At 52.7% G+C, this 115,343-nt stretch carries 104 protein-coding genes, 2 tRNA genes and 2 pseudogenes (2 of these 108 only partly in view); 43 read left to right on the forward strand and 65 right to left on the reverse strand.

Annotation, left to right across the window (positions count from 1 at the left end; genetic code table 11):
- From coxB to BLR00_RS07960, 10 genes are all read left to right on the forward strand, one after another.
- Positions 1-748, forward strand: the 3' portion of a protein-coding gene (coxB, locus tag BLR00_RS07920) for a cytochrome c oxidase subunit II (RefSeq protein WP_081346614.1). The gene continues 389 nt to the left of window position 1, outside the view; 748 of the gene's 1,137 nt are visible here — the last part of the coding sequence; its start codon lies off the left edge, out of view; it ends in the stop codon at positions 746-748.
- Between the two features lie 154 nt (positions 749-902).
- Positions 903-2,480: a cytochrome c oxidase subunit I gene (gene ctaD, locus BLR00_RS07925; protein ID WP_074631869.1), complete on the forward strand. Its 1,578-nt coding sequence runs from the start codon at positions 903-905 to the stop codon at positions 2,478-2,480.
- A gap of 21 nt (positions 2,481-2,501) precedes the next feature.
- Complete coding sequence (locus BLR00_RS16630) at positions 2,502-2,657, forward strand: hypothetical protein (protein WP_176759949.1); 156 nt, start codon at positions 2,502-2,504, stop codon at positions 2,655-2,657.
- Between the two features lie 283 nt (positions 2,658-2,940).
- Positions 2,941-3,798 (forward strand): cytochrome c oxidase subunit 3, encoded by an 858-nt coding sequence (locus BLR00_RS07930; RefSeq protein WP_074631870.1) that lies wholly within the window; start codon positions 2,941-2,943, stop codon positions 3,796-3,798.
- An 81-nt stretch (positions 3,799-3,879) separates the two neighbouring features.
- Positions 3,880-4,350, forward strand: coding sequence for an RrF2 family transcriptional regulator (locus BLR00_RS07935; protein ID WP_074634200.1), 471 nt, complete (start codon positions 3,880-3,882; stop codon positions 4,348-4,350).
- A 123-nt stretch (positions 4,351-4,473) separates the two neighbouring features.
- Entirely contained in the window at positions 4,474-5,142 is a 669-nt protein-coding gene (locus BLR00_RS07940; protein WP_256324083.1) for a helix-turn-helix domain-containing protein, read from the forward strand.
- Positions 5,143-5,618: 476 nt separating this feature from the next.
- Complete coding sequence (locus tag BLR00_RS07945) at positions 5,619-5,894, forward strand: ComEA family DNA-binding protein (protein ID WP_004177520.1); 276 nt, start codon at positions 5,619-5,621, stop codon at positions 5,892-5,894.
- Between the two features lie 416 nt (positions 5,895-6,310).
- Positions 6,311-8,125: a translational GTPase TypA gene (gene typA / locus BLR00_RS07950; RefSeq protein WP_074631871.1), complete on the forward strand. Its 1,815-nt coding sequence runs from the start codon at positions 6,311-6,313 to the stop codon at positions 8,123-8,125.
- A 154-nt stretch (positions 8,126-8,279) separates the two neighbouring features.
- The gene (locus tag BLR00_RS07955; protein ID WP_074631872.1) at positions 8,280-8,903 is read left to right on the forward strand and encodes a DsbA family protein; all 624 of its coding nucleotides are present in this window, start codon (positions 8,280-8,282) and stop codon (positions 8,901-8,903) included.
- A gap of 231 nt (positions 8,904-9,134) precedes the next feature.
- Complete coding sequence (locus BLR00_RS07960; RefSeq protein WP_074631873.1) at positions 9,135-9,647, forward strand: hypothetical protein; 513 nt, start codon at positions 9,135-9,137, stop codon at positions 9,645-9,647.
- Positions 9,648-9,834: 187 nt separating this feature from the next.
- Here the strand turns inward: BLR00_RS07960 and BLR00_RS07965 are convergent, their stop codons facing one another.
- A complete protein-coding gene (locus BLR00_RS07965) occupies positions 9,835-10,494 on the reverse strand; it encodes a hypothetical protein (protein ID WP_074631874.1) in 660 nt (219 codons plus the stop codon).
- Between the two features lie 304 nt (positions 10,495-10,798).
- Here BLR00_RS07965 and BLR00_RS07970 point away from each other — a divergent pair, with 304 nt between their 5' ends.
- Positions 10,799-11,266 (forward strand): hypothetical protein, encoded by a 468-nt coding sequence (locus BLR00_RS07970; protein WP_074631875.1) that lies wholly within the window; start codon positions 10,799-10,801, stop codon positions 11,264-11,266.
- Positions 11,267-11,472: 206 nt separating this feature from the next.
- Here the strand turns inward: BLR00_RS07970 and BLR00_RS07975 are convergent, their stop codons facing one another.
- Positions 11,473-11,838 (reverse strand): exosortase system-associated protein, TIGR04073 family, encoded by a 366-nt coding sequence (locus BLR00_RS07975; protein ID WP_074631876.1) that lies wholly within the window; start codon positions 11,836-11,838, stop codon positions 11,473-11,475.
- Between the two features lie 452 nt (positions 11,839-12,290).
- Between BLR00_RS07975 and BLR00_RS07980 the strand changes: the two genes are divergently transcribed.
- Both BLR00_RS07980 and BLR00_RS07985 read left to right on the forward strand, forming a co-directional pair.
- Positions 12,291-14,879 (forward strand): glycosyltransferase family 39 protein, encoded by a 2,589-nt coding sequence (locus BLR00_RS07980; RefSeq protein ID WP_256324084.1) that lies wholly within the window; start codon positions 12,291-12,293, stop codon positions 14,877-14,879.
- Between the two features lie 11 nt (positions 14,880-14,890).
- Positions 14,891-16,354 carry a DUF4139 domain-containing protein gene (locus BLR00_RS07985; protein WP_074631878.1) on the forward strand — a complete coding sequence of 488 codons (1,464 nt, stop codon included), beginning with the start codon at positions 14,891-14,893 and terminating at the stop codon, positions 16,352-16,354.
- A gap of 65 nt (positions 16,355-16,419) precedes the next feature.
- Here BLR00_RS07985 and BLR00_RS07990 read toward each other — a convergent pair whose 3' ends face one another.
- The 7 genes from BLR00_RS07990 to pdxJ all read right to left on the reverse strand — a co-directional run bounded on the left by BLR00_RS07990 (position 16,420) and on the right by pdxJ (position 22,459).
- Complete coding sequence (locus tag BLR00_RS07990) at positions 16,420-17,706, reverse strand: NDP-hexose 2,3-dehydratase family protein (protein WP_074631879.1); 1,287 nt, start codon at positions 17,704-17,706, stop codon at positions 16,420-16,422.
- Entirely contained in the window at positions 17,700-18,755 is a 1,056-nt protein-coding gene (locus BLR00_RS07995) for a glycosyltransferase family 2 protein (protein WP_074631880.1), read from the reverse strand. The genes BLR00_RS07990 and BLR00_RS07995 overlap by 7 nt, the downstream gene beginning before the upstream one ends.
- Before the next feature lie 189 nt (positions 18,756-18,944).
- Positions 18,945-19,382 (reverse strand): Hsp20/alpha crystallin family protein, encoded by a 438-nt coding sequence (locus tag BLR00_RS08000; RefSeq protein WP_074631881.1) that lies wholly within the window; start codon positions 19,380-19,382, stop codon positions 18,945-18,947.
- A gap of 253 nt (positions 19,383-19,635) precedes the next feature.
- A complete protein-coding gene (locus BLR00_RS08005) occupies positions 19,636-20,019 on the reverse strand; it encodes a hypothetical protein (protein ID WP_074631882.1) in 384 nt (127 codons plus the stop codon).
- An 87-nt stretch (positions 20,020-20,106) separates the two neighbouring features.
- A complete protein-coding gene (gene nagZ / locus BLR00_RS08010; protein WP_074631883.1) occupies positions 20,107-21,156 on the reverse strand; it encodes a beta-N-acetylhexosaminidase in 1,050 nt (349 codons plus the stop codon).
- A gap of 203 nt (positions 21,157-21,359) precedes the next feature.
- On the reverse strand, positions 21,360-21,737 hold the full coding sequence (gene acpS / locus BLR00_RS08015) for a holo-ACP synthase (protein WP_074631884.1): 378 nt from the start codon (positions 21,735-21,737) through the stop codon (positions 21,360-21,362).
- The gene (gene pdxJ / locus BLR00_RS08020) at positions 21,734-22,459 is read right to left on the reverse strand and encodes a pyridoxine 5'-phosphate synthase (protein ID WP_074631885.1); all 726 of its coding nucleotides are present in this window, start codon (positions 22,457-22,459) and stop codon (positions 21,734-21,736) included. Before pdxJ ends, acpS begins: the two co-directional genes overlap by 4 nt.
- A 430-nt stretch (positions 22,460-22,889) precedes the next feature.
- Here pdxJ and BLR00_RS08025 point away from each other — a divergent pair, with 430 nt between their 5' ends.
- Genes BLR00_RS08025 through BLR00_RS08035 form a run of 3 tightly spaced genes read left to right on the forward strand, consistent with a single transcriptional unit; the run spans position 22,890 to position 24,285 of the window.
- Entirely contained in the window at positions 22,890-23,324 is a 435-nt protein-coding gene (locus tag BLR00_RS08025; RefSeq protein ID WP_074631886.1) for a YeeE/YedE family protein, read from the forward strand.
- A gap of 18 nt (positions 23,325-23,342) precedes the next feature.
- Positions 23,343-23,855 (forward strand): YeeE/YedE family protein, encoded by a 513-nt coding sequence (locus tag BLR00_RS08030; protein ID WP_074631887.1) that lies wholly within the window; start codon positions 23,343-23,345, stop codon positions 23,853-23,855.
- A gap of 40 nt (positions 23,856-23,895) precedes the next feature.
- The gene (locus BLR00_RS08035; protein WP_442512577.1) at positions 23,896-24,285 is read left to right on the forward strand and encodes an ArsR/SmtB family transcription factor; all 390 of its coding nucleotides are present in this window, start codon (positions 23,896-23,898) and stop codon (positions 24,283-24,285) included.
- A gap of 57 nt (positions 24,286-24,342) precedes the next feature.
- Here the strand turns inward: BLR00_RS08035 and recO are convergent, their stop codons facing one another.
- The 10 genes from recO to rpoE form a co-directional block, all read right to left on the reverse strand.
- Entirely contained in the window at positions 24,343-25,068 is a 726-nt protein-coding gene (gene recO, locus BLR00_RS08040; protein ID WP_074631888.1) for a DNA repair protein RecO, read from the reverse strand.
- A gap of 108 nt (positions 25,069-25,176) precedes the next feature.
- On the reverse strand, positions 25,177-26,085 hold the full coding sequence (era, locus tag BLR00_RS08045; RefSeq protein WP_074631889.1) for a GTPase Era: 909 nt from the start codon (positions 26,083-26,085) through the stop codon (positions 25,177-25,179).
- 78 nt (positions 26,086-26,163) lie between these two features.
- Positions 26,164-26,838: a ribonuclease III gene (rnc, locus tag BLR00_RS08050; protein ID WP_074631890.1), complete on the reverse strand. Its 675-nt coding sequence runs from the start codon at positions 26,836-26,838 to the stop codon at positions 26,164-26,166.
- 127 nt (positions 26,839-26,965) lie between these two features.
- Positions 26,966-27,769, reverse strand: coding sequence for a signal peptidase I (gene lepB / locus BLR00_RS08055; protein ID WP_074631891.1), 804 nt, complete (start codon positions 27,767-27,769; stop codon positions 26,966-26,968).
- A gap of 51 nt (positions 27,770-27,820) precedes the next feature.
- Entirely contained in the window at positions 27,821-29,617 is a 1,797-nt protein-coding gene (lepA, locus tag BLR00_RS08060; RefSeq protein ID WP_176759950.1) for a translation elongation factor 4, read from the reverse strand.
- Positions 29,618-30,036: 419 nt separating this feature from the next.
- Entirely contained in the window at positions 30,037-30,315 is a 279-nt protein-coding gene (locus tag BLR00_RS08065) for a glutaredoxin family protein (RefSeq protein WP_074631893.1), read from the reverse strand.
- A complete protein-coding gene (locus BLR00_RS08070) occupies positions 30,299-31,711 on the reverse strand; it encodes a DegQ family serine endoprotease (RefSeq protein ID WP_074631894.1) in 1,413 nt (470 codons plus the stop codon). The genes BLR00_RS08065 and BLR00_RS08070 overlap by 17 nt, the downstream gene beginning before the upstream one ends.
- A 259-nt stretch (positions 31,712-31,970) precedes the next feature.
- Positions 31,971-32,960 (reverse strand): MucB/RseB C-terminal domain-containing protein, encoded by a 990-nt coding sequence (locus BLR00_RS08075; protein WP_081346676.1) that lies wholly within the window; start codon positions 32,958-32,960, stop codon positions 31,971-31,973.
- Entirely contained in the window at positions 32,957-33,517 is a 561-nt protein-coding gene (locus tag BLR00_RS08080) for a sigma-E factor negative regulatory protein (protein WP_074631895.1), read from the reverse strand. The genes BLR00_RS08075 and BLR00_RS08080 overlap by 4 nt, the downstream gene beginning before the upstream one ends.
- Position 33,518: 1 nt before the next feature.
- Entirely contained in the window at positions 33,519-34,121 is a 603-nt protein-coding gene (gene rpoE / locus BLR00_RS08085) for an RNA polymerase sigma factor RpoE (RefSeq protein ID WP_004177450.1), read from the reverse strand.
- Positions 34,122-34,491: 370 nt separating this feature from the next.
- Here rpoE and nadB point away from each other — a divergent pair, with 370 nt between their 5' ends.
- Positions 34,492-36,096: an L-aspartate oxidase gene (gene nadB / locus BLR00_RS08090; RefSeq protein WP_176759951.1), complete on the forward strand. Its 1,605-nt coding sequence runs from the start codon at positions 34,492-34,494 to the stop codon at positions 36,094-36,096.
- 63 nt (positions 36,097-36,159) lie between these two features.
- Here nadB and BLR00_RS08095 read toward each other — a convergent pair whose 3' ends face one another.
- The 16 genes and pseudogenes from BLR00_RS08095 to BLR00_RS08170 all read right to left on the reverse strand — a co-directional run bounded on the left by BLR00_RS08095 (position 36,160) and on the right by BLR00_RS08170 (position 50,719).
- Positions 36,160-36,813, reverse strand: a complete 654-nt coding sequence (locus BLR00_RS08095; RefSeq protein ID WP_074631896.1) for a glutathione S-transferase family protein — start codon at positions 36,811-36,813, stop codon at positions 36,160-36,162.
- 265 nt (positions 36,814-37,078) lie between these two features.
- Positions 37,079-37,858 (reverse strand): XrtB/PEP-CTERM-associated transcriptional regulator EpsA, encoded by a 780-nt coding sequence (epsA, locus tag BLR00_RS08100; RefSeq protein WP_081346677.1) that lies wholly within the window; start codon positions 37,856-37,858, stop codon positions 37,079-37,081.
- Between the two features lie 8 nt (positions 37,859-37,866).
- Positions 37,867-38,157: a hypothetical protein gene (locus tag BLR00_RS08105; RefSeq protein ID WP_074631897.1), complete on the reverse strand. Its 291-nt coding sequence runs from the start codon at positions 38,155-38,157 to the stop codon at positions 37,867-37,869.
- A 5-nt stretch (positions 38,158-38,162) separates the two neighbouring features.
- Entirely contained in the window at positions 38,163-38,774 is a 612-nt protein-coding gene (gene rpsD / locus BLR00_RS08110) for a 30S ribosomal protein S4 (RefSeq protein WP_074631898.1), read from the reverse strand.
- A 495-nt stretch (positions 38,775-39,269) separates the two neighbouring features.
- A complete protein-coding gene (locus tag BLR00_RS16635) occupies positions 39,270-39,989 on the reverse strand; it encodes a DVUA0089 family protein (RefSeq protein WP_176759952.1) in 720 nt (239 codons plus the stop codon).
- A 57-nt stretch (positions 39,990-40,046) separates the two neighbouring features.
- On the reverse strand, positions 40,047-40,688 hold the full coding sequence (locus tag BLR00_RS08120; protein WP_074631899.1) for a PEP-CTERM sorting domain-containing protein: 642 nt from the start codon (positions 40,686-40,688) through the stop codon (positions 40,047-40,049).
- 661 nt (positions 40,689-41,349) lie between these two features.
- Positions 41,350-42,696 carry an IS5 family transposase gene (locus tag BLR00_RS08125; RefSeq protein WP_074631900.1) on the reverse strand — a complete coding sequence of 449 codons (1,347 nt, stop codon included), beginning with the start codon at positions 42,694-42,696 and terminating at the stop codon, positions 41,350-41,352.
- Positions 42,697-43,040: 344 nt separating this feature from the next.
- Positions 43,041-44,192 (reverse strand): PEP-CTERM sorting domain-containing protein, encoded by a 1,152-nt coding sequence (locus BLR00_RS08130; RefSeq protein WP_081346678.1) that lies wholly within the window; start codon positions 44,190-44,192, stop codon positions 43,041-43,043.
- A gap of 37 nt (positions 44,193-44,229) precedes the next feature.
- On the reverse strand, positions 44,230-45,351 hold the full coding sequence (locus BLR00_RS08135) for an IS110 family RNA-guided transposase (RefSeq protein WP_107797712.1): 1,122 nt from the start codon (positions 45,349-45,351) through the stop codon (positions 44,230-44,232).
- Positions 45,352-45,486: 135 nt separating this feature from the next.
- A pseudogene (locus BLR00_RS08140) lies at positions 45,487-45,861 on the reverse strand (transposase); the annotation flags it as partial.
- 516 nt (positions 45,862-46,377) lie between these two features.
- Positions 46,378-46,749 (reverse strand): hypothetical protein, encoded by a 372-nt coding sequence (locus tag BLR00_RS08145; RefSeq protein ID WP_074631902.1) that lies wholly within the window; start codon positions 46,747-46,749, stop codon positions 46,378-46,380.
- 276 nt (positions 46,750-47,025) lie between these two features.
- The gene (locus tag BLR00_RS08150) at positions 47,026-47,814 is read right to left on the reverse strand and encodes an SDR family NAD(P)-dependent oxidoreductase (protein ID WP_074631903.1); all 789 of its coding nucleotides are present in this window, start codon (positions 47,812-47,814) and stop codon (positions 47,026-47,028) included.
- Positions 47,815-47,942: 128 nt separating this feature from the next.
- Complete coding sequence (locus tag BLR00_RS08155; protein ID WP_074631904.1) at positions 47,943-48,380, reverse strand: GFA family protein; 438 nt, start codon at positions 48,378-48,380, stop codon at positions 47,943-47,945.
- 203 nt (positions 48,381-48,583) lie between these two features.
- Entirely contained in the window at positions 48,584-49,219 is a 636-nt protein-coding gene (locus BLR00_RS08160; RefSeq protein WP_074631905.1) for a MarC family protein, read from the reverse strand.
- A 136-nt stretch (positions 49,220-49,355) separates the two neighbouring features.
- Positions 49,356-49,775: a hypothetical protein gene (locus BLR00_RS08165; RefSeq protein ID WP_074631906.1), complete on the reverse strand. Its 420-nt coding sequence runs from the start codon at positions 49,773-49,775 to the stop codon at positions 49,356-49,358.
- Between the two features lie 2 nt (positions 49,776-49,777).
- Entirely contained in the window at positions 49,778-50,719 is a 942-nt protein-coding gene (locus tag BLR00_RS08170; protein WP_074631907.1) for a zinc dependent phospholipase C family protein, read from the reverse strand.
- 365 nt (positions 50,720-51,084) lie between these two features.
- On the opposite strand from BLR00_RS08170, the gene BLR00_RS08175 reads away from it, so the two are divergent.
- The gene (locus BLR00_RS08175) at positions 51,085-52,914 is read left to right on the forward strand and encodes an ABC transporter ATP-binding protein (RefSeq protein WP_074631908.1); all 1,830 of its coding nucleotides are present in this window, start codon (positions 51,085-51,087) and stop codon (positions 52,912-52,914) included.
- 65 nt (positions 52,915-52,979) lie between these two features.
- Here the strand turns inward: BLR00_RS08175 and BLR00_RS08180 are convergent, their stop codons facing one another.
- The 3 genes from BLR00_RS08180 to BLR00_RS08190 form a co-directional block, all read right to left on the reverse strand.
- The gene (locus BLR00_RS08180; protein ID WP_074631909.1) at positions 52,980-53,924 is read right to left on the reverse strand and encodes a CysB family HTH-type transcriptional regulator; all 945 of its coding nucleotides are present in this window, start codon (positions 53,922-53,924) and stop codon (positions 52,980-52,982) included.
- Positions 53,925-54,054: 130 nt separating this feature from the next.
- Complete coding sequence (locus tag BLR00_RS08185; protein WP_074634206.1) at positions 54,055-55,884, reverse strand: family 2A encapsulin nanocompartment cargo protein cysteine desulfurase; 1,830 nt, start codon at positions 55,882-55,884, stop codon at positions 54,055-54,057.
- The gene (locus tag BLR00_RS08190; RefSeq protein ID WP_074631910.1) at positions 55,871-56,788 is read right to left on the reverse strand and encodes a family 2A encapsulin nanocompartment shell protein; all 918 of its coding nucleotides are present in this window, start codon (positions 56,786-56,788) and stop codon (positions 55,871-55,873) included. The genes BLR00_RS08185 and BLR00_RS08190 overlap by 14 nt, the downstream gene beginning before the upstream one ends.
- Positions 56,789-56,953: 165 nt before the next feature.
- Between BLR00_RS08190 and BLR00_RS16815 the strand changes: the two genes are divergently transcribed.
- Both BLR00_RS16815 and BLR00_RS08195 read left to right on the forward strand, forming a co-directional pair.
- Positions 56,954-57,118: a hypothetical protein gene (locus tag BLR00_RS16815; protein WP_181319725.1), complete on the forward strand. Its 165-nt coding sequence runs from the start codon at positions 56,954-56,956 to the stop codon at positions 57,116-57,118.
- A 196-nt stretch (positions 57,119-57,314) separates the two neighbouring features.
- Positions 57,315-58,340: a sulfate ABC transporter substrate-binding protein gene (locus BLR00_RS08195; protein ID WP_107797711.1), complete on the forward strand. Its 1,026-nt coding sequence runs from the start codon at positions 57,315-57,317 to the stop codon at positions 58,338-58,340.
- Positions 58,341-58,663: 323 nt separating this feature from the next.
- Here BLR00_RS08195 and BLR00_RS08200 read toward each other — a convergent pair whose 3' ends face one another.
- The gene (locus tag BLR00_RS08200; RefSeq protein ID WP_256324085.1) at positions 58,664-59,194 is read right to left on the reverse strand and encodes a protein YgfX; all 531 of its coding nucleotides are present in this window, start codon (positions 59,192-59,194) and stop codon (positions 58,664-58,666) included.
- Positions 59,195-59,295: 101 nt separating this feature from the next.
- On the opposite strand from BLR00_RS08200, the gene ygfZ reads away from it, so the two are divergent.
- The 7 genes from ygfZ to pelG all read left to right on the forward strand — a co-directional run bounded on the left by ygfZ (position 59,296) and on the right by pelG (position 71,586).
- On the forward strand, positions 59,296-60,348 hold the full coding sequence (ygfZ, locus tag BLR00_RS08205) for a CAF17-like 4Fe-4S cluster assembly/insertion protein YgfZ (protein ID WP_074631911.1): 1,053 nt from the start codon (positions 59,296-59,298) through the stop codon (positions 60,346-60,348).
- A 563-nt stretch (positions 60,349-60,911) separates the two neighbouring features.
- The gene (locus BLR00_RS08210; protein WP_256324086.1) at positions 60,912-63,638 is read left to right on the forward strand and encodes an endo alpha-1,4 polygalactosaminidase; all 2,727 of its coding nucleotides are present in this window, start codon (positions 60,912-60,914) and stop codon (positions 63,636-63,638) included.
- A gap of 43 nt (positions 63,639-63,681) precedes the next feature.
- Positions 63,682-66,339, forward strand: a complete 2,658-nt coding sequence (locus BLR00_RS08215; protein WP_256324087.1) for a tetratricopeptide repeat protein — start codon at positions 63,682-63,684, stop codon at positions 66,337-66,339.
- The gene (locus BLR00_RS08220) at positions 66,336-67,607 is read left to right on the forward strand and encodes a protein PelD (protein WP_074631913.1); all 1,272 of its coding nucleotides are present in this window, start codon (positions 66,336-66,338) and stop codon (positions 67,605-67,607) included. The genes BLR00_RS08215 and BLR00_RS08220 overlap by 4 nt, the downstream gene beginning before the upstream one ends.
- Positions 67,607-68,629 carry a protein PelE gene (locus tag BLR00_RS08225; RefSeq protein ID WP_074631914.1) on the forward strand — a complete coding sequence of 341 codons (1,023 nt, stop codon included), beginning with the start codon at positions 67,607-67,609 and terminating at the stop codon, positions 68,627-68,629. The genes BLR00_RS08220 and BLR00_RS08225 overlap by 1 nt, the downstream gene beginning before the upstream one ends.
- Entirely contained in the window at positions 68,626-70,212 is a 1,587-nt protein-coding gene (gene pelF, locus BLR00_RS08230) for a GT4 family glycosyltransferase PelF (protein WP_254773243.1), read from the forward strand. Before BLR00_RS08225 ends, pelF begins: the two co-directional genes overlap by 4 nt.
- 3 nt (positions 70,213-70,215) lie before the next feature.
- Positions 70,216-71,586 carry an exopolysaccharide Pel transporter PelG gene (gene pelG, locus BLR00_RS08235; RefSeq protein WP_074631915.1) on the forward strand — a complete coding sequence of 457 codons (1,371 nt, stop codon included), beginning with the start codon at positions 70,216-70,218 and terminating at the stop codon, positions 71,584-71,586.
- Positions 71,587-71,909: 323 nt separating this feature from the next.
- On the opposite strand, the gene BLR00_RS08240 is transcribed toward pelG, so the two are convergent.
- On the reverse strand, positions 71,910-72,401 hold the full coding sequence (locus tag BLR00_RS08240) for a GNAT family N-acetyltransferase (RefSeq protein WP_074631916.1): 492 nt from the start codon (positions 72,399-72,401) through the stop codon (positions 71,910-71,912).
- Positions 72,402-72,612: 211 nt separating this feature from the next.
- On the opposite strand from BLR00_RS08240, the gene BLR00_RS08245 reads away from it, so the two are divergent.
- Positions 72,613-73,611: a glutathione S-transferase family protein gene (locus BLR00_RS08245; RefSeq protein ID WP_074631917.1), complete on the forward strand. Its 999-nt coding sequence runs from the start codon at positions 72,613-72,615 to the stop codon at positions 73,609-73,611.
- 49 nt (positions 73,612-73,660) lie between these two features.
- On the opposite strand, the gene BLR00_RS08250 is transcribed toward BLR00_RS08245, so the two are convergent.
- Positions 73,661-73,855: a hypothetical protein gene (locus BLR00_RS08250; protein ID WP_074631918.1), complete on the reverse strand. Its 195-nt coding sequence runs from the start codon at positions 73,853-73,855 to the stop codon at positions 73,661-73,663.
- Positions 73,856-75,119: 1,264 nt separating this feature from the next.
- On the opposite strand from BLR00_RS08250, the pseudogene BLR00_RS08260 reads away from it, so the two are divergent.
- Positions 75,120-76,277 (forward strand): annotated as a pseudogene (locus BLR00_RS08260) (c-type cytochrome); the annotation flags it as partial.
- Between the two features lie 474 nt (positions 76,278-76,751).
- On the opposite strand, the gene BLR00_RS08265 reads toward BLR00_RS08260, so the two are convergent.
- The 8 genes from BLR00_RS08265 to ypfJ form a co-directional block, all read right to left on the reverse strand.
- Complete coding sequence (locus BLR00_RS08265; protein WP_074631920.1) at positions 76,752-77,189, reverse strand: CHRD domain-containing protein; 438 nt, start codon at positions 77,187-77,189, stop codon at positions 76,752-76,754.
- Between the two features lie 304 nt (positions 77,190-77,493).
- Positions 77,494-77,985 (reverse strand): CreA family protein, encoded by a 492-nt coding sequence (locus BLR00_RS08270; RefSeq protein ID WP_107797709.1) that lies wholly within the window; start codon positions 77,983-77,985, stop codon positions 77,494-77,496.
- 167 nt (positions 77,986-78,152) lie between these two features.
- A complete protein-coding gene (gene cls / locus BLR00_RS08275) occupies positions 78,153-79,277 on the reverse strand; it encodes a cardiolipin synthase (protein ID WP_256324088.1) in 1,125 nt (374 codons plus the stop codon).
- 405 nt (positions 79,278-79,682) lie between these two features.
- Complete coding sequence (locus BLR00_RS08280) at positions 79,683-81,107, reverse strand: Dyp-type peroxidase (protein WP_081346680.1); 1,425 nt, start codon at positions 81,105-81,107, stop codon at positions 79,683-79,685.
- A 20-nt stretch (positions 81,108-81,127) separates the two neighbouring features.
- The gene (locus BLR00_RS08285; RefSeq protein ID WP_139149195.1) at positions 81,128-81,625 is read right to left on the reverse strand and encodes a hypothetical protein; all 498 of its coding nucleotides are present in this window, start codon (positions 81,623-81,625) and stop codon (positions 81,128-81,130) included.
- An 88-nt stretch (positions 81,626-81,713) separates the two neighbouring features.
- On the reverse strand, positions 81,714-83,342 hold the full coding sequence (locus tag BLR00_RS08290; protein WP_081346681.1) for a phospholipase D-like domain-containing protein: 1,629 nt from the start codon (positions 83,340-83,342) through the stop codon (positions 81,714-81,716).
- Positions 83,343-83,409: 67 nt separating this feature from the next.
- A complete protein-coding gene (locus BLR00_RS08295) occupies positions 83,410-83,724 on the reverse strand; it encodes a phage protein NinX family protein (RefSeq protein WP_074634213.1) in 315 nt (104 codons plus the stop codon).
- Between the two features lie 80 nt (positions 83,725-83,804).
- The gene (ypfJ, locus tag BLR00_RS08300; protein ID WP_074631924.1) at positions 83,805-84,671 is read right to left on the reverse strand and encodes a KPN_02809 family neutral zinc metallopeptidase; all 867 of its coding nucleotides are present in this window, start codon (positions 84,669-84,671) and stop codon (positions 83,805-83,807) included.
- A gap of 462 nt (positions 84,672-85,133) precedes the next feature.
- On the opposite strand from ypfJ, the gene BLR00_RS08305 reads away from it, so the two are divergent.
- Entirely contained in the window at positions 85,134-85,322 is a 189-nt protein-coding gene (locus tag BLR00_RS08305; RefSeq protein ID WP_074631925.1) for a hypothetical protein, read from the forward strand.
- 200 nt (positions 85,323-85,522) lie between these two features.
- On the opposite strand, the gene BLR00_RS08310 is transcribed toward BLR00_RS08305, so the two are convergent.
- On the reverse strand, positions 85,523-88,837 hold the full coding sequence (locus BLR00_RS08310; RefSeq protein WP_074631926.1) for an EAL domain-containing protein: 3,315 nt from the start codon (positions 88,835-88,837) through the stop codon (positions 85,523-85,525).
- Between the two features lie 893 nt (positions 88,838-89,730).
- On the opposite strand from BLR00_RS08310, the gene BLR00_RS16260 reads away from it, so the two are divergent.
- On the forward strand, positions 89,731-89,973 hold the full coding sequence (locus BLR00_RS16260; RefSeq protein WP_143007628.1) for a hypothetical protein: 243 nt from the start codon (positions 89,731-89,733) through the stop codon (positions 89,971-89,973).
- A 95-nt stretch (positions 89,974-90,068) separates the two neighbouring features.
- Here BLR00_RS16260 and BLR00_RS08320 read toward each other — a convergent pair whose 3' ends face one another.
- Positions 90,069-91,727 carry a nitroreductase family protein gene (locus tag BLR00_RS08320; RefSeq protein WP_074634214.1) on the reverse strand — a complete coding sequence of 553 codons (1,659 nt, stop codon included), beginning with the start codon at positions 91,725-91,727 and terminating at the stop codon, positions 90,069-90,071.
- Between the two features lie 160 nt (positions 91,728-91,887).
- On the opposite strand from BLR00_RS08320, the gene BLR00_RS08325 reads away from it, so the two are divergent.
- Positions 91,888-92,967 carry an NAD(P)/FAD-dependent oxidoreductase gene (locus tag BLR00_RS08325; RefSeq protein ID WP_074631928.1) on the forward strand — a complete coding sequence of 360 codons (1,080 nt, stop codon included), beginning with the start codon at positions 91,888-91,890 and terminating at the stop codon, positions 92,965-92,967.
- Between the two features lie 56 nt (positions 92,968-93,023).
- Here the strand turns inward: BLR00_RS08325 and ygiD are convergent, their stop codons facing one another.
- Both ygiD and BLR00_RS08340 read right to left on the reverse strand, forming a co-directional pair.
- Positions 93,024-93,830 carry a 4,5-DOPA-extradiol-dioxygenase gene (gene ygiD, locus BLR00_RS08330; protein WP_074631929.1) on the reverse strand — a complete coding sequence of 269 codons (807 nt, stop codon included), beginning with the start codon at positions 93,828-93,830 and terminating at the stop codon, positions 93,024-93,026.
- 583 nt (positions 93,831-94,413) lie between these two features.
- Positions 94,414-94,602, reverse strand: a complete 189-nt coding sequence (locus tag BLR00_RS08340; protein WP_074631931.1) for a hypothetical protein — start codon at positions 94,600-94,602, stop codon at positions 94,414-94,416.
- Between the two features lie 604 nt (positions 94,603-95,206).
- Here BLR00_RS08340 and BLR00_RS08345 point away from each other — a divergent pair.
- On the forward strand, positions 95,207-97,168 hold the full coding sequence (locus BLR00_RS08345) for a GumC family protein (RefSeq protein WP_074634215.1): 1,962 nt from the start codon (positions 95,207-95,209) through the stop codon (positions 97,166-97,168).
- Positions 97,169-97,182: 14 nt separating this feature from the next.
- Here BLR00_RS08345 and BLR00_RS08350 read toward each other — a convergent pair whose 3' ends face one another.
- The 3 genes from BLR00_RS08350 to BLR00_RS08360 all read right to left on the reverse strand — a co-directional run bounded on the left by BLR00_RS08350 (position 97,183) and on the right by BLR00_RS08360 (position 99,895).
- Positions 97,183-98,274: an aminopeptidase gene (locus tag BLR00_RS08350; RefSeq protein WP_074631932.1), complete on the reverse strand. Its 1,092-nt coding sequence runs from the start codon at positions 98,272-98,274 to the stop codon at positions 97,183-97,185.
- 128 nt (positions 98,275-98,402) lie between these two features.
- Entirely contained in the window at positions 98,403-99,062 is a 660-nt protein-coding gene (locus BLR00_RS08355; protein WP_081346683.1) for a lipase family alpha/beta hydrolase, read from the reverse strand.
- A gap of 125 nt (positions 99,063-99,187) precedes the next feature.
- Positions 99,188-99,895, reverse strand: coding sequence for a PEP-CTERM sorting domain-containing protein (locus BLR00_RS08360; protein WP_074631933.1), 708 nt, complete (start codon positions 99,893-99,895; stop codon positions 99,188-99,190).
- Between the two features lie 429 nt (positions 99,896-100,324).
- Here BLR00_RS08360 and BLR00_RS16640 point away from each other — a divergent pair, with 429 nt between their 5' ends.
- Positions 100,325-100,729 (forward strand): hypothetical protein, encoded by a 405-nt coding sequence (locus BLR00_RS16640; protein WP_176759953.1) that lies wholly within the window; start codon positions 100,325-100,327, stop codon positions 100,727-100,729.
- A 1,813-nt stretch (positions 100,730-102,542) separates the two neighbouring features.
- Here BLR00_RS16640 and BLR00_RS16820 read toward each other — a convergent pair.
- The 3 genes from BLR00_RS16820 to BLR00_RS08390 form a co-directional block, all read right to left on the reverse strand.
- Complete coding sequence (locus BLR00_RS16820) at positions 102,543-103,181, reverse strand: Kazal-type serine protease inhibitor family protein (protein WP_218124313.1); 639 nt, start codon at positions 103,179-103,181, stop codon at positions 102,543-102,545.
- Positions 103,182-103,290: 109 nt separating this feature from the next.
- On the reverse strand, positions 103,291-103,632 hold the full coding sequence (locus tag BLR00_RS08385; RefSeq protein WP_074631938.1) for a hypothetical protein: 342 nt from the start codon (positions 103,630-103,632) through the stop codon (positions 103,291-103,293).
- A gap of 373 nt (positions 103,633-104,005) precedes the next feature.
- Positions 104,006-104,329, reverse strand: coding sequence for a hypothetical protein (locus BLR00_RS08390; protein ID WP_074631939.1), 324 nt, complete (start codon positions 104,327-104,329; stop codon positions 104,006-104,008).
- 250 nt (positions 104,330-104,579) lie between these two features.
- Here BLR00_RS08390 and BLR00_RS08395 point away from each other — a divergent pair, with 250 nt between their 5' ends.
- Both BLR00_RS08395 and BLR00_RS08400 read left to right on the forward strand, forming a co-directional pair.
- Positions 104,580-105,812, forward strand: coding sequence for an OprO/OprP family phosphate-selective porin (locus BLR00_RS08395; protein WP_256324089.1), 1,233 nt, complete (start codon positions 104,580-104,582; stop codon positions 105,810-105,812).
- A 41-nt stretch (positions 105,813-105,853) separates the two neighbouring features.
- Positions 105,854-106,678, forward strand: a complete 825-nt coding sequence (locus BLR00_RS08400) for an aminoglycoside phosphotransferase family protein (protein WP_074631940.1) — start codon at positions 105,854-105,856, stop codon at positions 106,676-106,678.
- A 58-nt stretch (positions 106,679-106,736) separates the two neighbouring features.
- On the opposite strand, the gene efp is transcribed toward BLR00_RS08400, so the two are convergent.
- On the reverse strand, positions 106,737-107,303 hold the full coding sequence (gene efp / locus BLR00_RS08405) for an elongation factor P (protein ID WP_074631941.1): 567 nt from the start codon (positions 107,301-107,303) through the stop codon (positions 106,737-106,739).
- A 59-nt stretch (positions 107,304-107,362) separates the two neighbouring features.
- Between efp and BLR00_RS08410 the strand changes: the two genes are divergently transcribed.
- The 6 genes from BLR00_RS08410 (at position 107,363) to BLR00_RS08435 (ending at position 111,255) form a co-directional block, all read left to right on the forward strand.
- Positions 107,363-108,079, forward strand: a complete 717-nt coding sequence (locus BLR00_RS08410) for a uracil-DNA glycosylase (protein WP_074631942.1) — start codon at positions 107,363-107,365, stop codon at positions 108,077-108,079.
- A 14-nt stretch (positions 108,080-108,093) separates the two neighbouring features.
- Positions 108,094-108,282, forward strand: a complete 189-nt coding sequence (locus BLR00_RS08415) for a tautomerase family protein (protein WP_074631943.1) — start codon at positions 108,094-108,096, stop codon at positions 108,280-108,282.
- Between the two features lie 8 nt (positions 108,283-108,290).
- The gene (gene uvrC, locus BLR00_RS08420) at positions 108,291-110,108 is read left to right on the forward strand and encodes an excinuclease ABC subunit UvrC (RefSeq protein ID WP_074634218.1); all 1,818 of its coding nucleotides are present in this window, start codon (positions 108,291-108,293) and stop codon (positions 110,106-110,108) included.
- Positions 110,109-110,324: 216 nt separating this feature from the next.
- A complete protein-coding gene (pgsA, locus tag BLR00_RS08425; RefSeq protein ID WP_074631944.1) occupies positions 110,325-110,897 on the forward strand; it encodes a CDP-diacylglycerol--glycerol-3-phosphate 3-phosphatidyltransferase in 573 nt (190 codons plus the stop codon).
- An 80-nt stretch (positions 110,898-110,977) separates the two neighbouring features.
- Positions 110,978-111,052, forward strand: a tRNA-Gly gene (locus tag BLR00_RS08430).
- A gap of 129 nt (positions 111,053-111,181) precedes the next feature.
- Positions 111,182-111,255 (forward strand) — tRNA-Cys (locus tag BLR00_RS08435).
- A 50-nt stretch (positions 111,256-111,305) separates the two neighbouring features.
- Here the strand turns inward: BLR00_RS08435 and BLR00_RS08440 are convergent.
- From BLR00_RS08440 to BLR00_RS08465, 5 genes are all read right to left on the reverse strand, one after another.
- A complete protein-coding gene (locus tag BLR00_RS08440; protein WP_143007629.1) occupies positions 111,306-112,082 on the reverse strand; it encodes a tyrosine-type recombinase/integrase in 777 nt (258 codons plus the stop codon).
- Between the two features lie 322 nt (positions 112,083-112,404).
- The gene (locus BLR00_RS08445; protein WP_176759954.1) at positions 112,405-112,632 is read right to left on the reverse strand and encodes a DUF4224 domain-containing protein; all 228 of its coding nucleotides are present in this window, start codon (positions 112,630-112,632) and stop codon (positions 112,405-112,407) included.
- A gap of 168 nt (positions 112,633-112,800) precedes the next feature.
- The gene (locus tag BLR00_RS08450; protein WP_074631945.1) at positions 112,801-113,436 is read right to left on the reverse strand and encodes a hypothetical protein; all 636 of its coding nucleotides are present in this window, start codon (positions 113,434-113,436) and stop codon (positions 112,801-112,803) included.
- A 625-nt stretch (positions 113,437-114,061) separates the two neighbouring features.
- Entirely contained in the window at positions 114,062-114,388 is a 327-nt protein-coding gene (locus tag BLR00_RS08460; RefSeq protein WP_074631947.1) for a hypothetical protein, read from the reverse strand.
- 259 nt (positions 114,389-114,647) lie between these two features.
- Positions 114,648-114,806, reverse strand: a complete 159-nt coding sequence (locus BLR00_RS08465) for a DUF3309 family protein (RefSeq protein ID WP_074631948.1) — start codon at positions 114,804-114,806, stop codon at positions 114,648-114,650.
- Positions 114,807-115,144: 338 nt separating this feature from the next.
- Between BLR00_RS08465 and tnpA the strand changes: the two genes are divergently transcribed.
- Positions 115,145-115,343, forward strand: the beginning of a protein-coding gene (tnpA, locus tag BLR00_RS08470) for an IS200/IS605 family transposase (protein WP_074631949.1). The gene runs 236 nt beyond the window's last position; only the first 199 of its 435 coding nucleotides appear in the window; it begins with the start codon at positions 115,145-115,147; its stop codon lies beyond the right edge, outside the window.

The raw sequence follows: 115,343 nt of genomic DNA on the forward strand, positions 1-115,343 counted from the left end.
CTACCAGTGGAAATGGGGCTATGACTACATTACAGGCGAGGGGGAAGGCATCAGTTTCCTGAGTGCGCTGGCTACCTCCAAGGCGCAAATCGAGAACAAGGAAAGCAAAGGCGAGAATTATCTGCTGGAAGTGGACAACCCGCTGGTGGTGCCCACAGGCAAGAAAATACGGATACTGCTTACCGCCAACGACGTGATCCATGCCTGGTGGGTTCCGGCATTAGGGGCCAAGCAGGACGCCATTCCCGGATTCATCCGCGACACCTGGTTCACGGTAGACAAGCCTGGCACCTATCGGGGGCAGTGCGCCGAGCTCTGTGGCAAGGAACACGGCTTCATGCCGATCGTGGTGGAAGCGCTGGAACCGGAGAAATACGCCCAGTGGGTGGCTGAGCAGAAAAAGAAAACCGCGGTGGCGGCTGTTGACGCCAACAAGACCTTCACGCTGGATGAGCTGAAAGCCGAAGGCGAGAAAGTCTATGCGGGCAACTGTGCCGCTTGCCATCAGGCCAATGGCAAGGGTGTTCCGGGGGCGTTTGCCGCACTGGATGGATCGAAGATTGCCACGGGTCCCAAGGCCGAGCATATCAACATAGTAATGAATGGAAAAACCGGCACAGCAATGGCAGCTTTCCAGCATCTGTCGGATGTACAAATCGCGGCGGTGGTCACCTACGAGCGCAATGCCTGGGGCAATACGACAGGCGACGTGGTGCAGCCATCGGAAATCAACGAACTCAGAAAATAGCATCGGGAAGCAACCATGGCGACGCCATTACGATATTGCGATTACCCCATCGCAGAGGTTGCGCCGGCGCATCACCACTCTCCAGGTGGTCTGGTGAGCCGGCTAATGATCGTTCGATATCAACATTTCAAAAAATAGCATCAAGGAGAAAGTTATGGCAGCAGTACACGACGACATTGCACACGCGCACGACCATCATCCCACCGGCCTGATGCGTTGGCTGACCACTACCAACCACAAAGACATCGGCACGATGTATCTCTGGTTCAGTTTCGTTATGTTCCTCACGGGGGGCGTGATGGCACTGACTATCCGGGCCGAGCTGTTTATGCCGGGTCTGCAGATCGTCCAGCCGGAGTTTTTTAATCAGTTGACCACCATGCATGGACTGGTGATGGTGTTCGGCGCCATCATGCCGGCGTTCGTGGGCTTTGCCAACTGGCAGATACCGATGATGATCGGTGCGCCGGATATGGCTTTTGCGCGCATGAACAACTGGAGCTTCTGGCTGCTGCCGCCGGCGGCACTGTTGCTGATTACCTCGTTTTTCGCGCCCGGCGGCGCGGCGGCGGGCGGGTGGACATTTTATCCGCCCCTATCGGTACAAATGGGCGTAGGCATGGACATGATGATTTTTGCTGTCCACATCCTTGGCGCTTCCTCCATCATGGGGTCGATCAATATCATCACCACCATTCTTAATATGCGCGCGCCGGGCATGACGCTGATGAAGATGCCAATGTTCGTCTGGACCTGGCTGATCACGGCGTATCTGCTGGTCCTGGTGATGCCGGTGCTGGCGGGAGTGGTCACCATGCTGTTGACCGACCGTCACTTTGGCACCAATTTCTTTAATGCGGCGGGCGGCGGCGATCCGGTGATGTTCCAGCATATTTTCTGGTTCTTCGGGCACCCGGAAGTCTACATCATGATTTTGCCCTCATTCGGCATCGTCTCGGAGATCATCCCCGTGTTTGCGCGCAAACCGTTGTTCGGCTATTCCTCGATGGTTTACGCGACCGCCTCGATTGCCATCCTGTCCTGCATCGTCTGGGCGCATCACATGTTCACCGCCGGCATGCCGGTAACCGGGCAGCTGTTTTTTATGTATGGCACGATGCTGATCGCGGTACCGACCGGCGTGAAGGTATTCAACTGGACCGCCACCATGTGGCGTGGATCCATGACCTTCGAGACGCCCATGCTGTTTTCTATCGGTTTTATTTTCCTTTTTGTCATCGGTGGCTTCAGCGGCGTGGTCTGCGCAATCGTGCCGATAGATGTCCAGGTACAGGATACCTACTATGTGATTGCGCACTTCCACTATGTGCTGGTATCGGGCTCGCTCTTCGCCATCTTTGCCGGGACTTACTACTGGCTGCCGAAGTGGACCGGGCACATGTACGATGAGACGCTGGGCAAGTGGCATTTCTGGCTGTCGATGTTCTTTTTCAACCTTACCTTCTTTGTGCAGCACTTCCTGGGACTGGCGGGCATGCCGCGCCGTGTTCCCGACTATGCGCTGCAGTTCGCCGATTTCAACATGATTTCCAGCATCGGCGCCTTCGGCTTCGGCACCACCCAATTGCTGTTCCTCTACGTGATATTGAAGTGCATCCGTGGCGGAGAAAAGGCGCCTGAAAAACCCTGGGAAGGCGCAAAGACGCTGGAGTGGACGCTGCCATCGCCGGCGCCCTACCACAGTTTCGAGATACCCCCATTGGTGAAGTAGCACTAGAAACAAGAGCGCGATATGTCAAAAAACATGGATATGTCAGAAAACGTGGATATGACTAACGACGTGGAGATGGAGAAAAGGTATGCGGCAATCAGAACAGCGTTGTTTTTGCTGGCTTTCTCTCTGGCCCTGCCGGTGACGCATTATTTGTGGCAGGCATGCTGTTCTTGATTGAACCTAAATCCGGCAGTTGACCGCTTATTTTTCAGTCTAGAATTATGATTCGTAAAGAATTTTTGTATTATTTGACTCTCACCTTTTCGGTGAGTCCGCTACGGGGCGGATTGCACAGTTTTTGCGGCACATGGCTGCGTTGCAACTTCTTGGAATGGAACGACCATTCCGCGTCGTCGCGCCTTGCCATGTACCCCAAAAACCATACACTCCGCCCCGTCCAACTACCGGATTTAGGTTGAATTTTGGCAGTTAATCAAATTTTAAGCGGGAGAAAGAAGTGAGCCAAGAAGCAGGTCACGGTCATTATTACGTTCCGGCCCCATCGACCTACCCGATGACGGGGGCAATAGCGCTGTTATTCATGGGTTTTGGTGCCGCCTTTTCAATCAATAGAGTTCCGATTGGCTATGGGCTGCTGGCAATTGGCTTTGCCATTCTCTTCTACATGTGCTTTGTCTGGTTCCGCACGGTGGCGCGAGAGAGCGAGAGCGGTAAATTCAGTGCGCAGGTGGGCCAGTCTTTTCGCTGGGGAATGACTTGGTTCATTTTTTCCGAAGTAATGTTTTTTGCCGCCTTCTTCGGAGCACTGTATTACATGCGGATCTATTCGGTTCCCTGGCTTTCTGATTTGGAGCACAAGATGCTGTGGCCGGATTTCACGGGCGACTGGCCCACGGCAGGCCCCGGGATCAGCGAGAAGTTCATGCCCATGGGGCCGTGGGGTCTCCCTGCCATCAACACCCTGATACTGCTGACATCGGGGGTGACGGTTACCTGGGCGCATTGGGCACTCAAGTTGAACAAGCGCGGACAGCTGAAGCTGGGTTTGTTCCTGACTTTTGCGCTGGGATTCCTGTTTGTCGGCCTGCAGGCATATGAATATGGTCATGCCTACTCCGATCTCAACCTCAAGCTGACCACCGGCGCCTACGGCGCGTCGTTTTACATGCTGACCGGTTTTCACGGCTTCCATGTGACACTGGGTTCCATCATGCTGCTGGTGATATGGTTTCGGGTCATGGCGGGCCACTTCACGCCCGAGAATCATTTTGGCTTTGAAGGGGTCGCCTGGTACTGGCACTTTGTGGATGTGGTCTGGCTGGGGCTGTTTATCTTCGTCTATTGGCTGGTATAGGCGTGACGAAATGGGATGCCGGAATTTTATGTCTGGAATTTGTTCTAATGACTGTTACAGTGCTTGCGCGATAATTCCGCAATGATTCTGTCCCGTACAACCCAGTATGCTATTCAGGCACTTATCTACATGGCCACGCAGCCACCCGGCGTAGCAGTATTGAATCGTACCATCGCCGAACGCCTGAACTCGCCGCCCACCTATCTTGCCAAGATTTTGCAGGAATTGTGCCGCGGTAATTTGCTATATTCTTTTCGCGGCAAGCAAGGCGGTTTTTGCTTGCGGGAAAATAGCGATAAAATCAATCTGATGCAAATTGTCAGGCTGACCGAGGGTTTGGAGTTCACCGAAGGCTGCGTGCTGGGACTCAAGGTGTGCAGTGATAAAACCGCCTGCCCGATGCATACGAAATGGTGGCCGATCAAGCAGGAAATCGTAAAGCTGCTGCAAAACCAGACGCTGGAAATGCTTGCCGCGATGGTGGCAAGCGGTAAGTATCAACTGACGGATTTTCCCGGGGCGGTTCTGGGAGATCTCAAGCTACCCGCATAGGTTGTAAGTTTATTGCCAACAGGTCCCGATATGCCAGAGCGCGCGCTAAAAGTACTACCTGTCACCCCAGAACCGGCGGGGGTGCCGATCGATTGCAGGAATTGTGGAGCTTATCAGCTATGCATGTCCCTATGGCTGAAAACCGGTGATTCATCGTTACTTGAGCGTGTCGTCAAAAAGAAGCAGGTGTTTAAGCGCGGCGAAGTCCTGTATCGCATGGGACAATCTCTCGAATATATCTATGTCATTCGAGGCGGGTCGGTAAAAACCTGCATCAATACTGAAGACGGGCAGGTTCAAGTGATGGGTTTTCACATAGCGGGTGAATTGCTGGGCCTTAACGCTATTGGGAACCGGCAGCACAACTGCGAGGCCCGAGCAACGGGAGTCACTTCCGTCTGCGAAGTTTCGGTCGATCGTTTCGAGGAATTGGCCAGGGAAGATCCTGCCATTCAGTACGAAATTTTCAAGATCATGAGCGCGGAGATCCGGCACGGCCAGGAATTGCTGCTGCTGCTTGGGAAACACAACGCCGATGAGCGGCTTGCTGCTTTTTTGCTCGACCTGTCGCGGCAATTCGCGCAGCGCCATTGTTCAGCTACTGAATTTAACCTGAGCATGTCCCGCAGTGATATTGGTGATTACTTGGGAATCGCGGAGGAAACCGTATGCCGCATATTTGCACGGTTTCAGGATGAAGGGCTCGTTAGCAGCGAGTGCCGGCATATTAAGCTAAACGATGTGGAGCGTTTGCGGCAGATCGCTTGTCATAGGCCTTTCAGGGATTTGTGAAACGCCATGGGTTCTGATCACAAGGAATAACGCTGTTGGAGATTAGCTGTTTCCAGTTAAAGGCCACCCAGGTGATTTTTATCAGTGTTCATTGACGTAGTGCGGAATGCACTGTGATTCCGGGAACAAGAGTCTGATTATTCCTAACCCTTAATTCGAATGTCTCATAAATTGACGCGCGCCCTTGCTGATTTTTTGTTTTTTATGGAAATCTTGTTCAGTCGGGCGTATGAATAACTACGCCGCTTTTTCATGGAGTCTCTCTACGAAACAAAATCCTGCGTAATCATCACGCGAATTTATGAAACATCAGGGCTAATATGTATCGTTCAGAGAAATTTAGGGCAGGGAAAGTTGCAAATTACTGCTATTCTGCGTAGGGGTTTTCTTCGTTTGTTTTTCCCCATGAGGTCTTTCATAGTCCTGTGATGAAGAATTTTATATTACCCATTGTTTTTTAATTTAAAGGAAAGTTCGTGAAAAAATTGCTTATTACCCTTGTCACAATGTTGGCGTTTACCGGTGCTGCTCACGCAGTCGTTAATATCAATACCGCTACTCAGGCCGAGCTTCAGACTCTTCCGGGCATCTCTTCCGCCAGAGCCAAGGCGATCATTGAATATCGCACAAAAGCGGGTGCGTTCAGGGCGACGGACGATTTGATAAAGGTGGATGACACAATCGATATGCGAGACCTACGCAAGGATGTTACGATCACCGGCCCCACCCTGATTCGACCAGTAGCCAAGTAAGAGAAAAAGCGCACGGATTGCCTGGAGCTATTAACAGAGCTCCGAATGGGTACTCCGTGCTGTGATCCTTTTGGAAATTACTTTTGCGGGTCCGCCCGGTCAGGTTTTTGTTGCACTCTTATCGAGACGATCAGCCATTCGCACTCTCGATTCCCTAGCCCCATCGCCTATAGCATCTCATTTTATGCTTTGACACATGGATGTAACCACCAGCGAATATCATATGCTTTCCTGACTACGCTGTGGAGCAGAACAAAAAAAGATGAACCGCATAACTATCTTGTCGATATGCCTTCGCTTTCAGTTATTTTCCATTGAATCAACCGCAAATTAGTTCGTCCCTAGATGATATGGGCGAACTTCTCGGCTACCTGCTATAATTCCGCCCTTTTGTCGTTTCAACCAAGGATTTCCGCATGTCAAGATCCATTCGCAATATCGCTATTATCGCCCACGTCGATCACGGCAAGACCACACTGGTGGATAAGCTGTTGCATCAGGCGGGTTCTTTCGCCGCGCACCAGCACATTGCCGAGCGGGTGATGGATTCCAGCGATATCGAGCGCGAGCGCGGCATTACCATACTTGCCAAGAACTGTGCGGTGGACTACGAAGGCGTGCATATCAATATCGTGGATACGCCCGGCCATGCCGACTTCGGCGGCGAGGTGGAGCGCGTGCTATCGATGGTGGATGGTGTATTGCTGCTGGTGGACGCGGTCGAGGGTCCCATGCCGCAAACTCGTTTTGTCACCAAAAAAGCGCTGGCGCTCGGATTACACCCGATTGTAGTGGTCAACAAGATCGATCGTCCCGGCGCACGTCCGGACTGGGTGGTGAATCACACCTTCGATTTGTTCGACAAGCTGGGGGCGAATGAAAAGCAACTGGATTTCCCGGTGGTCTATGCTTCAGCACTCAATGGCTACGCCATGATGGATTTGAAACAGGCCAGTGCCGATATGCGTCCGCTGTTTGACACCATACTCAGGCACGTCCCGGCACCCGTCGGCAATCCGGATGAGCCGCTGCAGCTGCAGATCAGCGCGCTGGATTATTCCAGTTTCGTCGGGCGCATCGGTATTGGTCGCATCAGCCGCGGCCGGCTCAAGCCTGGTCAAGATGTGATGGTGCTGGCAGGAAGTAGTGTGCCGAAGAAAGCCAGGGTTAACCAGGTATTGGGTTTTCGCGGCATCGAGCGCGTGCAGATGGATGAGGCGCTGGCGGGTGACATTGTTCTGATCAATGGTGTCGAGGAATTGGGTATTGGTACGACTTTGGCTGACATCGATCAGCCTGAGGCCTTGCCGATGTCTACGGTGGATGAGCCTACACTGACAATGAATTTTCAGGTGAATACATCACCTTTTGCCGGTAAGGAAGGTAAATTTGTCACCAGCCGGCAATTGCGCGAGCGTCTTGAAAAAGAATTGCTGACCAATGTTGCGATGAAGCTGGAGGATACGGGTGATACCGATTCGTTTCTGGTTTCCGGCCGGGGTGAATTGCACCTTACCATTTTGCTCGAAAGCATGCGGCGCGAAGGCTATGAGCTGGCGGTGTCGCGTCCGCATGTGGTGATCCGCGAAATTGATGGCGTCAAATGTGAGCCGTTCGAAATGCTTACCGTGGACGTGGAAGAGACGAATCAAGGCGCAGTTATGGAGGCGCTGGGCGCGCGCCGTGGCGATTTGCAGGATATGGTGTCGGATGAACGCGGACGAGTGCGACTGGATTACCGTATTCCCGCACGCGGCCTGATTGGCTTTCAATCCGACTTCATGACCATGACGCGCGGCACAGGGCTTATGAGCCACGTATTCGATGAATATGCACCCATGCGGCCGGAAATCGCCGCACGCCGTAACGGTGTACTGATTTCCGCGGAGCAGGGCGAGGCTGTAGCCTATGCATTGTGGAAATTGCAAGAGCGTGGGCGCATGTTCGTCAGCCCCGGCGATCGTCTGTATGAAGGCATGGTAATTGGCATTCACACCCGCGATAATGATCTGGTCGTCAATCCCATCAAGGGGAAGCAACTCACTAATGTACGTGCTTCGGGAACCGATGAAGCCGTGACCCTGACCCCGCCGATTCAACTCACCCTGGAATCGGCGATCGAATTCATCGCCGATGATGAACTGGTGGAGATTACGCCAAAGACCATCCGTGTCCGCAAGCGTTTCCTGCAGGAACACGAGCGCAAGAAGGCCTCGCGGGCCGCGGCCTAATCCCACTAAGCAGACAGGTTCCTGAGAGGGATGGATTAGTTCGTTAGTACCGGAATCTGCCATTTATATCCACGGGTGACCACCCATATGACCGTGGTGCGGCTATACTTTCTTCCGCCGATCGAACGGATCGAATGGACGAAAGCGTCTCTCGATGATTGAAAGAACACTCTGGTATGTCGCTGACCCCATGTGCTCATGGTGCTGGGGCTTCTCGCCGGTGATCGAGGCAATTCGTCGCGAGTATGGAGCCCGCCTGAAAATGGAATTGTTGCTTGGGGGCTTGCGGCCGGGCACAAAAGACGCGATGCCTTCCACGCAACGCGAGGAAATACTTCACCATTGGCGAGCGGTGCATCGCATGACAGGACAGCCATTCCGATTCGAAGGCGCAATGCCAGCAGGATTCATCTACGATACCGAGCCAGCCAGCCGCGGTGTAGTCGCGGCGTCCATCATCAATTCTGACGCGATTTTTCCATTTTCCAAGGCGGTACAATCCGCTTTTTACGTTGAACAGCGGGATGTAACCACTGCTGTTGTGCTGACGCGGTTAGCCTCAGACGCAGGATTGGACGCGCGGCAATTTTCGCAAGTATTCGAATCGGATACCGCAAAGAGCCAAACCCTTGGTCATTTTCAGAAAGCACGTCAATGGGGCGTGCACGGTTTCCCTGCCGTGATAATGCAGGATGCAACGGGCTACAGCGTCCTCACCGCCGGCTACCGTCCGTTTGAAGAACTGCGCCTGAAGCTCGACGAATGGCTGAAGGGATAGCATTACTATTTTCGATCGACACTGATGAATACCGATCATCAAGACTTATTGTCTGTGATGTTGCCATATTTTTTTGCTAATACCGTGTTAATCACAAAATTGATGTAAACATTCGGCTTGGTGACGACGTTATAGCTTTAATACCGGCTGCTGCAGAGTCAATTTAATGGGGGCAGTTAAGACACTCAAAGCAGACATCAATACGTTTTTCCAATCCATAATCATACAATCATGCTTAAAGCTTTCTTAAATCTTGTTCCGGCTATTGCGCTGTCGCTATCTTTCATCTCCATGCCTGTTTCTGCTGAGAAGCCTATGGGGGTGGGGAACCAAAAGGCAGGGAAGCAGAAGCAGCATAAAGGTAATAAACACGGCAAAAATTATCAAAATTATCGAGGTGGTAATCAATCTCATGGCAACGGACATACACTTCAGCATTTTGATGATCGTCAACGCACTATCCTTTCTGATTATTTTGGACCCCGGTTCCGGAGTGGACGCTGCCCGCCGGGTCTGGCCAAGAAGTACAACGGTTGCATGCCGCCAGGACAGGCAAAAAAATGGAGAATGGGTTATCCACTGCCTCGGGACGTGATCTTTTATGATTTGCCGCCGCACTTGATTGGACAACTGGGGTATCCCGGCCCCGGATACCGTTATGTACGTGTTGCGGCGGATATTCTTCTGATTGCTGCTGGAACGGGTATGGTTCTCGCTGCAGTTGAGGATTTGAACGCGATGTGAACCACCATGCGGATTGCTGAAAGCGGGTGATTTAATGAGTAAACAGATCCGTCATGTCTGCTGGCGTTGATAGTGTACTTGCCTCTGGCATATTGACGCGAAAAGCCAGGACAGATACGGACTTTGCCATCTCGTAAACGTAATCATTGCCAGCGCGTCACCGCCGCCTCAGAGTTACCGGCAAATTTTACAGGCCGGTTCCGGCGGACCAGCCAAAACGTTCCAGTAATCCTTGAAATGTCTCACTCGTAATGATAGCTGCAATAAGGTATGACGTTAAACTTAGCAGAACAACCGTTGTAATGGATCTCAATGGGCTCAGATTGGAATAGTGCCGCCATTGGGAAAAAAATCCAGTATCCTCCGGCGCGTCGAGTTGCGTGTAGGGCTCCAATTCCGCGAGGACATTACGTCGTGCTTTGCGGAGCGCATTGGCTGCGCCCATGCGATACGTAGAGTCCAGAAGTTCCAGTCGCTTGGCATCCATATCGAGGGAAGATTCATAAATCAGCGCTTTTCTTGTCACCTCCTGGTAAAAGTCCCGCATTCGTTCCAAGTATCGATCATCCGCAAACAGGGTATTCACCATATCCTCAATGGTGGATGCGTCGTTCTTGCTCAGGATGGTGGGTTGCGATTTTAGAGCCGGGGTCAGTTCCTGAATAAATTCTCGTTCCTTTCTGGCGATAAGGTTGAGCCAGATAGCCTCAGCGGCCTGTGGAGATGGAAGGTGGAATTTCGTACCGTCATAATATGCGTTGTCGTAGAGCTCATCGAGTTCGATTCTCATTGCGCTTTCACAATCAGCGTCAATTATTTCAAGCCTGCTCTTGAGTGTATCCGTCATTATTGTTCCTGAGGCAATCACTGATGGGGATCACCAGTTAAACAGTAATCCAGTTCGAATTGTTACAGTGTAGCGCAATTTCCGGCAAAACGCGCAGCGCGCGTCCGCCGTAGAATATCGTAAAATTTCAAGAATGGTTCGACACCCGGCTGTGGACGTAGTACGCTGTTCGGCGGGTTTAAAGGATTCAGCAGTTGCTGGCTTCCAGCGCATCAAAAAGAGCAAGGGTAAAAATGCAATAATACGGAACACGTTCCGAGGATTGTTATTTCTATAATCAACAAATCGATAGAGGAAAATACACATGAAGCGAATCATCCTTCTTGCCTCTCCTGTCATGTTTGCCGCCGCGTTTGCGGTAAACGCCGGTACTTTGGATAATGGAAACTGGTCGCCAAGCGGGTGCGGCAAGCTATCCGAGGCGCCTGCCGTCGATTCAAGCAGTATCGATACCATTAATCAGAGTATCGCCGCGGTGAACGAGTGGCAGAAGCAGGTTCAGTCTTATGACGAGTGCATGATCAAGGAGGCCAATGCCGATACTGCGGCTATCGCAAATTCAGCAAACGCCCAACAAACGCAATATCGTGAAGCATCAAAGAAGGTCAATGCGGACGCGGCTGCGGGAAGAGAGAAATTCAGCCGTCAATCTTCATCCCCCGGAACCAATCCAGGCATGAGCAATCCTGGCATGAATCCAGGCATGAGCAATCCTGGCATGAATCCAGGCATGAACAACCCTGGCTCAGGCATGGGCGGTCAAGGGTACTAGGCCCACTATCGAGGGTACAATCGTTATCTCGAAGGGAACGTGTGTCTGTGCATAAGGCTTTTGGGATGGATGCCGGCGATTCCGTGTCCTGACGGACTGTATTTGACTATTTGAAGGATGTGGATACGGGTGTAAAAAAGGGAGCCATGTGACCATGAGGCTCCCTTTCATGAAGTTACGCGGATAGGTCCGCACGAAATAGCGGGTTACTGTAATTTCCAGTCAGGGTGATAGTGCGTTTCCTTATCAAACTCTTTCCAGATATAGTCCGGGTAGATGATTGGTTTGGTGGGAATAATAAACGTAACCAGATCTACCGCTCCGGTTAACGTACGCCCAATCCCATGTACAATACCAACCAGAAAACCAACCGGGATCCCGTACGCAGGGCCTTTCTGATTAGTGTTTATTATTATGTTCTTGGGAATCTCCCCCAAACCGGTAACGGTATTGGCGAGGCCGTGTGCAAGTTTGTCACCTATTTTCTCAGGATAACTTGTGGCCATTGCCGCCTGGGATGAGAAGAAGAATAGCGCGGATATCAGTAGCAACGGTTTCAACATATTTTTCATGGAGCCTCCCTAAAGTAGATTAAATTAAATTAAATCCAGCCTAATACTAGCATACCGTAGCAATATGGACATCCTTAAACATTCAAAATTCCTAAGATATCATTTTTGTCGTTTGAGCAGATACGGCTACCGGCGATCTGGCTGTTTAGGCCGGTTTATGCGAATCAGCTGATCCGGATAGCTTGATAAGCTACGAACCGTCACATGGCTGTCGTTATTCAGGGCTCACACTTCCGATTGATGAATTGTGCTACGCTTCGCCTGAGGGACTAAACCGGCTTTCGAAGGATATGTTTTTTTGATCCGCGATCAAAAAAACAAGATGATTTTGCGAAAAGTAACAATTACCTGAATCCCTTATAATTAAATTGCTGGATACGACTCATTCTCTGTCTATACATCCTTTCTCGCCAACGTCATCCAGCCTGTCCAACACAGAGATAACCAGCACCGTGCAATTTTCCGTGGTGATTCCCACGCTTGACGAAGCAGACCACATAGATCCATTACTGACGCGTCTGTTTGCACTGGATCTGGTACCAGGTAGTTTTGAAGTCATTTTTGTCGATGATGGTTCGCGCGATGGAACTCCCGGTCGGGTGCGCGCCTGGGAGGCGCAGGCGAACGTGAGATTGATCGAGCGGCATGAGCAGCCGGACCTGGCAGGATCGATTCTGGCGGGTGTGGCGCTGGCGCAGAGTGATGTCATCGTCGTGATGGATCCGAGTCATCCGCCTGAGCGGCTGCCCGCTCTGGTGGCCCCGCTGCTGGACGGCAGCCATGACGTGGCTGTCGGGAGCCGCCATGTGCCAGGCGGCGGCACCGGGGGATGGCCACACCGCCAATGGCTGTCGCGCCTGGGGGACTGGTGTGCCCGCTCTCTCTGTGATGTGAGTGACGCCACCTCGGGATTCTTCGCCTTCCGCCGGGAACTGGCCGCCACTCTCAGCGAACGCGCTCGCGGATATAAAACCCTGCTCGAACTGCTCATGGCCGGCCAGGGCAAGCTTAGAGTCGTGGAAGTGCCTGTTTGCTTTCACCAGCGCACGCATGGCACCGCCAGGCTATCGTTCCATTCCCAATGGATTGATCTGAAACGCCTGATGACACTGGCTGGCGGCACGGTTTCTTTCGGCAGCACCGGCCGGTTTGCGGCGGTGGGGCTGTTGGGTATCGTTATCGACATCCTCCTGTTCCAGTGGCTCATGAGCCGGGGTGCCGGCCTCGCGCTGGCGCACATCGTGAGTTTCTTCGCCGCCGCCGCGATGAATTACCCGCTCAATTCGAAATGGACGTTCCAGCCTCCCCCCGCAGGCTATCCGCGATGGTCTCATTTTGGCCGTTTCCTGACGATGGGGCTATTCACCTTGCTGATGCGCGGCGGGGTCCTGGCATGGCTGGTCTATGGCTGGCATATGGCCCCCATGCTGGCGATATTTCCCGCTGTCGCAGTCACGGCCGCCCTCCAGTATCTCGGTAGCGCCTTCTACGTGTTCCCTGTCCGGCAGGACCTTCCCTCGGCGGATGTGCGCTGGCGGGTAGCCTCGCTCGGCATTGTCGCCTTTGCCGTATTGCTGCGCCTGATCTACCTGGGCCAGGCACAGCTGATTCCCGATGAGGCCTACTACTGGAATTATGCCCAGCACATGGAGCTGAGCTTTCTGGATCACCCACCCATGGTGGCGTGGCTGATCTGGCTGGGCACCGCCATCTTCGGCGATACGGAGTTCGGTGTTCGCATCGGTGCATTCATCTGCGGCCTGATCGCCATGGGCTACCTGTATGCGCTGGCACGTAACCTGTATGATAAATCCACGGGCATGCGCGCCGTGCTGCTGCTGGCCATACTGCCGTTCGGTTTTGTCCCGGGCATGTTAATGACAGCCGATGCATCCCAGATGGCTGCTTGGGCCGCCACGTTGTACTATATGGAACGGGTATTGCTGGCGTCGGATGGCAACCGAGCCTGGCTGGGCCTTGGCATTGCTTTTGGCCTGGGGATACTGTCCAAGTATACGCTGGGCCTGCTGGGTCCGGCGGCGCTGCTGTTCGTGATTCTGGATCCCGCCTCGCGCCGCTGGCTGCGCCGTCCGCAGCCATACCTCGCCGCCGCGCTTGCCCTTCTGATGTTCTCGCCCGTCATTGTCTGGAATATGGAAAATAATTGGGTCTCGATTCTGTTCCAGGCGGAACGAGCTACTGGAATAGGCAACAAATTCTCTTTGCATTGGTTGTTTCTTCACATGTTGCTGATGCTGACCCCGGTAGGACTGGTGGCGGCGGCTCTGGCGCTGTGGCAAGGGGGCGATGATCATCCTGATCCATGCATGGCCAGGCGTCGCCTGTTTGTGAGAGTATTCACCGGCGTACCGCTGGCGGTATTTTTTTGCTTGAGCCTGTTCGGTGCGCCTAAATTTCACTGGACCGGTCCCGTGTGGCTGGCATTGCTGCCGACAATGGCGTGGATGATGGGCCAGGGAACGGAGCTGCGCACCATTGCCAGCCGCGTGCGTGCGGCCTGGAAGCCCACTATCGCAGTTTTTCTGTTCCTCTATGCATTTGCATTGCATTATGTGGTGCTCGGCATTCCCGGTATACCCTATGTGGGTTTTGGCGAACACTATTTCTGGCGCGAGGCAACCCATGAAGTCGAACAAATTGTGGAGACGGTTCAACGCCAAACCGGGCAGAAGCCGATTGTGGTGGGTATGAGCCGATGGTCGGTGGCAACTTCGCTGGCTTTTTACAACAGGAGTGAGAACGGCGAACCGATGGATATACGTTCGCGCAATCTGTTCGGCGACAAGGCCGCCATGTATGATTTCTGGTATCCACCCGATCCACCGACGAACCGGCCGATCATTCTGGTAGGTATGATTCCGAAGGAACTTGAGCATAACCGGCAAGGCCACGAGATTAGCCCGATGCTGGTGCAACCTGGTCCGGTACTTGAGCGGACGATCTTGCGGGAAAATAAGCCACTGCGCAAAATCTATTACCGCATCGCGCAGGGATACCTGGGGCAAACGAATTCGCCATGACTGGAGGGAAAATGCTGAAAATATTGACAGTAAATATAATAGCGGCGAGCCTGATAATGCTCGCTCCCCATGGCGTAGCGGCATCCGGAGGCCAGAAAAATGAGACAGTGACCACCGCCGCGGAACAAAAAGAGGTGGCTGTGACGATTTACAACGATGATCTGGCATTGATAAAAGATGCGCGCAAGGTCAAACTTGAACGAGATTTTAATAAACTGGCCTGGCGGGAAGTCTCCGCCCGGATGCGTCCTGAAACGGCACAGTTGCGCAATCTGACTCATCCTGCCGGATTTCGCTTGCAGGAGCAGAATTTCGATTTTGATCTGCTGACACCTGAGAAGCTGCTGGAGAAGTACCTTGGCAAGGAGGTGGTGGTCATTCGCACCAATCCAGCCACGGGTGCGGAAACCAGAGAAACGGCCACCGTGCTCGCCACCAATGGCGGCACTGTGCTCAAATTTGCTGATCGTATCGAAACCGGTATTCCGGGCCGTCTGGCATTCTCCGGCGTACCGGAAAACCTGCGCGATAAACCGACTCTGGTCGTTTCGCTCATCAATCCCGTCGCAGGAGAACAGAATCTTGAACTTTCCTATCTGACTGCGGGGTTGTCATGGCACGCTGACTATGTGGCCGAATTGAACGAACGCGACGATTATCTCGATTTTAATGGGTGGGTCACTTTGACCAATCAAAGTGGAGCAGCCTATCCGAATGCCAAGCTGCAACTGGTGGCCGGGGACTTGAACCGGGTGCGCAAACCGTCTCCCATGTCGCGCGATGTGGCGGCGATGATGGCAAAGACGGCTGAAGTGGAGGAAATGAAGCAGGAGTCGCTGTTTGAGTATCATCTTTATACGCTGCAGCGCACCACGACGTTAGCGGAAAACCAAACCAAACAGGTGGCGCTGCTGTCGGCGACCACCGTGCCGGTCAGGAAAGAATTTCTAATGATGGGCGCAAATTATTATTATTTCGGCCAGTATGGCGATATTGGCCAGAAGCTGAAAGTGGGCGTGTTTGTCGAATTTCAGAATAAGGGTGAAGGCTTGGGCGTACCGCTACCCAAGGGGGTCGTCCGTGTTTACAAGAAAGATACGCAGGGGAATGCCCAGTTTGTGGGTGAAGACCAGATTGATCATACACCCAGGAACGAGGTGGTTCGTTTGAAGCTGGGCGATGCATTCGATGTGACAGCTGACAAAAAGCAGACGGATTTCCAGAGACTGGGTGGGGAAGGGCGCCATAATGCCGTATTTGAAACCGCTTATCAGATCGTATTAAAAAATGCCAAGAAAGAAGCGGTTACGGTGACTGTGCGGGAGCCGGTGCCAGGTGACTGGACCATGGTATCGGAATCGCAGCCTCATACCAAGGCGGCTTCCGGTATTGCGGAATGGAAGGTATCCGTTCCCGCGGATGGCAAGACCACGCTGACTTACCGTGTACGGATCAAACAACGGGAGAGAGGATAGGTGCGGGTTTCGTGGATATTGCTGGATACGGAAATCTGAAAATAATGTAATCTCCCGGCAGCGGTTCATGCCAGGGACAAGAGAAGAGAGAGCACGCTACGGGCTTCGTTGTTAAATATTCCTTGCGGCAGTAGCTTGGTTACCTCGGCAAGCGTGAGCCAAATAATTCCGTCCGCGGGTCGTGCCTCGCCGATGTCTATGATCCTATATTCAGCGACATCCCGAAAGAAACGTCCACCTTCGTCTGACTGCCGAACCGAGATTTGCACCTTGTCAGGCAAGGTATCACCCGGCAAAGCCGTGATCCCGATCCTCGTCGGGGCAAGTTCCGCAATCGCACGCAGACCGGGCTCCCAGCATGGGCGGAAGGCGAACCGGAATATGCCGTTTGTGCGGCCATAGTCGAGGTCGATGGTTTGCTCGAAATTATTGTGAAAAATCGGCTGATCCCAGTCATTCACTTCTCGTGTCTGCGCGTGCACCTGGATATGCCGGATCGACAAGCGCCCATCCGTCACCGTAATCGGACTACCGGTATCCAGGCGCCACCCGGGCATGGTGTTGAGCGGACAGATCCCGACGACGGGGGCTCTCATTCGAAGCTCAGCGAGAGTCGTGTGGACACCATCAATCACATCCTTCTGAACAGGGATGCTGAACGAGGTATTGAGTCCTCGAGAGAAATCATCCTCACCCTGGAAAGGCGGTTGCCCGCCGAGACGGTTCCAATCCGTAGTACAGAGAACCGATCGGGCGTCGGTATTAACCAGGAAATCCTCAGTTAGAAGCTGGCCGAAAAGTTTGAAAGGGATCCAGCAATGCTGATCGTATTTCACCTCAACATGATCATCCAGGATCAGGATGTTCCGGTTTAGTTTGCCAAAGAAGCGCGTACCCTGCTCGCTCTGAAGGGAGTCGGAGATAATATTGCCCATTGAGCCGGGAAAATACTCGGAGTAGGGTGGCGAATCACCCCCGTGAACACGTTCGCGGTTGCTTGCTGTTGCCTGACAAGTTGGCGCAAGCTGGACAATACCGACGTTGCCTGGTTCTGTCTTGGCTTGAACGAGAAGATCGACCTCTTTTCCTCTGCGACGCGTGATGAAGCCGAGCGTGCCTACTTCGCGCTGATCGATGAAAGGCTGCCAATGCTGCGTTAGCCCTTCTGTCCAAGTCAGGCCAATGATCCCGAAGAAGCGCCCTGAGACATGCCGGATCGTCCCGTGTTTGTGCATCCATGCATCCGATTGATCAAGCGCCACCGGTTCGACCTTGAACCGGTCGGATGAACGCACACAGTCAAGCCAGGATGCGATTTCATCTCTCTGCGTCAGGAGTTCAGGTTTCACCATCCCAGGATGCTCCGGCACCGCGCCAAAATTCCGGTACTATGACGTTTTCTGGTGCTGTGCCGAATAAACTCGGACTCACATCGCCGGGCAAAGAACGTATGAATGAATTCAGTACCATGAGCAGCGATGGCATCGGCGCGTTCATGAGCATCTTCCATGACTCGCGCCACGGTCCTGTCCGCGAAGAGCGAATAGGCGCCATTGGCGTCATTGCGCCCCCAGGCGCGAAGCGCGAGGGACACCTTTTTCGCGCCTGAGGCAGGTGTTTTTGCCAGATCAGGGAAGATATGATTAAGTTGTTCAATAATGGGTGATTCAGTATACCGCTCCAGTACCGCGGCAAACTCGATCTGCGCCTGCCTGTGCCCTCGGAGGGATGGAGTACTCAGATTGACGCCTTCCATGATGCGTATTTTTGTCAGTGGCTCGGGTAGAATAAAAAACTCACCCAGTGCGGCGAGTCGAATCCATAAGTCAACATCCCCAAGTTGTACAAAGCTTGGACGGAAAGCCCCCAACCTGATCACATCCGATCGATGCGCTATTGCCGAAGGCAGCGGCAGGCAGTTTCCGACATCGAAGAAGTGCTGAAGCCAGTTTGCGGCCGGGCGATTAACGGTGGTAAAAATCCCGTTCGCCCAAGTGTCGCGGGCAGGCAGTCCGTTCTTATCAATGATTTCCACCGCGGTAAAACATGCGATATAGCGGCTCGCACTTTCCATGGCCTCGAGTTGAGCAGCCAGCTTGGCTGGCACCCAGATATCATCGGAGTTCTGAAAAGCGACATATTGTCCACGTGCCCGGCTTAATGCCAGATTGCGTGCATGCACAGCCCGGTTCTCAGATAAACGGATCAGCGTCAAACGGGGATCATGGATTGATGCGACTACATCCGCCGTTTCGTCCGAGGAAGCATCGTCAACAACGATCAGTTCGAGGTCGCGAAAAGTTTGATCGAGAACACTCTGAACCGCTTCACCAACGAAGGCGGCGTGATTGAATGACGGCAGAATGACGGAAACCAGGGGCGGCCCAGGGGAAAACTGCATTAGAAATTAAATCCGGGTATTGTGGGGGATCTTTTATTAAAAACAGGCGCGGCTAAACTTTGAGTCAGGAAGCATTCTTCTTTATGAGAAGAGATCCATTGCCTAGGGTACGGGTTACTCGCCGCTTGCAGTTACCCAAAAAAAACGGAGCCTCACGATCTCGTTTTGGCTCCGTTCACCTGCCTGGTATTATTCGGCCGAAGTTACGCTGATTTTCTTTGGCTGGACAGCTTCACGTTTGGGGATGACGATTTCCAGGACGCCATGATTCGTTTTTGCCGATATCGCGTCGGAATTCGCTGTATCCGGTAAACTGAAGCGCCGGTAAAAAGAACCATAGGTACGCTCAACCCGTTTGTAGCCTTCTTTCTCGGTTTTTGCTTCGGTTCTCTTTTCGCCTCTGATCGTCAGTACGCCATCTTCCATGCTGACATCGATTTCCTCAGGTTTTACCCCCGGAAGATCCGCCAGCAGGACGAACTTGTCAGCTTCTTCCTTGATATCGACCGCTGGCGCCCATTCGGCGGTGGCGGTCGATCCCTCGCTGTCGCCACCCTCGCGCACACGATCCAGTTCTTTGTGTAATTGGTTCAGTAAACTCCAGGGTTCGTAACGAGCAATAGCCATATTACCTCCATGTGAATTAAGTGATTAGCATCAATGCTGAAATTACCGGAATCAGCACTCAGTAATTAATATAGGTCCACTTGCTGTTTTTTCAACTGTCCAACGATGGTAGAGCGTTCACTGAGTCGGATAGATTAAGTAAATAGGTGCGGATTTCTTGGACGTAGGTGAATTTCTCAGCCTTATCCATCGGTTTAATGGACTGTGATATGAGCTCGGCAGGAATTGAAGCTACCTCCTTGTGTCTCTCTCGTCATAATATCAAAATCCATGCCCAAGCCCCTACGAAAAAAAGGGGGAGCAGAATGGGTGCTATCAAACCGCCAAAATGGGTGTTATCTGATACGGCAAGTAAAAATCCCGTTTTTTTCCTGAGAATGTGTAAAGCACAGCATGCAGAGATGATACTCAGCAGGAGCATGAGAGCGACTCCAATTCCGAGTGCAGGGATGACTGGCAACATTTGGCAAATCTTGGAGAAATATGGTCTATCGTCCGGTGTTTGAAGAAGCGCCCCGTATGCTGCGAACAGAAGAGTTTGCGAAACGAGCAGCCATGTCAATCGATGATTTATCAATTGATCTTCGTGTACCCATTTCTCACGAGCGGCAAGGTATTCTTGGTGTTTGTCGGCCACAAAATCTCCACAGAAAAGATGTAAACCAACGAATATCAATGGAATCAGATGGAATAGATCAACGCTTGCCGATGAGTTATAGCAACCTTATCCCAAAGGTAAGTCGCCGCTGCTGAGTCCAATACTCGCAATATTTTCCACCGCTTTTACAAAGCTCGCGTTCTCATGCAGTTTTACGAGCGAATCGGGATGGGGCCGTCCGCGCATGCGGGCGAGGCGTACAACGCTGATGGCCGGAATATCCCAGCGTAATTCCTCCAGCAATGTATCCGCCGCTTCCGGGTTGTTGCATATCAGTATCATGTCGCAACCCGCATGCAACGCGCTTTCCGCGCGTTGCAATATATCGCCGGCGACCGCCGCGCCTGCCATATTCAAGTCATCGCTGAAGATGCAGCCTTCAAAGTCCAGTTCAGCACGCAGGATTTTTTTTAGCCATATCTCGGAAAAACCCGCAGGACGCGAATCTACGTGGGGGTAAATGACATGTGCCGGCATGATGCCGGCGAGTCCGAAGCCAATCATCTTGCGAAATGGAACCAGGTCACTTTTTTCGATTTCCGGATAAGTGCGTTCATCCACCGGCACCTCAACATGGGAGTCCGCCTGAATATAGCCATGCCCCGGAAAATGCTTTCCGACCGCCGCCATGCCGCCCAGCTTTAGCCCGGACATCAGGCTATGAGCCAGTTCGGCGATACCTTGCGGTTTATCGTGGAAAGCGCGGTCACCGATGACGCAGCTCTGTCCGTGATCCATATCCAGCACTGGGGTAAAGCTTAAGTCCACGCCTGCGGCGCGCAGCTCCCCCGCCAGCACGTAGCCCGTCTGCTGTGCCAGATGCCGTGCCTTGCCGGGATGTTCATCCCATATTATGCCGAGTTCGCGCATAGGCGGCAGTCTCGTGAAATCTGCACGAAAACGTTGCACTCGTCCACCCTCATGGTCCACAGCGATCAGAAGCGGAGGGGTTCGGAGCGCATGGATTTCCGCAGTTAGCTGCATGAGCTGCTCTAGCGACGAGTAGTTCCGCGTGAACAGGATGACTCCACCAACCAGCGGATGCAGAAGTTTTCTCTTGTCGTCGGCAGTCAGTTGTATGCCTTCGATGTCGAGCATGATGGGCCCGAGAGACATCAGTGTCCTATGAATTCGAAGTTCTAAGTAAGCTCATTTACGTGCTGCCAACTAAGTGAGGGCGAAGCGGGGTAAGCAGGCAATCCGCTCGGCGGATGCTTGCAGAGAAACTTTAACGCCGCATCTGCTGCTCGATAGGTAAGCGATAAAATTCCTTGAGTAATGCAGTAGTACTACGACGAAATTTGGATTTATAGTATCCATTACTTTTCTAGAATGACAAAGGCACATGCCAGGTTTAATTCATCGCTGATGGAAAGATGATGGCTTGTGATACCCTCTTTTTTGATCAGTGCACTCAACGCGGGATGAAATGCGAAATACGGTTTACCCAGATGGTCATGGGTTATCCCGATATGGCTCAAACTCACTGGATAGCGCATGCCCGTGCCGATTGCTTTGGAAAGCGCTTCCTTGGCGGCGAAACGCTTGGCCAGGAACATGGCAGGCTGAACGCTCTTGATGTATTCAGGCCATTCCTCGTCTGTCAGCAATCGCTTGGCGAAGCGTTCACCGTATTTTTCGAGCAACCGCGCGATGCGCGAAGGTTCGACCAGATCGGTGCCGATTCCATAAATCATTGGCGCGCTTCCAGCATCAATCTTTTCATCTCCCGGACCGCCTGTTCAAAGCCGACGAACAGCGCATGAGCCACAATCGCATGCCCGATATTGAGCTCGGATACGCCGGGTATTGCTGCGACGGGCTGGACATTATGATAATGTAATCCATGCCCGGCGTTGACCTTCAGTCCCCGGTCAATACCTTCCTTTACTGCGGCGCGAATCTGTTCCAGTTCATTCTGTTGCGCGCCCTCGGTTTTTGCATCGGCATAGTGACCCGTGTGGATCTCGATCGCCGGCGCGCCGGCGCGCACCGCGGCATCGATCTGAACGGGATCGGCATTGATGAATAGCGATACGTGAATGTCTGCTTGAGCCAGTCTGTCACAGGCCCGCTTCACCTGTTCAAAATGCCGCACGACGTCGAGACCTCCTTCGGTGGTCAATTCCTCCCGCCGCTCGGGCACCAGGCAGACGTCCTGAGGTCTGATGCGCAGCGCAAAATCTATCATCTCACTGGTCACCGCGCTCTCCAGATTCATGCGGGTCTTTAGTAAACCCCGCAGAATTTCCACATCCGCGTCCTGGATATGGCGGCGATCTTCGCGTAAGTGCAATGTAATTGCATCCGCCCCGGCCAATTCCGCGACCATTGCCGCTTCCACAGGACTCGGATAAGTCGTACCCCGCGCTTGCCGCAGCGTGGCGACGTGATCAATATTGACGCCCAGTTCGATCATAAGGATGGCAGATTTTCAGTAATGGTTGCGCGGGAAACCGCGTCACCGAAAGAATAGTTGAATGGGTGGCGCATCGGCCTTTGCCTGCCTGTCCGGGGGGGCGATACTCCATCGCCGCATCCCTGACGAGATGCCGCTTTGTTCCGAGTGTGGATCAAGGCCCAAGTAAAACCGAAACGGAAAACCCAATATACTATAACAATCCATGCTGGGACGACAGCTTGTTAAACGTATGGGCCCAGAATCGCCCTAGTTAAGACAGGCAGCTTATTATGCACCGGAGCAGCACGAAGACGTTGCTTCGCTTCTGACCGAAGATCTCCCAAGCTGGGTATTCTGATAATAGAATATTAAATGATATATTCAAAAAATATATAATGATAAGCTTGCAAAAGAAACGTTGAACATATTACGGCGCGAGGAGGGATAAATGTTAATCAACTGGAGTCAGTTCACGCCATGGTCTGCGCTGACTGGGGGTGCGGTCATCGGCATGGCGGTAGCTATACTGGTGCTCTTTAATGGACGGATTGCGGGGATCTCCGGCATCGCCGGGGGAGTGCTCAAGATGCAGAAGAACGATACAGGCTGGCGTATTGCTTTTATTTCAGGTCTTGTTGCCGCCCCGCTAGTTTGGCAATTGTTTCTGAGCCTGCCCGCAATTCACATTGATGGTAGCTATGCCATGATGGCGATGGCTGGCTTGGTCGTTGGAATAGGCACGCGTTATGGGTCAGGTTGCACGAGCGGGCATGGCGTTTGCGGACTATCGCGCCTGTCGCCACGTTCCATTATCGCAACCCTGTCTTTTATGGGAACAGGTTTTGTCACTGTTTATGTCATTCGACATGTTTTCCAGACATAGGTCGAGGAGGAAATCAGGATGGTCAACATCATCGCATTGATATCGGGGCTGATCTTTGGGGTGGGGCTTATCCTCGCGGGGATGGCAAACCCCGATAAAGTCCTGTCATTTCTTGATATTACAGGAGCATGGGACCCATCTCTTGCGCTGGTGATGGCGGGTGCAATCGGGGTTGGTTCAGTGGCCTTTGCCGTCGCCCGAAAGCTTAACCGTAGTTACCTGGGGCTCCCAATGAATCTTCCCGCTTCACGCGTGATCAACAAACGGCTGGTTTTGGGGAGTCTGGCGTTTGGTATAGGTTGGGGGATGGCGGGAATATGTCCCGGCCCCGCCCTGGTTTTACTTGGAAGCGGCAGTGTCAAAGGACTGGTATTTGTAGCGGCTATGCTTCTGGGCATGGGAATTTTTGAAATTCTGGAAAGAAGCCAGGCTGTCAATTTGTCCAGAAGACCGGGGGCGCACAATGGCATCGCAGGCACAGCATCAGGCAACCCGGCAGCTCATGGCAAGGCAGGGCATATCGAGATGTAAGCCCTGCGTTTTACAGGACTCAATTTGAGAGAGATCAATCGTGAAACTGGAGTCTGATTTTCCCAGCATTCCGGCAATACGGGCATCCGCATCCCAGGCGTGCGCGATGCTGAAAGTATTGGCGAATGAAGACAGGTTACTCATCTTATGTCAATTAATTGAAGGTGCCAGGAATGTGGGTGAATTGGAGGCATTATTGGGTATTCAGCAACCTACTCTTTCACAGCAGTTGACTGTATTGCGTGAGGAAGGACTTGTTGCCACCGAACGGAAAGGAAAATACATAATCTATCGTTTGACGAGCCTTGAAGTGATTCAAATCATGCAGACTTTATACAATCTTTATTGTGGCAAGGAGAAGTTTAGTGATCCTTTCTCAAAGCTGGCTAATGAACGTGAGGAGGGAGCCGGCTCGGCATATCGATTTTGAGCCGTTTACGTTCCGTTGGTTAGCATGGGATCAGATTCAATCACGCAAATGATGACATCATAGTTGCTGGAGATCTTTCAATAATTGCCGTGTATGCAGCGGTTGGTCGTTGAGATAATAGTTGAGTATGTAGCGCATCAGCGTCTTGCTCTGCTGCCGGGTCGCGATATTCGAGTAATCGCCTTGTTCCATATCCAGAAGGGTTTTTCCGCCCAGACGCAAGCCGTGGTTGGGGTTGCTTTCATCCCATGCCACCGGTCCGCGCTCAATTTCGTAGCAGTAGTCCCTATTGGGGTCCGTGGGTTTGCCAGATACGTCATGACCGAGTGTCAAGGCGTAGCCTAATTCCTGCAACATGCGCTGCTCGAAGCGCCGCAAAATGGGAATGTAGTCCTTCTGAGCACTCAACGCCGTTAATGTTTCCTGATAATATGCAAATAGTTGTTCATGGGGATCATGGCGGTGTAATAACCGCACAAGCAGTTCGTTGAGGTAGAAGCCACAGATCAGTGCCGTCCCTTGCAATGGCATCTGACCGCCTTGCCATTCTGCCTTATGCAGTGTGCGTAATTCGGATTTCCCCCCCCAAGTCAGCAGCAGAGGCTGAAATGCCCGCAGTAATCCCCTGAGCGTGGATGTGGGGCGTTTGGCCCCTTTTGCCATGAGCGGCACCCTTCCAAAACTGCGAGTGAAGGTCTCCACCACGAGACTGGTTTCCCGGTAGGGATAGGCATGCAGCACGAATGCCGGCTGGGCTTCCTGCGCCTGTTTATCCGCAATCATCCTGAATCCGGCAGCTGTAGCGAGCTCACCAAAAGGTTGAGGGTCAAGGAGCGTGAGGAATCTCTGCCGGTCATAGCGCTAAACAATCATTTTCCCGGCAGCCGGGAATTACTCATATCCAAGGCTTTTCAATGCCCGCGCATCGTCGGCCCAGCCACTTTTCACTTTTACCCAGACCTTGAGAAAGACTTTGCCGCCGAAATTTTGTTCCATGTCCTTGCGCGCCTGCGTGGCGATCAACTTGAGTTTTTCGCCATCCTTGCCGATAACGATAGCCTTTTGATTAGACCTGTCTACAATAATGGAGGCATGAATTTTACGCAGCTCTCCTTCCATTGTGAATTGATCGATAATGACGCTGGTAGAGTAGGGGATTTCTTCCCCCAACAGGCGAAACAGTTTCTCTCGAACCAGTTCAGCGGCAATAAATTGCTCGCTACGGTCGGTGACTTCATTTTCATCGAACAATGGCGGATTTTGTGGCAAATACGACCGGACTGTGCGTATCAAATCCGCGAGTTGTATTCCTTTCTCGGCGCTCATCGGTATGATGGCCGCGAATGCGTACTCCTTTGCCATTTTTTCAAGAAATGGAAGCAGCTGCGATTTGTCGGCCAAGCGGTCCACCTTGTTGACGACAAGAATTACCGGCTTGTCCGGACTATCCATCGCAGGCAAGAGTTTTACCACGAGCTTGTCACGATCATCGAAACGCAATGCCTCGATCACCAGTATGACTACATCCACATCCCGCATACTCTGGATTACTGTCCGGTTCATCGTGTTATGCAAGCGATTGGTATGTTGCTTCTGAAAACCGGGAGTATCGACAAAGATAAACTGGGATTGCGCATCGGTGAGAATGCCATTGATGCGATGGCGGGTGGTCTGCGATTTTCTTGAAGTAATACTGACCTTCTGGCCGACCAGATTGTTGAGCAGCGTGGATTTACCGACATTGGGGCGCCCCACGATGGCGACATAACCGCTGCGATAATCAGGATTAGTGGTGGTCATTGATGGGAGCAACCAGTGAGGAATGACGAGATCGTCACGAGAAAAGCAGCAGGGATTATTCGTCTCATCCGTAACCGCCTAATCTTGTGCCTGGAGTTGTTCATATGCTTGTTTGGCTGCTTCCTGTTCGGCGCTGCGACGAGAGGCACCTGCTCCGGCAGTGCGAATGGATAGTTTCGGAACTACGCATTCCACTTGAAATTGCTGCTGATGAGCTTCACCCGTGGTGGCGATAACGGAATATTGCGGCAGGGCCAGCCTGCGGCTCTGAAGATACTCCTGCAAGAGGGTCTTGGGGTCCTTGCCCAGCGCCTGTGAATCCAATTCGTGAAGCAGGGGCGTGAAAAGACTCACAACGACCTTCTCGGCTTCGGCAAAACCTCCATCGAGATAAATTGCTCCCAGCACCGCCTCCAGCGTATCGGCGAGTATCGAAGGACGTCGATCTCCACCACTTTTGAGTTCTCCCTCGCCAAATCTGATCAATCTCCCCAATTCAAGCGTTTGCGCCAATTCAGCCAGCGCCTGCTGATTGACAAGATTAGCCCGCACTCGCGATAAATCACCTTCGGTAAGGTCGGGGAACTGCCTGAATATCAATCCGGCAACTGCACAATTGAGTATGCTGTCGCCAAGAAATTCAAGGCGTTCATTGTGCGGCAGGCTATGACTACGGTGGGTCAGCGCCTGAGATAGCAACTTCGGATGATTAAAAGCATAGCCGATTTTTCGGCAAAGTATATTGCTGGCCATGCTAATGAGCCGCAGATATCTTAAAAGTCCAATGCTTCAGACAAGCTATTCGCCTACCCGTCCCACTGGCGAATTGAGGCTGAAGAGTGGCGAAGTAATGAGATTGGATAGATATTTTTGTTTCCTGCTATTTAATGGATAATCCGATACGGCTCAGGTCGCCGAAGTTCCACCAGATCATGAAAGCTTTGCCGACAATGTTTTGTTCCGGCACAAATCCCCAGTACCGGCTATCGCTGCTGCTATCGCGATTGTCGCCCATTGTGAAATAATTTCCCTCAGGCACCTTACAGGTAAATCCGCTGTCATTATATGAGCAATTTTCCCGGTGCGGGAACGGGCGCACTCCGGCAATATGCATATCAGGAACTTCCGGGTTGATAAGGATACTGTAGTTTTGTTCGCCCAGTGATTCAAGAAAGCGCCGGCTGTATACGTAATTCAGGCCGGACTCTATATAGGTATACTCGCCATTCGATTCCATTTTCACCGGGATATTATTAATACTCAGCTGCTTATCGCGATAAGTGACTGTGTCCCCCGGCACGCCGATGATGCGTTTGATGTAATCCATCGATGGATTCTCCGGGTAACGGAACACCATCACGTCACCTCGCTTGGGTTCGTTTATGGGCATTATCTTGACATTGGCGACCGGCAGGCGAATACCATAAGTGTATTTATTGACGAGGATAAAATCTCCTACCAGCAGCGTGGGGATCATCGAGCCCGATGGAATCTTGAAGGGTTCCACCAGGAACGAGCGCAAAAAGAACACGATAAGGATGACCGGAAAAAAACTTTTCGGATATTCCACCCACCATGGTCCCTGGGCCTCCGGCGCACGATGGCGCTTCAGCGCGAAGCGATCAAGCAACGAAATACCCCCGGTAATTACCAGCAGTATCAGCATGATGAGAGGAAAATTCATTCCTTGTTCCTTCTTCTTTATATGAATGATGTCCGGTGCCGCACTTATTCGCTACTTGTCGCCCACCTGCAAAATTGCAAGAAAAGCTTCCTGTGGGATTTCAACGTTGCCGACTTGCTTCATTCGCTTTTTCCCGGCTTTCTGTTTTTCCAGCAGCTTGCGTTTACGGGAAATGTCGCCACCGTAGCATTTGGCGAGTACGTTTTTTCGCAATGCCTTGATACTTTCCCTGGCAATGATGTGTGCGCCGATGGCAGCTTGTACCGCGATATCGAACATTTGCCGCGGAATCAATTCGCGCATTTTCTGCGCGAGTTCACGCCCCCGGTACTGACTATTGGCGCGATGCACGATCAGCGAGAGCGCATCCACTTTTTCGCTATTGATGAGGATATCCAGCTTGACCAGATCGGAAGCGCGAAACTCCTTGAATTCATAATCCAGTGAGGCATAACCGCGACTGGTGGATTTTAACTTGTCAAAAAAATCCATGACAACTTCATTCAGCGGCATTTCGTAGGTCAGCATCACCTGTCTGCCCATATACTGCATATTCTTCTGTATCCCGCGCTTGCTGATGCAAAGTGTAATGACCGATCCCACATACTCCTGCGGAACGAGTATGGTGGCGGTAATGATCGGTTCGCGGATCTCTTCTATTTTAGAGAGATCAGGCATTCTTGAGGGATTGTCGATTTCCATTATCGTTCCGTCGCGCATCACGATCTGATAAATCACTGTGGGGGCGGTGGTAATAAGGTCCATATCGTATTCACGTTCCAGCCTCTCCTGGACGATATCGAGATGCAGAAGGCCGAGAAAGCCGCAACGGAAACCAAAACCCAGCGCCTGCGAGGTCTCGGGTTCATATTGCAGGGATGAATCGTTGAGTTTGAGCTTCTCCAGCGCATCGCGCAACGCATCGTACTGGTTGGATTCCACCGGGTAAAGTCCGGCGAATACCTGGGGCTTTATTTCTTTAAAACCGAGCATCGGCTGGGTGGCGGGGCGATCCGCCAGTGTTACGGTATCGCCCACTTTAGCGGATTTCAATTCCTTGATGCCGGAGATGATGAAGCCGACTTCACCGGCACTCAGTGATTCCCGATTTTTTGATTTGGGTGTGAACACGCCGACCTGCTCACACAGGTGAACGGCTTTGCTGGCCATGAGCAATATTTTGTCCTTGGGCTTGAGTATTCCATCCAGCACGCGCACCAGCATGACTACGCCGACGTAGTTATCAAACCACGAATCGATAATCAGCGCTTTTAGCGGCGCGGCAGGATCTCCCTTCGGTGCGGGAATGCGCGAAATGACGGCATCCAGAATATCCTCCACGCCCACGCCGGTTTTGGCACTCGCATGTAGCGCATGTTGAGCGTCTATGCCTATGATGTCTTCTATTTCCTTGATTACGCGCTCCGGCTCGGCGGCGGGCAGATCAATCTTGTTCAATACCGGCACCACTTCCACACCTTGTTCGATCGCGGTATAGCAATTGGCGACGGTCTGGGCTTCCACGCCTTGTGACGCATCCACCACCAGGAGTGCGCCTTCGCAGGCGGCAAGAGAACGCGACACTTCGTAAGAGAAATCCACGTGGCCAGGCGTATCGATCAAATTCAGCAAATATATTTTGCCGTCGCGCGACTTATACTCCAGGGCGGCGGTCTGCGCTTTAATGGTAATTCCACGCTCGCGCTCCAGGTCCATGGAGTCCAGTACCTGAGCCTCCATCTCACGGTCTGAGAGTCCGCCGCACAGATGGATGATGCGATCCGCCAGGGTGGATTTACCGTGGTCGATATGGGCAATGATGGAAAAATTACGAATGTGCTGCATCATCCTAAGCCCGGCAGTTGTAGCGAACTCACCATAAGGAAAAGTTCAAGTGAAAAAAAACCATTACGGCTCATGTGGTTAAACGGAAAAATGAGCGGGCAATGCCGGATTTAGGATCATGGATCATCAGGGGCAGGTGGGATACTCAGGTATCACTCAGGTACCGTTCAGGTATCGGTTGGGGCAGCGTGGAGCCAACTAAAAAAGGGCACATGCTGTGCCCTTTGGAAAGCTTGCGGCTCAACCCCCAAGTTCTGCCCATATCCGGCAGTCCCGTTTTATCAAGAAGTGCGCATTTTAGCGAATTTTGGCGAAATAAGCATCTAGCAACCTGTGGGACTTAAAGGAAATCGGCTACAAAAGCATCTGGCCGGTCCATATTTCACCGCTTTTTCAGCCAATAGAACACTATTGGCCTTCAGTTATCCCGCGATCTGGGGAAATATCCGGGCCAGCGCGGCAGGATCAAAATGATAATGACAAATTTCCTGTCCTCCCGACACCAATACGGGGACTCGTTCGCCATAACGTGACTTGAGATCGGCGTCGCTGTCCACATCCACCACTTCGAGGTGGAAAGAAAGCCGCGCCTGCAATTCCCGCAGGGCGGCAATCATGTCATGACAGAGATGGCAATGTTCCCGGCTGTACACAACCAGTTCCACCGGATCAGGAGTGGACACGCTACTTATTGTCGCCATTGAGTTTCATCGTGATGAAAGTTGCGGTATCGCCGCGCCTGACCAGTATCGCAATGTTGCGTCCCTTCTCAACCTTGTTGAGCAACTGATTGAACTGTTCGACGGTTTTGACGTCCTGGTTATTAATGCTGAGGATCACGTCACCCGGACGAACACCGGCACGGCTGGCGATGCCTGGCAGCATGTCCTCCACCAGCAAGCCATTTTCTATATCCAACTGTTGTTTTTGCTCGGCGGTAAGTTCACTCAGGGCGAGTCCGATGCGATTGGCTGCATCGGATGGCTTGCCCCGTTTACCGCCGCGGCCCGCAACTCTTTCCTCCGGTGCAACTTCGTCCACCGCTACCGTCAGTTCTTTGGTGGAGCCATTCCGCCATACCTGTACTTGCACCTTCGATCCGGGCTTGGTGGAACCAACGATACGCGGCAGGTCGCCCGATGCATTGACGGGTTTACCATCGAATTTCAGAATGACATCTCTTGCTTCAATGCCTGCTTTATCAGCGGGACCATCCTTTTGCACCGATGCAACCAGCGCACCATTAGGTTTGGGCAACCCGAAGGATTCTGCGAGTTCCTTGGTTACCTCCTGGATCAGTACGCCGATCCTGCCACGGCTCACTTTGCCATGAGCGATCAGCTGGTTCGAAATATCCGTGGCCACATCAATGGGAATGGCGAATGATAGACCCATAAAACCGCCGGTACGGCTGTAAATTTGAGAATTGATGCCTACCACTTCACCTTTCATGTTGAATAGTGGGCCTCCGGAATTGCCGGGATTAATCGCCACATCAGTCTGAATAAAGGGTACGAAATTCTCTTGCGCCAGCGAACGCCCTTTAGCGCTGACGATACCGGCGGTCACGCTGTTTTCAAATCCGAAAGGCGAGCCGATTGCCACCACCCATTCGCCCACCTTGAGTTTGTTTGGATCGCCTTGCGTCACTTTGGGCAAACCGGCAGCATCAATTTTAAGGAGTGCTATATCGGTCTTGCGGTCGGCGCCGATCAGCTTGGCGCGGAATTCGCGCTTGTCGGTAAGCTTGACAGTAATTTCCTCGGCGGAATCCACAAGATGTGTGTTGGTCAGGATGTAGCCGTCCGATGTAATGATGAAACCTGAACCCAGTGACTTCGATTCGAAATCCCTGGGAGCGCTGTGAGGAGGCATGTACCGGCGAAAAAATTCAAAGAATGGGTCATCTTCGGGAATATTCGGCATGCCTGGATAAGCGCGGTTACCGGCCATGCTGGGAGCTTGCACGGTACTGATATTCACCACGGAGGCTCCCTCTTTCTCAACCAGACCGGTGAAATCAGGCAATTCCCGTGTTTGTGCGGAGACGGCGGTAGAGAATCCGAACAGCGCCACCAGAATATATTTAACTATCATTGTCCACCTTTGATAAAGACACCATAAACAATATGAACGGTCGGGATGTGATCTACTGAATGTCAACCTATCATACCGAACAGTCATCATGCAAGTTTGCTGGAAAGGAAATTCCAAATGGATTTATTGGCTTTGAACAAATAAACCAATATTCACGGCGATAATTTTGTGGGATGTTCTCCCAACCGGAGCCCCTGATATGGGATATACAAAGCATCCGTTCCTGCCCATCTATGCGCATCCGGCTCTCATTTGAGCCTCATTTTACTTTATGGTTGACTACCGAGTCACCGATTTGCATCACGGTGACTGGTGGTACTTCACCCACCGCCGTCACGATGTTGTCCGCCACGGTACGGCTGTAAATATTGATTGCGCCGCGGCTGCGGTAGAGCCCTTCAACCGGTGGGGAAACCTGGCCGGATACCGGTTCAATGAATACCGACACGGCGGCTAGACCGTCCGACAGTGCAATATGGCCCACGGGCATTGGTTTTCCGGAAAGATTGCGCTTCATTTCAATAACTTTTTTAAATCCCGGCGGCGGATTTTTGATCTGCCAGCCGAGTTTGCCGCTTCCCATGGTGGACGACACCAAGTTAATAATGCGCCATTCGGCAGCTTTCGCTGCATACTTTGACTTCAACAATTCCTTATCAATCTGGCCGCCGATTTTCAACTGTGTGAAAACAAATTGCTCCACCACCCGGTCCTTATCCATTACCGCGGCTTTCAACAGCACGCCCGTACGAGTATCCACCCACCATTTATGGCCATAGCGTTTATCGTCCCTCGGTTCCAGTTCAACTATCTGGCATGCATGATCGCTGACGCGCTCTTGCCCGCCCAGTTTGACAATATAGCTATCGTCGAGATTGCTCAACGGCTGGGGTAGCAATGCGGGAAAAACTTTCTGCAGCCAGCGCTTTTCGGTCAAGACCGTCTTGCTTTCCGGCATATAGCATCTCATTTCATCGTTATTGCGAACGATTTCCTGCGGTGCGCCGTCCAGCACCTCACTTTTTTCATGCTCGCCTTCCGCATCCACCAAGTGAATAATGTGAGATGTTTCAATATGATTGCCGGACGAGTAGACGAAAGTGCCGATGTAGTTGTGCTGACGAGGCGCGGCGGCAATTTTTTGCAGCCATTCAAGTGCCTCGGGGGAGGAACGGGACGGGTGTTGCGCGAATACAGGCTGTACGATGCTGGATAGCACCATCAGGGCAGCCAGCGCTACCCGTGTCATCTGGCAGAGTTTTCGCGCGATTCGGCGACAGTACGTATATAGGGCGCCACGCTATGCATCGCGGTATTAGGCGAAAATTGACCATGCGCCAACAGGTAATCGTTAATTTGAGCGGGAGCGGGCGCTGAAACTGAAATGACAGGAATTGCTTGTGCAGCGGTTGCGGTGGATTGGGGAATTGACGGGTTTGCGGCCAAAATTGCGGGAGCCGGCTTGCTGGCCGCCAGATTTTCCGGTGACCGATCCGCTGTCTGCAGACTTATCCATCCGACCACGGCTACTGCCGCTACCGAAGCGGCGACCGCATAGGCTTTGGTCCTGTGCCTTGCTGTCTGAGGGCGGGGCGCCAGCACGGTTGGTTCTAGAGCCAATCTTGCGCTTACGCGCCGCGCGATATGTGCGGATCTCGCCTCCGGCCGTCCCATGGCATCGCCGATCAAATGATAAACCGCCCATTCATCGCGTAATTCCTCTGTTTTTTTGAGTTGGACGATTATACTGGCTGCATCCTCCTCATCCAGTTCACCATCCATCAATGCCGATATTTGACTTTTCATGCTACCACCTCTTATCTTTGCCGGTCCCCAGCAGGGGCCGTAGTTTTTCCGCTATCGCTTCACGAGCACGAAATATGCGTGATCGCACCGTACCGATGGGGCAGTTCATGATGACTGCGATTTCCTCATAACTCAGCCCCTCAATTTCTCTCAATGTAATTGCCGTACGCAATTCCTCAGGTAACTCTTCCAGGGTCTGATTCACCGTTTGAGCGATCTGCTTGCTGGTAAGTTCGCTTTCCGGCGTATTCATTTCCCGCAGCTGGCTGGCTTCCTCGAAGCCTTCGGCATCTTCGGCATCAAATCCGTTACTGGTAGTCGGTGCCCGCCGCCCCTGAGCCACCAGAAAATTTTTCGCGGTATTAATGCCAATCCTGTACAACCACGTATAAAACGCGCTGTCGCCCCGAAATGATGGTAACGCACGATAAGCCTTGATAAAGGCTTCCTGGGTTACATCTTCCACCTCGGTCGCGTCGCGAATAAATTGCGATAGCAAACGCGCCAGCTTGCGTTGATACTTGACCACCAAGAGATCGAACGCCTGTTTGTCGCCACGTTGCGCGCGTTCTACCAGCTGCTGGTCGATTTCCCGGTCACCCATCCCGCCTGACCCCTGAATATTATGATTGGTATTGGATTGCTACGTTTATGACATAGCTGTCCAAGTATACCCGTTCAAGGATCATCGGGGAATTACACACAAGGCGTACCGTACCTAGTCTGTAGCAAGAGACAACCGGCAGTATAAATTAGTTCACTCGAAAACGTGGTTATTATCCTAAATCTGGCGGACTCATTGAAAAGTGAAGTTCGAGCGGAGCAAAAACATTAATGGTCTTGGCGCTTAGCGGAACGATGAGATGAAAAATGAACGATCGATCCCCTGGATTCAGGATTATGCGAAGAATAGATGAAAGCGCCAAGTGCGTGATGAGTCTGTTATGATTTCCTGTTCTCAGGAAAGATCATCCATGCAAATCCAGGCACCTCGGCTTCATTTTGATACGCTGATAATTGGCAGCGGCCTGGCGGGCCTCACTCTTGCGCTCAATCTGGCGCAAAGTAAGAAAGTGGGTCTTATCACAAAAAAAGCGCTGCTGGATGGCGCCAGCGGCTGGGCCCAAGGGGGAATCGCCGCGGTATTATCGGAAGAAGATTCGCCCGAGATTCATATTCGCGATACGCTGACCGCAGGCGCAGGTCTGTGCAACGAAGAAGTGACCCGTCACGTGGTGGAAAACGGTTCGCGGGCCATTCAGTGGCTGATCGACCAGGGGGTGCCATTCACCCGCGATGATGGCAACGAAACAGGCTATCATCTGACGCGGGAAGGTGGCCACAGCGTGCGAAGAGTGATCCACGCGGCGGATGCGACCGGGCAGGCCGTGCAACTGACCCTGACCGATAAAGCGCGCACGCATCCCAATATCACGGTGCTTGAGCATCATGTCGCCATCGATCTCATCACCAGCGCAAAACTAGGCCGCACCGATAAAAACAGCAACTGCTGTTATGGCGCCTATGTGCTGGACAGCGCGGCGGGCAAGGTCCATACCATCAGCGCCAGTAGCACCGTACTGGCCACGGGTGGCGCAGGCAAGGTTTATCTCTATACCACCAACCCCGATACCGCGACCGGTGACGGTATCGCCATGGGCTGGCGTGCTGGCTGCCGTGTGGCCAATATGGAATTCATCCAATTCCACCCCACCTGTCTTTATCATCCACACGCCAAATCGTTTTTGATCAGTGAGGCGGTGCGCGGTGAAGGCGGCGTGCTCAAACTCCCCGATGGTTCGCGCTTTATGCCGGGACATGACTCGCGTGCGGAGCTTGCGCCGAGAGATATCGTCGCCCGTGCGATCGACTTCGAAATGAAGAAACGCGGGCTCGATTGCGTTTACCTCGATATCTCTCATAAACCGGCGAATTTCCTCAGAGAACACTTTCCCAATATTTATAGCCGCTGTCTGGAATTCGGCATTGATATCACCCGGCAGCCCATCCCCGTCGTGCCCGCCGCGCACTACACCTGTGGTGGCATCGTTACCGGCTGGAATGGCAGGACGGATCTGGAGAATCTCTATGCGATTGGCGAAACCGCCCATACCGGTCTGCATGGTGCTAACCGGCTGGCGAGTAATTCGCTGCTGGAATGCCTGGTATTCGGTCAGGCAGCCGCCGAGGATATCATCAGCCAGCCTTCCCAACCCGCTATGGAATTGCCGCAGTGGGATGAAAGCCGTGTCACCAATGCCGACGAAGAAGTCGTCATCTCGCACAACTGGGATGAACTGCGCCGTTTCATGTGGAGCTATGTCGGCATTGTCCGCACCACCAAGCGCCTGCAGCGCGCGCAGCACCGCATCCAGTTGCTGCACGAAGAAATCAATGAGTATTACGCCAACTTTCGCGTCACCAGTGATTTACTGGAACTGCGTAACCTGGTGGATACCGCTGATTTGATCGTGCAAAGCGCCATGCTGCGCCACGAGAGCAGGGGCCTGCACTACAGCCGGGACTATCCGGTGCTGTTGCCGGAGGCCAGGGATACCGTGTTGAAACGGCAGGACTAGGGTCAAGACCCATAAACTGAACGAAAAATCAGATGACGACTTCGAGCCGAGGACGGACCTCAATCAGCCGGTCGGGGGCTTGCCGGTGTTGACTGCCAATTGCGCAGCGAAAGCCCGCTTGTAGGCAGGCCGCGCTTCGCCGCGGACGAGATAAGCGGCCAAGTTCGGAAATTCGTCCAGAATGCCCGAGGACTTCAGCCTGAGCAGCACCGACACCATCAAAAGGTCGCCCGCGCTGAATGCACCATCGAGCCAGTCGGCATCACTCAAGCGAGCGGAAAGTTGGTTTAGCTGGCCGCGAACGCGATCCTCCACCAGAGGAAGGCGCTCCGCATACCAGGACTTGTCGCTCTCGAGCAGCCTCGTGGTTCCAAGTTCAAGGATCGGCGGTTCCACCGTGTTGAGCGCGGCAAACATCCAGGTGATCGCGCGCGCCCGGGCATTGGCATCGTCCGGCAGCAGGCCCGCATGGCGCTCGGCGATATGGAACACGATCGCCCCTGTCTCGAACAGGGCGAGATCGCCTTCCTCATAGGTCGGAATCTGGCCGAAAGGATGAAGCGCCCGATGCGCGGGTTCCTTCATCGCACGGAATGAAACAAGACGAACCTCGTAGGGTTGGCCCACTTCTTCCAGCGCCCAGCGAACACGCGTATCGCGCGCCAGTCCCTTGCCGCCGTCGGGCGATCGCTCAAAGGCGGTAATGGTGAGGGTCATCGCGAGGCTCCTACTTGGCCAGAATCATCGGCTACAGAGCTGGAAGCTGTCAAGGCAAACTCATCGAGATTAAAGGCGACCCGGTTCCATGTCCGGTTTGTCCGTATAGCAGACCTTTGTAAACTCTAATTCCATCTGATGTAATATCGTTATTCGGTCGCGACAGGAGGGCCTGTCGATGTCTGCAATTCTGGCTGACTAAGGCTCAGCTTAAGCGTATTGAACCCTTTCAAGCCCTCTTTCTGCGCATACTTCGACGACACGTCTATATCGCTTCCATTTTGGAAACGGCTCGGGTCCGGTTATAAACATCAAGTTTCTTGAAAATATGCTGCATGTGGTTTTTTACAGTGAAGGCACTGATGGACAAAATGATGCCGATCTCGGCATTGGTTTTGCCCATTTTTACCCATTCCATTATTTCGGCTTCACGCCCGGTCAACCCATGGACATCGCTTTCCAGCGTATCTGCCAAAGGAAGGATAGGATGCGGAAGAGGCGCTACGCCCCGCAAGGCGGTATCCAGATAAGGCAGCAGAATTTCAATCGCGCTGAGCGTGGAACTGTTGAGGTTATTTTTTGAGCTGAAAAACACATAAAGACAGTCATGACGTCCGCGTTTGTCGCTGATGCCGTGCAGCAAGGAAGAGCGCATGCCCTGCAAGGCCTGGCCGAGGGAGCATTGCAGTCTCCAGCCTTCGAGCAGGAGTCCCGACGCGCCAATATCCAGCGTATAAGGCGTTTTATCCCGTTCGACCCAACAATTATAGAGGTCCCCCAGCAACGGAGAAAAACGTGCAGGGTTTACAGGGTCAGTTCGAACGCCGGGTAGCGCGGAAACAACGTCGTGCTGGATGAGATTGGAGTCAAAATCACCCCATGCAGCAAGCATGATTTCATGAGGCAGACAGTGCTGCATCTCCCCCTGCAGCCATCTTAACAGGTCAACATGGCTGCGCACGGTTACTCCTTCTTCGATGATTTTGGCATAACGTTGCAGATGCTCGGCGGAGAATGAGGAGAATTTTATTTTCTCTGGAATCATAACGTCTCTCAGCTTGGCAAGCGCTGCTGCGCGTCGGTAGCCCCGGGCGTGCACAGCATGGCGTAGGCTGCCCACTCATCGATCAGGCTGTCGGCGCAATGGCGTACCCCATGCGATAGGCGGACATCTTCACTGATAAGGCGCAGGTGGACAATGATCGCCGCCGCAACCGCTGGCGAACGTCGCGCCGGAAAGCGCGACATCAGACAGATCAATGCGGCCAGGGCCAGCTCCGGATTGCTGCGGTATTCCGGCGACGCCTCCGCCGAGGTGGCTTGCCTGCGAGCCCTTGGCGTCATCTCAGTTACAGCCTCACGGCATAGTATTCGACGACATGCTGAACCTCGATCGGGAAAGGCACCTCATCGGGGGCTGGCAAACGGGTGACGGTAGCCGAACGGGTCGGGGCCTCGAATCGGATCCATTCGGGATGGGCAAGGACTGGGGTTTCAAGGCATTCGATGGTCGCCGGAATGCGCGCTCCTTTGTCGGTTAGCGATATCTTGTCCCCAGGGTTAACACGGATCGAGGGAATATTCACCAAACGACCATTTAGCGTTACGTGGCGATGTCGCACTAGCTGGCGCGCTGCCACCGCGGTCGGCGCGAAACCGGCGCGAAATACCAGATTATCCAGACGGCGTTCGAGTAGTTCGAGCAATTTGTCGCCGGTCGGCCCGTGAGCCGACTTGGCTTCCTTGACCAAAAGCTGGATTTGGCGCTCAGTCAGGCCGTAATTGAAACGCAACTTTTGCTTCTCCATCAAGCGTATCCCGTAATCGGAGGGGCGGCGGCTTTTCTGGCCGTGCTGGCCGGGGGGATAATTGCGATTCTCGATGGACTTGCGCGACAGGCCTGGTAGCTCAACCCCGAGGGCGCGCATGACCTTGAGTTTCGGTCCAGTATAACGTGACAAGTAATTTCTCCTTGGTTCTTCAATAATATGCGATCAGGTCAGACCGCGGCCGATACACAACAAATCATAATATTATTCTGGTTTATTTGCAAATGATTCGTATTATCATGTAGAACTTCATTCCTTCAAATTAAATTATTAACGCCCGCGTGAATCCGGGACGTCAAACAAATCGTTACCAGGCGGGTCATGTGGTCTCTCTACAAAAGGTACCTATCGTCGAAAATGCACAATTAAGTAGCGTTGCGTGTGAGAGATAGTGATTGCGAAGCTCGTGTCCTAAGGATAGGCAATTCATCCTTGTGCTGGTCACGTTATCGAGTTGATTCTTGGCATTCTTATGAGATTGGATGTCGATACTGGAACCGACCAAACCAGCAAACCATTTTTGCTCAAATCGCCTTCTATAAAATTAGGTACCGTGCTTACTATCCTGGGATTCTCATTGGTATAGGATAAAGAAGGGGGCCGAAGCCCCCTTTTGCCTATTCGAACTTAACGCTCGATAAAAGCTTTCCTGCGGCGAGCCATCGCACCCACCAGGCCTAAGCCGGCCAATAACATGGCGTAGGTCTCTGGTTCAGGTACCACGGAAACGCCCGACAGTCTGATACGGTAGTCCTCATTGAGAGTCACCACATCACCCGGAGCGACAGGCGCCCATCCTGTTAAAGGTGAAGCGCCACCAGGACCGGAAGCACCGATAACTGATGTAAAGGGAGCGCTGGTATTAGGAGCGATATAATGGTCGGGAGTGGTGCCATTGCCACTGGTAGGGGTGGTGTCAAGACCAAATATCGCCAAATAGTACCAGCCTGGTGCCTGAGGGCCGAGGAGGCTGCCGGCGGGTAATCCCGCATTGGAATCACCGAGGCGTGCATCGTCATTTCCATATACTCCGAAACCGCCTTGATTAAAAAGTGCGAGAACCGAATCAAAGTTACCGGAGACAGAGGTTACGGACGCAGAGAAGATGGTGGGATCGGAAATGAAGATCTTGTACAGATCGACATCTGCATTGGTCGAAACAGCACCCCTGATATTTCTCAGGGGACCATTGCCGAGGGGCTCTTGTGCCGTGCCAAGCAATTGACCCGCATCGCCTGCTTCCTGCCAGTTAACCGCATGTGCCGGGTTGACAAGCAGCGATAATGTTAACAGGGATGCTGTGACGCCCGCTTTCTTGAAGAAGTTGCCATTAAGTTTTGAGGCCATTATTACCCTCCATAGGTATCGAAATTTACTTGAACAGTTTTAAAAAGAAGAATTGAATTACCCTTTGTTCGTGCGGCGACGCACGATACACCCCATCAAACCCAGGCCCGCCAACAGCATGGCCCATTCGCCAGGTTCTGGCACCGCACTGACCGCAAAGTCCATTTTGTATCCCACGACAGCGTGCGTTTCCGATAGGAACATCGTGTAGTCGCCGGCACCTAGCGGGGCAGTCAGGCCAGTACCATCAAACTCAGGGCCGGCAGCGAAGCTGGCCAGGAGGTTGCCGCTATCCATGATCAGCGCATTACTGAGATTGGAGCCGACCGTGGCAAATCCGGTACCAATATCCAGACCACCCTGAATCCCGAAATAGGAGCCGCCCCCAGAATCTCCGCTGATAGTGGTATACGTCAAATTAATCGCCGTAAGCTGATGGCCAGTGGGAATCCTAAAGCTGAACACGTCCGTGTCTCTGACAGGCGCAGTTGAGTTTCCAAAAGTGCCATTGATGGTATTGATGGTGTCCGACATTAATCCCGCGAATGTGCCCGGACTGATGCCGGCCGATGCCAGGTTGGCATTCGCGAAATCACCCCTTTCTGCTTCGTCGTAGATTGTGGTGGCAGCTCCCGCCATTGCTGGCAGCAACAAAGCCAATCCACAGACGGCATGAACGACAAGCCGATTGCTGTGCATTGTTTCTCCTGTATTGATTAAAGGACCCTGCCACGCAGCCACCATAAGACACGGCGATTGGCGGCTATGTGGCGACTGTTATTTCCACAACTACTTCCATAACTATTTCCAGCTATTCCATTTGCGGATAGCTGGTAATGATGCGGGTGCTACTTCAGGAGGCTGGCTTACCCAGAACGGGCTAGCTGGCAGAAGAATTACCTACTTCCAGCTATTCCATTTGTGAATAGCTGGTAATGATGCAAGTGCTACTTTTAGGCGGCTGGCTCGCCCGGACGGGCTAGCTGGCGGGGGATGCCCTGCATGGCGACGAGTACATGGGATTGCCTGATCAGATTTGGATGATTGCCGACGCATCTAACAGGATAAATCACAAAGTCCTCGACCCTAATGTATGACGAATTGGAATAGGTGATATAACAATAATAAATATGGGAAGGCGACAGATACCCCATATTTATTGGCAAAGAGGCCAATACTATTATCCACAAACTCAATTCAGTAATTGGCGTCCAATTAAATTTGCAAGCTGTTGAGTTTATTACCCTGTTCAAGCGAAGGCCTTAAAGACAATCATAAGCGTGTTTTAACGATTGTAATCGGGAGGAAGGACTTTAATTAGTCGTCCCTGAAAAACCCCTTTTTTAACCAACAGCCATCATTAATTGATGGCTGTTTGCAGTTTGATTCTGTCGGGGGGTTGCAAGCATTCCAGGATTTGGGCGCACAAAAGCGCCAGCCGGCGCAGGATCTTGCGCAGGTTGTGACCCGCACCGCACAACAGGGCATTCATGGCGTCACCCTGGGTTCCCTTGAGGAAGTTCCTGCCCAAACGCCCATCCGCTTTCATGTGTCCAATCACCGGCTCCACGGCATTGCGACGCTTGAGCTTCTTCCTGATGGCTACGCTAACCCCGCGCTTGGCGCCAGCAATCCATACCTTGAGTCTATCCAGGGGGATGCCGTGACCCCGATAGCCCCGATCCACGTACGCTTCCTTGAGTGCTATACCGGTAAGTCGTTGTGTCTGCGCCAACGATGCCTCGAGCGTGTGTCCGTCATAAGGATTATCGGGTAGTGCTTGCATGCCGATAACAAAACTCTCCCTGCTGGTACTCACCACACCCACCTTGACGCCGAATTCATAAGGCCTGTGCGCCTTGCCTTTGGCGATGCATTCGACTTCCGGCGCATGCACGCTGTACACCTTGCCTTTGTCGTGACGTTGCTGGGTATGAATGCGCCGGGCAATCTCCAGCCGCCGCGTGAGCCTGGAATGTTCCTGTTCCCCTGGTATTGGCCCAGCCGCCACTTTGCGTTCGATGTCACGCATCACTCTACCCAGGTAGGTCTTGAGCCGCTTCTGCTCGCGCCGGGCACGTTGCATTTGCCGGGCATGGGCATAGCGTCCATGCTTGGCCAAGGCAACTCTCGATAACCGTTCATAGCTTTGACGAAGCCCAATGCCCATGCCTTGGGCCATCCTCACCAGTGAACGCCGGGCTTGGTGGTAGAGCCTGGCATCGGTCGGAAAGGCAATGGCTTTGTCTTGTACGGTGGTGTCCACATTCACCACCGAAAGCGAGGTGCGCAATACGGCCCGGGTAGCAAGTCCAGTCCGTACCGTCAGGCCCAGCATGAATTCGCAGCCATCCTCACCGATCCGATGCCGGAACCGGGTCGTCTGGCTCGGATCTATGGGCAGTTCATGCCGGAAGTATTCTTCACCACAGAAGTGCTGCCAGTAGGGATTCTCTACCCAGCGTGCCACCACCGTCTCATCCGATTCGTTAAAGGCGTGCTTCAGATAGTGCAGCCCAACCATGAGCCGGATCGGGATGCCAGGGCGGCCCGCCTCTGCGTAGAGTCTGCCAAAGCGCTCTTCTACCGCATTCCAGTCAATCTTGCCCACCAGCCGGTACAGAACATGACGTTGATCCAGTAGCTGCTCCAGGCGCAGGCGGAACAGGTCATCACAGGTGCTTGACTCTTGCTTTTTCGGCTTCATGAATTCACCAGAAATCAGGGGGAAATAACCCCAATTCTGGCAAATTCTTCATCCGTTGTATACTCCTGGATCCCAATATCGGCGCGGGTTAAATGGGTATTTCAGGGGCGACGATTTAGGTTCAATCAAGCAGCGGTCTTCGTGGCGCGCGTAGCATCGCCGCACCCGGCCGTGGGTTAATTCTCGCTGCCAGGTGCTAGGAAATAGGAAAAAAGATCGTAGCCGATACTGACGACTTCGCGGAAATCGCCATTAAGACGTAGGGCGCAAAAGCGGGCGTTTACGCTGCATGTCATTTCGCTGTACGTCATTTCGCTATACGTCCCAAAGAAGCGGGGCCGTTTTCAGGACAGGGCGCTCTGGTTATTGCCCGGCAGCTTCTTCCCCCGCGCCATGAAACTGACCAGACCCAACCCGGCCAGCATCAGGGCGTATGAGGCGGGTTCGGGAACGGACAATGCAATTACCTGCCCCTGATTATTGATCCCCAAAGCATCGTAGACCCTATCTGGGAGATCCGCAAACGAAGTCAGATAGGTCATCCCCATGCCATCGGGACCGGTTATGAAGGCGTGCCGGGCGCCTCCGGTTGCATCGGACCATCCCACCACCTGTCCGGAATCGTTGATGCCAGAAGCGTAGCTGTAAGATCCGCCCAGGGTGCCAAGATCGGTCATCCCCATGCCGCCGGGACCGGTTATGAAGGCGTGCGTCTCGCCTCCGGTTGTAGCGGAGTATCCCGCCACCTGTCCGGAATCGTTGATGCCGGAAGCGACGCTGAAATTACCACCCAGGGTGCCAAGATCGGTCATCCCCATGCCGTCGGGACCGGTTATGAAGGCGTGACCCTCGCCTCCGGTTGTATAGGACCATCCCACCACCTGTCCGGAATCGTTGATGCCGGAAGCGGAGCTGGAAGACCCGCCCAGGGTGCCAAGATCGGTCATCCCCATGCCGCCGGGACCGATTATGAAGGCGTGGTAGCCGAAATCTCCGGTTGTACGGTACCATCCCACCACCTGTCCGGAATCGTTGATGCCGGTGGCGGAGCTGGAAGACCCGCCCAGGGTGCCAAGATCGGTCATCCCCATGCCGCCGGGACCGGTTATGAAGGCGTGCCTCTCGCCTCTGGTTGTAGCGGACTCTCCCACCACCTGTCCAGAATCGTTGATGCCGTAAGCTGCGCTGAAAGACCCGCCCAGCGTGCCAAGATCGGTCATCCCCATGCCGTCGGGACCGGTTATGAAGGCGTGCCTCTCGCCTCTGGTTGTAGCGGACTCTCCCACCACCTGTCCAGAATCGTTGATGCCGTAACCGTTGCTGAAAAATCCGCCCAGCGTGCCAAGATCGGTCACCTTGCCGTCAGGATTCACGATGACTGGAACTTCACGAAAAGCTTGAGCGAAGGCCGGAGACGCAAAGCCAACGCTAATGCCAAGGGCTGGCGCAAGGATCAGGATTAAACCGCGGGTTCCAAAGGGGCGGATCGTTTTCATGGAAGGGCGCTCCGGTAAGAGATTGAGGGTCGTCTGGTCACTCTATACTTCGGTCACGATATAAAGTAAATAGTACTTTTGATTTTTTGCTTTGGTAGATACTCTGTTCGCTATCAACACTATTTTCTGATTTTTTTGCATCATGCGGGAAGCGCATAGAATCTTGAATTATCGAACGGCTGGTTATGGGTGAGCATGCCATGAATCGCATGCAGCAATTTACGCATGACAGCGCATACCCCCTGCAGCGGGGTTTTGCCGTGGGCGACAGATGCTCGAAGAAGCCCTTCACATGCGGGTCATGCGCTTTGGCGCTCAAGGCCGGCAGATACAGGGCCTGACGGATATAGCGGTTGCCGGCCTTGGAGATGCGGGCACGCTTGTCCACGCTGGTGCCCGATTTGAAGTGGCGCGGGTCCAGCCCGGCGGCCTTGACCCATTGCTGGTGAGTCAGGCTGGGCGGCAACAGCATCAACTCACCCAGAAGCGCGATGGCGCTGGTCTCGCCGATGCCCTTGACCGTGAGCAGCAAGGCGAACGGGCGCGCCAGCGCAGGATACGCCTGGATGAGCGTTTTGGCTTCCGCGGCGAGATGATCAATGCGCTTTTCCAGTTGCGCAATCGACAGCTTCAAGTCGCGCAGGACCGCTTTCGGCGTTTGCGGGCTGAAGGTAAGCGCATGCTGCTGATTCTTGGCCGCCGCCTTATTGCGTGTGAGCGTGTTGATACGGCGGGCGAGTGCGCGCAACATCGGGGCTTCGGTGGCGGGACGCGTCCAGGATTGATAGGGCATGCGCTCGGCGTATTGTGCCAGTGTGTCGGCATCCACCGTGTCGGTCTTGCTGTTCTTCAGCAGTACCTTGGCGAAGTTATGCGCGGCCTTGGGATTGAGCACCATCAGCCGCACCCCGGCATCCGCCAGTGCCAGCGCCAAATCGAGGTGATACACCCCGGTGGCTTCCACACACACGCTCACGCCGGGGAATTTGGACAGCCGCTTGAGCAGGCGCAGCCGCTCCGACGGTGTGTTGGCAAACTTCTGGCCTTTCATGGAGACGGCATTTTTGCGAATCACCAGCATCAGCTCCGTGGCACCGGCATCAATGCCGGCAAAGGCCAGCGTGGCGCTCTTGGCGGGTACAAGCATTTTAGTTGTCATGATGAATCCTGGAATGAGGTTGAGATACAATGATCACTGGTTCCCTGACCCTGCATAAGCGCCTACCTTCCTTGCGAATACAGGCTCGAAGCCTGGGATACTCCGCGGTATTGGCGAATAGGGCGGGGAGCTGCCCAGCATGAATTCGCAGCCATCCTCACCGATCCGATGCCGGAACCGGGTCATCTGGCTCGGATCTATGGGCAGTTCATGCCGGAAGTATTCTTCACCACAGAAGTGCTGCCAGTAGGGATTCTCTACCCAGCGTGCCACCACCGTCTCATCCGATTCGTTAAAGGCGTGCTTCAGATAGTGCAGCCCAACCATGAGCCGGATCGGGATGCCAGGGCGGCCCGCCTCTGCGTAGAGTCTGCCAAAGCGCTCTTCTACCGCATTCCAGTCAATCTTGCCCGCCAGCCGGTACAGAACATGACGTTGATCCAGTAGCTGCTCCAGGCGCAGGCGGAACAGGTCATCACAGGTGCTTGACTCTTGCTTTTTCGGCTTCATGAATTCACCAGAAATCAGGGGGAAATAACCCCAATTCTGGCAAATTCTTCATCCGTTGTATACTCCTGGATCCCAATATCGGCGCGGGTTAAATGGGTATTTCAGGGGCGACTAATTACGGTTCAGGCGTCCCAAGCGTAACAACTTGGCGCGACTACGCCAGCCAGAGCATCCTGTAACCGCGATGAATCAGATCTGGAGCATGGATTTTGTGGCGAATGCGCTGTTCGATGGCGGGCGCCTGGCTGCATTAACCGTGTGGACAACTATATGCTCGCGAGTTTTGCTATAGAGGCGGGTCAGAGCCTGAAAGGAGACGATGTCGAATACGCTCAACCGCATTGCAATCCAGCGGGGCTTACCCGCCATCATCAAGGTGGAAAATGACAGTGAATTCAGCCCGAAATTTCCATTTTAAACCGGTGCTGATTCTGGGGTCACAACCTCCAAACAGGCCTCTGATTTTTTCAGACTTGTCTCTGGATGGCTCAAATGGTCAAACAGATGGTGAAAGGGCTATGCGATTTTGCATGGAATAACAGCATCTTCGTCGTAGGAATAGACCGCGCATAATCGATGATATCCGTCCGCAACGATCGTTTTTCCGTTGACTGAGTCTCTTATCAGAAGGAGGGGCGATAACTGTTCTCCCAATTTTATTTTCTGTTGATCCTGTTCAACATGGGCGTTGCTTACCCCGAGCAATGATAAATTGGACGCCCTGAAAATATCTTTTGCCTTGAACTTCAATATCGGCGCGCGCTTCAATTTATCCGCATGAGTGGTGGCCGTCAGTTCATCGTAGAACAGGGACAGGTACGATAGCGCTGCTTGATAGTCGTGCGCTTCCGGTTCGCTCAACCACTTGATTTCGACCTTCTTCGACATTTTAGCTCACCTTTGCATTTATTGAATCGAAAGCCATCAGCATCCTTAATATGCTAACGTCATTCTAGTTGCTACTCTATATCGGTGGATATTAATATAGAAACGTGATTGCCAACTAACCTCAATATTTCATAAATTGACGCACGTCGTCGCTGGTGTTTTGCGTATGGAAATTTTCTTCAGTCGGCCGGATGAATAGCTATGTCATCTTTCACAAAATCTTCCTATAAACAGAATCCTAGGTAATCATCAAGCGAATTTATGAAACATTCCGGACTAAAAAGCGGTTTTTATCAGGCCACCTTCGGCACGGATAGATGAACCATTGATTATCGAGGCGCGCGCGCTGACAACAAAAGTTACCACATCCGCAATTTCAGAAGGATCGATAAGACGTGCGATCAAAGAGCTCGGGCGATTGTTTGACATAAATTTTTTCTCTGCTGCTTCCAGGGAAATATCCGGATATATATCACTAATGAATTTTTTCACTCCCTCTGTGCGAGTGGGACCCGGCAGAACCGAATTAACAGTCACTCTGGTACCTTTGGTCAGTTCCGCAAGTGAACGGGAAATACCAAGCTGCATCGTTTTTGTTGCGCTGTAATGCGTCATTTCGGGAGCAGGATTCATACCCGATTCGCTTGAGATAAATACTATTCTTCCATAGTTTTTGCTCAACATATGCTTAAGGTAATGGCGAGCCAGACGCACACTGCTCATGATATTGACCTCGAATACCTTCTGCCAGTCCTCATCGGTTTCGTTGAAGAAATCTATCGCTTCATAAATACCCAGGTTATTGATGAGAATATCCACATGCGGAATTGCGCTGATGGTTTGTTCACAACCGACCGCTGTTCCGTTATCGGCAATCAATGGGATCAACTTTGCGCCCGGATGCCTGTTCAGGATATTTGAAATTGCTTCGTCAACGCTGCGTCGGCTCCTGCCGTTGACAATAACTTCCGCGCCTTCAACAGCCAGCGATCGCGCAATTTCCAGCCCAATACCTCCCGATGAAGCGGTAACCAAGGCTGATTTATTCCTTAATTCGAGATCCATTGACTTACCTTTCCGTGATCACTACCAATAGGGATCTCTCAGTACGTGTCACAGGTTAGTCGTCAGCGCAGCGAATGGCTGATTGGTTGGCACCTTGCTGGGCGGTGAAGTTTGAAGAGTCTGCCATATTATTCCGCCACGCTGACACCCGAGCCACCCATTTCTTTCGGGACGTCCTTCATCTTCGGTAATCCGTCCTTGATGCGCAGCACTGTCTCCTGATAGTGCACGTGAACACCGGCGTGATAGGGGAAATCCGGAATAACTGCCGCATATACATCCGTGAGTCCCAAGCCTGGATGCTCGGTGAAGATGTGACCGCCGCACGTTTTGCACCATTTACGATAACTGTGCGGCGTTTTGTTGTAAGTGCCAATGTTTTCTGCTCCCAGCGTGATCTGCACCACTTCGGGTTTCCACAAAGTGAAGGCGTTAACAGGCCCTGCCGACCAGTGTCGGCACGACTCGCAATGGCAATAACCCATTCCATCCGGCTCACCGCTGACCGTGAACTGAACCGCACCACAAAAACAGCTGCCTTTGTAAGCCTTTCTGTCGCTCGTCATAATGCATCCTCCATAGTGACCGGGCGACGAGGATAGCTCAGGATCAGATTCGTTTGATCCTTGCTCATCGCCGATGAATGACTCTTTTTAGCATTTAGTTGCCCATCATCACGGATTGAGGTTAACCGTTGCTTCGGGAAACGTGAGCTTCCGTTCTCGACGCTTTGCGGTCACTCAATCTTTATCCAAAACGAATCCTGACACTAGGCTGGAGTAAGCACGGGAAACAATCCACGTAACCCGGTGGCCATCATCTCTATAGCCATCGCCGCAAGAATGAATCCTCCTATGCGCTGTACAACATCCAAAGTAGACTGCCGAATTTTCTTCTCTCCCTGACATGCTATATAAAAGGTTATCCAGCACGCAATACCCAAGATGAGGATAGGCACCACGACATGGATCAGATCCGCAGAGGTCTGCCACGCGCTGTTTCCCATGACATAGCTGAATGCTGCCGGCCCCGCCAGCAGCGGCACCGCCAGGGGAACAATTGCCGCTTCCCGAACCCCGTGCTCGTTAGTGATAGAGGGCGATCCCTTGAAGGTTGATTCCTTCCCAAGAACCATTGCTATTGCCAGCAGCAAGACAATAACCCCTCCGCCCACCTGCATGGCCCCGAGCGATACACCAAGCAATCCCAGAATGGGCATGCCGAGAAATGTTGCCGTCAGCAATGCTACCGTGACGCTCAACCCAATGGTCCTGGCAAAACGGCTCTTGCTGTGCAAATCAAGACCCTCCGTGACGGCGAGAAAAACCGGGATCATGGAAACAGGTCCCACCAGCACGAAAAGCGTGACGGCTTTCTTGATGGTTAGCGCTAAAATTGAAAGCATTGTCTAGCCGGAATATGTCAAATATTGCGCACCATATCGCCACGGAGTGGATGGTTGGTCTTACTTAAGGCAGGCGCTCAATCAGTGTTCAGCGAGCACGCAGGCAACGATCCTAGGAGCGAGATTGCGAGTGCATTCAATCTTTCCCACAAACTGTTTTCGTATCAAGCGAGAATTCGCACGGCTCCGGTTTTCCCATCCAGCGATTGCGGTCCATCGGGCCGCTACATCCGGCATCTTCCAGTAACGCGTGCGTGCCGGCTGCATTGCACACGAGCACGACCGAGTGGCGTTCGTTGCGTAGTACCCTGACCTTATAGCCCTTGAAATTCTCCAGCAGGATTGGGTCATGCCGGGTTGCCAGCGTCAGCAGTTCGCTTTCGCCAAGTTCCGGCGGTGGACTCTTGTAACGTACCGTTGATTCCACTGCCGCCGCCAATTTGGTCAGCGCGGAGGCCTTGATATACATTTCCTCACTATCAACATGTCCCTGGCTGGACATGCAACTTACCAGGAAGGAAAGTACAAATACCACAGTAACGGTGTTTTTAATCATAATCAGGTCTTGCCTTCTTTGTCTCTCCAGTAGACATAGCCGCCGCTATCATCTCTACCCGTATCCAGATTCCAGTTAACGGCCGACGTCTGGTAGGTATCATCGTTTTTAAAGATGGCATTGGCAATGTGCGACCAGGCGACAAGAACGTTTTCCATCGCCCGATCGAATATCTGGTCGTAATTCATCGCACCGAGGGGCGTTGCCAGATCCTTCAGATATTGCTTGTCGAGATCGGCAATAGCCGGATAGGTCAGGCCGATGTTGGCGGCAACATGGCGGGCAAAGGGTGGAAGCACATTGCCTTCTTCCGCTTTATCGACAATAAACTTGAACGAGCTATGCCAGCTATTGATGATGGGAGGATTGGTTTGATATGGGCCCGAATAGCAGGTCTCAAGCATGCTCTGCCAGGTGCTTACAATTGCCGGGTCGAGCTTTCCGCTGCCGGGTGTATCGCAACAACCCCAGATTCCCGAATCCAGGTGCTCGGCCAAGCCTATTTCACCAATGTTCAACCGCTGAAAAATGTAGGCATCCTGATGCATTTCACAGATTCTGTGCTTTCCCTTGTTCGTCTGGTATTCGCCTACCTTCAGCTCAACAACAGGGTGAATAGTCACGTCGGTTACCACATGGCTGGTGTATCCGAGCAGCCAGGAGAACGCTTTTTGCCGTGATGCGCCATTCAGCTTCCTGATCAGGTCAATTCCCGTTTTGACCATGTCGCCGGTTTTCTGGTAGTGCATTCGATCCGCCCAGTGACAGGCATCGGGATGGGCGATATCCAGATAAGGATAGTCCGGGCTGACCGCGCCAAGTTCGCAAAAGCGGAAGTAATCCAGTACCGAAACGATTGCCTCGGACGTGAAGCCGTGGCTTTCAAGCTTGGCCGGTTCCCTGATCAGATTGACCAGAGTTAGGTGTGCATAGGCGCCAGGCATTATAGTTCCATTGTTTTATACATTGACTGGCTGTTTCTCAGTTGCCGGCTGTCTGGCCTGCGCAGTTCACTTGTCGTCCTTGTATCTTGCGTGCTTTTGCGCAAGAATGTCTTGGCCGCTCCCATGCCATGCTCGAATTCAAACGAAAGTTGACGTATTGTCTGGGCAGTATCGACTGTCTTCGTAGATCCTTTCTGATACTTTTAACTGTCAAGCGTCCCAAACTCTTCAGCATTACTCTTTTACCTAGCACATCAAACAGCGCGTTCAGGGGAATATTGCACTAAAACCATCTGAATTACCATGGGTGGCGTGGCAGTGCGACCAAACATCTCGTTCAGCATTTTTAATGATCAAGGCTTCAAATGTTCAATTATTTTGAGAAAGTGATTTATCCCTATCCTGATACCACGGACAGGATTCCGCCAAAGGGTTTTCTGGCATTCATATGGGAGGCCACCCATGGTGTACGGCGGTATCTCGTCGCGATGACTCTACTTACCGCGAGCATAGGTGCGTTTGAGGCATTGTTATTTGCCATCCTGGGAAAAGTTGTTGATTGGCTAGGCCAGATACCGCCTGCTCTTTTGTGGCAGCAGGAGCGGTATACGCTGCTGCTGTTTGCCGGGATACTGGTGGCCAGTCCGGGATTGGTGGGATTGCAGAATCTCGTCAAGCACCAGGTGCTGGGAGGAAACTTTCCGATGCGGCTGCGCTGGAATTTTCATCAGCTGATGCTCAATCAAAGCATGAATTTTTATCAGGATGAGTTTGCCGGCCGCGTAGCAGCCAAAGTCATGCAAACCGCGCTTGCGCTGCGCGATGTCTGTTTTATTCTGGGAGACATACTCGTTTATGTGACGATTTATTTCTTGACACTGGTTGCCGTGGTGGGGAATTTCAATGTCTGGATGTTAATACCTTTTATGGGATGGCTGGTGCTTTACATTTTTGTCTTGCGATATTTTGTGCCGAGAATGAGCCGGGTTTCGCAGTTGCAGGCCGACGCGCGCGCGCTCATGACGGGCCGCATCAGTGACGCCTACACCAACATTGCCACCGTCAAGCTCTTCTCTCATGCCGGCAGGGAAGCAGGTTACGCAAGATCGGCCATGCAGGAGTTTCTGAAAACAGTGCATGGCCAGATGCGGTTGATCACCGGTTTCGAAACGGTGAATCAGGTTATGGGAGCGAGTCTTATCATCAGCGCGGTGGGAGTCGCTTTATGGTTGTGGACAGAGGGTCAGGTCGGTGTCGGCGCTGTTGCTGTTGTCGGCGCAATGACGCTAAGACTGAATGGCATGTCTCATTGGGTCATGTGGGAAATGGCTTCGCTGCTGGAACAGGTTGGCACAGTGCGAGACGGCATCAACACGCTATCACGTGCGCATCTGGTAACCGATCATCCGGATGCAGCACCTCTGCGGATTAACAATGCGGATATTCGATTCGAGGATGTAGTTTTTAACTATGGGGGAATTACGCCGGTCATCGATCACTTTTCATTACGTATCCGGCCCGGTGAGAAAATCGGGTTGGTTGGGCGTTCGGGTGCGGGTAAATCCACGCTCGTCAATCTGCTGCTCAGATTTTATGACGTTGAGCAGGGGCGCATACTGATCGATGAACAGGATATCAAACACGTTACCCAGCTCAGTTTGCGCGCCAATATCGGCATGGTCACCCAGGACACCTCGCTCATGCATCGTTCGGTGCGGGATAATCTTTTATATGGCCGGCCGGATGCCACCGATGCGGATATGATCACCGCCGCGAAACGCGCCGAAGCCCATGAATTCATCACGGGTCTGACCGATCCAGCGGGACGTAATGGCTACGATGCCCATGTTGGTGAACGCGGAATAAAGCTCTCGGGGGGGCAGCGCCAGCGGATCGCAATAGCCCGTGTCATGCTGAAAGATGCGCCGATACTTTTGCTGGATGAAGCCACCAGCGCACTGGACTCCGAAGTGGAGTCGGCAATTCAGTCAAGCTTATATCGATTAATGCAAGGCAAGACCGTGATAGCCATCGCGCACCGGCTATCTACCATTGCGGCGATGGATCGTCTGATCGTGATCGATAGAGGACGTATTGTGGAGGAAGGAACCCATCAAAGCCTCATCACGTCGAGCGGTTTGTATGCGCGCCTGTGGAGTCACCAAAGCGGTGGGTTCCTGGGGGACGATGTGTAGGGCCAGGCCCGGATATCTAGTCTACCCGATCAAATGCCGTATCTGTCCTGCGTCCAGGAGTGAGGTCAGTCGTCGAGCTCCACGTCCACCTCGGGTTTGACGCCCGAGCGGATCGCTGCCTCAGTCAGCGACGGCAGGCAAAGCTCGATGAAGCGATAGGCGTACCCACGCATATAATGGCCACGCCTGACAGAGATATTCGTGGTATTTCTCTGGAACAGGTGTGAACTGTCGAGCAGGTGAAGCCGGGTATCGCGTCCCGGATCGAATGCCATTGAGGCAACGATACCCACCCCCAGTTCGAGTTCGACGTAGGTCTTGATGACGTCGGCGTCCAGCGCCGACATCGCGATATCAAGTACGATCCCCATCTTTGCGAAGGCTTCATCGATTCCTGACCGTCCGGTAAAACCTTCGTGATAAGTAATGACCGGAAATTCGGCAATCGCCTCGAGCGTTAGCGGGTAAACCGATTCCAGTGGATGACCGGGCGGCACAATGACTGCGTGATGCCAGGAGTAATAGGGAAAAGACGCCAGCTCCACAACACTTTCCAGGGCTTCGGTAGCGATGCCGATATCCGCGACACCATCGAGCAGCATCGATACGATCTCATCCGGGCTGGACTGATGCAAAATGAGGTGGACGTTGGGAAATGCTTTCTTGAATTGTGTCACCACGGAGGGTAATGCATACCGCGCTTGTGTATGCGTGGTCGCGATAGTCAGGCGTCCTTGATCCTTATTGCTGAATTGTTCCGCCAAACGCTTGACGTTTTTTGCGTCAAGCAGAATGCGTTCGACAATTTCCACCAGTTCCTTGCCGGGGTCGGTCAATCCGAGCAACCGCTTGCCCTTGCGCACGAACAGTTCGATGCCTAGTTCATCCTCCAGATCTTTTATGTGCTTGCTGACACCCGACTGCGACGTAAACAAGGCATTTGCCGCTTCGGTGAGGTTGTAGTTCTGCCGCACCGTTTCGTGGATGATACGTAACTGCTGAAAGTTCATGGGGCCTATCAACTCATATTATCTGGGATTATTTTTATGCCTGGGCGCTCAAATGCACAAATAAAGGAAGCCTGCCCCCAAGCTATTTGATGCGGGCAGGCTTTAGTCACCTTGCTGAATACCCGCCTATTTAATAATTATAGCGGCCACCTTGCAGACGGTGCAGTGCAGCGACCAGCGTATCGACATCCGCATGGGTATTATACAGCGCCAGTGATGGACGTACCGTGCTTTCATAGCCAAAACGCCGCAGGATAGGCTGCGCGCAGTGATGACCGGCGCGCACCGCAATGCCTTCCCGGTTCAGGGCTCCGCCGACCTCTTCGGTGGCAAATCCCTTCAGCGCAAACGACAATACCCCAGCCTTGTCCGGCGCGGTGCCGATAAGCCGCAGACCAGGGACGGTATTGAGACCCCGTGTTGCATAGGCCATCAAGTCGTGCTCGTAGCGGCTTATGTTGTCGATGCCAACCCTTTCCACGTAGTCGATCGCGGCGCCCAGCCCCACCGCATCGGCGATATTGCCGGTGCCAGCTTCAAAACGCGCGGGTGCGGCATTGTATGACGTCTTCTCAAAGGTGACATCCTGGATCATGTTGCCGCCGCCTTGCCAGGGGGGGGAGGTATTGAGCAACTCCAGTTTGCCGAACAGGGCACCGATGCCTGTGGGACCGAATACCTTATGTCCCGAGAAAACAAACCAGTCGCAATCGAGTTGCTGCACATCCACCCGCATGTGCGAGACTGACTGCGCGCCATCCACCAGCACGCGAGCACCCACGCGGTGCGCCATTTCAATCATCTCCCTCGCCGGTGTTATGGTACCCAGCGCATTGGAAACCTGCGAGAACGATACCAGCTTGGTGCGTGAACCGAGGAGTTTCTGATATTCATCGAGCAATATCTGCCCATCATCATCCACCGGCGCCACGCGCAGTCTCGCACCTTTTTCGTTGCACAGCTGCTGCCATGGCACGATATTGGCATGGTGTTCCAGCCAGGTGATGACAACTTCGTCCCCTTCGTTGACATTTTGCCGGCCCCAGCTCTGTGCAACAAGATTGATCGCTTCGGTCGTGCCTCTGAGGAAAATGATTTCATCGGCGGACGGAGCATTGAGGAAGCGGCGCACCTTCTCGCGCGACTCCTCGTAAGCATCGGTGGCGCGCGCCGCCAGTTCATGCGCCGCACGGTGGATATTGGAGTTTTCGTGCTGGTAGAAGTAGGTGAGACGGTCGATGACAGATTGCGGTTTCTGCGTGGTGGCGGCATTATCCAGCCAGATCAATGGGCGGCCATGCACCAGTTCCTTAAGGATTGGAAAGTCGCGCCGCACGGCATTGGCGTCAAACGCGGGGTGTGCCGATGCAATCGCCGGTATTTGCCCCGTACGGGCACCGCCACCGAACGGCACGGCCTCGTCAAGGAAATAGAACGGCGGCGCGCCAGCCGAATCGATGGGCAAAGCGTCCGTACCAGCGGATGAAGCGGCGTTTATGCCGGGTATGCCGCCGGATGGCAAAAAGGCGGGCGGGGCATTCAGTGCCGGGGGAAGCGGCAGCGAAAATGCGGCAAACGTATCGGCGTAGGGAAGATCCGCGCCCAGCGCCGGAATTTTCAGGGCCTGGGCTGCTCCCGCCGAATAGGGAACGGTATGGTAGGACCCCAGAGGCGCCGCCGAAGGTATCACGGATTTCGGGTCTGGCGTGGTTGCTGCGGAACCTGGGGTTCCGTAAGGAACCTCGGAAGCGTATCCGGCAGGAATTCCGGCGCCCATTCCGGAAGAAACACCGGAAGGAATACTGGAAGAGGCGCTGGAAGGGTTTGTAGAAACATGCTCCATTCCAGGCGGAGTGGAAAACATCTCATTCACCATGCGCGTAAGTTCCCCGATATCGGGAAGATAGCCGGGCGTACCGCCCAAAGTCTCACCCAGATCTGGTCGATTACTTGTACTCATGATATTTGCCCACATCGACATTTTCAAGCATGCCGACCGCGTCTTCAGTCAATACCGCCAGCGAGCAATACAGGGAAATCAGGTAAGAAGCGATAGCTTGATGATTGATGCCCATAAAACGCACCGAGAGTCCCATGCCTTGTTCGCCCGCCAGACCCGGTTGGTACAATCCGACAACGCCCTGACGGGTTTCGCCAGTGCGTAGCAACAGGATGGAGGTCTTGCCCTTAACCACATCAATCTTGTCGCAGGGAATGAGCGGGAGTCCACGCCAGGTCAGGAACTGTGAACCAAATAGGGTTACCGTTGGAGGCGGCACGCCACGGCGCGTACATTCGCGTCCAAACGCGGCGATTGCCTGCGGGTGTGCCAGAAAGAAACCAGGCTCTTTCCATACGCGCGCAATCAGCTCGTCCAGATCGTCCGGAGTGGGCGCACCCGACCGTGTTTTTATTCTCATGGAATCATTCACATTGTTGAGCAGGCCATATTCCTTATTATTCAGCAGCTCTCTTTCCTGGCGTTCCTTTACTATTTCAATGGTCAGGCGAACCTGCTCGTGAATCTGGTTGTGCGGACTGCTATAGAGATCGGAAACGCGAGTATGTACGTCCACTACGGTATTGACCGCGCTCAACACATATTCCCGCCCCCATTCCTCGTAATCCACGAAAGTATTGGGCAGTTCGCGTTCGTCCTTGTTGGAGCAGTCCACTTCAATCTTATCGGGATCTTTTACCTTGTTTACACGGTAAATACCGGCCTCAACCGGTACCCATTGCAGCACATGAACAAGCCAGCGCGGGGTAATAAGCCGCAGTTGGGGAACGGTTTTAGTGGCATTGGCAAGCGTGCGTGCCGCCACGTCTCCCAGTGCTGTGTGTCCTTGATGGATGTCCGCCATTTCATTCTCCTTGGTTAAGTGTGTGAGTGATATTGATGCGCGAATGAAGCATTACTACCTATTATATATAGCAGATTATTATTAAGTTATATTAAATTATTATATAAATCTTCTTATTTTGAGTTTTTTGTGCGGAAATTCATTGAAATTTGCAGTCTCCCTGCCATGAAAGCGAGATTCGATTATCCGGCAATGGAATGGTTTTTATGGTTTGGGGATCTCCAAGGAAAAAAAGGGCGCTGGCCAATGGCCAGCGCCGCGAATTACAACAAAGGAGAAGATAACCACAGCGTAAAGTTATCAGCTACATCTTTTACAGGGAACCAATAACATTTCATTTACTTATCTCTTTTATGGATAAGGGGCGCTTGTAATTAGCCACCCGAAAACAGGGAATACGGAATGGGATGTGGCTGCGGGATTTATTCGGAGCCCGCCTGATAAGCTATGCACATTTTCTTGGTTTGATGCGGGGAAGATGAGTGTTAGATTTTCTTCCTGATTATCAGCATTGGAGGAAATCAAGATGTCTTTCATTAAATCCCATCAATCCCATATCGCTGTTATCGTAGTTATATCCTTGGTCAGTCTGGGTGCCGCATATGCCGCGTTGCAAACATTCTCTCCTGGCCTCGCTCACGATCCCACCCGCGAGTTGTATGTGGATTTGAATAACGCATTCGCCACCCACTGGAAAGCCCGGTCCGGAGTAGACATTAATGTCGGGCTGGCTCAGAGTAAATCAGGGAAACCGATACGCGCTGTACTTGATGGGCTCAATATCACCACCCTTGCCCTATCTTATGATGTGGACAGGTTGCGCGAAACCAACCGGTTCATTGCTCCCGCCTGGAACCCAACCCTGCCGCAAAACATGGCCCGCTCCTCACTATATGCCTCACCTTATACCTCGACCATTGTATTTCTGGTGCGTAAAGGGAATCCCAAGAAACTGATCGATTGGGATGATCTTCTGCGGCCCGAGATAGAAGTAGTCACGCCCAATCCAAAGATTTCCGACGGTGGCCGCTGGAATTACCTGGCAGCGTGGGGGTATGCGCTCAGGCAACCGGGTGGCGGCGAAGCAGCCGCACTCGAATTCGTCACGAAATTGTTTGCCAATATCAGGTCGCCGGCGACCGCTGATTTCGTCGAGCGAGATATCGGCGATGTGCTGTTGTTATGGGAGAATGAAGCCCATCTGTTAATTCGCCAAACCAGCGCAGAAGGGACGGATAAATTTGAAATTATCACGCCATCCATGTCGATAGTGGCCGAACCTACGGTCAGCGTGGTGAACGCGGTGGCTGACAGGAACGGTGCGCGTGAAGTGGCTGCCGCTTATATCGATTACCTCTATACACCCCAAGCCCAGGACATCGTGGGCAAGCATTATTATCGCCCGCGCGACGCGCAGGCAAGCGCCAAATACGCGAGTCAGTTTCCTTCACTGGAACTGTTCACCATAGACGAAGTGGTTGGCGGTTGGCAGCAGGCCCAGAAAGTACACTTTGCCAGGGGTGGAATTTTTGAACGTATTCAGGGAAATTAACCTGAAGTCGGCAGTTATAGCGAACTCACCAGGTCGCCATAAAATAGGAAACTTGAAAACTGATCAGCCCAGATCCGGCAGTTGACCGCTCATTTGCCGGCCTGGCATTATGGTAGAGAATTTTCGTGTCACTGGATTCTTGTCTTTTGAGTGAGCCCGCTACGGGGTGGATTGTGCAGTTCTTGCGGCAGGTTGCGTTGCAACGCCTTGGAATGGAGTGGCCATTCCGCGTCGTTACGCCTGCCATGTCCTCAAAAACCTGCACACTTCACCCTACCCATCTATCAGACTCGGGATAATTCTAGAATGAGACGACTATCGTCTCATTCCTGGTCTTTCCACTTCCACCGCAATAGTACTCGCAACTGCCTGAACTCCTCCGCGTCTATTCCGTCCGGCAGAATCGTTACGCTGCGCCCGAAGAACATTCGCGGTGGAGGCCGGGGAGTCAAGAGAACCGGAGAAGTCAGGGATGGTATGGATTCCCCGGAATCCACGGTTTTTAGCGGCTTTAGTTCGAGCACTGTTAGATAAGGCGCGACAAAGCTGCTGCCGAGCACGTCGCAGGCAATTCGCTCCCCGCATTGTAATTCGAGCGTACAGGTCATTTCGTCCGATAGTTCGAGCCCTGTCACCGATGCCGGCGAGCGTAGCAATGCGTAACGCTTTAAATGAAAAAAAAGACTGAGTGCCAGAATAATGCAGCCTATCAGTTTGGCCGCCGCAGGCAACATCAGCGGCCACAATAGCCCGATAGCGGAAAAATGAGCAAGACTCAATATCATGACAAGGCGCATAGAGGGCTTCAGCCGGATAATCAGCAAAGGAGGAGAGGGCGATGAAGGGGTAGCCATAGTCCGATTATCTCATTTCGGGCAATTAGCGGTTTATCCGGGGTGCACGTTGGCCGTATAATCCTATATTGATTCTCGTTCACCAGCCGGTCTTGATTTGCATGAACCCTGCATGGCACTCCTTTCTGCAAAGCTGCAACGCAATCATCCAGGATAGCCGCGTTGTCAGCTATGGTGATGCCGCCGCGGAGCTGGCGAGTGTCCGATCAGGTACGGTGCTGGCGGATCTGTCGCATTTTGGTCTGATTCATTTTTCGGACGAGGACGCGCAATCTTTTCTGCAGGGGCAGGTGAGTTGCGACATCAAAGCGATTAATCCTTCCGTTACCCGCTCCACCGCGCTCTATGGAAGTTATTGCAACCCAAAGGGCAGGATGCTGGCAAGTTTTCTGATGTGGCACGATAGCGGCGGCTATGCCATGCAATTGCCGTCGGCGTTGCGGGCAGCCATCCAGAAACGTCTGTCCATGTATGTCCTGCGCGCTAAAGTCAAGCTAATCGACAACAGTGACGCGTTGGTGCGCATCGGCGTGGCGGGAGAGCATGCCGAGACGTTAATGCGGGAAGTTCTGGGTGAGGTTCCAGGTTCTCCTCTTGAAGTGGTTCATGTCCAGGCGGGAAGCGTCATCCGTCTTGCACAAGACCGTTTTGAGCTCGTCGTACCCACTGGGCAGGCGCAAACCGTGTGGGAGCGTTTGAGAAAGAACGCCGCCCCGGTGGGAGCATCCTGCTGGGACTGGCTGGAAATCAAGGCCGGTATTCCGGTGATTACCACGCCGACACAAGAACAATTCGTACCGCAAATGGCAAATCTGGATGCCATCGGCGGAATAAGTTTCCAGAAAGGCTGTTATCCTGGTCAGGAAATTGTCGCCCGTACCCAGTATCTGGGGAAAATCAAGCGCCGCATGGTCCTTGCCCATATCCAGCCATCGCCAGAAACGTCAGTTGAAGCCGGAGACGAATTATTCAGTGCTGATATGGGGGAACAATCAAGTGGCATGATAGCTAACGCGGCTCCCGCGCCTGACGGAGGGTTTGACGTGTTAGCCGTCATACAGACAAGTAGTATCGAGGCCGGTAAAATTCATTGGATGTCTTTGGATGGCCCCATGCTGGACATCATGCCGTTGCCTTATTTAGTCCATCACTAGCTGCTGGAACCAAATTTTTATGGACGCTTTGATCATCCTCATGCAACGAATCTACGGGGCAACCCTGAAAAATGGGGACGAACTGATAATGATGACTCTCTGCCCGGGCAATTAATGTCCGGTGACCGGCTATCTTTACGCATGAGCGGGAACCGGCAAAGACCCGGTATCATGCCAAACGGGTAACATCGTCCAGCACGGCTGCAAAGGGGCCGTCCGGTTGATTATCCCCCAGTGCGAGTGTTGTCGTTCCATTTCTGCCAAGTTATATGCCAGAAATATTCTCATCATACGTCCGATGCATGTTTGAACCTAAATCCGGTAGTTGACCACTCGCTTTTTGGCTTAACACTATGATCCACAAGGACTGTTTGCATTACTTGACCTTCACCTTTTCGGTGAGCTCGCTACAGGGCAGATTGCACGGTTTTTACGGCGCATGCCGGCGTTGCAACTCCTTGGAATGGAATGACCATTCCGCGTCGTTGCGCCTTGCCCTGCACCTCAAAAACCGCACACTCCACCCTGTCCAACTGCCGGATTTAGGTTGAAATAAACTGAAAATGCTTAAGAGTGAAATATTGTTTCTCCGTTTCCTGATGTTGCCACTGACATTCATGGCATCCACGGTGTTAGCCGATACCCTGGAACAGCGCGATATCGTGTTCTACTATGGAAGCCGTCCGCCAGTGGAAGATTTGCGCCATTTCGATCAGATCGTCGTTCAGCCGAGTCAGATCCTGCCACACGAGAGGGCGGCGTTGCTGAACCTGGATTCGTTAATATTTGCCTATATCTCATACGGTGAGATTGCGCGTAATAGCGAGGATATGCCACGCATCAAAACGAAATGGTCGATTGGCGTGAATCCCGCATGGAATAGCCTGGTGATGAACATGAATGATCCCGCCTGGCACGAGTATCTGCTGGAGCATCATTTTGGCCGTTTGTGGCGTGACGGCTATCGTGCGTTTTTCCTCGATACGGTTGATAGTTATCTGATTGTGACGAACGAAGGTAAACAGCGCGAGGAGCAAGAGAAAGGATTAGTTGCGCTGCTTGCAGAGGTGAAACGCCGCTTTCCCGGTTGCAAACTCATTCTCAATCGCGGCTTCGAGGTGCTGGACCGCGCCGCCCAATATGCCGATGGTATGGTTGCGGAATCGCTTTTTCACGGCTTCGATCCGGTTACCGGCAAACATGCGCCGACCAAGAAAGAAAACAGGGAATGGCTTCTCAAGCAGTTGAAGCGCACGCAAGATGAATTCAATGTACCCGTTACCGTGCTGGATTATGTCGAACCGGGTAATTGGGCCGAAGCTGAAAAAACGGCGCGTCAAATTGTCGAGCTCGGATTCATGCCATGGGTCGCCAACGGCGATCTCACCTGGCTGGGGCAGGGACGCGTTCGTCTGGCTCCACGCAAACTGCTGGCCATCATAAACGGCACACCCTCGCAACAAATGGATCATGGGCTATTCAAGCACGCTGCAATGCCGCTGGAGTATCTGGGGCTGGCGCTCGACTACTGGTATATCGATCAGCTCCCATTGCCCATCGAACCGCTGGTCGGGCGTTATGCAGGTGTTATCACATGGCTGCCTGAAGACAGCCATGGCCGCTATGACAGCATCTGCGCACGTTTGAAATCCGAAGTCGATGCGGGTCTGCCGGTGGTGTTCATGGGCCATTTACCGGTGGGTGCCGCTTGCCGGAGCGTGGTCAGTTACCAGGGAGAGCTACACCCCACGACCAACACACTCAAGCTCGGTACTGTCGACGAACGCCTGGGCCGGCCAGGAATAGCGCCAATTGTGGGCAGCGGTACGCCGGATATCCGGGTTCACGATAACCATGAGGCCTGGTTGACGTTGAACGATGGGGCCAACACGTTTCATCCGGTTGCCGTTGGCGCATGGGGGGGGTATGCATTGCATCCTCATGTAATGAGTGAGACAGTGTCGGGCCGGCATGAATGGCTGCTCGATCCTTTTTCTTTTTTCAAGGCCGCGCTACGCTTGCCGGCACAGCAGCCGGTATTTGATCTGACAACGGAGAATGGCCGCCGCTTGGGGATCATCGAAATACGCGGCGACCGTTTGTTTGCCAAAGACGAGCAGGGTGTTGAAGCCATCGATCGGCTTAGGGCATGGATCGAAAAGAATACCACGCCGGTAACATTGGGTGTGATCGAGGCCGAAGTCAGCAGCGATGAGCAGCGCGGCAAAATCAGGCAATTGGCCGCCATGTCCCAGGTTCGATTGGCGAGCCATACATATAGTCATCCTTTTTACTGGGGAATATTCGAGGGAAAAACCGACGCGAACCAGCAGCCTTATCGTTATAGCGTATTCATGGAAGGTTACGCGGCGGAGATGACGCGCGAGACCGCGGGAACCATTGAATTTATGCAGTCAGTGGCGCCCAATTCCCCTCTGTTGCTTATCTGGCCAGGTGATGGCAAGCCCGGTCCCGCTGCGTTGGCAGCGGCCGAAAAAGGCGTGTTACCCCATTACGGCGGCGGCGGCTTGTACTGGCAGAGCGGCCCGCTATCTCTCGCGGATCTTTCTCCGGCGTTACGGCCCACTCAGTGGGGCACGCAAGTGCTGACACCACTAATCGGCGAGCCGCTGTTTGCGCAACTCTGGTATGGCGAGGCACTGAATTTTGGCAAAATCAGCGATTGGAATCGGGAGCTTAATCTTGTACGCCGCCTGCGCGCCTCGTCCATCTCGTTCCATGCCGACGCAATGTTGCATGCAAACGGGGCCGAACTTCTGGATCGGCTCGCGAACGAGCAGCGCACGGAAAATGTGCTGAGTGTATGGCTCGATGAATACGCCCAGCGTGGGCGGGCTTTCCAAACGGCGAGTATTGCGCGCAATCTCAATGGCGACTGGCTGCTTTTTGGGGATGCGCTCAGAACGGTGCGATTGCCTGTTTCGGAGATGACGCCACAAATCTCCACCGATGTGGTCGGCTATTCCGACCGGGATGCCGACCGTTATATTCATCTGGCGCGTAATCATGCCGTTCTCAAACCCGTGGATGACAACGCTTCAGCTTTGCGATTGATTGATGCCAGTGCGCCGCTAAAATCGTGGCATCTCAATTCCGATGGTTCCGCCACTCTCTTATTCGAGCCACGCGGGGATTTGACTCTCGGAATTCCCGCTTCCTGCGCGCTAAAGGTGGATGGCGAGGCATTGACTTCCCAGCAGCGGAATTCGCATTCCATTTATGTCATACCTGAAAAGAACGCTTCAGGGGAATTCAGTCTTGCGTGTTGAAGCCCAGCGGGAATCCCTATTAAACTCACCTGCATTGATGTTCATGAGCGCAGTGCTTTTAATCGTTTTCTGGGTATTATTTCCCCGCCAGCCGGCATTCAGGGATCCATCCAACTTGTCGGCAAAGGACGCTTTGTCGGTAGCCTATCTTCGCGTTCTGGTCCAGTCCGACCCAAACAATGCCCCGTTACGCCTGTCATTGGTGCAGGTACTGACGGAAGCGGGCATGACGGATGAGGCGGTGCGCGCCATTGATCCACTGATGCATGCTCCCGAATCCAGTCTAAGCTATGAAATCCGCCTGGCGGAGCTCAAGCTGGCCTTGCAACAGCTCTACAGGCAGCCTCCCAAAGATATCGAAGAAGCGCTGCGCGCCCGCATTACCAGGGTTATTCCCGCGCTATTGCACATTGCGCGCAATGACAAGGAGCTGGACCAAGTGATCACACTGGCGGAGCAGTTTGCCGAACCTTCGGTACTCGCCGAAACCTTTGAACAACTGCTTATCATATTGAATGAGAGTGATGACAGGAAATCAGCGTGGCTGGTCTCCGCCGCGAAACAGCGGATTGCGGCGAATCAGCCGCGGTTGGCCGCACAAGATCTGTTCAAGGCTTTTTCGCTTGAACGAGTGGCGAAGAAAAAGATGGGGATCGCGAAATCCAGTTTGCGCGCCTATCTTCAGGCTGGCATCGATAAGGAGGCCTTGAAGGCTGCGGGGCAGATGCTGAACAGCCTAAAGGATAGAGGTGAGGGTGATGCCGAGCTTTTATTGCTTGCCGCCGATATCGCCGAGCCGCTTGCCGATCGCGAACAGGCATTGGCGTGGCTGGAAGAAGCGAGCCGCTTGTCGCCCGGTAATTGGGCGATCGCTGAACGTGTCGTGCGGCTGCAGGTGGCACTGGGTCTGTTGAAAGAAAGTCTTGCGCGCATGGAACAATTGAAAACTTCGCTGGTGGCGGGGAGCGAGCGCCAACGGTTGATTGCCCATATCTATGACTGGAATGCCCAGCCGGATGAGGCTCTTCCGCTATGGCTGTCTTTTGCGCGCACCCGCGCCGACAGTGAAGCGGAGACACGTGCTTTTGCGCTTGCCCAGTCGAAACCGGATCATAAAGCCCTGGTGCAATTGCTTGAGGCCGTCATGACGCGCCGCAAGTTGACCGGCGCCGAAGCCGAGGCTTATGTTACCGCTGGGCTTGCCACTGAGCAACCCGCTCATGTGGAGCAACAGTTGCGCCGCCACGCCGAACGTTTCAATAGTCCCGTGGAAACGCTGAAAGCACTCGCGCAGGTGCTGCTCCTTCAAGGCAAACCTCGTGCGGCGCTTAGCGTGTATCAGGAAATGCCTACTGAGCAAGTGGGGCAACAGAGAATGGAGCTGGCCCGGCTATACGAAGAAGCGGGGGATACGCAAAAAAGCTTTGAATTACTCCGCGATTTCAACTCGCCCGATCCTGCTTACGCGGAAGCGTACTGGCTACTGCTGGCCAGAGTTTCTACTCAGTTGGGTCAGGATGCCTATGCGGAGAAAGCCTATGAGAAGGCGTTGACTCTTCGCCCCAAAGATGCGGAGATACTCGAGAATCTACAGCGATTGGCAATACGTCATCGCGATGATAAAAAAAGCGAACGTCTTGCGCATTATGGTTGGGATCGCTTGCAGCGTATCGAAGATCTGCAACGCCTTATGCGTTTTTCGTGGAAACGGAACAATTGGGGAGAAGTTGAGCGCTGGCTATCGCTGGCGGAAGCGATGCCAGCGGCGGCGATAGCACAGGCACCCGACTACTGGTACTTCCAGTCGATACGCAAAATGGGTAATGGGGATCGGGACGCGGCTCGCCGTGCGTTAGGCCAGCTCTTACGTTTGCGGGGCCCCGACCCGGAAGTTGCCGAGGCGATGATCTGGTTGTTGCTGTCGGACAAAGCGGTCGATAATCCATCGCTTGACGCACTCGTCCAGCCCTATCGTAATCAGTCGGGCAGCCAGTCGGCGGTAAATCCGCCTCTGGCGGAGGCGCTGGCGGCGGCGGAGCATACGCTTGGCAAGTCCGTGCAGGCGGCGGAGTGGTATCTGCGATCACTGAAAACCCGGCCCCGGGATTTCTTATGGACGCTGACATTAGCCGATAATATGGAATGGGCCGGGTGTCCCGCAAATGCCAACCATGTCCGGCTCAGCGCGCTAAAGATGTTTGCTTTATCGCATTCCAATCAAGCTGAGGTGCAGTACCCCGCACGTCTGGCTGAGTACTTCCTTGGATCGAAAGATCAGCGGGCGCAGCCCGGCAATCCGGATGAGCTAAAGAAATGGCAATCGACAAACGAGCGCTGGGGTTTGACGAAAACGATGGATAATGCCCGTCACTTTGCCCTGAGGCGTCAAAGCGAGCGCCTTCGGTTGCCGGCATGGATTACTTTTGCCGACGCGGTAAGAAGCAATAATCAGCAGGCTGTGTCAGCGCAATTGGCCGCAGTCTCCGGTCACTTACAGCATCAGCCGGGCGGGCCTGTGGCCGAGAATGTGCTTCCGTTATCCATGGAGGATATTGAGCGGGCTGCCCAATGGCTTCCGGGAGAAGCGGCGCCGAATCAGAGTGTTTTAAATGATGAGTTGGATGTCTGCCGTCAGACCTTGGCGAAGATTCGCGAATTGCAGGCAACACCCATACCGGATCAGGAGCGGATAAAGCCATGAAGAAACCCTGGCTGGAAGGGATCGAAGTCGTTAACGTCAACAATCAGGGCTCGGCATGGGGCGGGTGGTTCGAAACAATTGCGTTGACGGTGATCATGATCGTGGCGTCGTTTGTCACCCAGCAGCAGGATCCGTTCCGGTTGGGGGGTGGTTTCCCCTGGCCGGTATTAGGTCCTTTGCTGGCCGGACTACGGTATGGATTCGTCTATGGTTTTGTGAGCGCATTACTGATATTGGTGGTATTGGGTGTGGCCATTAACCTGCAATGGCAAGCTGCGTCCGGGTTTCCACTGCCATGGGCGATTGGCGTTGTTATCGTGGCGATGGTGGCGGGGGAGTTTCGGGATATGTGGGGGCGCCGTTTGCACCGGCTCGAAGGCGCCTTTCAATACCGCGCGGAACGTCTTGAGGAATTCACGCGCAATTATCAATTGTTGCGCCTGTCGCATGACCGCCTGGAACAAACTGTGGCGAATAGCGGGCTTTCATTGCGTGAAGGCATTATGCATTTGCAATCCACCCTTGACGCTATCGATGGACTTACCGAAACTTCGCTGCAAAAACTTATCGAATTCGTGGCGGAATACGGCGCACTGACGCAGGCTTGCATCGTGGGCATCACGGCCGACCGTATCGATACAGCCAGGATTCTGGCCCGTGTCGGGGAAGATTTTACGATTGATGACAACGATCCGGTATTAAAAACCGCACTCGAAAGCGGCGAGCTGGCAGCGGTCAATCTCATTACGGAAAATGCGGCGAATCTCAACCCATTATTAGCTGCCGTTCCGGTAACTGACTCTACGGGCGAGGTTCACGCCATGCTGCTGGTGAGATCCATGCCATTTTTTGCGTTTCAGGAAAATAATCTGAAACTTATCGCGGTGCTTGTTGCGCATGGCGTCGACCACCTTCGTTTCGGCGCGGCCACTTCCTCCGTTACGCGTTTTATCGCTTCGTTTGAGCGGGTGCGCCGGGACCATGAAGAATTCAGGCTTGACGCAATGCTCTTGAGGTTATCGGGGGCGCGTGCCGATGTCATGGCTGCCTATGAAAAACTCAGGTCATCGATTCGCGCTATCGATATGATCTGTCTGACCCAGGATAAAGAGCAGCCGGTCATCTGGATCATGCTGCCTTTAACCAATCCCGCGGAGGCGCAGGCATGGATGCAGCGGGCGGATGGTGTTCTTGCGAAGGTGACCAGCGAATTGCTGTCCATCAATGAAGTCGACCCACAGCGGATTCGTTCCCTGGAGCCGTACTGATGGCTCACCTGTCCATGCTATTGGGATTAGTGGCGGAGATGCTGGCAGGCTTGCTGCTCTGGTGGGACGCGAATGATGGGTTTGTACTGGCCGCTGTCATATTGCATGCGGTTTCCTCCTATTATCTGGCACAGGGTTTCTGGCGGTTGCTGCCGCGCCGCTACAAGCTGCCTGCGCGGAGAAGCCTGAGTTTATTATTCATCTTTTTATGGATTCTGCCGGTGGTCGGTGCACTAGGTTTACTGTGGAGCGTTATAGGTGCCTTGAGACGCCCTCGCAGCCGTTCTTCCCACAATGTAAAGATCTTCGTTTTGCCTGAGCTGCCATTCTCGCCTCCGGTTATTTTTCCGGTTCCCCCCTACAGTCAGGGCGCATTGCGCCAGATTGTGCATTTCGCCGAACGGCCATTAAAACGGCTCAAGGCGGTGATGGCGACGCGGCATATGCCGCCACGCGAGGCAATGATTGTGTGGTCGAAGGCGACTCGTGACCCGGTGGATGACGTGCGGTTGCTGGCTTACGCCATGAAAGATGCCAGTGAGAAAAAGCTGGCGGAACGAATCCTGGCATTGACCGATGCGCTGCCGGATATTCCGGTTCGTATGCGGAATAGCTACCATGAAACGATCGCCGCGCTATGTTGGGAGCTGGTGTATCACCGCCTGGCGCAAGGCGCGGTCAGGGAGCATTGGTTGCAGGCTGCGCGGCGTCATATGGAACGGGTGCTCGATCCCCTGGCTGCCAAACCCGTGCTGCCCGCCGCTCCCAGCCGGCCTGATGGAGATAGCTGGTTATTATACGGGCGGATTCTGCTCGATTCCGGTGACCTCGCGCTGGCGGTGAACGCCTTTACCAATGCAAAAGCCGGTGGCATCGATGAACAGAAAATCCTGCCATGGCTTGCCGAAATCGCTTTCAACGAACGAAAGTTTTCGGAAGTAAAACGCCATCTGGCGGCGCTCAAGCGACCCGGCGAGAAGGGGAGCGAGCTGGCCCAGGTGAAAGTATGGTGGGGCACATGAATCACGGCGATGGGATAGGGGGGGTACAACATACGCGGATAACGCGGACGAGTGAGGCGGTGGCCGATATTGCCTTGTTGCTGGAAGGCACCTATCCCTATGTCCGGGGGGGTGTATCCGCGTGGGTGCACCAGATTATCAGCGGCTTGCCGGAAATCCGTTTTGCCGTCATCTTTATCGGCGGTGATCAAAAGATGTATGGCCCCGCGCAGTATCAATTTCCGCCGAATGTGACGCATGCCGAAGCGCACTATTTACTGCACCCCGATAAACCTCTTAAGGCAAGCGCGCGCAAGGGCAATCGCAGGGCTTTTTCGGAGATGGCTGAACTGCATACGCATATGCGTCAACTCGTTCCGCTGTCGGGCGAGGAAATGACTAGCGCATTTTCCCGGCTGGGTTCCGCGGAAGGTGTCAGCGAAAAAGATTTTCTATATAGTGAAGCTTCGTGGGACTACATTACGCAGCAATACCGGGAGCGTTGCACGGAGCCCTCGTTCGTCGACTATTTCTGGGCCATACGCGCCATGCACGCTCCGCTGTTCATCCTGGCGGATATCGCTGCCAAATTGCCGCCTGTTCGGGCTGTGCACGCCATTTCGACCGGCTATGCCGGATTGCTGGGCGCGATGATTCGTCTGCAGCGCGGTATTCCGTTTGTGCTGACCGAGCATGGCATCTACACCAAAGAGCGAAAAATCGACCTGGCTCAGGCAACATGGATTCATGATCACAGCGATGATGTGTGTAATACCTTGCATGATGAAATGGGATATATCCGCGGACTCTGGATCAAATTCTACGAGCAGATCGGCCGCATGGCCTATATGCAGGCATCTCCCATCGTCAGCTTGTATGAAGGCAACCGCCTGAGACAGATTGCGGATGGCGCGGCGCCGGAAAAAACGCGCGTCATTACCAACGGCATCAATCTGCAAAGATATCAGACCGCGCTCGAGAAACGTCCGGACGGCATTCCACCGGTCTTGGGATTGATTGGGCGCGTGGTGCCCATCAAGGACATCAAAACATTTATCCGAACCATGCGAATGCTGGTCAATGAGCGATCCGACGCGCTCGGCTGGATCGTTGGTCCGGAAGATGAAGACCCCTCTTATGTGAATGAATGCAAGGAGCTGGTCACAAGCCTCGGCTTGAAGGATCATGTCAAATTCCTGGGTTTCCAGAACGTGGCGGAAATTCTTCCGCAGCTGGGTTTAATGGTATTGACATCGATCAGCGAGGCGCTGCCCCTGGTATTGCTGGAGGCGTTTGCCAGCGGCGTGCCCTGTCTGGCGACGGATGTGGGATCGTGCCGCGAGCTCATAGAGGGTAGCGGCGAAGAAGACCGCGCGCTTGGCGCGGCTGGAAGCGTGGTTTTTATCGCCGATCCGGAAGGGGCGGCAAAAGCTGCGCTTGAACTGCTCAATAACACTGCGCGTTGGCGCGCGGCACAGCAGGCGGGGCTTGAGCGCGTGAAGCGCTACTATGATGACAGGCTGATGTTTGACTCCTATCAAAACCTTTACATGCGGGCGCTTGATGTCGCTGAGCCATCTTTATCCACCCCTGTACCGGCCTGAAACATGACAAGCATAGGTTCCGAAATTCGTAAAATCCTGGGGCGCGACAGCTACTGGTCGGTATTGCGTGCCTATGGCTATGCAGGTCTCGTCAGCGGCGGACCCTGGGTGCTTTCCATCCTGAGCATCATGATGATCGGCATTCTTGCCGTCATCCTGGGTGTCGCACAGGGCGAAGTCAACGCCTTCCAGATTTGTGTGACCTACCTGATGGCGGGTTCGTTAATCTGGACCGGTGGCATGCAATTGATGTTCACGCGTTTCGTCGCGGATCAGACTTATGCAAATAACAAGGCCGAGGTGCTCCCAAACCTGTTTGGGGTACTGCTGGTCACGATGGCGGGAGGGGCCGCGTGGGCTGCACCTTTCATTTTCTGGTCTTTCGACGGGCCGTTTATTCAGGAGTTGTTGCTGCTAAGTAACTTTGTCGTACTGAGCGGCCTGTGGATCACGCTAATCTTCCTGTCGGGAATGAAAGCCTATCGACGTATCGTCTGGACATTGGTCAAAGGCTATTCTCTTGGCATTGTCGTGGCGCTCGCGGCATCTTCATGGGCGCTGAACGGCTTATTGCTGGGAGTGCTGATCGGCCATGGTTACCTGTTGTTTTCATTTTTGCACCATATCGTGCGTGAATATCCAGGCCGCTCGCTGCTCAAGTTCGATTTTTTTCGTAGTCGCAGCAATTTTTATATTTTGTTCGCGGTCGGCACCCTTTATTATCTGGCGGTTTGGGTTGATAAATTCATTTTCTGGTTTGTGCCGGTTACCTCCGAGGCGGTCATCGGGCCATTGCGGGCATCCATTATTTACGATCTTCCCATTTTTCTTGCTTATCTGTTCATTCTGCCGGGCATGGCGGTATTTCTGGTGACCATGGAAGCCGATTTCGCCGAACAGCATGAACGCTTTTACCGTGCTGTCCGGGAGGGCGACACGCTCATGCATATAGAATATCGGCGCGATCAGATGGTGTATGCCGCGCGGCAGGGTATCTACGAGATTTTCAAGGTACAGGGATTAACGGTCGTGTTGTGTCTGCTATGGGGCAGGGAGTTGTTGCAAGCGGTGGGTATCTCTCCACTGTATATACATTTGTTCTATATCGACGTCGTCGCGGTCAGCGTGCAGGTATTGCTGATGGCGATACTCAACGTGCTTTTCTATCTAGACGCGCGCAAGGAAGTGCTGTTCATTACGGCATGCTTCTTCATCACGAATCTGGTATTCACCTTTGCCACATTGCATCTGGGGGCGGAGACGTTCGGTTACGGCTTTGCCGCCTCGGTAACGCTATCCGCTTTTCTTAGTCTGTTTATCCTGTCACGCAAATTCAATCGGCTGGAGTATGAAACGTTTATGCTGCAGAACTAGCGGATTACCACTGATAAAGAATTAAAATTGACATCCGTCAATTGACAGGTTACAGCCATTGAAACTCACATATTCCGTTATTCACCGACGTAGATTTCCGCAACGCAGTAAGGAGTGGTCATAAAAGAGTAGGGCGTAAATAAGCGAAGCGCATTACGCCGTATACCTGCCAATCTCACCATCTCGTGAAACAAGCTTATGTGCAAGGCATGGCATGAAGGAATTCTAAAAGACTGATGTTTTACTTTGATTACAGTCTTTTTGTCGGATTACGCTTCGCTAATCCAGCCTACTTCTGCTAACCGGTTTGTTTCCACTGAACATCACGGCAGATCCACATCGCGACGATACACAAGCAGATCATAATCCCCCACCGGCCAGTCACGATCCGGTTGTCGGGTAAAGCCCAATTTTTCGTAGAGTCTGCGGGCATTGGACATCGGCGGCTCGGTTGATAGAACGAGGGCTTTCAGTCCCAGATTTTGCGCGTGCTTCATGGCGGCGGACATAAGTGTTTCGGCGACGCCTTGCCGCCGTTCTTCGGGAGCCACCGCCAGCATCCGCACTTCAAGCTCGTCGGGCTTGGCGATCTCGGCCAATGGGCTCCCATGAGCTGCGAGGGTTACCGTGGCAACGATCCGGTCATCCATTTCCGCAAGCAGTACAGTGGCCTTGTTTATTCTCGTGGTGGCATCGCGAAGTCGCACAGCGTATTTCTCGCTGATCGGGAATCCGTCCGCCCGGTATGCTCTTTCGGTCAATTCACCCACAGTTACCGCATCCCCTTCGGTTGCGGTTCGTATAATCAGCGCCATATCGTCTCGTTCTCCATGTCTCTGATGTTCATCAAACATCGCATTCCCGGTGCGAACACCTTGGCGAAAGTCTTTTGCCGGGTTACGCCGCGCTACCCAACCTGCTAATCATATCAGTCCTATCCATATCAGTCCTGTCGACTTGTCCGCAGGCATATAGTAGGCTGTGCCTGAAGGGCAGGTATGGCGGATAGAAAAGAGGAGGCGCAAAATGGGATTACTGGTCAATGGCGAGTGGGTCGATGAATGGTACGATACCACGACGACGGGTGGCAGTTTTGTCCGTACCACCGCGCAATTTCGCAACTGGATCACATCCGATGGGCACGCCGGGGCGAGCGGTATGGGCGGTTTTGCCGCCGAGGCGGGGCGCTATCGCCTGTATGTGTCGCTGGCCTGCCCCTGGGCGCATCGCACGCTGATTTTTCGTGCGCTGAAAGGGCTGGAGGATATGATTGGGGTATCGGTGGTCAATCCCTATATGGGTGATCACGGCTGGACGTTTGAACAGGCGCCGGGTGTCGTGGCAGACCCGGTACAGCAGGCGCGCTATCTCTACGAGGTTTATTTGCGCGCCGCGCCTGATTATACGGGCAGGGTGACTGTGCCGGTACTGTGGGACTTGCAGCGCGATATGATTGTCAGCAATGAATCTAGCGAGATTATCCGTATGCTGAATCGGGCGTTCGATGACATAGGCGCCGCGGAAGGGGATTATGCGCCCAACGCGCTGCTGCCGCAGATCGATGAGATCAACGCGCGTATCTACGACACCATCAACAATGGTGTATATAAGACGGGTTTTGCCACTCAGCAGCAGGTCTATGAGAGTGCCCTGAGGGAGCTTTTCGAATCTCTGGATGAACTTGAACAGTGCCTTTCCCGGCAGCGCTATCTGCTGGGTGACCGTGTTACCGAAGCCGACTGGCGATTATTTACGACGCTGCTTCGTTTTGATGCGGTTTACCATGGCCATTTCAAATGTAATCTCAGGCGGCTGGTGGACTACCCGAACCTCTGGGACTTTACCCGCGAGCTATATCAATGGCCAGGCATCGCCGCGACGGTGAATATGCAACACATCAAGGAGCACTATTACCGCAGTCATCCCACGATCAATCCCAATGGCATTGTGCCCGTGGGCCCGATTCTGGATTTCAGCCACCCTCACAGCCGCGATAGACTGCAGGTTTTTAATCCGATCTTGTGAGAAGGCAGGGGCGTGCTGCACCGTTCCCTTGATCTGCAAGTCCTATTGGTTATCTCAGTTTAGCCCAAAGTGCGCCCCAGGCGCCTCCGCCTCCGCCCCAATTTTCCACATTTACCGAGCGTACCAGCAGCTTCCTGTAGAGGGGAAAAAAGCGCCGGGAATTCGTTTTCTCCATTATCAGGTCCACGCAGTCAGATAAAAAATAGAGCACGTGCGAACCGATAAAACCGATAATTTTACGCATTTTAAAATCTCGTTTGAGTTATGGTTTCATTTTTACAGGTCAGAACAAAAAAGCCCGGTGCGGGATCACCGCTCCCGGGCTGGCCCTCTTGTAGGGGAGTACTGTCCCCCGCTTTACTCGTATGCATAACTCGTGCCAGAAACTTCTTGTTAAATTAAACATTATGGGATAACAATCATTTACATGAACTCTTTCTTGTCTTGTGGCTATCTTTGATGAGGTAAGTGTAAAAATTTTCGTCATTAACGCTTTTTTAAAATGATTTCCCGCACCCGGCGCCGCTGCCCCGGAAATCGTATACTGCACTCCGTCAACCGCCGGATTCAAGATAAAAAAGAGTGGTTCCAAGTGTGGCGCGGATGCTCGATTGTGCGCCATCAAGAGTTCTGTCGAGGCGCATGTTGTCACGATCTCTGCTGCAACTTCATCAGGCTTACATAGTCTCAGAGCAATCCGCATAAGAATAAATAACGAACCAATGAGACCACTCCTTTTAATAATACTGGTATGTACTACCGGATTTGCCACTCCGGAGCCCGCCACCGCAGGGTCCACCCCCGCAGGGCCCGCCACCGTCGTTGCTCCCCTTGATGTGCCCGATACAATGGAGGAGCGGGTGAAGGCCTGTGTCGTCTGCCATGGTCCGGAAAATAAGGTGGGAAGAGACGGATATTACCCTCGCATCGCGGGCAAGCCTCAAGGTTATCTCTTCAATCAACTGCGCAATTTCAGGGATGGCAAGCGTTATTACCGGCCCATGGCCTTGCTGCTTACCAATGTGTCGGATCAGTATTTACTGGACATGGCCGCTTATTTTTCAACGCTCAAACAACCTTTTCCATCATCGGAACGTACGGCCTCCTCACCTGACGAAATCAAGCTGGCCCTAAAACTTGTCAATCAGGGAGACCCCGCCCGGAAAATTCCTGCGTGCGTTGAATGCCACGGCAAGGAGTTAATGGGTACCGTGCCGTTTATTCCCGGTTTATTGGGTTTACCCCGTGTTTATATGATTGCCCAGCTCGGCGCCTGGCAAAGTGGTGGGGTGTTACGGGGACAAACTACGCACTGTATGTCCGAAATCGCAAAGCAACTGACTACCCATGAGACTAACGCTTTGGCGGCCTGGCTGGCTGCCCAGCCCGTTCCGGAGAATACGGGCCCGGCTGCGGCCCTTTCCGTTGAGATGGTCCGGCGTTGTGGCAGTATCATGCAACAAGGTGAGGGGGAAGCGGTGATCCCGAAGACAGCGGCACCTTCCGGACAGCGCCAGGCGCGGGGAGCTTACCTCGCACAGGTGGGTAATTGCATCGGATGCCACACCGCCCAGGGTGGCCGCCCCTACGCGGGGGGGCGGCCGCTGTCTACACCCTTTGGTACGTTTATTTCGCCTAATATTACCTCGGATAAGGCAACAGGAATCGGACACTGGAATGAACAGGATTTCTGGAAAGCGTTACATGACGGCAAATCCCGTGATGGCCGGCCTTTATACCCCGCCTTTCCCTATACCGAGTATACGAAAATCACGCGTGAGGACTCGGATGCCATATTCGCCCATCTAAAAGCGCTCGTACCCGTGGCGCAAAATAATTCGCCGAGCAAGATCGATTTTCCCTACAATTTCCAGCCGCTGTTAAGTCTGTGGCGCGCCGTCTACTTCAAGCCGGGCGTTTATCAGCCGGAATCCGCCAAAAGCAAGGAGTGGAACCGTGGCGCCTATCTGGTGCAGGGACTCGGCCATTGCAATGCCTGCCACGCGGAACGCAATCCGCTGGGGGCCACCACCGGGGACGATGCTTTGGGAGGCGGGCAGATCATGGGCTCGAACTGGTTTGCGCCATCTTTAACTGCGCGCATGGAAGCGGGTTCCGCTGACTGGCCAATCGAGGAAATCGCGCAGTTGCTCACTACGGGTATTTCCCCGCGGGCGACCACGTCCGGTCCCATGGCCGATGTGGTCAGACATGGCCTCCAGTACCTGACCAGGGAGGATGGGCGTGCAATGGCTGTCTATCTGAAATCATTGCCCGAGAGTGCGCCACGTGCCCAACCCGGCTCCCCCCCACTCACCGAACAGGTGCAGCAATGGTTTCAGCGAGGGGCCAAAATCTACGAAAAGCATTGTCAGGACTGTCACGGAGCTTCCGGCCAGGGTGCCCCCGGTATTTATCCGCCCCTTGCAGGCAATCGAGGCGTCACCATGACACCCCCCATTAATGCGATTCGCAGCGTCCTCAATGGAGGTTATCCGCCATCCACCATGAATAATCCGCGCCCTTATGGTATGCCGCCGTTTGCACAGGCGCTGCGCGACGATGAGGTTGCATTGGTCTTGTCGTATATACGGAACGCATGGGGTAACCGCGCGAGTCTGGTCACAAAGGCCCAGGTCGACAGGAGCCGGGAAGGTATCCACTGAGACCAGGTGTCAAGAGGAATCCGCCACTCGAAGCGAATGCCCGCGCAAGGTCAATATGGAGCAGAGGCTCGTCCGCGGGGCCTGGATGTTTCATAAATTCGCGTGATGATTGCGCAGGATTCTGTTTTGTAGGGAGATTTTTTGAAAGAGCGGCGTAGTTATTCATACGCCCGACTGAACAAAATTTCCATACGAAACAAAAGACCAGCGAGGACGCGCGTCAATTTATGAAACATTCGGGCTAGATCGGATCACCGGGAGACGGATCAGGATCGAAGGGTCGTGGATCTACAGGTTTATCCGGATCAACGGGTCGAGGAGGATCTTCTGCAGGCTTGTCAGGCGGGCGGTGGGCCAAGTGATCTGACCAGGTTTGAAAGTATTTCGTTATGGGCGGGCGCCGTTATTGAAACAATTAATAACCAAACACGTTACCCCGCCGGCTGACGGGGTTCCGCATTAACAAGAGTCCGGTTAGCGTTTCAATTGACCGCGTATTTCGCCGGCTTTATTGGCGTCGCTATGAACGTTAATGTAGAGACCCCCGGCCTTGAAAGCATCGTATTGCGCATCGGTCAATTTCGCACCAGGCGGGACGGACCACTCATTGTCACCAGTCTTCTTGAGTGTGATGATATCCGAGCCAGTCTTACCAGCGGCTCCTTCGTGAATATGCGCACCAGTCGCCTTGATATCGGAAATGGTAATTTTGCCTTTGACAGACTTGTCATCCTCAACTGTTATCGTGCCGCTGCCGCTTGCGGAAGTCTGGACAGGAGGAATTTCCTGATCGCCGCTCAAATTGACCTTGATTTCCCCCGCTGTCGCTATTCCCGTGCCTCCTGCAAGGGTGCCGGCGATCAATGCGACAACAACCAGGGTAAATTTCGATTTGCGAAGAATTTTATGCATTTGTGCGTCTCCTCAGATTGATAAATTATAAATACAGTGAGTTGTTAATAGGCTATGTGCTCATTCCTTCCTCATGCCTGTCAGCACTGATAAATAATTTTATTTCACTCTTAAGGATGAGTCCGTACGGTAGCGTACGTAAGTTAACGATTCTCATTTCTTAAACTTTCATCGGCATTGAAATGCCGCGGACCTGGCGGATTGCGGTTTGTCCCTGAAAAGAGGGAAAGAGGGAAAGAGGGCGATTTCGTAACGTAAGCGCGACGATATCGTTACCCCCTATTTGACAGGTTGGGCAGCTAATTTATTTAACCGGGATGGGTGTCGCGTGCATCACGGGAACGGCGGTAACGCTGTTTTGCGGGCTTCCGTCTATCAGTTTGTCGGAATAGGTCAGATAGATAAGAGTGTTGCGCTTGGAGTCAACCATGCGGACGATGTGCAGGCGCTTGAATAAAATGGACATGCGTTCAGTGAACACGTCCTCCTGACGGGGAAGCTTCTCCGTAAAATGGAGCGTCTCTGTCACCTGACGGCAGGCTATGGAGGCTTCCGCCCGATCTTCCGCCAAACCTACGGTACCTTTTACTCCGCCTGTCCTTGCGCGGGACACATAGCAGGTTATTCCGCGGACCTTGGGATCGTCATACGCCTCGATGACTACCCGGTCATCCTTGCCTAGCCAGCGGAAGGCGGTGTCCACTTCGCCGACAAGTTCCGCTTGCACCGGTGTGGAAAACGGCATGCAGAACAATATCGGGATTATCGCCTTGAGTGCGGATTGGATTCGTGCCATTTAATGCTCCTTTTCGGTTATTTTTCCATTATCCTAAATCCGGCGGTTGTAGCGAACTCACCAGAAAGGTGAAGGTCAAGCAATACAAACAGTCTTTGTGGATCATAGTGTTAAACCAAGAAGCGAGTGGTCAACTGCCGGATTTAGGATTATGAGCCGGTGACGGGTTAAAGCTGCGGGCGCATGATTTTCAGACTGTATTCCCAGGCTTTTTCTTTCCATGGGCGATTCTTCCATTCCTGGAATGTTATCTGCCTCGCGCGCGCCAAATCCCGTCGGAAGTCCACCAATTGGCGCTGCGCAAACTGTTGGTCATAAATGTTCAAGTTGGCCTCATCGTTCAGTTTGAACGATCTGTTGTCGAAATTGGTCGAGCCGACCGATACCCATTGTTTATCGACTATGAGTACCTTGCAATGAAACATGGTGGGCTGGAACTCGAAAATCTCCGCGCCCGCCTCCAACAGCGAACCCCAGGTTCCACGCGAGGCGCTGCGTACCAGGGTCTGATCGATATAACGGCCCGGGAGGATTATCTGGATCGTCACGCCGCGTTTCAACGCAGCCACCATTGCATCTCGCGCCAGCACATCCGGAACAAAGTATGCCATGGAAAGATGAATACTTTCTTGCGCCGCAGCGATAGACAGAAGATACATGAGATGCATGCTCTCCGCACCGCCTTCCGTCGAGCTTTTGAATACTTGCGCGAAGTAAGGCCCGTTTTCCTTCAGCTCTGGAAAATATTCTCCGCTATGCAGCACGTTGCCTTTTACTTTTGTCCAGTTATCGGTAAAGGCCGCTTGCAGCTGCGCCACTACAGGCCCCTCTATGCGATAGTGCGTGTCGCGCCAGTTATCCGGCCCCTGTGCATGGCCGTTCCATTCGTCGGCAATGCCGACGCCTCCGGTAAACCCTATCCTGCCATCCACTACGAGGATCTTGCGGTGAGTCCGGTTGTTCAGCCTTCTCCAGGTACGCCATGTAGGGCGATGATACTTTTCCACTTCAACCCCCGCATCCTGCATTTCCTGGATGTACGACTCATCTATTTTCTGACTGCCTACCCAGTCGAGGAGGATATGAATCCTGATCCCTTGGCGTGCCTTATCCGACAGCGTATCAGCGAATTCTTTGCCGATATTTCCTGACCAGTAGATGAAAGTTTCGAATGTAATAGTTTTCTCTGCGCTGCGTATCGCTTTCAACATCGCGGGAAAAATTTCATCTCCATTCAGCAATGTCTCGACCCGATTGCCCATCACCAGCGCCGGGCCAAGTAGAACGCTCATTGAGCGTAAAAACTGCGGATCGGATATAGGGTAAAGATGGGTGATGTGCCGGGTGATTTCTTTTTCGCTTCGACCAAAGATCAAGAGGACCAGCCAGAAAATTACGGCTGTTGCAATTGATGCAAAAATAATGCTCCAGAAAGACAGATTCATTTCTGATTTACCGTGCTAGATTAAACGGTGGCCCGGGTGACTATGGGAGTGGAATATAAGCGCAGACACCTCACTGAGAATCCAAAATGGAAGATGGCGCACCTTGCCACGAATATATTTGCCTGGTTCCATATTTTTGCGGAAAGTCGCTCATAAATGCTTATGATATGAGCAGGATGTGCGTTACCGATCCTTTTCTCGATAGCCTGAGATCGACAGAGCGACAGGATCGGACCCATTTTCGGTGCCATATCAATCGCCTGGCTGGTTGTTTGGAATATTAGTAGTGATAACGCCCGATGTGGAAGACGTAGCGGGTAAAGTGGAAATATAGCGAAGTGCGGTGGCGCTGGGGAGAAAACAATAGGCTGCGCCGCGGCAGATAACGAAACTCGAAAGGCCGGTAAGTTCGAGGGGGCGCTTCTGACCCTCGATGGGGATCAGAAAAGTCGCGCCTGACAGTGAATTATCTCCGATGATCGGGTCTCGGGTATCACGCAGACCGGGTGCGAGGTTCCCCCTGTTGCCCCAGTCGGACATCAGGAATTCGAACTGATCCTTGAGACTTACGCCGATAAACAGGCCAAGAAGCCCCCGTTCGATACCATCGTCAGGGTTGGCGGGATCGTAGGACGGACCGTAGGGCAGGCCGCGGCGGATAATTCGGTGCTTGAGGCCGCTGTTTCCCGCCACCCTCGAATTGCGTGGATTCATGCGGCGAATATGCGACCCCAGCGGGCAACGGTAGCCGCGGCGATCATCGTACGCATCGGGCACGCTATCACTTGGCACATAGTCGAAGCTGTTGCGTTGCTCCAGAAGGATGCATTCGTCCGCGGAATCCGGTGAAAGAGAAAGTGGCACGCCATTACGCCAGCGGCCGCAGAGTTTGGCAGCTATCAATTCCCGATCAAGCCCTGTTTGGCGGGCCGCTTCTGTCAAAAAGCGCTCGAAGCCATGACAATCCTGCGCCAGAATGCGAAACGCTACGAAGCTGCCATTCCGGCCCAGTTCCGCAGGCGTCGGCACCGGATAGGTGAAGTCCGAATACTGGCTGGGGTATCCGAGCAGGAATTCTCCAGCCGGGGCTTTCGGCAGTACGTCCGGCATGAGTGGTGGAAGGCCGCCATCGATGGTGGGCTGGGCAAAGCCATCCCGGTAGCCGAAGTGCGCCGCATTTCCGGACAGGCTTCGGCCTTCGTGTACAGAGAGTTCGGCCATCGCATCATGACTGGAATAACCTGTGCGAAGCTGGCCGGTAATTTCTTCCAGAATGTCTTCTGTTTCGGCGAAGAGAAAGAGCAGGATATGCAGGTCGGCACTGGCGAGCTGGCCCTTCCAATGATCAGGGCTGCTTTCACCGGTATCGCTCACCCGATCGGCACGGGCGGGCGCCCCGGCCGCGAATTCTTCCGGGAACGAGGCAAGTGAGGAAGCGGGAAGCTCAAGCGCAGCCAGGCCCGTGTAGGTGAGTCCAACATTCAGACAGTATTGTGGTTTAACCGTCCAATCGGTGGCGGTAGCGAGCTGGGGTTCACTCTCGCCATTCACCAATTTGCCGAGAAACCGTCTGGCAGCCTCCACTTGCGTAATCTTCAAGGCGAATACGCGCAGAACCGGCATCGTGTACGTGCGAAGGATGAAACCCTGGATGTCTGCATGCGGCAAGTCACTCATGGGATTAATCCCGGATTCGGTCAAATCTCACCGAGGGCCGCCTGGATATCCAGCACTGTGGCTTGAGGATAGGCGCTGTAGAAGGGTTCAATGCTCCCCAGGTTGTTGGCCTTGATGTAGTCCCCGAAGGCGTCGCGATTTTGTTGAACAGGCAATGGCGGCGCGCCCTCCATGTGCTGGAGTAGCGCGTTGAAAACATCGCCGATCTCGTCGATGAATTCATTGAGGTAGTCTTCGAACGACCCGTCATATGTTGTGATGATGGCGAGCTTGGTATTATTTTCGAGAAATACAAAACGTGCGAAATGCACGATCCTGAGCTTATCGAGGGCAATCCAGATGGGATTTTTTTCCGGCGGAGCGGCTTGAATTTCGAGTATGCGCGCATTGAGCGCCTGGAAGTGCTCGGGTGAGCGGATGGTCATGATCAAGGTGAGCGGACTTTGAACCATTTTTCGGATAGGAGTGACGGTATCGGTCTGACGGGCAGAGTCAGTATCCCGGTGAAATAGTCCCATGGGATTTTTCTCCTGAAGAGGGAAAAATACTTCCTGATTGATTAATTCGTTTAAGCGATTATCGATCAAATTGCCGGGTTACGCCACGCTAATCCGGCCCATGTATAGTCACGGGATTTTTCAGGGAGCGTTTTGAGGGCACCTGGTCCAAGGAGTGCTCAGCGGGTGGCTCAAGAAGTGCCTCATCGAATGGCTCATCGCGCGATATGAATGGCTCGATTCTGTCATCGATGTTATCGGATACTGTGCCGTTATCCGTACTTGCATGCAAATGGTAGGCCTGGATCAGCAGCGAAATACCGATCCAGCCCGCAATCAGCACAAAAGGGACCGTCACCAGCAATGGTTCCAGCGACGCAAGCGCAGCCACGCTTAATAAAATGACGCCGCCGGACATCATGATTTTCGCCTCGGCCGCGCCGAGGACAAGCCGGCTGGTGAGGGCGGCTCCGACGGTATTGCTGACGCGGATGGCGCCTGCTGTCAGCTGGCTCGCGCTGCCGCCCCTGCGTCTCCCCAGGCCGCTGCTCAAGACTGGAGCGGGGGCGGTTGATTCAGTCATCGCCACCGGCCGGACACGGTTCTTTCTGCCGAGTACGATCTCCGTCGCGTTGTTCAGATCCCGTAAATACATTTGTTCCATTTCGTGCGCGAACCCCGGGTCTTCCACCGCTACGTCCAATTCCCAATTGCCGAGCCAGCTCGCGATGTTAAGATTGCTTGATCCTACGCGTGCCCATCGGCCATCGGCCACGGCTGTTTTGGCATGCAGCATCGATCCATTCCATTCGAATACACGCACACCGGCTTCCAGCAACGGACGGTAACCGGCACGCGAGATCGGCCGCAGGAATCTCAAATCGCCGTTCGACCCCGGAATCAGTAACCGGACATCCACGCCATCCATTGCCGCGCCTCTCAGCGCTTGCACATAGCTGGTAGTGCCGACGAAATAGGCATCGGTAAGCCAGAGTTTTTTTTGTGCCAGAACCGTGATCAATTGCTCGAGGCGGTATAATCCCGCCGTTGCCGTGATACTGGCCAGCACCCTTAAATCCACCATACCCGTCGCGGGAATCGAGTCCCGGTCCGGTAGTTCGTCCGCCGGCAATTCGGGTCCGGTTTCGGCCCAGGCGCGGAAAAATGCCTGTACCACATCGGCTACGACCGGGCCGCTGACTTCGACACCCGTGTCCCGCCAGGGCGGTACCTTACGTTCCGGATAGCCCACCCACATTTGACCCACACATAATCCGCTGATAAATGCGACGCGATGATCCACGCAAAGGGATTTCCGGTGGAGCCGGCTTACCCAGCCCAGCGGGCTATCCAGGCGTGGCGGGTTGAAGCATCGAACTTCCACTCCTCCATCGCTCAGGCGCCGCCAGAAGCCGCCGGATGCTTCCGGAAATGATCCCATCCAGTCGTAAAGTACTCTTACCCTGATACCTTCTCTCGCCTTGGCAATAAACGCGTCGGCAAACTGCCGGCCGATTTTATCGTCGTGGATAATATAGTTCTCGAAATAGATGGTTTTTTCGGCTGAGTTAATCGCATCAAGCCATGCAGGATAGTTTTCATCCCCATCCCTGAGAAGCCGGATGCTGTTTCCATGTACGAGCGGAGCCCCGGCCGCGCGCGAGAAGGCTTGCGCGGCCAGAATGCGGGTTGCGGACATCGCCTCGCGAGGATGTTCCTTAAGTTTTGTTTTAGCCATCTGTTATTGCTCCAGGCGTGTGTGATCCGCAGCACACGTGTTCCCGCTTTTCGAATGTCACAGGCACTTAGTCGATGACTTCCTCGCCGAATTTGGAGTCAACATAGCAGCGCATGGCGGCAATCAGGGGGGTTAATCCTTTTTGCCGATGCCTGCCGGATCTCATGTAAGCCGTGCAGTGCTCCGAACCCGGTTCCAGGCTATGATTGAGGTTTATTCCCTCCTTTTCTATGATCGGTCCGCCTTGAGACCAGTCAACCGAGGGCTCCCAGCGGACATGATCAATGAGGCAATGCGAATCGATTACGTGCACATCCGCTACATCGTTTGCCTTTGCCACCCAATAGTCGAGCAGTTCATCTTTAAGCTCGGATACTTTCATGGTTGCGCGCTCCGTATGGAAATTCTTGAAATTATTAAACGGGATTAATTTTTTCAGACAGGATTTGCTTTTCAATAGAATTACAATTGTCTCACTTCCAGCGCATTGCATTGCGCGACATTTCCGCTTTGAAGGCCACGCTTGAACCAGTCCACGCGCTGGTTACCTGTACCATGGGTAAAGCTTTCAGGCACTACGGTGCCTTGTGCCTTGCGTTGCAATGTGTCATCACCGATCTGTGCGGCGGCATTCAGTGCCTCTTCGATATCGCCTTGTTCCAGCCATCCCTTTGACTTCTGCGAATGATGTGCCCATACCCCCGCATAGCAGTCGGCCTGCAGTTCAACGCGAACCGACAATAAATTGGCCTGTTTTTCAGGCATGCGTCCGCGCATTTGGTTTACTTCTCCGGAAATGCCAAGAAGATTTTGAACGTGGTGCCCGACCTCATGCGCGATGACATAAGCCTGTGCAAAATCGCCGCCCGCTCCCAGCCGGTTCGCCAGCGTGTCAAAGAAATCAAGGTCGATATAGATTCTCTGATCCTCCGGACAATAGAACGGGCCCATCGCTGCGCTTCCCCGCCCGCAGGAAGTCATTACGGCTCCACGAAACAGCACAAGCTTGGGTGCGCGATAGGTGCCGTTACTCTGTCGCATCACGCTTGTCCAGACGTCTTCGGTATCCGCCAGCACGGTTGAAACAAAGGCCGCGGGCGTGTCGCCGGGTGGAGGCGCGGGCGCGGGGCCCTGTTCCTGGATCATGCCGCTTCCACCAGACATGACGCTCAGCATAGTGAGCGGATCAATGCCGAATATCCATCCCCCCAGCAATGCCACAACAATGGTGCCGATTCCAATGCGACGCCCACCCATGCCGAAACCCCCCATACCGGAGCCTCGGCGATCCTCGACATTGTCACTTTGACGGTGGCCTTCCCATTTCATATTTGATTCCTTAGATAATGTATGGGCAACTGACAGGATACATGGACGGAGCTTCAAAAATTCAAGATTATACGAAAACTCATTCGCCACCCATTCGAGCCAAGTGCGCGAACAAAAATATTGACGCAACATGTACCAGTATGTAAAGCGCTATTTTTGAGCGCAATGAATTATCAAATTATCGTGATGAAACAAGATGAGGTGATCAGCGGCGGCGGCTCCAGAATTCAGATCTTCATGCCTTGAATAAATCTACCGGTTTGCCAGCAGAGCACGGGCGATTTCCATTGAGAACATGTTCAGAGCCTTCGAAAAGATTGCCCTGGATTTGCCTACGGGATTCGTCTTCAGGATTTACCATGCGCGATTATACGAATATACTTATTCGTCTCGAGCGTGATATCGGCGCATCAATATATCCGTGATCGGAGTACAACTTTGCTAAATTTTTCAGGAGTCATAATGAAAACAGGGAAACTAATTCGCATGGGAATGCTCTTGCTCGTGATCCCGATGCTATCGGGCTGCTGGCTGCTCGCGGCGGGTGGGGCGGGCGCATATGGCGGATACAAAATGAAAGAGAAGGGCTATGAGGTGCAGAGTCCCGTCAAGAAGGAGGGTACCGATAGTAGTACGGAAAAGAAGGATTAGCCCGGATATTTTCACCGGATCCCAGGATGATGGCATGGTGGTCTGCGAGCTGATGCGCGCATCCTGCGTCAAGCCGTCAACAGGGCGTGCTGGCGCGAAACAGGGTCGCAAAGATGCCCACATCACTTCTGGGGATCACGCGGGTATTGCGAAAAGCACGACCATGGCGGCGTGATAACCACGTAACCAGGAAGGCGCGATCAGGATTTGTTTTTTACCTGCTGCTCCCATGCCGCAACCCATGCTTCAAACTCATCCGCCTCCATGGGGCGAGCATACAGATAGCCCTGGCCCTCCTTACATAGGACGCTCTGCAGAAATTCCGCCTGCGCTTCAGTCTCTACACCTTCGGCGATGATACGTAAGCCGAGACTGAGTCCCATCGCCACAATGGCGGTTGCGATGGCTGCAGCATCGATATTGCCTGGCAGGTCGCGCACGAAAGACTGGTCGATCTTAAGGCGGTCAACCGTAAATTGCTGCAAATATGAGAGACTTGAGTAGCCGGTGCCGAAATCGTCGATTGCCACCTTTACCCCCAAGGCATCCAGTTCCTGCAACTTTTGCTCCGTTGAGTCGATTCCCTGCATTACCACGCTTTCAGTGAGCTCAAGTTCCAGGCAGTCCGGGGATATGCCAGATAAATTAATCGCGCGCTCCACAACCCTCACGAAGTCGTTTTGGCGAAACTGGATCGCCGAAACATTCACTGAGACGCTTGCATCAAGGAGACCACGGTCACGCCACTGCTGCGCCTGCCGGCAAGCTTCAACCAGTATCCATTCGCCGATCACGAGGATCAGTCCGCTGTCTTCCGCGATAGGAATAAAGCGCGCCGGTGCGATTAATCCCTGCGTCGGGTGCCGCCAGCGCATTAGCACCTCCGCACCGATGATGCGGTTGGTTGCAAGTTCGATCTGCGGCTGATACACCATAAAGATTTCGCCGCGCTGGGCGGCTCCGCGCAGATCGTGCTCAAGACTGAGCCGTTCGATTGCCCGCACTGTCATATCCTCGGAATAGAACTGGTACCGGTTCCGGCCTCCTTCCTTGGCGCTATACATCGAGGCGTCGGCATTACGCAGCAGGACATTGGGCTGCGTCCCGTTATCCGGATAGATGCAGATCCCGACACTCGCGGTTACCTGCAGTTCATGTCCCTCGACTCCATATGGCTGCGATAGTCCTGTGATAAGCTTATCGGCGACACGCGCGGCATCCTCCGTCGTCCCGATTTGGCTCAAGAGAACAACGAACTCGTCGCCGCCCACGCGGCTTACAGTGTCAACGCTGCGCACTGACATTTGCATACGTTGCGCGGCCGCCTTCAACAATTGGTCACCAATATCATGTCCCAGCGAATCATTGATCGGCTTGAATCGATCAAGGTCGACGAACAATACAGCGAGACGAGTAGATTGCCGTTCGGCGTACTTAATCGCGACCCGCATGCGGTCTGCGAGTAGTGCGCGGTTGGGAAGTCCGGTGAGCGAATCGTAGTGAGCGAGATTCAGGATACGCTGTTCCGACGCCTTGCGTTCGGTAATATCGCGCGCAAGGACAATGAAACGTGGGTCGTGACCGGAATCAACATGCTTGCGGGAAACTGAAAGCTCAAACCACAGCTTGCCTTGGGCAAATTCCAATTCCAGTTGTTTGCCGGACGACAGGCCTTTTTCCTGGGCTTCCAGCAATGCCGATGCAATAATATCCACTGCGGCGGAGGGAAGGATGTCAGAAATTTTTTTCCCGAGCAGATCTTCAACAGGTGCAGTCGGCAAATCGGTGCGTGCGGAATGATAGTCGTGGCAGCGTCCATTCAGATCGAGCTCGAACAGCAGGTCGGGGATTGCGTCCAGCGTGGCTTTAAGCTGGCTTTGTGCCGCCAGGGCTTCAGTCTTCCGATGCTCCTGTTCGGTGATGTCACGGATCATGGCAACGAAGTAATTCACCTTGCCATCATTCGTGCGCACGCATTTGACACTAATATTCGCAATGACAATCGAGCCATCCTTTCGGATGTAGCGCTTGTTCATCGTATAACCTTCCGATTCCCCGCGTATGACTTTTTCGAATTCAACGATGTCTTTTTCGATATCGTCGGGGTGCGTCATCTCTACCCAGTTCTTGACGGCAAGTTCTTCGCGCGAATATCCGAGAATCTCGCATAACCGGTCGTTGAACCGCAGCCACCGCTTGCTATCGGGGGAGGTAATTGCCATACCAATGAATGGCAATTCATAAAAATACTTGAGCAGCTTGTCCTGTTCCGCGGTATGGACAAGCAGCGCCAATTGGTGAGCGCGCCGCTGCTGACGCCATAGTAGCCATACCGCCCCACTTACCGCGGCGATGGCTAGTAAAATGGCCATACTGACCCAGAATACCAGGGTCCAAAGATGCGCCAATACTTCGCTGCGGTCAATTTTGGATAGCAGGTGCCAGCCGGTGCCTGTCATAGGCCGGAACGCGGCCAAGACGAGTTCCCCGCGATAGTCGATTCCGGAAGATGTGCCGGCGTGTTGCTCGCGTGCGGCAGCCGCGGCCGGTACGTCTTTGCTGGCAATAACTGACTGGCGGTCCCGATCGGCGGCCTGCTGGGCAGGATTTTTCAGGTGGCGCCAGCTATTAAGATAGGCAATCGTTTCACCTTGCTGACGTACCAGCAGGGTTTCCGCGCTGAGGCTATTAACTGGCCATTTTCCGACAAGCGGTAGCAGAAATCGCCCGAGATTCGCGCGCAAAACCACGACAGCGATAGCCTGTTGGCTAATTGCCTGGGGAACCAGAGGCACTATGATATCCAGCCGGGCTATTCCGCGTTCATCCAGGAACAGGTCGCTGCTCTGTATCCGTTTGGTCTCCAACGCTGCCGGCAGCAATGCTTTGGTAACGGCCGGCAGCTCATATTTTTCTCCGGGTGTCAGCAAGAGTTGACCTTCCGTGTCCAGCAGCAGTACTGACTCGTAACTATAAGCTTTTTGAACAGCCTCCAATCGGTTGCGGATGAGCTGGTGCAGGTGTGCATCTATTTTCTTCTGCGTATTCGCAACCCGCTCGATGAGTGCCTGACTCACCGCTATTGCTTCCGCATCACGGTGCCGCTCCGTCAACCAAAGTTCGACCTGCTCCGCCTTGAGGTCAACGATCGTTTGTAGATCAGCGTAGGCTTTGCGTTCCATCTCCGGACCATATACCTTGATGATGCCGATGCTTACCAAGGGGGCCACGCTCGCCAGAGCAGCAAAAATGAACAGCAATCGATTCGACCAAAAGTAATCCGAATCAGAACTTGCTTCTAGACTAGCAGCGTCTGTACGTTCCCGTCCCAGCTTGAGCAGGAGATAAAACAGGCCGCTGCTCATCACGACAAGCATCAGTTCTCTCGCTACGTAGGCGCGACCCCGCAGAACCGGATCGTCAACGGTAAGCGAAATCAAATAACCTGCGACCCCCAGCCAAAGTATGGAAAGGGCGGCATAGAGCAAAATGATCACCCATGGAGGACGACGCATTATTTAACGGCTGTGGAATGAGAAAGTATCATTGGGTTTCAGAATGAAGCTTGGTAAATTCCGATGATAAGAATTTTTTGGGTGTTGAACGATTTATATTCGAATTTGATTATTTATCTGCTCAAGCCGGCGAAACTCAGTACAGGGCCAGCCGAAAACGATGTTTGAATTATATGCGGCTGCATTTTATACTTTATAGCCTCTTGTGGAGGATGGCGATGAAGAACAGAATATCCTGATCCGGGAGTTGTAACGAACCCACTCAAAAATTGAAGATCAAGTGGTAAAAAAATATCGTTATGAATCATAGCGCCAAACTGATAAATGAACGGTCAGCCGCCGAACTTGGGATTATTGTAGCCAGCCGGATTATTGTCCTTGCATGTATTCTGCACATTTCGCCCGCCGGGGCATTTGTTGTGGATTCTTGCCGAAAAATTCTCGCGGAGGGATTTTACAATGACTACGCCAGGAGTAACGCTCGATTTAGAGATCAAGCGATGTACGCGGAGCTGTGTTCATCAAAGTTTCAGCAAGCCCGGCAAGCGGTAAACCGCGTACAGCAATCCGGTACCGATGACTCGGTTGGTTTTTCTTATGGACTTTTTAGCCAAAGTGAAAGCGGCGCACATTCAGGCAGGCATTCCTCCGATAGTTCATTGAACGAAGATCGATTCAATCAATGGAAGAGCGCGTACTGTTCGAAGAATTCGTTGGCGGACTCATCCAGGGCGGCTGAGTTTTTGATGCAGAAGGCTGTTTCCCAGTCTGTGGCAAATGCATGGTCCGCATGCATGCGAAAGCGTGAAGGCCTTACATGCTGGGCCACGCCACAGAATAAAGAGATTATGCTGAATGTCAATTGGATAAGCACTGATTCTTTACAACCCCACGTGCAGCATTCCTTCCTGACAAGAGGTGCGGTTTCGAAGTTCGAGGGTGCTGATACCCACAGAATTTTACCGGTTGGCTACAAATTAAACACGGAGACATTGCGGATTCCTATCGCCAGAGAGGCGGATAACGCGGTCGTTGCCACGATCCGGGCGATCCACGAAGGGGTGGAACATAGCTGTAACGTCTTTATCCCGGGTGAGCGCGACTTTGCGCTGACAACGCCTTTCGTGGCAAGGTAGATTGACTAGGGTTTGGCCGTAATAACCGGAGTTAAGGGGCTTGAGTATTGCAGAGTTTGTTTTTCCTCGCAGCACCCGAAGCCGGGGTGCGGCGGTCAGTCCCGTGCATCATAGGGGGGCAGGGTTGTCAGGCGAGAGTCTTCAATTGGGCCGCCCACAGTGAAGTGATACAAGCTCTGCCAGGAGTGGTTTTTGATTCCAAGCAGCGCGTGCATTTCATCGTCGAAAAAACAGCCAATACCGGTAGCGCGTATGCCGGCCGCTTCGGCTTCGAGATATAGCACCTGACCGAGTATCCCGCACTCCCAGAAAAAGTGACGGTAGCGCCATGGTTCATTTGCGGCGATTGAGACCGGTGCCAGCATTCCCAGCGCAAAGCAGGAGTCGGCGGCAATGTTCTGGTGACAGCAGATCAACTTTGCGATGTCGCGCAGATCATGGGCGAGCAGCAGATATAATGGCAGATGGTCCGGGCCGGTCTTCTGCCACAGCCAGTCGGCACGCATGGCTCGCTTCATGTCCTGCAGGATCGCCGGATCTCGCAGGAATATATATAGTCCCGGTTTGAGGCCAGTCACCCGATGTATCAAAAAGACAGGATGCACCCTGACCTGGAATGAGGCCAGCGAATTCCATGGTGGTGTGGAGTGGCTTGCCATCAGAGACTTCAGCATACTAAAGAAAACCGGCGCCGGAATGTGCGTAGTGCTGTCGAAGGATGTCGCGCTACGGCGCTGCCGCGCAATCCGGGAGAAACTCAGGTCAGCGGCAGGATCGGCTTTGCAGGCAGGGTAGGGCTGGGCAGGTCCATGCGACTCATGTCCATGGGGAGTATGAGGCTTATGTGTTACATGATGAATCGAATCGATATCCGGCCATGGCACATGGGCTGTGCTCAAAAGATTTGCGCGTCCATACCATTCGGCATGATCCTGGCTTTTCGGCAGGGCTTGCAGTAGACGTCCCAGATCAGGCGGCTTATCGGCATCACCGACCCAGAGCAGAACATCGGCTGCTTCCTGTTCAGCAGATGCGGCGGCAGACCTGATATCCTTGTGGTGGTGCAGTCCCAGCAAAGTGGCTATCTCATCGTCCGCCGCTGAAAAAACCAGCCGGGTTTGCCATCCAAGGGCCGCCGCTGCGTAGCTCACCGCGGCAATGGCATGACCGCAGTCATGCTGGCAGTACCGCCAGGCACGCATGCCATATTTCCATGCTTCACGCCAGTGAATTGAGGTCAGGCCAATCAGGATGCCACGACCCGTAAACACCTCACCCCATCGCGGATCAGTGACCACGGTACGTTGTTCAAGCATGTGATCGCGGCTCAAATAGTGATAGACACCTGCCGGCAAACCTACCAGGGACGGGCATAGCATATAGCCTTCCGTAGGATGCAGGTTTCCGCTCGAGGGGTTGCAACGCAGCGCCCATCTGTTGCCGTCCTGCAGCTTCCATGCCGAGAGACCTAGCGAGAGTTCGAAAAGAATTGCAAGGTTGTTGACATTAAAATCGCTTGGCGGGGGTAGTTGACCGCGGCGTATGTCGTTGTATCGTGTGCCGAGGGTATCCGCCGCCAAAGGAAGCTTAACCCGCGGCGCATCGCGGAATTCCCGGAATGGATTTGGCTGATTTACCCAATCGAGCGCGCCGGGGCCGGGCGCGTATCGATAGAGATGGTGCTTGCTGCATTCGTGGTATTCAAGCAATGCCTGCCATCGCTGGGTATCTAGGCCGATCTCTGGGTTGGTCATGGATGCCTGATTTTTATCAAATGCAAACCGCCATATCAAGTTTCTTTCGTATGAGACCACATTAGTAGAGAATAAGCTATTTGCCAGCGTGCTAACGATATCTCGGGATAGGGTAGCCTACGGTTTACTTACTGATTAACTCACTCATTATTATCTGATCATGTCCGGGAGTAGCCAGAACATTGATGTCGTTGTCGCGGGAGGCGGGCCGGCGGGTGGAATATGTGCGCTTACGCTTGCGCACGGCGGCGCGCGTGTAAGCCTGGTGCATTGGGATGGCTACAGCACAGGCGGTATCGAGCTCGTGTCCGGTCGTGCACGTCGTATGATTGAACGGTATTGCCCTGGTTTTTTCCGGCAGGATATCTTCGGAGCAGGGGGTGTGGAAGTCCATGAAACAATATCGCTGTGGGGCACGCCCGACCCGGTTACATTGAGCGCGATGTTTAATCCATGGGGCCCCGGTGTCGCGGTGGAGCGTACGCTTTTCGACCAGGCGTTGCGCGATCTGGCGGAGGCGGCGGGCGTGTCAGTAATTGGCGCCACCAAAGTCGCTGATATTGAACGCGGCAATGACCAATGGCAGCTCTCGCTACGCTCGGGGGAAGCTGAATGCGATCCAGTATGTGCCCGTTTTCTGGTTCTTGCGACAGGCCGCGCGGCGGCGCGCTTTTTCGATCCGCCACCGCTGAGTGAATCATCACAGATTGCGCTGATGGCGCCATTAAGTCCGCTCTCCGGCGTGCCAGATCATGCACTCTACATCGAGGCCAGGGATAACGGCTGGTGGTATGCGTTGCCCACCGGGGATGGCGGTCATTTTGCCGGCTTTTGCACCAGTCGTGATGAGATCAAACGGCGGCGAGTATCCTTGCGGGAATTTTTTTTTGGGGAGCTTCGCCGCACGCGGCTGCTTGCTCCCCTGCTCGGCGGTCCGGACGCCCAGCTTAACCCGCGCATAACCGGACGCATGGCTGGCGCGCGTGCATTCAGCAAGGCGGCCGGGAATGGCTGGATTGCTGTCGGCGACGCGGCTTATGCGCCTGATCCCCTTAGCGGCATGGGAATCGAGCTGGCGATCGAATCTGCGCAACTGGGTGCGCATGCGCTGCTGGAGGCAATGCGGGAGACGGGAAAAGAGGCAGCGAAGCACGAGGTATTTGCGGAGTATGAAGATGCGATACGTGAGCGCGCCAGTCAACACGGTAAAGCGGCAGCTCGCCACTATGGGAGCCTTTAACTTAAATCCGGTAGTTGGACAGGGTGGAGTGTGCGGTTTTTACGCTACCCGCCTTTTTAGCCGATTTTTACCGCCAGCATGGAAATTGAACCTCCGTCGAATCCTTCCACCGGAAAACTTGTTTCTTCCCCTTTTTGCCGCTGCGCTAGAACGTAGAGCAGCGGCAAATAATGATCCGGCGTGGGAACGGACAGTTTTGCATCCTCCCCCAGCTTGTCATATTCGATAAGCGACTGGAAATCATCCGAGTCACCTGAGCTTAACGCCTTCCGTACTACATTTTCGAATCGAAGCGCCCAATCGTACGGTTCAACCTTGTGATTTCCCCATGAATAAGCGTGGAGATTGTGCACGATATTTCCGCTGCCCAGAATAAGTACTCCCGCCTCGCGCAATGGTGCCAGGCGCCGGGCGATATCGTAATGCCAGATTGCTTCCTGGGTTTCATCGATACTCAGTTGAACGACTGGAATGTCGGCATTGGGGAAAATGTGCATGAGGACGGACCAGGTTCCATGATCCAGACCCCAGCCAGTATCCATCGTGGCCACGGCCGGCATGAGCAGGTCGGCCACTTCCGCGGCAAGCAGAGGGGAGCCTGGCGCGGGATACTGAGCCCGGTGAAGTTCTGGAGGAAATCCACCAAAGTCATGGATGGTCCGTGGTTTTGCCATTGCCGTGATGGCTGTTTGTCGCACATACCAGTGTGCCGAGATGCAAAGGATCGCTTTGGGTCTGGGAAGCGAGGCACCCAAAACCGACCATGCCGCGGTATAGGCGTTGTTGGACAGCGCATTCATGGGATTGCCATGCCCCACGAAAATTGCGGGCATAATGGCGGATAGGGACGGATAGCGGCTCATTAGCCTTCCAAGATTATGATATTAGGGCCTGTTAACACTTATTTCGCACCCGCGACGGTGACGGATTTCATCCAGCACGAGGCATGAGCCGTGCGGCGGAGCAGGCCTCCGTAAGCGGCGAGTAACGAAGGGCTGGATGAAATCCGTCCCGTCCCTTCGGGTTGCGCACAAAAAACGCGGATGCCGCGTTGCAAAGCTTGACCATAGGCCCACTATGGTCTGCGCTTCGCGCCTTGCCTCCGCGTTTTTTGTGTAGCAACGCGGGTGCGAAATAAGTGTTAACAGACCCTAATGACCCTGAATTCGGTAGTTGGATGAGGTGAAGTGCGCGGTTTTTGAGGGTACAGGGTACGGCGTTGCGAACAACGCGGGCATGCGCCGCAAAAAGCAGATATCCGCCGCTAGTGAGCTCACTCAAAAGGTAAGAGTCGCATGGCACACACATTCTCTACCATTCATAGTGCTAGACCGACAAATGAGCGGTCAACAGCAGGGCTTACAATGGATTAAGGAATTATAAACAGCCTTCTGATAGAAGCATAACGATTGTCATACGATGATGCAAGATTCGTGCAAGGTGCAGTCAGGCGATTTTCTTCAACAATATCACCGAGTCGTTTTTTTTCTTTCCTGTAATTTCTTCAATATTCGTTCCGGATTTCCGGCCATTTGCTTGATAATGGCTAAGCATTTTCTGCCTGAAAGCCGCTGACCTGCAGTCGAACGGGACCACAGTGACGCAAGGTGTTTCTTGATCGGGATTTACTTTCATTCTCTTGATCCTTAATTAAGCGCAAACGAGCAGAAAAGGGTAATTATGGTGCGCGATTCCGTAGCGGTTTCACCAGAGAAGAGTTGGCGGATTGGCGGATATAAACTATTCGAACGCAAAAAATCTCCTGGTACTGTGCGCACGAGGCGGTTGATGGTGGCTTTTCGGAAGGTGGTCAAATAACGCTCCAGAGGACCTATTCAGAAATGTATTCGCCTACCTTAAGTATTCACCTACCTTAAGGGGCGGGGTCTTACGGCGGCTACCTTAAAGCAAAACCTTTACAGGAATATGAAAAATCGGTTTATTTTCAAATCGTATGTACATTGTCGCTGGATCTGCCGTTATTGTTTGTGTGGCACCGCACAGAAGTTTTTCTTGGTGTGGCATTTCATTGCCGTGATCCACTCAAGCTGTAAAGCGTGATTACGAAGCTGGGGTTTCCCGCCGGACGTAGTGGACAAAGAGTCCTGAAGTTATGCATTGTATAAAAATATAGAACCTCCATGCCAGGCCACCTGTTGCGAATAGATTGGCTTATCATTATCGATGATTGAGTTATCGAATTATTCCTGGATATCAGGTACGTATGTTTGAACGGGCTATGAAAAACAGAGGCGATACGCACACACCTCAGGGTTTCTATTCGTTTGCAAGCACGAATGGAAAGCCCTGGTATCGATCGCGCAGATTCGGCATTTTCAGTGTTGTCTTTTTAATCAGTGCTACTATCGGCCTGGTTTATGACTATAGCCGTCCCGCCATTTACCGCAGCAGCGCGACGCTGCTAACCTCGGCTATGACCGCAATTGACCGGGAAAGCGGCGATCCGGATATTCAGCATGTTGCTATTCAAAGGCAAGTCTTACTGGGGCATGAACTGATCGCGGAAACCTTGTCGCGGCTTAAAGCAGCCAATAAATCTCTGCTTCGCCTCACGACATCCGATATACAGACTCTACTTCATGTCGAACCCGTCTCCGAAACCAATCTCGTTGAAATACAGGCGGAAGATTCCGATTCAAAATTCTTGCCGATCCTCATCAACACGTGGATAGATGTATATCTTGATGCACGAAATGAGGAAGTCAAACGACTGACAAGCGATACGACACGTATTCTTGAAGACGAATTGAAGGGCCTGTCTGATAAAGTTGATTTTGCCCGGACGGAACTGGAGGCTTTCAGAACTACTCATGATATTTCCTCGACCGGACGGGAGGAAAATGAAGCATTGGCTCGCCTTAAAGGCCTGACCGACTCGCTCAACAAGGCCAGCGAAGAGGAAGTCAAGGCCAGGGCAAATGTGGACGCTATAAAATCGGCCATTTCCCGGGGGAAGACTGTCGTCCCGAATGAGGAGAAGGGCAGTGTGACCGAGCTCCAATTGCGCTTGCAAAATTTACGCGAGAAGTTGGCGGATCTGGATAAGAGATATACCCGTGAGTATATCAATCTGCATCCCGAATTTAAATTTATTCCGGAGCAAATCAAGCAACTGGAAACGACAATCAAAAGTAAGCACCAGGAAGGCAGAGACGTGGTTCTGGCCGATGCGGAAGTGGTTTATGCCGCCGCGCAACAGACTGCACGGGAAATTCGAAGTCAACTGAATGAACACAAGCATCAGGCATCGGCTTTCACCACGAAATTCGCAAAGCATGATGCATTGAAAACCGATCTGGAAAGTCTGGAAAAGCTTCACCGTGAAACACAGGAGCGACTGGTGCAGGTCAAAACCGGACAAAAAGAAAAATACCCGCAGGTAACTGTGATTAGCCGGGCATACGAATCCAGAAATCCGGTGAGGCCGGACTATGGCCGAGATGCCCTGATAGCGATAGCGGGTTCTTTTTTACTGGGTCTTTTTAGTGTCTGGGTTTTTGAGTATTTAACGCAGAAGAAGGAAGAACAACCATCGCCGATAGCGGTTTTTGGAATACATAGCTATTCTCCCCCTAGCCGGGAATTGGCTAATTACCCCCAGACCGAGTCTATCCCATTAGATCATAAAGCAAACAACGCCCTGATGAGTCCTTCATCCAGGGAACTTTCCAGTCATCAGCTCAGAGTTTTGCTCAATGCTTCAAATCTGAAGGCAAAGCAACTGATCAGTCTTTTACTCAGCGGGCTGAGCGTTGATGAAGCCGCTGCTTTGCAACCCGGTCAGATCGATCTGCAGGCGGCAACTATCTCGGTTATCGGGAAGACGCCGAGAGTCATTCCCCTATGTGGGGCGCTTAAATCATTATTTGAGCAATCGGACGGTCAACCTGCGTGGAATTGGGATGATCCGGGATTGCGTATCGATCTCTCTGCCGCTTTGGTTTGCGCGGCGGTGGATTCGGGCCTGCCCGATCCCCAGGGAATTACCGCCGAAGCCATCCGGCATAGCTATATCACTTATCTTGTCCGGCAGGGGTTGCGGCTGTCGGATCTTGAACAAATCACCGGTTACCTGGAGCCCTCTGTCATTTTAGGCTATAGCGCCTATTCACCGCCACAACAAGGCCGTCATATCTACGAAATAGAACTCTTTCACCCCGCATTGATTACGAGTACTTAACAATGTTTTGATTTTTACGGGCCTGAATTGGCGGTGGTCTGGCTACCCGACTCCGCCTGATGCAGTAGCAAAGCCCGTTCCGGCTCCGGTAAATGACTTATTTCTTTTACCATCTCATAAAACTGACCCATGTTCCCATTCTGCTGCGCCAGAAGCGCCTGGAATGCAGGCACCAGACGCGTATAGGTTGAGATCGACGCGAGATACGCATTATTGAGATGTTGCGCCAGCCATCGGCCATAGTTGCTGGATACGGTTTTGGTGGCCTGCAACCCAGAGAGCTTTTCGTGTAGCTCGGCATAAATGCCCGTCTTGGCTATGCGTTTCTCCGCCGTACTCATGTCTGAGGCAAAAAGTGTTTCCAGCCTTTTGCGATAGTCCAGCATTATTTCGGCGGAAGCGGCTTTCCTTTTTTGTGCCGCCTCAAATGCCGCTCGTTGTTCATTTGTCCCGTTATCGCTCAGCCACCGGCCTATGCCTTCCAGTTCGACCGCGGTTGCAAAGGATTCATTAAAAGTACTGTCATCGCGCACATACACCACCTGATGTGCAAGTTCGTGGAATATCAGCTGGGCGAGTTCAGTATCGGAGTAGCCCAGGAAGGTATTGAGTATAGGTTCTTTGAACCAGCCTAGCGTGGAGTAGGCACGGACTCCGCCGACCGTTACGTCATAACCTTTTGTTCTGAGTTCTTCCGCAAAGCGTTCCGCTTCAATTTTTGAGAAAAAGCCGCGATAGCTAACACACCCTGCCGCCACGAAACACCATTTCTCAAGCTCCAGAGAAAGCTCCGGGGCGGCGGATACATTCCAGATTGCATAGGGGCGCCCAATGTCAGCGTAAGTCGTAAAACTCTGATTATCCGGGAGTTTAAGTTCACCGATTGCAAACTCGCGCAGCCTGACTACCGTGGTGAGGGAGCGTTTCAATGCCTCGTTAGTGCCGGGATCGGTGATAATCGCACTAATGGGCCGCGTGCGGTGCCGGATATCAAGATGACCATCCACCGCTTGCGCGTAATAGCCGAGATTGGCACAACCTCCCAGCACAACGGCAAGACCTACGGCAATATTAAGCGTTAACGCGCACGAAATTCTCAAAGCCATAATCCTAAGCCTGCCGGTTGAAAGTATTTACAGCAAGCTCACCAAAAGAGAAGCTCAAGATTTATACGTCATGGCGTTATTTGGAAATTCGCTGAAGAATGGACGGAAAACAAAGGTCAACCAAAAGTTCAGAGTGACAATTCCGGATTACGTAAAAAATGGCCGACTCGTAAAAATGAGCATGCCTGACGAACCAATACGGCGGATAGAAGCATTCCTGAATGACTCACGTTGAGCACTATCTCGTCGCTTGTGCCCGGCATTTTCGTTTCTTCAACCGCCACCACACCGTCATTGGGATGCGGTAACCGGGATATCAACCTGCCGCCGCCGATACTCTTGTGGCCCGCGATCACTCCGAGTTCGCATTGGTCATTCCGCTCGGGAATCTCCTGGCTCAACCACTGCGGCATGCTGCGTCCGAGAATATATCGTCCCGGTGCGATTCGTGAAAGCTTCGTCGCCACGCGACTGCCGTTATAGGGACTCCCCGCCAGAATAACGCGGCCAATTCGTTGCTGAGGATATTCTGCAAGCATCTGCAGTACCAAAAGACCACCCAGGCTATGGCCGATAAAATGTACGCGCGGCGCGGCAATATTTGCAACAAAATTTGATAGCAATAACGCATTTTGCGACAGCGAGTTGCGCATGGAAGGATAGGAAAAAAAGACAGGATGAAAGCCGCAGCGCTGTAGCCGCATTCCCATTAATCGCATCACCCAGCCATGCATCCACAGCCCATGCACGAGCACGACGGTGTCTTGATCGGCGGCTGCCCCTGTCAATTCTACTCCTCAGACTGATTTCAAGGTATTTTACTCAGCATGAGCGCAAATGAGAATATAGAAAAACTCTGAATGGATCCTCGCGGGTTCGTTTTGGTCGCAATCTCGATAATTTATTCAGAAGTTTACAAAAAAGATGGCGCATTCTTGTGGCTGTCCAGTATGACGCCTTGCTTTCTTCGATGAGCCGTCCAGCCCATTAATCCTATGCCTCCCAAGATCAACGTATATGTGGCGGGCTCAGGAACAACACTTGCGGGAGGAATGGCATCTATCGCACCGACAGTGGCACCATAAAAATACTCATAATTAGGAATTGTGAAAAGGATGTCGGTATAAGTTCCGATAAACTTGAGCAGTCCATTACCCTCCCAGCCGGTAATGGAACTGCCGCTCTGGGTGAGTAAACCGCCCCCCCAATTACCTGCCCCCTGGCTTACTATGCTGAATGTCGCATCGTTCAGAAAATTGAACGTGACGGGTAAGCCTGATTGTCCGACGCTAAAAAGGCTTATGATGGGATCAACCACCGCCTGAGAAAAATGAAAACCGTTTATTTCGTTTGTACCACCGGTCATCAGGAGCGTTCCATTTGTTTCTGGAGTATTTGTCACCTCGGCACTGGTAAATGAGGTCGGAACATTATAGATATATGAACCATAATCTACTCCAAACGTATTTCCAGCGTAGGTGACATTGATGGTGTTCGATCCCTGGGTAAAATTGCCGTTCGCTGATGATGTCCAGTGAGCCCAGCTGGCCGTATCCAAAGGTGTTGCTTGAGCAGGCGCAATAAACATGATGCCGATAATAGCCGCAAGTTTTCTTATCATTCTGGTTCTCCCGATAATTTCATAATTCAAATAAGGCATTGTTGTATAACGATATTATCAATTCCGTTTCCTTTGTCAGCGAATGCCTGGAGAACCGGTAAATGATGCGTTACTATGGCTTATCGGTATTTCTGTCACAATTGGACTGAAGTACATCAAGCCTCGGCTTTTTATTGGACTGAAGTACAGGATGGAGAACGGGCGCGGCTGGCTGAGGGAGTCGGCGCCGCATGGCTGCGGGGAATCAGCGATGCGTTCTATTTCTGGGTAATAATAATGACGAATGAATATAATCGGGTAAATTCATGTGTCGTCATACCCGGAGGGATTAGGGGCCAGCAAAGGCCCGGCCGTAACAATACCTGCCACCTAAACTGGCAATGTTTTGTTGCAGCAATTCTTTAGAGATCAGGCAAGTGTCACTGGTCCGTGATCATCGCAGTGCTCATCGTGCGGGTGGTGGAGATGCCCATCGACCAGATAGTCGATATGATCGCCGTGCGGCACTGCTTCATGGCCGCAACCGGGGCCATGTGTATGGGTCTGCGAATGGCCAGCGCAAAGGTGTTCGGGCGTGCAATTTTCCGGATTGTCGCTTGTTACTCCAATTACATGTTCATCAGTGTGATCTCCGTGCTGGTGATGCAGATGTCCGTCATGCAGATAATCGACATGATCATCGTGCACGATACCCGTATGGCCGCACTGCGGCCCGTGTGGATGAGTATGATTTTCGTGCTGTGGCAGGTTACAATTAGTCATCTCGCTTTTCTCCTGAAAGATGTGGACCAAGTTGCGATAACATCAGACGGGCTACAAACTATAAAAAAATAACCCCGAATCATGTGCTGTAAACGACTCATAAAAATTTGACACATTTCCTTGCACGCAGTTCCTGTCCGCGATAGTCAAAGCTCAACAGTCCAACCGTGTCGCAAGCGATTCGTGTACTGGGGCTCCGGCCTAAGCAATTTTGCAGATATGCCGAGTCGGTGTGGAGGGAAGCCGGATGAGGATGTGGATACTTCCCCTATGCGGGTGTGGCTGAGCCCAACGATATCGACTATGAATTTCTGGAAATTGCCCGATCTTACCTGGAAGCTCGTTGGGATTTATAGCGACTGGACCTAACCTCCTTATAAGACAGAGGGCGGCGTTTAGCAAGGATCTGGATAGAAGTGACCCCTGGCCATTCAAGAATAGCCAAGAATAGTCATGTGACGCGAAATTTCCGGCTGGTCTTCCAATAAGATCAGCGGAAATACTTCCTTACATTTTGGTACCGATACTGGCGGTGCAGGTTTTGTGGGGTGCTTTTCGTACGTCGCCATCGACCTACTATTAATGGGCATTTCCGCGCATTTTGCGCGGCCGGGTGTCGCGGATAATGAGTCGTGCTGTTCTGGACTAGCCCTGGTTAAACTCGACCCTGCGGACCCTCGGTCTGATCGTAAACGTTTTTTTCTCCAGTCGATTCTTGTCTATATCATTCCAGCATTCCCGAGTCTTTGATTGAGAATGTCGAAACATTTTTTTCGTAAAGACTTCCGCGCCGTGATCAAGCAGAGCAGAAGAAGAGGTCGTGAGTGCGTCATCATGATACTTATTCACTTTTTTTCCTCCTTTAAAGCAAAAGAAAAAACTTACAAAGAATCCCGTTTTCCGTATGTAGCAAACTCCACCCAGAGGTTTTTGTAGAGAATAATCCGATTATAAAAAAGAACTGTGCGCTACCGAACTTAACAAGGTAATTTGAGGGATTGGGTCAATGCTCACACCGCATAATCATATTAGTCCATCAGACAATGGTGTTGGTTCCCCTGTCAGGGGGAAATCGATTAGCCTGCCTCGCGGCGAGCTACGATCCTCACTTTTTTGTACGCCGTTTTCTTGGCAATGTGTTTCGCAAGAACAGTCCCTAAAGCAATCTCTAAGGCTGACTGGCTCATTCGCTTAATCTCCCCGGGTGTCCATTGGTCAGTTAGGCGGAAAAATTTTAAGCTTTCGGCTGTTATTTTATTGTTCACAATTGCTGTGGATAAGTTTGTTGATAACCTATGAACACGGGGAGTAAGTTATCCTTCTGTAACAATATTTTCTTACCTGATCATTTTTTGAACTTCATAAATATTTAAATATAAACAGATACTTATGTGACAGCCTAAGATCCATGCGGGTTTGACCAGTGCTATTGTGTGATTTTTGTTACGAATGTGGATTACTCCGGAATGTCAAGAGAAATCTTGTTTTTTTCAGTTAAATCCATATTGCGTGCCATTTAGGTTAATCGCAGCATATTGGGGGAAGTTAAGCTCTCTAGCCGCTCCTGAAAAGTCTTCACAGCGCTTATAAATATTGAGTTGAGGGTATACAAAGAGGGCATGGAATGACCAGAATTAAGACTGTTAGCCCTGATTCCTGGTGAATTCTGATGAAGCCAGGGAAGCAAGAACACAGTGGTTTTGGATGATTTATTGGGGTACGACTGGAACAGATACTGGATCGGCGCCATATGCTGTACCAAGTGGCCGGGAAGATTCACTGCGCGGCGGTGGAAGAACGGTTCGTGGTGCTCTGATTCAGAGGAAAGCCATCCGGCATCCCGATCCCCGTGAATCGCCGGTTTTCCTCATGGTCATTGGGTCTGTTACCGCATCAGCTCTTCCGGCATCTTGCATTTTCCGTAATGATCGAGGGAAACACCAGCGCGCGCTGCTTCGCATTCGTTTCCATAAGTCTCTCCGTCACAGCCGCAAACGGGTTTGTATTCGTGAGTACAAATCGTAGGGATAATCTTGCAAGTTCCTTGTGCCTCGGCAATCTTGCATTGCCCGGTACCAATTTTACAATACTGTGCATCAGAGCATATCGCGCCCAACACGCCCCCACAATTGAATGGCTCGCTCGGTTCCATTTCTCTGCAGCGTTCGGTTAACTCCACGTTGAGAAAGGTTCCTGCACGGGGATGGATGGAACGCAATTGCTTGATCAGATCGTTGAATTTTTCCGCTGTTGTATCGAAAGCCGCTTCCACGCATGCGGACAATCCGGCTTCCATTGAGGCAGGGCCTCCCACCCTGGGATAATATACATAGTATATATTGATAGTATTAGCACCCACGGCCCTGCCGACTGTTTTCCGAACCAATTGCAAGGCCGCGTTATCCACGCCTCCGTGGGTGCTGCCGACGGTGATATTAATGGCGCGGCTCTCATTACTGTTTTGCGCGGAAGCGGATGTATTGATGAGTAAAGCCAATCCCATCAGTAAAGCATATATCAACATTTTTGTATGTTTCGCTTCCGCCATCATGCATCACCATGTGTGCTCAGCTAATCGCTTTCGTAATGGCGTCGAAACTGGCAATGAATAGCCGGGTTTCAGCAATCGTGACTTAATTTGGTCCGATAGGTCCTCCTTGCTCGTACTTCGGATCCTTGATCGGCTTGCCTTCCTTATCCCGGGAGAATTCCGGTACATGGGGGTTTTTGCTTGGCGATGAGGGATCTTGGCCCCGCTCCACGCGTTTCTTTTGATCGACATATCCAGTATCCATACCCTCTTTAGAACTGGCGGGACCACTTTTTGCGGCTGAGCCGCTCTGTCCTGTGGAACCGCTCTGCTCTGATGTACCGTACTGCGCGTGTACCACGCCAGCCGTGCCGATGCTAAAAGTGGCACCCAGCGCCAATGCAAGTGCCAGCGAGCGATTTGCCGATATAGAAAAATGTTTCATGGCTATTCCTTATATTTATCCAGCGATATTGCTGTGTTGAAAAGATTACGCAGTGTTTTCCAACTCTTCAGTTCGGTAGCACACTGAGCAAGCCCAAAACGATATTTCGGTGAAAACGTCGTCGTGGGAAAGCCTTCGTGAAGCATGGATACTCCGTTAACCATTCTGCCATTGAGCTGCCGCTATCTCCTGGATGCAGCTATTGACACCGTCGCCGATGACAATTGATTGATGATCATGGCCGCACCAACTTTTCTTGCGCTCCGGATGCAATCGCAGCTTTGCAAGATAGAACCGTCAGGAGATAACGGATCGAGCGGGGTGGCGGAGAGATTTTGCTTCCTGCCCCCCGTAGCGGGTAGTACCAGTTAGACTAATAATGGCCTTTGAGCCTGGGACCTGTACCGTCCGTTCCCGCGCTGTCGTCCTTATTATCATCATATCTTTCAGTACCATCGGTGCTATACCTGGAATTATCCGTGGAGCGCCGATCAGTCCCATAACCACTCTTTTGATCGTCACGTTTTGTGCCGTAGCCTGAATCCCCGCCAGAGGTGCCTGATGACGGGGAATCATAGGGCTTCTGTGTCGTGCCGCCTTGATCATAACCCTGTGCTTGCACGATCCCGGCTGTGGCAAAAATCAATGCACCGGTCAATACCAATGATTTTGCTGATAAAATTGAAGAGAATTTCATGATTATCCTTTTTTTAATCCAGCGACATCGCTGTGACAGCGATAATACGGTAGTGCTTCTGTCTGTTCAGTGCGCTAGCACACGGATGGAATGAGCGGCCGGAACTCATCATCATAGGGATTCGTATTGTTTCCGGTGGGCCACGGATTCAATGCGCAGAAATCAATTACGGAATAAAATTAATTTGTCAGCCGGCTCGACGCTTAATATTCTGAAATACTGCGCTTTGACTTTGCTCATGGGTATCAACATGACTGCAGCTTATGCATTTACCATTGAAACCAAAGGCGGCCCCAAGATCAAATCCAACGATGGTAATTTTGAAATGGTCTTCGGTGCTCGCGCCCATCTCGACGTGCATTCATTCAACGATGACAAGCCAAATCCTGGCTACCCTCCTTTCGGTAGCCAAGTACCCGACAGCCATCCGGACGGCGGTTTCAACTTCCGCCGCGGCTATACCGATGTGACGGTCAGATACTATGATCTGAGTTTTAAATTCCAGAACGATTTCGCTGCCGGCACTTTTCCTGGCAGTCTCCGTGAAGCTTGGGTTGGGGCCAAGCTCGGTCCAGGCCAGCTCACAATCGGCCAGTTCAAGCCTTATCGCGGCATGGAGGAATTGGCAAGCTCAAATGAGATTACCATGATGGAGCGTCCTTCCACCACATCGACCGGTATCTATGCCGGGAGGCAGTGGATGATGGGCGTAGGTTACAAGGGCCTCTATGCAAATAAGTTTGGCTATGGTGTAGATATCATGAGCCTGGCGCATACCGATATGCCGATTGCAGGGTCAAGCTATGGTGGCCGCCTCTTTTGGGTACCTTTTGCAGAGGAGGGCAATACTCTTCACTTTGGGTTCTCTTACAGCGTGGATGATGCGAGCTCCGAGTCGCTTGCCGCGAAAGTCGTCGATGTTTATGGCGGACGCCGCGGAATCAGTAAATCCTTGGGTATCGCAGGCGCCGGTATAGGCTCATCAGGCGATAACAAGCAATTCACTTTCGAAGCGGAAGCGGCATACTCCCTCGGACCGGTGACCCTGCAAGGAGAATACGCGAATTCAAGGCTTGACAACACGCATGTAGTAGGCGGGGCGCAGAAGGATTCCACGGTACAGGCATACTATGTGCAAGCCAGCTGGTTTGTGACCGGCGAAAGATCGATTTACAGGAAAGAGCGGGGGGCCTTTGGCAAGCCAAAACCGATCAGCAAGTGGGGCGCACTCGAACTTGCCATACGTTACGACCTGGCGGAGAATTTAAATCAGAGCCTGACCGCGGACCCTTGCCGCACCGGCACTTCAAAATGCCAGGTCCAGGTCATTACGCTGGGTACCAACTGGTATGTTCGGGAAGGTTTGCGCTTCATGCTGAATTACTATCTTACCGACGCTGTAATCGGCAATGCTGGTGCCGGCACTCCAGATCGGAAGGACACCCTCTCCGTAATTTCTTTCCGTACTCAGCTAAGCTTTTAAATGCTGGCAAGACTCATCCCGATTTTTCCAACAAATGCTGCATGGAGGGGTTTATTCAGGGATTCTTCAAGTTTGATGACTATCTCGGCCGGTGGAATCTTACGCCCGATGGTGACCCCATCATCACCCACAGTAGCCAGCTTCTGCCGGTACGTCAAGGCGCTACTCCAGCGATGCTCAAGATAGCGCTTGAAGCCGAGGAAAAATTCGGGGGTCTCCTGATGTCCTGGTGGGCTGGACGAGGCGCTGCCCGGGTGCTGGCTCATGAAGATGCGGCGCTGCTCATGGAACGTGCGGAGAACAATCTTTCACTTGCCGAGTTTGCGAGAAATGGCCGTGACGATGAAGCGAGCCGGATTATCTGTGCGGCGATAGCCGTTCTCCATCGGCAGATAGACCGGCCTCCTTTCGACCTTATCCCATTAACCCGATGGTTCGAGGATTTGGTACTCGCCGCAGCGCAGCATGGAGGCATACTGACCGTCTGCGCAGCCACCGCACGTGAATTATTGGAAACGCCACAGGAAGTTGTGGTGCTGCATGGCGACGTGCATCATGAAAATATTCTCGACTTCGGCTCACGAGGCTGGCTGGCGATTGACCCAAAACGCCTTATCGGGGAACGCGGTTTTGATTATGCGAATCTATTCTGCAACCCCGATGGGAGAACAGCAAGCGCTGCCGGACGGCTGACGCGACAAGTAGGAGTGGTGGCTGAAGCGGCAGGGTTGGAACGTAAGCGATTGCTGCAATGGATACTCGCCTGGGCAGGATTATCGGCGGCATGGTGGCTCCAGGATGGAGAGTCCCCCGTAAGCGAATTCAGGGTAGCAGAGCTGGCGGCGGCAGAACTGGCCAAAAACTGACAGCCATCACCCCGGTGGCGATTCATTCCAGAATCAGGCCTGCTCTGCCAATAACGTGTTACATCCGTTCGATATATTCACCGCTGTCAGTATTGATCTTGATCTTTTCGCCTTGCAGGACAAAGGCCGGCACCATGACAACGAGTCCCGTCTCCATTGTGGCAGGTTTGTAGGAACTGGTGGCTGTGGCGCCTTTAAGATTGGGTTCGGTATCGGTAATGGTCAGTACGACGCTGGCTGGAAGTTGTACTCCGATGGCACGTTCGTTGTGAAAATTGACTTGCACGTCGGTGTTCGGCAACAGGTATTCATATTGACTTTCAAGGAACTCCTGCGACAGGTTTAATTGTTCATAGTTTTCCTTATCCATGAAGATATAATTATCACCTTCCTGGTAGAGATACGTCATGTCACGCGGCTCGACGAATGCACGTTCCACCTTGTCTTCGGTACGGATGCGCTGGTTGGTCTTGGTGCCGGCCTCGATGTCTTTCATCTCTACCTGCATGAATGCTCCACCGCGGCCCCCGACATGGACGTGGTAACATTTCAGCACACGCCAGATGCGTTTATCCCATTCGATCAGGTTGCCGACACGGATTTCTGTTGCAAGCACTTTAGCCATCATTTTTCCAATGAATCAAAGAGCGCGCATTTTACTATAAAAAGCCAATTGGGAAGTCTATGCAATCCACGTTTTTAGCAGATTGCCGTCAATGTCAGCGGTTGGCGAATTTTCTGGATGAAGTGAAAGTTTGCCATCCCGATTATCATGCGCGTCCCGTGCCAGCCTTTGGCGACATCGCGCCCAAGCTGCTTGTCATCGGTCTGGCGCCTGGCATGCATGGCGCAAACCGTACCGGCAGGCCTTTTACCGGTGATTTTGCGGGAATCCTGTTATATCGGACGTTACATAAATTTGGCTTTGCCAGCCACGAGGGGTCGGCTTCCGCAGATGACAATTTACAGCTTATGAATTGCCGTATCACCAATGCGGTGAAATGTTTGCCGCCGCAGAATAAGCCGGAGCCGGGCGAAATCCGTCAATGCAACCGGTATCTGTCAGCTGAAATTGCCGATTTCAGAAAAGACGGAGGTACTGCGTTACTCGCTCTCGGTGCTATCGCCCATCAGGCCGGATTGATGGCGTTGGGGCTCAAGGTCAGGGATTATCCTTTCGGCCATGGCACCGTCCATGCGTTGCAAGGTGGCCTCATTGCCGATGACGCAGCACACAATGGCTCGAAATCCGGTGGCCTGACGCTGTATGACAGCTATCATTGCAGCCGCTACAATACTCAGACCCGGCGCCTGACCACCGAGATGTTCGAACGGGTATTTGCAAAAATTTGCAGTGACTTGGCTTCCGATATAGCAATTCAACTACCAGATTCAGGTTAAAACGGAGACTATTTATGCCCTATGTAAATATTCGTATTGCAGGCTCGCTCAGCCGCGAGCAGAAGAAAAAGATCGCGCAGGAGATTACGGAGACGCTGGAGCGTATCGCCCATAAACCGAAATCCTATACTTATATCGCTTTCGATGAACTGCCCAATGAAAACTGGGCTATCGCAGGCAATTTGCTGGACGAGGAGGCCTGATCGCTTTGCTGGCAGAGTCTTCCTTCGATGCCAAGGCATTCTGCTCCAGTTTGCCCTCGCAGCCGGGTGTTTACCGCATGATGAATGCGGCGGGGCAGGTAATTTATGTCGGCAAAGCGATTGATCTAAAAAAGCGTGTTTCCTCTTATTTTCAGAAAACCGGCTTGGGTCCCCGCACCCAATTGATGGTGTCGCAAATCTCGGGAATTGAAACCACTGTTACCCGCTCAGAGGCGGAGGCGCTGCTGCTTGAGAATAATTTAATCAAGACGCTGACGCCCAAATACAACATACTTTTCCGGGATGATAAATCATATCCCTATGTAGTATTGACCGGGCATCATTTTCCCCGGCTTGGATTTTATCGCGGGGGATTGGATAAAAAACATCATTATTTTGGCCCTTTTCCCAACGCGGGGATGGTGCGGGAGAGCATTCAGCTTCTGCAAAAAGTGTTTCGTATTCGCACCTGTGAAGATAGCGTTTTCAGCAATCGCACGCGGCCCTGTCTGCTTTATCAGATCAAACGTTGCAGCGCGCCTTGCGTGAATCTGGTTACCGAGGAAGCCTATCGGGAAGATGCAAGGGATGCCGCGCTTTTCCTGCAGGGCAAACAAACCGAAGTGCTGGAGAGCATTACGAAAAAGATGCTGGAAGCTGCTAATTCACAGGAATACGAGCAAGCTGCATTGTTTCGTGACCAGATTCAGTCACTGAGAAAAATCCGCGAAAAACAATTCGTGGACAGTGGCAGAGCGCTTGATGCCGACGTGGTTGCCTGCGTTACAGAGAATAACGGGAGCGGGCGAGTTTGTGTCAATCTTGCCATGATCAGGGGAGGCCGGCACCTGGGGGATAAGAGTTTTTTTCCGCAAAATGCGGAAGAGTACGATCTACCCTCGGTAGTGGAAGCTTTTCTGGCCCAGCATTATCTCAATCGAGGTACGCCACACCTCATTATCGTTGGTGAAAAAATTCAACGGGAAGTGCTGCAAACACTGCTCGCCGAACAATCCGGCCATAAGGTTGCCATTAATTCCAATCCCATCGGCGATCGGCGTATGTGGCTCGATATGGCGACAGAAAACGCACGTCTCGCGCTGGAACAGATGCTGAGCCGTCAGGCCAGCCAGGAGGAGCGTCTGCAGGCCTTGCAACAGGCCCTGGATATGCCGGGACTTGGCCGCATCGAATGTTTTGACGTCAGCCACACTCAAGGTGAAGCCACCATCGCATCCTGCGTGGTTTATGACAACTTCTCCATGCGCAGCAGCGAGTATCGACGCTACAATATCAATGGCATCACGCCGGGGGACGACTATGCCGCCATGCGCGACGTTCTGTCACGGCGCTATCATAAAATTACCGGAGGCGAGGGCAGGCTTCCCGATCTGATTCTGATTGACGGAGGCAAAGGGCAGGTAGGTGTGGCGCAGGAAGTGCTGGTTGAGCTTGGATTGAACGACGCGAACCTGCTAGGCGTGGCAAAAGGCGAAGAACGCAAACCTGGCCTGGAACAATTGATTTTCCCGGGGCTGCAAAAGCCGCTACAATTACCAAAGGATCATCCCGGGCTGCATCTGATCCAGCAGATTCGCGACGAGGCCCATCGCTTTGCGATTTATGGTCATCGCGCCAAACTTGGCAAATTGCGTACCAGTTCCAGCCTGGAACAGATTGAGGGTATCGGAGCCAAGCGTCGTCAAAGCCTGCTGGCACGGTTTGGTGGCTTGAAAGGGGTACTCACCGCCAGTATCGAAGAATTGCAGCAGGCCGAAGGAATCAGCCGTGCGCTGGCCGAGAAGGTTTACAAGGAATTGCATTGAATCGCAACCCGCTGGTTGCCTGCTCATCCCGTATTTGGGCGCTTTTTAGACTGCCCGTTCAATCTAAATCCAGTAGTTGTAGCGAATTTACTTCAAAACGTGAAGGTCAAGTGACAAAAAGAAATATTGCGGGTCATGATGCTGATCTGAAAATGAGTGGCCAACCGCCGAATTCAGGTTTAGTCTCTGTGGATTCAGTGGCATACCCTGACCTTTATGCCTTTTAACCTGCCAAATGTGCTTACCTGGATGCGCATCCTTGCGATTCCGCTGTTTGTGGGCATTTTCTATTTTCCACCCTCATGGTTATCTCAATCCGACCAGAACCTGATTGCTACCATTATCTTTACCGGCGCGGCCATCACCGACTGGCTGGATGGCTACCTTGCGAGAGTGCTTAATCAAACCTCGGCTTTCGGCGCGTTTCTTGATCCGGTGGCGGATAAGCTGATGGTGGCGGCAGCATTGATCGTGCTGGTCTACCTGAGCAGGCTTGATGCGCTTATTGCTTTCATCATCATTGGCCGCGAAATTACCATTTCAGCCTTGCGTGAATGGATGGCTCAGATCGGCAAAGGCAAAAGTATGGCGGTTTCTTTTCTGGGGAAATTAAAAACGGCGTCGCAAATGATCGCTATTCCGCTGTTGTTATATCATGACAAGATAAATGAAAGCTTCGATCCGCAGAAAATAGGGACATGGCTGATCTATCTGGCTGCCATACTAACCCTGTGGTCGATGGGATACTATCTGAAAGTCGCGATTCCTCAGGCATTGAAACATGGCTGAAATCAGGTTTAACACCTGCGCTGACAAGTCCTTTCCTTGACAAAGAATCCAGCATCCTTATAATGCCAACATTATTTTTTGCGGGAATAGCTCAGTGGTAGAGCACAACCTTGCCAAGGTTGGGGTCGCGAGTTCGAGCCTCGTTTCCCGCTCCAGTTTGCAGGGAAAATGGATTCTTTAGCAAGAGGCCATGTATAAACAGACGTGAGCCTTTGTTGGAATCCGTTTTCCCTTTTTGATTTTCTATTGCATTGTCATGCAACCTATTCTGGTTGCGCAACAATGGCGGGGTGGCAGAGTGGTCATGCAGCGGCCTGCAAAGCCGTGGACGCCGGTTCGATTCCGACCCCCGCCTCCATTAAATCAGTAACTTATAAAATCTTTGCATAAGATTTTAGGAAACGTTTCCTATGATTGCGATTTATCGCGCTTGTCATATCCTGAATGCTGTATCGGAGATACCCTTTCTCCGACCCTGGATCGCACATATTTGGCAGTCATCGACTCAGTAGAATGCCCCAGCAACTTGCGCGCATTCGCCATCGTTTCCATATCGGATGCACTCTTCGCACGAAGATCCTTGAACTGGAATCGTGTGAATTCGATTCCCCGTTCTGTGGCTAGTTTCTCAGCAAGGTCGCGCGCCTTATCGAACTGACTGCGGAAGTAGCCGAAAGGTTTTAGCTGCTGCCCCTTCGGGTCCGCCAGCAATGTCATGCCGACGATACCCCGCGATTTGATACGATCTATCAACTTCGACAGTTCGCCTTCTACTGCGATTTGGAGCCGCGCCTTGGTCTTTCCTTGCTCGATCCATAACGAGCCATCCCGTACCTGATCCCAGCGCATCCTGAGCACATCGGCAGGCCGCTGACCCGTTAAATACTCCAAGTCAATGGCGTCTTGGATAACTGGCGATGCACAGTCATAGACCAGCGCGAACATTTCATCGGTTACGTAAAAATCGCGGCCTTCCTTGACTTTCATCTGGCGTGTTATGCCGGTGAGGGGGTTAGCGATACACATGAAGCCGCGAGCACGAGCCCAGTTGAAGATTACCGAAAGAAATTTGATATCTTTTTTCGCTGAGGATTTGGATGAACGTTCATCGAAATACCGCATAAAGTATTCGGGCTTGAAATCATCCATACCCATCGCGCCGAAGACCGGTTCTATCTCTTCCAATATTTCCTGCGGTCACTCAATGTTCGATCGGATAATTGGGATTGCCTCTTATCGTTTGCCCATAGCGTGTTCCGATCATGTATTGCAGTCAGGTTTCGCTCATCATCGGCTATGATCGGTGATGAGCTGGTGCGCTCCAATTCTAGCCATTTGATTTTGGCGGTCAGCAAATCCCGGCCAAGCGGGGTGAATGTGCGCTTACCGTTTTCCGATCTTTCATAAAAGAAAATTCAACCGCGCCGCGCTTGTTCGCGCGCATGCGGCGAACCATGTGTGGTGGTAAGTCTCTTGTTTTAATTCTTGGTCTCGGCATAACGCTAGACTATTTTATTTTTCCAAAATCTGGCAACTTACCGGGTGTCAGGGAGGCGAGGTCGATACCAGCGAGCTTCATTCGTGCGTACCAACGTCCGATTATCGGACGTCCAGCTGCGCTTAACTCGGACCGCCAGCCATGTTGCGTAAGCCATTCCAGCTGCGCATCGCGGTGAATACGGCCGGTTATGGCTGCTACTTCTTCCGGATTCAGGATCTCCTCATGCCCATTCACTATATCATTCCTCTGTCTATGTGGCTTCAACAACACCGACCTTTGCTGCAATGACCTTGCGCGACCACTTATGCTTACCCTTGATTGCGAGAATCACTGTGCGCCAGTCGACGGGGTCATGCATGTTAATTTTTTCTCCCATATGTATGGTCGGATTTATTAATATGACTAAATCCTCCGAAATGAAATCCCCCACACGTACGGGTTAACGTCCCATGAGCCAGCGCCGTTTATGGTTTCCCAAAGAAACCGGTAAGCCTTGATGTAACTCCCATCCAGATCGTCGGCGCAACCTGTCCACTCATCGGAAATCAGAACACCCTCTGCTCGCGCATCCTCTTCACTTATATCCTGCAAGCGCTCAACGCGAACAGCGGTTATCTCAAGCAGGATGCGGGAGGCGTGGCGTGGCATGAACAGCGAGGGGCGCTTCCACCAAAACGAATAAGCACGACTACGTTTTTTTCCGGGTAGAACGTTTGGCTCTTCATAGCGGTACCCACTCATTTCACGACTTAGGTCCACAAAATGCCACTCGTCACGTCCTTTCTTCGCGCTAAACCGAGTTTCCCACCGTCCCCGTGCCCAAAAGGTCTCTTTACACCATATCCTGTCTCCGGGCTGGCCGTAGGGGCAGTTTCTATGATAGCCAGCATTGACTTCGCCGACCAACTCAGACGGAGATAGCACGCACCCAAAATCACGATCTTTGCGAGGCTTTACAGTCCGCCTCGTCTGCGACTTGCGACCTTCCAGTAAAGCCCGAACCATTTCCGGCTTGAACAACAAGGGAGTTTCTTTCATGGCTCATCTCCTATGAATTTGTGGAGGACATCTACCCTAGATAGCAATCTGTCTGTTCCGTAGATTGGATTCCATTTGCAGATTCGCTCAACAGCCGCCATCAGATTCATCGGACTGCCCTCAGCGTCTGAAGGGCCAGATGATGCTCAAGGCGCAATCAATTTCATTCGCCAACATGGACGATGTTGAGTTTGGGCGTATCTATTCCGCGGCTATCCGTCCATGAACAACACGCGCAAGCTGCAGCAATAATCGGGATGGCTGAGCGGCTAGAAGATCTGGCCAGCCGTGAATACATTGCCGCAAAGTTCGGCGGGATGACGAAGCCGGAACATGTCACTGTAATGATGAACCGAATATTCCAAACGCTGGGGACTGGGTTCACGGGCGCCGCGGCGCATACAAACTGCTGCTGTGCTATTTCGGCGCGAACATTGGCTACCGCGCGATTCGGTACGATTTAAAATGTCGAGATGCTGTTGTAATTGAAATCCGGAGAAGGGTGTATGAAACGCTCGATGTGATCGGGAGTAGGGCGATGGCGGAAATATTGATTGCGCTTGAGGAGCATGCGTTGATCAATCGTGAGGGAGAATGCTGGAATAAGTTGAAGTTATCAGCATATTCACCCTAATTCGTTGCCGAATAAGAATCCTGTTACTGCGGTAAGCGGAAGTCGAAGGTAACCGGCACTCCTCTGTAGGGCAGGATTTTCGTGTGGTTGGTAGCACTTAGCGTCTCGAAGGTGAATAAAAATGGGGTCGGACAAGTCTTGGTCTTTTTCTAGTGGATCGTCGAGATATCTCGCATTCGCAAGATGCATTAAGTATTCATTTTCGCTGGTAATAAAGCCTGAAATTAAAAGCCCACTAACAATTAGCGTAACCTTCGTTTCGTGTGGAGGATCAATTTCGGCAAGCTCAATAGCTACCAATAATTGGCCTGGACCCATATGTGAGCTCCTTTTGGCATCAAATTGTGCCGTTGCATAAGAATCGCAGGCAACACTATCACACTTGATATGAGTAAAATCTTGTTTTTATGTTGGATATTTGTTAAGAATGCGTGAAAAACTACACGCTGGGGGATAATCGGAAATTGCGCTAAGGCAACTTGAGGATCGATTGGGAAGAGACTCGCTTTCAGTGAATTGGCGATCAAGCCCCCTCCCTGAAAGCAATGCCGCTTTCAGGGAATTATTGCTCAGCAAGCTATATGTGCCCCAGCAGAGCCAGAATTAATACTATTAAAAGTACAAAGCCAAGGCCCCCACTGGGCCCATAACCCCAGCCGCTGCTGTAACCCCATGCCGGAATTGCACCGACAAGCGCGAGTACCAGCACGATCACAAGAATGGTTGCAAGAGTCATTTTAGTTCTCCTCGTCTAGATTATTCATTTTTATTATTGCTCTTTCTCAGAATATTCTCCGTTCGTTGGTTAACAAAATAAGAAAGCATTTTTCTGAGCATAGCGAGAGAGCCAAAATGACAAGGTGACTAAATTTGTTTAGGCACAGTGTATGGTCGAGAAGATAAATACAATTGCTCACATTCAACTCAGCAATAAAAAACCCGCTATTGAGCGGGTTTGTATTTTTCTAACTCATAGAGGTAAGCCCCCGGCTATGCCGGGGGACTCACCGGGGTTTGACCTATACGACGGTCGGTGTGAATTTCTGATCTCTACCAAGAGAAAGGAGATTCACAATGAAAGAATATCAGAGCCTGAGCCATACGAGGTGGGATTGCAAATATCACATTGTGTTCATACCGAAGCGTCGCAAGAGGAAAATATTTGGTGTACCGCGGCGGCATTTGGGAGAGATATTTCACGAGTTAGCTTTGCACAAGGGGTCAAAGATTGTGGAGGGGCACATGATGGGAGATCACGTTCATATGTGCTTGA

The organism is Nitrosospira multiformis (genome assembly GCF_900103165.1).
Lineage (GTDB): Bacteria > Pseudomonadota > Gammaproteobacteria > Burkholderiales > Nitrosomonadaceae > Nitrosospira > Nitrosospira multiformis_D.

Excerpts from the sequence above, each read along its gene's own strand:
- BLR00_RS08180 (WP_074631909.1), bottom strand. The coding sequence starts at position 53,924 with ATGAACTTTCAGCAGTTACGTATCATCCACGAAACGGTGCGGCAGAAC.
- pdxJ (WP_074631885.1), bottom strand. The coding sequence starts at position 22,459 with ATGATCGAACTGGGCGTCAATATTGATCACGTCGCCACGCTGCGGCAA.
- BLR00_RS16635 (WP_176759952.1), bottom strand. The coding sequence starts at position 39,989 with ATGGCCTCAAAACTTAATGGCAACTTCTTCAAGAAAGCGGGCGTCACA.
- BLR00_RS08325 (WP_074631928.1), top strand. The coding sequence starts at position 91,888 with ATGTCCGGGAGTAGCCAGAACATTGATGTCGTTGTCGCGGGAGGCGGG.
- pgsA (WP_074631944.1), top strand. The coding sequence starts at position 110,325 with ATGCCTTTTAACCTGCCAAATGTGCTTACCTGGATGCGCATCCTTGCG.
- BLR00_RS08185 (WP_074634206.1), bottom strand. The coding sequence starts at position 55,884 with ATGAGTACAAGTAATCGACCAGATCTGGGTGAGACTTTGGGCGGTACG.
- ygiD (WP_074631929.1), bottom strand. The coding sequence starts at position 93,830 with ATGAGCCGCTATCCGTCCCTATCCGCCATTATGCCCGCAATTTTCGTG.
- BLR00_RS07935 (WP_074634200.1), top strand. The coding sequence starts at position 3,880 with ATGATTCTGTCCCGTACAACCCAGTATGCTATTCAGGCACTTATCTAC.
- BLR00_RS08130 (WP_081346678.1), bottom strand. The coding sequence starts at position 44,192 with ATGAAAACGATCCGCCCCTTTGGAACCCGCGGTTTAATCCTGATCCTT.
- BLR00_RS08310 (WP_074631926.1), bottom strand. The coding sequence starts at position 88,837 with ATGCGTCGTCCTCCATGGGTGATCATTTTGCTCTATGCCGCCCTTTCC.
- recO (WP_074631888.1), bottom strand. The coding sequence starts at position 25,068 with ATGATTGCGGATAAACAGGCGCAGGAAGCCCAGCCGGCATTCGTGCTG.
- BLR00_RS08215 (WP_256324087.1), top strand. The coding sequence starts at position 63,682 with ATGAGCGCAGTGCTTTTAATCGTTTTCTGGGTATTATTTCCCCGCCAG.
- BLR00_RS08200 (WP_256324085.1), bottom strand. The coding sequence starts at position 59,194 with ATGGCTACCCCTTCATCGCCCTCTCCTCCTTTGCTGATTATCCGGCTG.
- BLR00_RS08000 (WP_074631881.1), bottom strand. The coding sequence starts at position 19,382 with ATGGCTATTGCTCGTTACGAACCCTGGAGTTTACTGAACCAATTACAC.
- BLR00_RS08285 (WP_139149195.1), bottom strand. The coding sequence starts at position 81,625 with ATGGGACTATTTCACCGGGATACTGACTCTGCCCGTCAGACCGATACC.
- BLR00_RS08135 (WP_107797712.1), bottom strand. The coding sequence starts at position 45,351 with ATGACAACTAAAATGCTTGTACCCGCCAAGAGCGCCACGCTGGCCTTT.
- BLR00_RS08170 (WP_074631907.1), bottom strand. The coding sequence starts at position 50,719 with ATGCCTGGCGCCTATGCACACCTAACTCTGGTCAATCTGATCAGGGAA.
- BLR00_RS08070 (WP_074631894.1), bottom strand. The coding sequence starts at position 31,711 with ATGATAGTTAAATATATTCTGGTGGCGCTGTTCGGATTCTCTACCGCC.
- lepA (WP_176759950.1), bottom strand. The coding sequence starts at position 29,617 with ATGATGCAGCACATTCGTAATTTTTCCATCATTGCCCATATCGACCAC.
- BLR00_RS08120 (WP_074631899.1), bottom strand. The coding sequence starts at position 40,688 with ATGCACAGCAATCGGCTTGTCGTTCATGCCGTCTGTGGATTGGCTTTG.
- BLR00_RS08105 (WP_074631897.1), bottom strand. The coding sequence starts at position 38,157 with ATGACGCCAAGGGCTCGCAGGCAAGCCACCTCGGCGGAGGCGTCGCCG.
- rnc (WP_074631890.1), bottom strand. The coding sequence starts at position 26,838 with ATGGCCAGCAATATACTTTGCCGAAAAATCGGCTATGCTTTTAATCAT.
- BLR00_RS08320 (WP_074634214.1), bottom strand. The coding sequence starts at position 91,727 with ATGACCAACCCAGAGATCGGCCTAGATACCCAGCGATGGCAGGCATTG.
- pelG (WP_074631915.1), top strand. The coding sequence starts at position 70,216 with ATGACAAGCATAGGTTCCGAAATTCGTAAAATCCTGGGGCGCGACAGC.
- era (WP_074631889.1), bottom strand. The coding sequence starts at position 26,085 with ATGACCACCACTAATCCTGATTATCGCAGCGGTTATGTCGCCATCGTG.
- rpoE (WP_004177450.1), bottom strand. The coding sequence starts at position 34,121 with ATGGGTGACCGGGAAATCGACCAGCAGCTGGTAGAACGCGCGCAACGT.
- BLR00_RS08290 (WP_081346681.1), bottom strand. The coding sequence starts at position 83,342 with ATGGCTAAAACAAAACTTAAGGAACATCCTCGCGAGGCGATGTCCGCA.
- BLR00_RS08460 (WP_074631947.1), bottom strand. The coding sequence starts at position 114,388 with ATGGGTCCAGGCCAATTATTGGTAGCTATTGAGCTTGCCGAAATTGAT.
- BLR00_RS08095 (WP_074631896.1), bottom strand. The coding sequence starts at position 36,813 with ATGACCCTCACCATTACCGCCTTTGAGCGATCGCCCGACGGCGGCAAG.
- BLR00_RS08220 (WP_074631913.1), top strand. The coding sequence starts at position 66,336 with ATGAAGAAACCCTGGCTGGAAGGGATCGAAGTCGTTAACGTCAACAAT.
- BLR00_RS08025 (WP_074631886.1), top strand. The coding sequence starts at position 22,890 with ATGTTAATCAACTGGAGTCAGTTCACGCCATGGTCTGCGCTGACTGGG.
- BLR00_RS08250 (WP_074631918.1), bottom strand. The coding sequence starts at position 73,855 with ATGCGTAAAATTATCGGTTTTATCGGTTCGCACGTGCTCTATTTTTTA.
- BLR00_RS08155 (WP_074631904.1), bottom strand. The coding sequence starts at position 48,380 with ATGACGAGCGACAGAAAGGCTTACAAAGGCAGCTGTTTTTGTGGTGCG.
- BLR00_RS07985 (WP_074631878.1), top strand. The coding sequence starts at position 14,891 with ATGCTGAAAATATTGACAGTAAATATAATAGCGGCGAGCCTGATAATG.
- BLR00_RS08305 (WP_074631925.1), top strand. The coding sequence starts at position 85,134 with ATGAAAACAGGGAAACTAATTCGCATGGGAATGCTCTTGCTCGTGATC.
- BLR00_RS08190 (WP_074631910.1), bottom strand. The coding sequence starts at position 56,788 with ATGGCGGACATCCATCAAGGACACACAGCACTGGGAGACGTGGCGGCA.
- BLR00_RS08395 (WP_256324089.1), top strand. The coding sequence starts at position 104,580 with ATGACTGCAGCTTATGCATTTACCATTGAAACCAAAGGCGGCCCCAAG.
- BLR00_RS08210 (WP_256324086.1), top strand. The coding sequence starts at position 60,912 with ATGCTTAAGAGTGAAATATTGTTTCTCCGTTTCCTGATGTTGCCACTG.
- BLR00_RS08245 (WP_074631917.1), top strand. The coding sequence starts at position 72,613 with ATGGGATTACTGGTCAATGGCGAGTGGGTCGATGAATGGTACGATACC.
- BLR00_RS08350 (WP_074631932.1), bottom strand. The coding sequence starts at position 98,274 with ATGGCTTTGAGAATTTCGTGCGCGTTAACGCTTAATATTGCCGTAGGT.
- BLR00_RS08225 (WP_074631914.1), top strand. The coding sequence starts at position 67,607 with ATGGCTCACCTGTCCATGCTATTGGGATTAGTGGCGGAGATGCTGGCA.
- acpS (WP_074631884.1), bottom strand. The coding sequence starts at position 21,737 with ATGATTTATGGAATCGGCACCGATCTGGTCGAACCTTCGCGCATCGCG.
- pelF (WP_254773243.1), top strand. The coding sequence starts at position 68,626 with ATGAATCACGGCGATGGGATAGGGGGGGTACAACATACGCGGATAACG.
- BLR00_RS07990 (WP_074631879.1), bottom strand. The coding sequence starts at position 17,706 with ATGGTGAAACCTGAACTCCTGACGCAGAGAGATGAAATCGCATCCTGG.
- BLR00_RS08195 (WP_107797711.1), top strand. The coding sequence starts at position 57,315 with ATGTCTTTCATTAAATCCCATCAATCCCATATCGCTGTTATCGTAGTT.
- BLR00_RS08415 (WP_074631943.1), top strand. The coding sequence starts at position 108,094 with ATGCCCTATGTAAATATTCGTATTGCAGGCTCGCTCAGCCGCGAGCAG.
- BLR00_RS08240 (WP_074631916.1), bottom strand. The coding sequence starts at position 72,401 with ATGGCGCTGATTATACGAACCGCAACCGAAGGGGATGCGGTAACTGTG.
- BLR00_RS08265 (WP_074631920.1), bottom strand. The coding sequence starts at position 77,189 with ATGCATAAAATTCTTCGCAAATCGAAATTTACCCTGGTTGTTGTCGCA.
- BLR00_RS08145 (WP_074631902.1), bottom strand. The coding sequence starts at position 46,749 with ATGTCGAAGAAGGTCGAAATCAAGTGGTTGAGCGAACCGGAAGCGCAC.
- BLR00_RS07960 (WP_074631873.1), top strand. The coding sequence starts at position 9,135 with ATGCTTAAAGCTTTCTTAAATCTTGTTCCGGCTATTGCGCTGTCGCTA.
- BLR00_RS08340 (WP_074631931.1), bottom strand. The coding sequence starts at position 94,602 with ATGAAAGTAAATCCCGATCAAGAAACACCTTGCGTCACTGTGGTCCCG.
- BLR00_RS08280 (WP_081346680.1), bottom strand. The coding sequence starts at position 81,107 with ATGAGTGACTTGCCGCATGCAGACATCCAGGGTTTCATCCTTCGCACG.
- BLR00_RS08150 (WP_074631903.1), bottom strand. The coding sequence starts at position 47,814 with ATGGATCTCGAATTAAGGAATAAATCAGCCTTGGTTACCGCTTCATCG.
- ypfJ (WP_074631924.1), bottom strand. The coding sequence starts at position 84,671 with ATGAAATGGGAAGGCCACCGTCAAAGTGACAATGTCGAGGATCGCCGA.
- BLR00_RS08465 (WP_074631948.1), bottom strand. The coding sequence starts at position 114,806 with ATGACTCTTGCAACCATTCTTGTGATCGTGCTGGTACTCGCGCTTGTC.
- BLR00_RS08295 (WP_074634213.1), bottom strand. The coding sequence starts at position 83,724 with ATGAAAGTATCCGAGCTTAAAGATGAACTGCTCGACTATTGGGTGGCA.
- BLR00_RS16630 (WP_176759949.1), top strand. The coding sequence starts at position 2,502 with ATGTCAAAAAACATGGATATGTCAGAAAACGTGGATATGACTAACGAC.
- BLR00_RS08270 (WP_107797709.1), bottom strand. The coding sequence starts at position 77,985 with ATGGCACGAATCCAATCCGCACTCAAGGCGATAATCCCGATATTGTTC.
- cls (WP_256324088.1), bottom strand. The coding sequence starts at position 79,277 with ATGAGCGTTCTACTTGGCCCGGCGCTGGTGATGGGCAATCGGGTCGAG.
- BLR00_RS16815 (WP_181319725.1), top strand. The coding sequence starts at position 56,954 with ATGAAAGCGAGATTCGATTATCCGGCAATGGAATGGTTTTTATGGTTT.
- BLR00_RS07970 (WP_074631875.1), top strand. The coding sequence starts at position 10,799 with ATGAAGCGAATCATCCTTCTTGCCTCTCCTGTCATGTTTGCCGCCGCG.
- BLR00_RS08360 (WP_074631933.1), bottom strand. The coding sequence starts at position 99,895 with ATGATAAGAAAACTTGCGGCTATTATCGGCATCATGTTTATTGCGCCT.
- BLR00_RS07995 (WP_074631880.1), bottom strand. The coding sequence starts at position 18,755 with ATGCAGTTTTCCCCTGGGCCGCCCCTGGTTTCCGTCATTCTGCCGTCA.
- nagZ (WP_074631883.1), bottom strand. The coding sequence starts at position 21,156 with ATGTCTCTCGGGCCCATCATGCTCGACATCGAAGGCATACAACTGACT.
- ygfZ (WP_074631911.1), top strand. The coding sequence starts at position 59,296 with ATGAACCCTGCATGGCACTCCTTTCTGCAAAGCTGCAACGCAATCATC.
- efp (WP_074631941.1), bottom strand. The coding sequence starts at position 107,303 with ATGGCTAAAGTGCTTGCAACAGAAATCCGTGTCGGCAACCTGATCGAA.
- BLR00_RS08400 (WP_074631940.1), top strand. The coding sequence starts at position 105,854 with ATGGAGGGGTTTATTCAGGGATTCTTCAAGTTTGATGACTATCTCGGC.
- BLR00_RS08080 (WP_074631895.1), bottom strand. The coding sequence starts at position 33,517 with ATGAAAAGTCAAATATCGGCATTGATGGATGGTGAACTGGATGAGGAG.
- BLR00_RS08450 (WP_074631945.1), bottom strand. The coding sequence starts at position 113,436 with ATGAAAGAAACTCCCTTGTTGTTCAAGCCGGAAATGGTTCGGGCTTTA.
- BLR00_RS08385 (WP_074631938.1), bottom strand. The coding sequence starts at position 103,632 with ATGAAACATTTTTCTATATCGGCAAATCGCTCGCTGGCACTTGCATTG.
- BLR00_RS16820 (WP_218124313.1), bottom strand. The coding sequence starts at position 103,181 with ATGTTGATATATGCTTTACTGATGGGATTGGCTTTACTCATCAATACA.
- BLR00_RS07955 (WP_074631872.1), top strand. The coding sequence starts at position 8,280 with ATGATTGAAAGAACACTCTGGTATGTCGCTGACCCCATGTGCTCATGG.
- ctaD (WP_074631869.1), top strand. The coding sequence starts at position 903 with ATGGCAGCAGTACACGACGACATTGCACACGCGCACGACCATCATCCC.
- typA (WP_074631871.1), top strand. The coding sequence starts at position 6,311 with ATGTCAAGATCCATTCGCAATATCGCTATTATCGCCCACGTCGATCAC.
- BLR00_RS08175 (WP_074631908.1), top strand. The coding sequence starts at position 51,085 with ATGTTCAATTATTTTGAGAAAGTGATTTATCCCTATCCTGATACCACG.
- BLR00_RS08065 (WP_074631893.1), bottom strand. The coding sequence starts at position 30,315 with ATGGCGACAATAAGTAGCGTGTCCACTCCTGATCCGGTGGAACTGGTT.
- lepB (WP_074631891.1), bottom strand. The coding sequence starts at position 27,769 with ATGAATTTTCCTCTCATCATGCTGATACTGCTGGTAATTACCGGGGGT.
- nadB (WP_176759951.1), top strand. The coding sequence starts at position 34,492 with ATGCAAATCCAGGCACCTCGGCTTCATTTTGATACGCTGATAATTGGC.
- BLR00_RS08345 (WP_074634215.1), top strand. The coding sequence starts at position 95,207 with ATGAAAAACAGAGGCGATACGCACACACCTCAGGGTTTCTATTCGTTT.
- BLR00_RS08410 (WP_074631942.1), top strand. The coding sequence starts at position 107,363 with ATGCAATCCACGTTTTTAGCAGATTGCCGTCAATGTCAGCGGTTGGCG.
- BLR00_RS07975 (WP_074631876.1), bottom strand. The coding sequence starts at position 11,838 with ATGAAAAATATGTTGAAACCGTTGCTACTGATATCCGCGCTATTCTTC.
- BLR00_RS08160 (WP_074631905.1), bottom strand. The coding sequence starts at position 49,219 with ATGCTTTCAATTTTAGCGCTAACCATCAAGAAAGCCGTCACGCTTTTC.
- BLR00_RS08030 (WP_074631887.1), top strand. The coding sequence starts at position 23,343 with ATGGTCAACATCATCGCATTGATATCGGGGCTGATCTTTGGGGTGGGG.
- BLR00_RS08165 (WP_074631906.1), bottom strand. The coding sequence starts at position 49,775 with ATGATTAAAAACACCGTTACTGTGGTATTTGTACTTTCCTTCCTGGTA.
- BLR00_RS08125 (WP_074631900.1), bottom strand. The coding sequence starts at position 42,696 with ATGAAGCCGAAAAAGCAAGAGTCAAGCACCTGTGATGACCTGTTCCGC.
- BLR00_RS07965 (WP_074631874.1), bottom strand. The coding sequence starts at position 10,494 with ATGACGGATACACTCAAGAGCAGGCTTGAAATAATTGACGCTGATTGT.
- epsA (WP_081346677.1), bottom strand. The coding sequence starts at position 37,858 with ATGATTCCAGAGAAAATAAAATTCTCCTCATTCTCCGCCGAGCATCTG.
- BLR00_RS08390 (WP_074631939.1), bottom strand. The coding sequence starts at position 104,329 with ATGAAATTCTCTTCAATTTTATCAGCAAAATCATTGGTATTGACCGGT.
- BLR00_RS07940 (WP_256324083.1), top strand. The coding sequence starts at position 4,474 with ATGTCCCTATGGCTGAAAACCGGTGATTCATCGTTACTTGAGCGTGTC.
- BLR00_RS08075 (WP_081346676.1), bottom strand. The coding sequence starts at position 32,960 with ATGACACGGGTAGCGCTGGCTGCCCTGATGGTGCTATCCAGCATCGTA.